Raw genomic sequence first — 115,343 nt, forward strand, 5'->3', positions numbered from 1 at the left:
ATTAAACTTGAAAAAGTAGACATGATTCAACAACTAGAACTTGACTTGTATGCAGCTTAGAAAATAAAAATAAAAAATCATTCTGGAGTATTTCTAAAAAGTTTCTACCAGAAACGGGACGCCATCCCCCGTAGAGGGGAAGACATTTAATAGTTTGGGTATCCTTGGTTCGCAAGTTGTAGGAATTGGTAGGGGTGCACGGACTTGAACCGCGGATCCATCGGTTATGAGCCGATTGCTTTAACCAACTAAGCTACACCCCCGTCTATTGTTCTTTAAAACTTAGGATCTAAATATTTAATTTTTGAAATAAAATTTAAACCAAGTCAATTTACCCGTCAACAAAAGCTTTCAGCTTGTTAGATCTGCTTGGATGCCTCAATTTACGTAATGCTTTAGCCTCAATTTGACGAATTCGTTCCCTAGTAACATTAAAATCTTGACCCACTTCTTCGAGAGTATGATCGCTTTCCTCTCCAATTCCAAAACGCATTCTCAGTACTTTTTCTTCCCGAGCCGTCAATGTCGACAAGACTCTTCTTGTTTGTTCCGCAAGATTCAGATTCACGATGGCCTCTGAAGGATTAATCACTTTTTTATCTTCAATGAAATCTCCCAAATGAGAATCTTCTTCTTCCCCAACAGGAGTTTCAAGGCTGATCGGCTCCTTAGCTATCTTTAAAACTTTTCTTACTTTATCAACAGGCATATCCATTTTTTCAGCAATTTCTTCGGGAATTGGCTCACGACCTAATTCTTGAATTAAATACCTTGAAGTTCGTACCAACTTATTAATGGTTTCAATCATATGCACAGGAATTCGAATAGTGCGTGCTTGGTCGGCAATAGCCCTTGTGATGGCTTGACGGATCCACCAAGTCGCATAGGTAGAAAACTTATAACCTCTTCGGTACTCAAATTTGTCTACAGCCTTCATTAAACCAATATTTCCTTCTTGAATCAAATCCAAAAACTGCAAACCTCGATTGGTATATTTTTTTGCAATCGAGACCACCAGTCTTAAGTTAGCTTCCACCAATTCGGATTTTGCAGCGTCAGCTTCTCTTTCGCCCTTCCAAATTGCTGTATAGGTCTCTTGAATCCAGCGGAAGTTCATTTCTGTTTCTAAATCCAAACGAGTTAACCGATCATGGGCCTCTTGAGCTTGAACCGCATAAGATCTGAAGCGATGATAATTCAAACCGGTATCTTTGGTCATCTTTTGCAAATCTTTTTCATTGCCTTCAATGTGTTTTAATTTTTCAACTAATGACGCCACATCTTTAGAAAAGGTTCTTTCAGTGCCATCTTTAATTCTTTTTCTTAAAGCGCCGATACGATGAACTAAGTTCTTAAATTTAATAACCACTCGGTTAATCGTTTTTCTATTGAAATTAATAGATTCAAAATTGAGCATCAGGCTTTCATTTAAAACTCGAAGATCTGCCATTGTGGAATTTCTTTTATCCGCTGGCGTTGACTCTTTTCTTAAGGTTTCAAAATGAGTCTTTGTCGCCACTTGATATTCAGTTACTTTTCCAATGAGCTCATGGATTTTATCAATATACTCTTTTTCGTCATATTGAGTCTCTTCGTCCTCTAAGCCTCTGAAGATGGCTTTTACTTTAATTCGCCCCTCATCCAATCGTTTACCTAAATTAATAATTTCCCAAGTGCCCAGAGGTGACATCAAAATGGCTCGAACTATTTCTCTTTCCCCTTTTTCAATTCTTCTAGCAATCTCCACTTCCCCTTCACGAGTCAGTAAAGAGACACTTCCCATTTTTCTTAAATACAATCTAACTGGATCATTGCCTTTGACATCTTCGCTTTCAGCAACCTCTTCCTCGTCAGCTTCTTCATCTTCTTCATCGATATCTGATAAAAAGGGAGAGTCCCCCTCTTCACCAGTCTTTCCGTTTTCATCTGTATGATCAGAAATAGAAACACCATTTGATTCTAAAGACTGCATAAAGAAATCTAAAACAGAAGCCAACATGATTTCTGGAGGCAGAAGTTCGTTTATTTCTTCAATCGATAAAACTTTCTTTTCTTTAGCAATAGTCAGAAATCTGACAATTTCTTCTTTAATTATTGCTTCTTGCTCTGCCTGAGACAGAACTTTAACTGGTTCTTTAGACTTTTTATTCACACCTGGCTTCATTAAAACCCCATTTATTTATTATCTTTTAAAGCTTTCTGTATCTGTATCATTTTTTCCATTTTTTCAGGAGTGGCACCCAACTTAAGTTCGTGAGAAATTTGTTTCAACGTTTGTTTCAAATAATTTTCTCGAACTCTTTTTATCGCGTCCCTAACTAATTTTTCTTCGATCTCTTTCTGCTGTTCATCACTTTGTTCATATTTCTGACTGAATGACAAATCACTGTTTTTAGTTTCAAAATTTATTTCATCAGTATACTTACTTCCTAATGAATTTTCTAATCCACTTTCAGATTTACTATCTTCCCGACTGTCCACTAAAGACCCTGATCGAAAATACCCCTTCATTGGATCATTAAAAAACAAAAGCTTTGGTTCATCAACCTTTGATACAAGAAGACTAGTTAATCTATCAAATTTTTCAGGACTTTGTCTATATACTTGATGAGCTTCTTGCAATAGTTTTTTTACATCCCTATGTAATAAAAACTCTTCAACAGATTCCTCAGAATAAATCTTCATGTTGGCATAAGATTTGATTACTAAAGAAAGCAACATCAACTCAGCCCTGCTGGCCTTTTTTAAATGGTAAACTGGCTCCGAGTACAATTCAGTTGGCACGGGAATTGATTGAATCTCTCTAGAGCTAGTTTGATTTAATTCCTTTGAACCAGAGGTCACAATTTGATTCAGCCAAGACCTATCAACTCCCATCACAGGAGCTAATTGTTGAATGTAAAGTTGGGTATAATTTTTGTCTGGAATCATATCTAAAATTTTTTTTAATTTTCCGGCTAGCTTAATTTTTTCACTGGGCTCACCATGGAAATCAACCATCCACTCCTTAAAAATAAGATTCATCAGATCCAGCGAATGGTCAATTTTGTCCTTCAATTCCTTCGATCCATATTTTCGAACAAAATCATCTGGATCTTGATTATCGGGAAGAGTTAGTCCCTTTGGATAAAGATCTTGCTCTAACAACACCCCTAAGGCTCTCTCCGTGGCTTCCCTACCCGCCGAATCCCCGTCAAACAATACAACCACATTACGCGTTAATTTCCGGATAATTCTTCCATGATCTGAGGTTAAAGCTGTACCCATGGTCGCAACAACATTTCGGATACCCTTCTGATATAAAGAAATCAGATCCATGTATCCCTCAACGATAATTATCTGATCTTCCGAGCGAATATACCTTGCGGTCTGTTCTAAACCATAAAAAATTTTTCCCTTTTGAAAAACCATGGTTTCAGGAGAATTAAGATATTTGGGTTCACCCGATTGTACAACACGACCACCAAATGCCAAAACTTCGCCCATAGAATTTGTAATTGGAAAAATGAGGCGGTCCCTAAAAATATCGTACTTGCCGTCTTCTTTGCTTTTGGCCTTTACCAGCCTGGCCTCTTCAGCTAATTCTAAAGAATAATTCTTTCTTTTCAGATGTTCACAAAGCCCACTCCATTCGGGAAGGGCATAGCCAATTTTAAAGGATTGAATAATATCTGAACTCATTTCTCTTTTCTGCAGGTAAGCAAATACTTCATGATTTTTTGGCAGTCGTTTTAAACTTTCAGTAAAGTAGTTCAAGGCTTCTTTGTTGATGGATAATAATTCTTTTCTTTTTTTAAATTTTAAATCAGCTCCGCGGTCTTCTTCCATCTCTGAGGGGATTGGCAATCCGGCGCGGTCAGCTAAAAACTCGATAGCCTGGGGAAAATTCAAGCCTTGATAGTCCCTTAGAAAGGTAAAAATATTTCCACTCTTATGACATCCGAAACAATGATAAACTTGCTTTAATTCTGAGACGGAAAAACTGGGAGTTTTTTCTTGATGATCTGGAAAAGGGCAACGCCCCATCAATCCAGTCCCGGAAGACTTTAACTGAGTGTACTGAGAAATAATATCAACAAGATTGCTGGAACTCTGTACTTTTTCAATAAAGTCTTGGGTGTATTTCATTTATTTTATTACTTAATTCTATCATTGGGAACACCATCTTGATTACCTGACTAAACCAGTAACCAAGATGGTTCTCTTTAAAAAACTTATACAAGTTTCGCTTTTATAATCTCACTAATAGTTTTGTTGTCAGCGGTACCCGCCGTTCTCGCAAGCGTTTCCTTCATGACGGCACCCATATCTTTTATGGTTTTCGCCTGAAGAGAAGCCATCACCTCAGTAACAACAACACCAATTTGTTCTCTTGACATCTGTTGAGGAAGGTAGGCCTCAAGAACTTTTAGCTCCGCCTCTTCTTTCTCTACAAGATCTTGCCGGGATGCCTTTTGAAACTGATCAATAGATTCCTTACGTTGTTTTACAAGCTTTTTAATAACACCTAAAACATCTTCGTTACCTATCGGATTGGGGCGAAGTTCGACCTCTTTGTACTTTATTGCTGATTGCAAAAAACGAATCGCTTCCAGTCTCACAGAATCTCTAGCTCTCATAGCCTCTTTCATGTCTGCCATAATTTTTTCACGAATTTCCATGAAAACTCCCTAATCCTAAGTTATTCTCTAATTCTTGTTTTTTTAAGAGCTCTTTTTCTAGCTGCAATAGATTTTTTCTTAAGTCTAACGCTTGGCTTTTCGAAGTGTTCTCTTTTTTTAACTTCAGAAAGAATACCGGCTTTTTCGCAAGATTTTTTAAACTTACGAAATGCGCCTTCGAAGTTTTCACCATCTCTGATTTTTACGACTGGCATTAAATTCACCTTCCCTTCAAAACAATCCTAAGTAAGTAGCAAATTGCTTAGTTTATTACAACTTATGAAACGATAAAAAATAATGCAAAGCATCTATTTTTTATACTGCCTATTTGCTTCTTCAGGAAAAACCGACTAATTACTCTAACTTATGGAAAATAAAAAAGTTTCTCCAAGAACTGCTGCTTTACATGGTCGATTTCAATCCCAGGCTTGGGATTTCAAACATCATCTCATACCACCTCTAACCGCTTCGACAACTTTTCGACTTGAGTCCCTTGAACGTGGCGCTAAAGGATTTTCGAATTTTGCAACTTCTCAAGCCAAGGAAGAAGAACCCATTTTAATTTATGATCGGCTAGATGAGCCAAACACTTTGATGTTGGAAGAACAACTTTCAAATCTCCATCAGGGCGAACTGGCCTTGGTCTTTGGAAGTGGAATGGGAGCTATTTCTACCTTATTTTTGGCTCTGACTCAAAAGAATCAAAAAATTCTTTCTCACCGTACTTTGTATGGTTGTACCTATAGCTTAATGAAAAATTGGCTTCCAAGATTAGGCATAGAAACTGATTTTTTTGACTTTAACGATAACCTTCTTTTTTCAAAAAAAATTTCAGATAAGTCTGTTCGTTTTGTCTATTTTGAATCTATTTCCAACCCCCTTTTAGAAATGATAGATTTTGAATCTATTGTTTCGCTTGTTAAAACTGAAAATACTTTTCGCACTGAAGATACTCAAATTCTTATTGCTGTTGATAATACATTTGCCACCCCTTGGGCCCTGAGACCCCTAGAAACAGGAGTTGATTTCGTTATTGAAAGCTTAACCAAGAATATCTCTGGTTTTGGTACCGATATGGGTGGGGCGATTGTCACCTCCAAGAAATATGAAACGTCTCTTAAGGTTGCCAGAAAAGACTTTGGTGGCATCATGACATCTCATTCTGCATGGCATATTATGGTCTATGGAATCAGCACCCAAGCCCTTCGTTTTGAAAAACAACAAGAAAATGCCTTGACCCTGGCTCGGTTTTTAAAACAACACCCAAAAGTAGACTCCGTTATTTATCCCGGTTTAGAAGACTACAAGTATCATTCATTCGCAAAAAAATATTTGAAAACTCCCGAAGGAAAAATGGCTCCAGGAACGATGATTGTTTTTAAACTTAAAGGAAGCGAGGCCCAGACATCTAATTTCATTAATGACATCGCAAAAAATAGCTACACGATAACTCTCGCAGTGAGTTTAGGCCTAACCAAAACCTTAATTGAATTACCTGGTTTTATGACCCACGCAGCCCTTTCTGACCAGGATAAAAAAACATGTGAAATTGATGCCAAGGTGATCCGACTCAGTGTTGGTCTTGAAAATGTAACGGATATCATGAACGATTTAGATGCCTCTTTTCACCGAATTATATGATATCTAAATATCAAAATGAAAAATATTCTGATGAGTATTGGATGGCCATGGCCTTGAGTTTAGCCAGGAAAGCCTTTGATTTGAAAGAGGTTCCTGTTGGATGTGTTATTGTTGCTAATAATAAAATTATTAGCAAAGCTTCAAATCTGAAGGAAAAGCTACAAACTCCTTTGGCCCATGCCGAGGTTCTCGCCATACACAAAGCTTCAAAAAAAAGGAAATCTTGGAGACTTGAGGACTGCACCCTTTATGTCACCCTAGAGCCTTGTCCCATGTGTGCAGGAGTTATCTTACAATCTCGAATTAAAAGAGTGGTTTTTGCAAGCAAGGATCCTAAAAGTGGCTCCGTCCAGAGTCTTTATCAATTGCTGTCCGATAAAAGATTAAATCATCAGGTGGAAATTTCCGCAGGGCTTTTAGAAGAAGAATCGACCGCGCTATTAAAGTTATTTTTTAAACAATTGCGATCAAGAAATATCTAGTCGATATCCTTGACTGGGAACTGCAGAAATTTTCCCTTTAAAGTGTTCAATTTTTCTCTTTAAATAGTTAATTTGACTGTCTACATTTCGAGATGTGACTTCCGTATCTCCCCATATTTCATTTAAAAATCTTTCTCGACTTACAAGATTATTTTTTGACTCTACCAATAACTTAAGAATATCAAACTGTTTTGGTGTTAATTGAACTTCATGATCGTCAACATAAACTCTTCTGGTTATCAAATTCATCTTCAGATTAGAGACCATAAATTCACTGTGCGGTTCGTTTTCACGCTCAAGTAATCTTTTAATTCTTAAAATCAATTCTTTAACATGAAAAGGTTTCGAAACAAAATCATCTGCACCCATTTCAAAGGCTTTAATTTTTTCATCCACCGTGGCTACTCCAGAAACAAAAATCACAGGGATGTATTTTAATTCTTCAGTACTCCGAATTCGCTGACAGATATCAATTCCTTGCAAGCCTGGCATTCGATAGTCTAGTAAAACGAGATTTGGTTTATATGAATCAATCAATTCAAAAGTTTTAGTGCTATCTTGCGTGGTCAGACATTCATAATTATCGCAAAGAATTTCTTTAAACATGTTACAGCTATCTTCATAGTCATCGACGATTAAAACTTTTTTTAAAGCTCCCATTTGTTTTCTCCAAGGCTCTCTAGTATTTTAAATTCTATTTCCTACAAATTCCCTGCAATTGACAAGAACTATATAAATTCATTCTTCTCTTAAAAACATTTACCTTTAAATGCGATCACTTTTAAATAAGTTTCTTAAACTGAGAAATTATAAACCTTTAAACTTTATTTCATGTTGCTGTAAAATTTTTTTAATGACATCTACTTTTTCACCCTGAATTTCTATCAATGACTCATTTACACTGAGCCTGTAAGTCCCTCCAGTAGCGCATTTTGACTTCAATTCCTTCGTTAACTGTTTTAAAAAAATTTCATTTTTTGGGAGCTTATCGATGACAGTGACTGCCTTACCTCCTCGTCCTTTTTTTTCAATTCTTAGAATGGCGACAACTTGACTTAAATTTACTCCTTGTTCTTTAACACACCTACACTCTGTCAAATTTTTTTTACATTTTGGACAAGTAATTTTATCTTTAGGATCGGTAGAGTAAACTGTTCTTAAATTTGACATTACTCTTTCTCTTTTTTTTGAGGCAATTGAGTCAACTTGTGGTTTTGCAATTCTTTACCATCATACCGGTACAGATAACCATCATTTTCCATACTGGTTATAAGATTCACCGGGCGGTTCCAAATTTTCTGCACATTTTTAAGAGTCTCATTCATAAAGTCCGGCTGCAAATCTATTCCTTCATGCAAATGAGTTAACAATAACTCGCCTCTGTTTTCAAAATTTGCATCTTCAATTCGAATAATGGGTTGGCCAAAATTAGTCATATGAAATAGTAATTTAGCTTTAATAGCTCTAAAATCTCTGGTGTCGACCTCAAATTTATTAGTTCTCTTATTGAATTTATAGACAAAAAGTTTATTACGAATACAAAAGTCTTCCGTTAGAAATTCATCCACAAAAGTAACATCATTATAGAACTTTCTGACTTCAAATATTTTTTCTTTACCTATTCCTGTTTTTTTATCCCAATTTTTGCGCTCTCGAATATCATCGCACTCTTCCCATTCTCTGCCAAACTGTCCTTTGTTCCATCGATATTCAATGTCTCTAAAAAGTTCTATCCCTACTTTGTAGGGATTATATCCATTAGGTGCCATGGCCATCGTTCCCGAGTGATGATCTGCAAAATCTATGATTTCAGAATCATTTAAAATCTTTTCAGTCATCAGCTTTGAATGCCAGTAAGAAGCCCAACCTTCATTCATGGTTTTAGTCATACCTTGAGGTGAAAAATAATAAGCTTCATCGCGGATAATACTTAAAACGTCTTGTTGCCAATCTTCCAAAGGTGCATAGTGAATTAAAAAATTTAGTATGTCTTTTTCAGGTTGTTGAGGGAATTTGGATCTTTTTGCTGCCAACATGTCTTGATGCTTTTTTCTTTGCTCCTGAATAAATTCAGGAGGATTAATGTAATCCCTCATGTAAGGTCGATGAACTTTAAGAAGTCCTCTATCTGACTCATCTCTTGTGGTATCCTCAACGGGCTTGGTCACCACCGACGATTTCTCATAATAAGGTAAATACCGATCAATTAAGTTTTCAAGACTGAGACAAGTATCTATAAATTCCTCGACGACATCGTAACCTACGCGGTCCATATACCTGCGAATGCGCGTGGCGTGATTTGCCATCTGATCCATCATTTTTCTATTTGTTTTACCAAACCAAACATTGTTTTTGAAAAAATCACAATGACCGTAAACATGAGCCATCACAAGTTTTTGGTCCATCAACAGATTGCCTTCCATGAGATAGGCGTAGCAAGGATCTGTGTTAATCACCATTTCGTAAATCTTAGAAAGTCCGTACTCATAACTCTTTGAAAGATGCTCATACTCCATACCAAATTTCCAATGTGGATAACGAACAGGAAAACCCCCATAGGCTGCAAATTGATTAATCTGATCATAGGTGATAATTTCAAAAACAGTTTCAAAAAAATCTAAACCTACATCTTTTGCTACCTTGCAGATTTTGACTCTTTCTTTTTCTAATTCTGGAGTTAAATTGGACATTTTTTATTTTCCCTTACCTAAGAAGTCTTTTATAGAATCTAAGATTTTATCTCGATTTTCTATCTGACTTAATATCACTTGTTCATTTCCAGAAAATTCTTTTTGTAAATCTTTTAAAAATTGCCCACTTCCGTATTTACTTTCTACCTGTCCATAACAAAACATATTTGTATTAGGGATAAAAAACTCTTTCATTAACTTTATGCATAAGCGCGTGTCTTCCCCGCTCCAGTTATCTCCATCACTGAAATGAAAAGGATAAATATTCCATTCATTAATGGGATAATCTGTTTCAATTATTTGTTGGCAAAGTTTGTAGGCGGAACTAATTAGCGTTCCGCCAGATTCGCTGGTTCTAAAGAACGTATTTTCATCTACTTCTTTTGCAGCCGCATCATGAATGATGAACCTAGTTTCCAAACCTTTATAATGTTTTTTCAACCAGGTGTTAATCCAAAAGCTTTCTAGCCTAACAATTTCTTTTTGTTCATCCCCCATCGAGCCCGAAACGTCCATCATGTATATAACGACCGCTTTTGTCTGTGGTTGAACTATTTTTTTAAATGTCCGGTAGCGATAGTCTCTTCGGATAGGAATAATTCTTGGATCTTCCGGATTGTATATTCCTGAAGAAATCAGTCTTCTCAAGGCATGTTTATAGGTAGATTTGAATTGTCTCAATCCCTCCGGTCCCACAGGTGCTAGGCCAGAATACTTAGTTTTGATGCTTTCAATATTTTTATTTCCCTTTGGAACGATTCTTGGGAGCTGTAGTTTTTCTCCTAAAATCTCTGCCAACTCGTCAATGGACAATTCCACTTCCAAAAGATGCTCTCCGGATTCATTGCCAGCTTGCCCTTGGCCACTTCCTGGATCCCCAACATCTTCACCTGGTTGCCCCTGGCCTTGACCAACTCCGCCCTGCTGTTTGGGGCCGTAACGAAAGTTTGGAATATCAATTTGAGGAAGGGGAATTTTAATGAACTCATCTTCCCTCTTCCCAATCATTTCCCCCTGAGACACGTACTTACGAAAGTTTTCTTTCACTTTTCCTTTTACTATGTCTCTGAAACGGGAATGATCTTCTTTAATTGGCATATTTTCCTACTTGTTCTTTACGTCTCCACGAGCAAAGATGCTAGCTACATAGTGTAACACATCTGTCGCCGAAATTTCATCGTAACCAAAATCTTTTATTAATCGTGATTTAACAATTTCAATTTTTTCTTGAGTGTCCTTATCCACAACTGAGCTCACAATGCTTGTGAGTTTGATGCTGTCTTTTTGATCTTCGAACAGTTTTAACTCCAAAGCCTTATGAAGTCGTTCATTCATTTTATAATTGAATTTTTTGCCTTCAAGAGACAAAGCTCCAATATAATTCATGATCTCTCTTCTAAAATCATCCTTCCTAGATTCTGGAATTTCGATTTTTTCCTCGATAGATCTCATTAACCTTTCATCTGGCTCCTCATCCACTCCCGTAAAATGATTTCGAACTTTTTCTTTTTGTGTGTAGGCTTTTACGTTGTCGATATAGTTTCCGCACAATCGTGATAAAGCACTTTCATCAGCACTGATTGCTCTTTGCACTTCGCTTTTAATGATCTCTTCATACTCCTGCTTCACAACTCCGATTAATTCTCGATAGTCTGATTTTAATTCCTCATTTGAAATTAAAGAATGATTTCTTAGTCCACCTTCAAGCTCTAATAAAACCATAAATGGATTCACCGAGCCTTTGTTATTCTGTTGAGAATTGACAATAGCGTTAGATAATTTGTCCTGAATATAACGAGGTGAAATCCCCTCTAAACCTTCTCGAACTGTTTCTTTTCTGAGTTCCTTGACATTATCTTCAGTGTAACTTGGCAAGGTTTTGCCATTATATAATTTTAGTTTTTGCAATCTGGTCAGATTCGCCTTTTTAGGTTTTTCAAGCCTGGTCAGAATGGCCCACATCGCCGCCATCTCGATAGTATGTGGAGCAATTGAAATCCCTCGCAGTTTCTGAGAATTAAAATCTTTTTTATAAATATTAATTTCTTCTTTCCAACGAGTGATATAAGGAATATCAATTTTGACTGTTCTGTCTCTTAAGGCTTCCATAAACTCATTATCCTGAAGTCTTCGATATTCAGGCTCATTGGTATGTCCAATAATCACTTCATCAATAAATGTCTGTGCAAATTTCTTTGGTTTTACTCGGTGTTCTTGTGAAGCACCCAAAAGATCGTACAAAAACGCTACATCCAGTTTCAAAACCTCAACAAACTCGATCATCCCACGGTTAGCTACATTAAACTCTCCATCAAAATTGAAGGCTCTTGGATCTGAATCAGAACCATACTCAGCAATTTTTCGATAATTGATATCTCCAGTTAACTCTGTTGAATCTTGATTTTTTTCATCTTTGGGTTGAAAGGTTCCAATCCCAACACGATCAGCTTCTGAAAGAAATAATCTCTTCACTCTGACATGGGACAAAACTTTCATCGTATCCCCATTGTATTTATCCATTAAGTTTTTGAAGATATACCTAGAAGGCGGAGACAACTCCCCCTCGATTTTTACTCTAAATTCTCCCATTTGTCCGCGATTAATCTCTTCTGCTATTTGAGTGCGAATCTCTTCAGGAATCAGCAACAAGGGATCTTCATGCATAGGGCTCGGAAAGCTTCTTATATTTTTACCAAATAAACCATCCAATTCCTCTTTCTCATCGACCCATTCAAACGTGTAGAGAGCTCCCTCGTCCGACTTAGAGTAGGCTTCCAAGCCTTTTTTGAGCATCCGACAAATTGTAGATTTAGCACTTCCCACGGGACCATGAAGCAAGATAACCCTTTTTTCAGTACCGTAACCCAGCGCCGCTGCTTTTAATACATTTACGAGTTTCATCAATGCAATATCTAACCCGAATACGGCATCTTTCCCATTGTTACCAGCATCATCAAAGAATTTATAACGAACAACTTCCTTCTTAAAATCAATGTATTTTTCAGTACCTGAATCTACAATCATATCGTACATTCTTTGAAAAGCATTTCTAGTAATCCGCGGATTCGTTTTGACTAATTGTAAATACTGATCAAAGGTTCCTGACCAATGAAGTTTAGCTACATTTGAACTATTTTGCCAATTTTGAACTATGGTTTTAAAATTATCGGTTCCTGCCATAAACTCTCCTTGTGTCAAAGAACGACAAAAGCCTTCATGGACTCGAGTGGTTCTTCTTCTTAGAGTATTGCAAATTTAAGTCTGGTTAGAAAATGAATATTATTATTTTTTGATTTATTTAATTTTGCTATTCCTTAGTCGAGGTCACAGTCGAGTTTTTTCTAGGGCTCCACTCGATAACATGCTGCTCTAAATATTAATTGTTTTATATCCGCTAGGGATTTCTATATTAAATGTCTCTGGTTTTATCTCTAAAGGTTTAGGTTGCTTAAAAAACCAGTCCACTTCCATCTCTGGACTTGAAATCTTAACTAACTTTGCACCTTGATTTCGATTTTTCCATTCAATTTTTGATAAGGTCATCGCATTTTCACAAAGACTTACTATTTTATTTAAATCGAAATAACATTTCCAATAAGGGCCTTTTACCGTATCATCAAAAGCTATAGCATAAAGGGCCTCTGGAGGAATCGGCAAATTGAAAGACTTCTCTAATGTTTGCTCATTCATTTTTCCTTGAATGACTTTCTTTTGTGTGTACAAAATGGCCACAAATTGTTCTTGTGTCATGCCCAATGATCCAACTTGAATTCCTAGGGCTGCTTGAATTTCTAATCTTAGTTTGTAATTTTTTATGGCTAAAAAATCGATGCTCACATTATTATTTTTATTTCTTTTGAGATCACGAATTTGAGCTTTCGTTTCCCAAATAAATTTTTGCAGTTTAGATGTATCTATTTTGTCTTTTGATTCAATTGTTTTTTTGGGCGTTGTTTGGCATCCAAATAAAAAAAACAACCCAAGAATAAAATATATAAAATTCTTTGTATGATTCACATTGCGAACACAAATTTTATTTTTAACACAATTCACAATACAATGATACGCCAGCTTCGTTGGTTTCATATTTCTTGATGTTAAGGGTATTTAAATTTAGAAACAACTCTTAATATGCTTTTCAAACGAACCCTATGTGCCCGTGCAAGAATAACTTTTCTGCTTTAGCGCTAGCCCTAGCTATTTACTTGCAGGAATTCGATTGGGATAATTCTGTTTTTCAATTGCAATTATTTTTTGAGAGAGTTCCTCTATTTTTTTGTCATCATTTTCAAGAGACTTTGCCTTTTCATACATTCTTTTCGCTTTTTCAACCATCGAAAGTTCACGGTAAACATCCCCCAAGTGCTCAGCGATGATTGACACTCCTGGTTGGAATCGATTGGCTGCTTCAAGTAATTTCATAGATTCTTTTTTGTTTCCTTTTTTAAACAAAACCCATCCCAGAGTATCCAGAATGTAACCGTCCTGTGGATCCAGTTCGACGGCTCTTCTTGATAATTTTTCAGCTTCATCTAAATTGACATTCAGCTCTACCCAAGTGAATGCCAGGTAATTTAACCCTTGTGTGTGATTGGGATCTAACTCAACCACTTTTTTCATAACCTCAATAACCTTATCTTTTTTGCCAATACGATCATACACTGTTCCATAATAAAAATAAATTTGAGCATTGTCTGGAAATTTCTTTATCCCACTTTCTAGTATTTCAATCGCTTTTACATAATCCTTTTTTTCATCAAGAAGAGATCCATACATCGCATAAATTTGAGGCAAATCTTTTTTCTTATTATAACCATCTTCTAATAAAGCTATGGCCTCATTCAATTTCCCTATATTTTTCAAGAGATATCCTGCATGGACTATGGACTCTCCATAAAAAGAACTGGATGCTGGAATCGCCCGATAATGCTCTATGGCCTTTGCATCTGATTTTACTTCTTCATAAACAGCAGCCAAGTAAAATCGAATTTTATCAGACTCTGGTGCCACTCTTAATATTTCTTCCAATTTTGAAATGGCTTTATCAAACATCTTTTTCTCAATGAGTATTAATGCCATTTTAACCTTAATACTCAAAGGATCTTCTGATTGCGTTTCCATAATTTCTAGCTGTTCAAAGGCTTCATCGTATTTTTGTTTTTCAATGTAAATTTGCGATAGAATTTCAGCAATTTTAGAACTAGGGCCTTTATTTTTTTGAAAATCTTGAAATAACTTAATTGCTTTGTTTTCATCTTTGCTTGCTCGGTAAAGACTTCCCAAGGAAATTGTTGAATCCACAAACTCAGGTTTGATGCTGATAGATTTTTTGTAGAAGTTTTCAGCTTGCTTTAATAACTTTGGTTCATTTTGTTCTTCTCTGATTCTTCCCATATAATAATAGATTAAATGTTTATTCCCGTAATTTAAGTCCTGTAGAACCTTCTGAAATAAATCTATAGCCTTATCATATTCTTTTGTTTCTGAATAGACAGCTGCAAGATAAATCATTACATCCGCTTGAGCCGGTTGGCTTTTTAAAGCCATTTCATAATTTTCAATTGCTTTGGGATAAGCTTTGATCGTCGTGTAGAGCCCACCTAAAAAAATTCGCGCTTCTTTATTTTGTTCATTTTTTTCTAGAATTTCTTTGATGACTTCTATGGATTGATTTACTTGTCCTAATTTTAAATATTCTTTTGCTAACCTAATTCTTACAGATTCAGAGTTAGGATCATATACTAATACAGCTTTAAACGCTTCAATCGCTTTCATCGTATCGCCGTCCAAAGAATATGCTTCTGCCAAAGAATAATTATAATCTGCCTGGGTCCGAACATAGAGTGAATCCATTTTTTGTGATTCATTTAAAGCTGCGGCTGGTAAAAACATAGCCGAAGCCCTATTTTTATTATCAATTGAAGATTCTAAATAGTACTGTCCCTCTGAAAAGGTCTCACTCTTAGAGGTAGAGGCTGCTTTTTTAACTGAAGAGCAATTACTTAAAACAAAAGTTAAAAATAAGACTAATATGCTTAGAAGGCTTCTCACCATTGATTCTCCCTGACAGAAAATTCTTCGGTGAATCTCGGAATTCACTTAAACAAAAGCTTAAAATTTAGTCTTAGGTCGATGGATTTAATGGAATAACCAAGTCAACGCTCACTTCATCGGAGTCGTTTTTTGAATTGGAAGTATCTTGTTTATTGGTCAGTATGACGCGAACTGAATTTGGTCCCACTTCCTGAATTTTATACTTGAATGGTCTTCCCTCGGCATCGGCGCCTATGAAACCTTCATTTTTAAATTCGAATTTTTCAGAATTTGCCGAGGCCGGGCCACGTTTAGACTGTGAACTTTGCTCTAACTTTTGATCTCGATAAATCTGCGCAAGTTGATAGCCTAAAATTTCAGCTTTTCCCTTTGATTCCTGAGCTGATTTTTTATTTAAATGTTGATTTATGGGGTAGGAATAAAAAAATATTCCCATACTTAGAAGGATAAGGATAGAAATGACATCAAAACTTTTAAATAATTGATTTTCCTTAACATTTTTATTCATTACTATCTCCAAAATCGACTTATGTCTACGGATCGGATTTTTGTCCATAATACTTTAGGCCGATTAAGAAAATTTTTTATAATTTGTTGATTTTTAACCAACCACAAATGTGGATAAGTCTTAGCAATATGTTCATTCCCGCGCTGCGTTTACGACTTTTTTTGGATCAGCACTTGACAGTCTGTTGCGTCACAGCTAGTTTGCCGCTATACAGCTTACCCCCAACAAATGCTATAAAATGGGGCGAATTTTTATGGGAGGCCAATTGATAACTCAAAATGAAACAAATCAAACAACTTTACAAGTAAATGTGCCATCAAACATACAACCTATGTCTTTAAATAAATCTAATTCCAAAGTAAAAATCATTAAAAGATATCAAAATAGAAAACTTTATGACACCCAACAAAGCTGTTATGTCACTCTTGATGATATTGCCAAAATGATCAGGACTAATGAAGAGGTCATGGTTATAGATAATAAATCTAAAAACGATATTACAGCAGCTACACTGACTCAAATTATATTTGAAGCAGAAAAAAAAGCTGCCCAATACGCTCCACTTTTCACATTAAGAGACATCATTCAAAACGGAAATGGAAGTATTTCTAGCTACTTAGCAAAACTTGGAGCTTTCCCTTTAGATTACATGACAAAACAACAACAGAATCAACAGCTTGTTGAAAAATTAGCTGCTGAAGAGCAAAAACAAAATCTTGAAAACAGAATTGTTAATGCAGCAACAAGATACAATCCAGACAACACGGCTAAAATGGCAGCTGAGAAAGCAACAGTTCTTCCTGGTGCCTCTCAAGAAGATGAAACTCCGAACTTACCTACCCACAATCCTAGTTTAAATCTTCCTCAGGCTGGTTCTTAAGTTACGATTAAATAACAATTAGCCTTGTTATAATCTTGCCGCTTCTTGCTTATTATAAAGATAAAATATTGAAAAATGAAAAAAGCTGACTCCTAAAAAAGTCAGCTTTTTAATTAGAAGATCTCCTTTCGAGATCTAATTTAAAGATCGCCAATTCAAAAATTTCGTTTTCCCTTTTTCAAGTTTAATTTTTTTAACACTCATCTTGTCTTGTGTTTGATTTCCAAATGCCGAGAGTCCTTGAATTTCTATGTCATATTCACCGGGAGGTAATAAAGTACGAATGACCTGAATCGAGCTTGGCAAAGTAGACCATTGCCTTAGATCTGCTCTTTCCGAAGCATGCATTACAAACCATGCAATCAAGCCAAGGGCCTCGTTCTTTCTTGAAATCTCTCTCGAAGCAACTTCTTTTGCAACAAAAGCCCCTACCCTCCTGGCAAGCAGAGCCGCTTGATCATCCTTTAAAGTTTTAATGGCTGCTTCTTGCACATCGTAAATATTTTTGGATATTTTTTCAATTTTTGGTGAGCTCAAACTGCTGATGATCACCTTTGCTTTTTGTGTGTCATTAAATACCGGACTCAAGATTGAAAATTTTACATCATAACTGTTATATCTTTTCCGTGGTCCCCATCCTTGTTGATAAATAACTATCAATTCTGCTTTTTCTTTATCATGTCCGTCTTGAGCTTCATTATTTAAAAGAAATTCTGACTTGTACCTTTTATACTCATCCAACCTTTGTGCTTTCTTGGAAATTCGAACCAGATCTTCTTTTATGGTTTCTATATGAGGATCTATCTCATAGGCTTCCTTGTAGGCAATAAAAGCATCGTCATATTTTTTGTCTGCTTCCCAAATCATCGCTGAAAGGTATTTGGCAAAAGAATTCAATTCAAAGCTCTTTTTCTCTTCCGATCTTAAGAGTTTATATTTATCATTTATTCTTCTTGTTTCAACCAAAGCACTATCTAAATCACCTAATTCTAAATAATTCATCGCCAGATAGGCATTGATAAAAATTCTTTCAAAGGTATCCCCTTTGTACTGCTTCATTTCCTCATTTAGCAAAAAGGATCCCGTAACCCGAGATACAGAATGATAGTCCTGTTCCTCCGCCAGCTTTTCGGCTTTAAAAAAAAACTTATTACTTTCCTTGTATTGACCACTGATCTGGAGTGTCGTTGCATAGTCTAGTAGATATACAAGCTGATCTCCAGACTCTTCTTGTGCCAATGGCAATAAATGACTTTGAGCAGATTCAAATTGATTTGCGCCCAAAAATTGACGAGCTTTCTCAACTTTATTTTGATATGTCGCACACCCCAAAGTCAGAAGCATTAGTTGTAAGAAACAAATCTTCAAAAGAAACATAATGCTATCTTTTTACAATCTATCGTTGTTATAAACCAATCGTTTTTTTTCTAAATTGTTTTCTGATTTGTTTATAGTCAGACCAAGGTATTTTGGTGGTCTTAAGATTTGTTAAATTTAAGGTAATTTTGTAGTAAACGGTCTTGTCTTTCCCTACTTCTTGCACAATCGAATCAAGCCTACCATTAATAATAAAATCAGCACCAGCCTGTCCTCCTGGACCTTTTTTGGATTCCGCAGAAACAATGCCAGAATTCTGATAATCGTACTCTTCTTTTATATCTTGCCTTGCCTCCTTGTCGATGAACTCTACTTTTCCTGTTTTCATTAATTCAACCCTAACCATATCCATAATATTCTGTGTATCGATATGCTCGCTGGTCTTATTCTGAAGCTGGGTCACCATAACAACCGGAGGAGACTTAGCGTTAGCGATAGTTTGATGAGAAATTAAACTGTTTACCAAGTCCTTAACAGCGTTTTGCATGTCTGTCTCTGACCAGGAATCATTGAGTAAGTTTTCTCTTTCAACATTGTCATATTTTCCTTTCACAAAGGCCGACGGTCCACACTGCATAAGAATCAATGAAATAAAACAAACCAAAACTTTCAGAGGCATCATCACGGACTCCTTTTTAAAACATTCCGAATCTCAAATTTCTAATCAAATATAAGGCTTATTGAAAATAGTATAGAAATTGAATGGAAAAGACAACATGGTTCTTGATTCGTTAGGCCAATCCTTTTCCTATTTCCAATCTAAAATAGTTTGGTCTAATTCCGAAGAACTTTGGGTCGCAGCGCTAAATTCACATTGTCGAATTATTTCTTCCGCCTTGTTGTTTAAAGGCACTATAAATTATTGTTTTTTTCACCCTAGGGATATCTTAAGATTCGCCATTGTTCATAACTCTGTTTCAATTATCATAGCTCACAATCACCCCTCAAATAACTGTTTACCTTCACAAAGCGACTATGAAAATACTAAAGATCTTTACTTGCTCTGCCAGCTTCTACAAATTCCTTTATTGGATCATTTGATAATAACGGAAAAGGACTGTTATTCCTTTAAACAAAATAAAGTATTTGATTCCTGGGAGCTTGAGTTAGGGCTCGTCAAAAAATAACGACATGGAACGAATTTTTTGACGGGCCAACGAAGTAGGTGAGCTTTTGGGGACAGGCTCATTACTTGTTTGGAAACAATTCATAGCCTTCAAATTTTTTATTCTCTTGTTCCTCTTCAGAGGGAGACCCTATTTTATTATAGGATTTAATCTTAAAGTCTTTGTCTAGCTCAACTTCCCAGCCATCTTTTCTGGCATCGGAAATAAACTTTTTTGCAGCCGCAACTTTTTCTTTATAAGCAATCGCTTTATTTCTTTTTTCATCAAACATTGATTGATAAACTCTACTCTTCGGATCTTTATTATTTATGGCCTTTGCATCATTAGCTCTCCCGAGATCTTCGGCCATTTGCCTTACCCTTGGATCTCCTTCAAAATCAAAAAAATTGTCTTTCTCAGAATACTTAGGTTTTTCTGATTTCGTTTCATCAAAGGATTTTAACACCTTAAAATTTTCAACCTGGGTTTTCATTTTTTGAAATTCAAGATCTTCTGTTGTTTTTAAAAGATGCTTATTGACTATCGTATTTTCTAAATTTCCATGAAATGAAGACAACTCAGTTTCTCCAGGAGTTAAATTTTTTGGTTCATTTATTGAAAAAAATATTAACAAAAGGGAACTAAAGATAAACCCTACGGCTAAGACGTTTAGGTAATTGTTATTCAAGTTCTTTTTTGTACGATTATTCATAATCCTCTCTTGAGAATATCACAATGTTCAAGACTATTCGGTAATAAGAAAAATAAATAAAATTACTTTTGTATCAAAAGGAGACAAAATCGAAATTGAGGGCACGTCTAGAAGTAAATACTTATTTTTTTTCTAGACGGGCACTAATTTAGAGCGTGTTTAAAATGAGTTGGAATAGTAATTATAAACTCAGTTCCTACATTTTCACTAGATTTTACTTGAATATCACCGCCATGTTTTTGAATAATTCCATAGGTAATACTTAAGCCAAGTCCCGTTCCCTTACCAACAGGTTTTGTTGTAAAAAACGGATCAAATATTTGATCCAAATTTTGAGCTTTTATACCTTTGCCAGTGTCTTGAATTGAGATCTGAATATATTCTATATTTTTAACATTTATCGATTTAATGGTTACCCAAATGCGACCACTGGACTCAATTGCCTGAATCGCATTTGATAGTATATTTACAAAAACTTGACTAATTTGACTTGCATAGCAGGTTAGTCTTGGAACATCCTCGAAATTCTTTTCAATTTCTATTTTATTTTTAATTTCACCTTGAACCAAACTCAAAGATGTTTCCATCAGTTCTCGCACATCCACTTCTTTTATTTGCGCCTCATCCAATCTAGAAAAATTTCTTAAACCAAGAACAATATCGCGAGTTCTGCGGGCGCCTTCTTCACAAGAGCTAATCAATTTTGGTAAATCTTTTGTTATGAAATCAAACTCAAATTCCTCTTTTTTTTCTGAAAGAATTTCTTTATTAGTTTCTGCAATGTTTACGAGCTCAATGAGCTTGAAGGAATAGTCTTTTAAATGAGCCATATTACTATAAATAAAGCTGATCGGATTATTTAGTTCATGGGCGACCCCGGCTACCAGCTCTCCTAAACTGATCATTTTTGCCGAATGTACTAATTTTTTTTGTGTTTCTAAAAGCATTTTGTTTGCTTCTTCTAATTCCGTAACTTTATTTCTTAAATCCGATCTGGCCTGCCATATTTTGATACTCATTTGGTTAAAGCTTTCGGTCAATAAACCAATCTCTGTGTTGTTTTTAACTGGTATGGTAATGGCTTGCTCTTGAGTCTCGAATGATTGAAGTGCTTCTACCAGTTCATACAAAGGTTTTAAGATCCAATTACTTGTTATGACAATGGTAATAAATAAAAATATCACTACAATTCCAACAACTGTATAAAAGGCAAAGCTTATATTTTTAAGTACTTCGCGCGAGTCCGCTTTTGAAACGCCCATACCAATTAAAAATTGACCATTGCCCCACTCGATCTTTGAAACAAAAAAACCATAAGGACTTGTATTGATAACTGCTTCGAAAAGTGGCTCTTTGCTTTCGTAAACTGCATTTAAAATCTTGTTCGAGAGGACTTTTGACTTGTCAGAGAAAGAAGAAGCTAATACTGTCGCGTCTTCCTTAGAAATAAAAAATTCAAGTTTTAATTTGGTCTTTAATCTATTCAAAAATGAGCTGTCTATATATATAACTTGCTGAAGGTAGCCAATAATTTTTTGTTTTGGGTTTAAAACCCTAGTCACTGTTCCAAGTTTTATTTTATTCTCATTAAAATCCAAGGATCCAGTATCCTTTTTTGATTTTAAAATTGAAATAATTTTATCAGACAAAAAAGTGGCTTCATTGGTCTCATTTTCTGATAAAACACCCTCCTTTTCATTTTTGTATACTTTTGAAAGACGTCTTCCTTCCCTATTAAAAAAAATCAACTCTGAACTAAGTTCATGAAGAATTAATTTTTCAGACAATTTTATCAAGTTTTCCCTATCTCCGATAGATAAGTTGTAAATTAAGAAGGGATCTCTTATGTACTTTTCTTTTTGCAATTGCATTCCAGACTTGAAGTCAGAAAAAATAACTTCAACCTCCCTTGAGTTAACCGAAAGCCTTTGTGCCAGCTCTTTACTGATTGCCTGTTCGTACTTTAGTGTTGAATAGTAGGCGACTAAAAGAAGCGGAAAAAATGATAGAAAAAAAAACCAGGTTATGATGATGGTTCTTATGGACCTTTGGGACTTCTTTTTTTTATAGTTCACGGCGAACCCGACGTTGTTGATTTTTCATCAATAGTAAAAATAATCCTCAAAATCCCATCGGGCATAACTCTAGCATGTGGTTCTTTCTTTAGTTTTAATTCTGAATAAATTTTTAACAGGGATTCCAATTCTGGTAATTTACTTTTAGGAAGGGTAAAATGATAATAAAAAGTTTGGTTGGACTTTTTCCACCCTATCTCCACTTCACCAGCTTTTCTTCCTCCTAATTCAAATATTTTATCAGATATTTTTGGGGCAATCATTTCTACGTTAGTGACCTGCAATTGGCCACGGTATAAAAAACCTACTGTTGTTTTGGCGTAAGATACATCGGTACTATTTTGAACAACTGGTTTTTCTTGATTTGGTTCATTACTCTTAATTTCAATTGAGTTCTTTACGCTAAACGGAATTTTAACTAAGCTTAATTTTTTACTGTCTAGCTTAATTCCTTCATCAATAAATTCAGGTTTCGCATTAACAACTTCTTTTAAGCTACGTTCACTTCCTGCATTTAATAATTCTTTCTTTTTTCGATCAATTTTAGTGATTATCATATCCTTATTTTGATCTTCTGAAGCCAAATGAACGATTTTACCCCATGGAAAAACATTCAAAGTAATGACCATTGCAAGTATGATAATCAATGCCTCAAGTGTCCATTTTAAGGATAATGGCCACCGATCAAATTTGATTTTATTTAATATTTTATGAAATGAGGTATTTCTATTTACTGTTTGATCCACGATCTTATCGCTGATAACGACTTCGCTTAGCAATTCTACATATTGAAGCCCATTCGTCATTTTCATAAAATCGGACTGTGTGTTTTTGTCAGTGTGAATGACTTCTTCAACTGCCTTTTTTCTTTCTTCATCAAGCAAATTTTGAAGATATTCATAAAGAAAATTTTGTCCAAAAAAAGGACTTATCTCCCTTTTCTTGAATTTCTTTAATTTTATTTTAGTTTTAAATTCCTTGTCCATAATTCAACCTAAACTAAAAGTGATTTTTCCAAGTTTTTTAAGTGCGCTTGAAATTCGGTAATAATGAGTTCCCCTATTAAGCTCAAGAGCTTCTAACACTGTTGACTCTTCCATTTTGAGCACGTGAGTCCAGAGCAAAGAAATCATTTCCTCCTTTCTTGCATTCTTATGAAATTCTTTCCATGGTCCAATATCCTGTCCCATAGAAAGAATCCATTTTTCATTAAGTCCTTTGGTTATATAAACTTGACTTAAATCAGAGTCATAAACAATGTCAGTTGCCATTCGAATAAGGACTGACTCTTTAGTTTTTGAATCTTTGATTTTTTTAATCTTATCTAAAATCTTGATCGTGTTAAGTATCGCATGATCCTCATGCATTAATGAAAAGAAGAAAAATACAGCAAGTGTTCTAACATAGCTCTCAGCACTCTTTGCATCACCCAATGCTATCGCTGAGCTCATTTTACTCGACTGTCAATTGACGTAATAATTCCAAATTATCAAGAACTTTTCCCGAGCCCAAAACCACACAACTTAATGGATCTTCAGCAATGGAAACGGGAAGCCCTGTTCTTTCCCTTAACAAAACATCTAAATTAGCAAGCAAAGCTCCGCCACCAGTCAGAACTATACCATTATCTACAATATCAGAGGCCAATTCAGGAGGTGTTTTTTCTAACGCTGTTCTAACCGCATCAACAACCTCAGACAAAGGATCCATTAAGGCATCATTAACTTGCGATGAAGTAACCTCAATAGTTTTTGGGGCTCCAGCCACCAAATCCCTGCCCTTAATCTCCATGGTTTTTTCTTCTTCAAAGGGATAGGCATTGCCAATTTCAACCTTAATCTTTTCCGCAGTTCTTTCTCCTATAAGCAAATTAAATTGTCTTCGAATATAATTAACAATAGCCTCGTCAAATTTATCTCCCGCAACTTTTATAGATTTACAATAGACAATACCACCCAAAGAAATCACAGCAACGCCTGTGGTTCCGCCGCCCATATCCACAACCATATTTCCACTTGGCTCTGTGATTGGCAAACCTGCACCGATAGCTGCTGCCATCGGTTCTTCAATAAGGTAAACCTCTCTAGCGCCAGCTGATTGCGCAGCTTCTCGTACCGCTCTTTTTTCAACTTGCGTGATTCCATAGGGAACGCAAATGATGATTCGAGGTCGCATGGTCAGATAACTCGTTTTCTCTCCCATAGATTTAGTAATAAAATATTTAAGCATTGATTGAGTTACTTCAAAATCAGCAATAACCCCATCCTTGATTGGGCGAATAGCTACAATACTCCCTGGTGTCCTTCCAAGCATTTCTTTAGCTTCTTTACCGACAGCTAAGACTTTATTCTGAAGTCCTCGGTAATTTTTTTGAACGGCAACAACAGAAGGTTCATCTAAAATAATCCCTCTTCCTTTTACATAGACGAGGGTATTTGCTGTTCCAAGATCAATGGCAATATCATTTGAAAAATAGTCAGAAAATTTATCTATAAATCCCATGTCAGTCCTGTTCTGGGTAATTTAAGTTTGAATTTGAAAATAAGTCACTAGTGCAAGTCTATGAGGCTTAAAAAGAAGAGTCAATGCAGATATTTAACTAGATTTTTTTCCCTTTCCTGCTTTGCGGCAAGGGAGCTTCCTGGTTTTGTGATTCTTAAATTTGGTGTATAAACTTTTTTGCTTTAAAAAGGAGCTTCATGAAAAACATTATCGTTTCTAAATTTGGTGGCACCTCGATGGCTAATGCGCTCTGTATGGTTAGAAGTGCGACCGTTTCAGTTCAACAAAAATCATCACTGATTGTCGTTTCGGCAACCTCTGGAACTACTAACAAACTTATTGAACTGGGCGAACATGCCAGAAACTCAAACTTAGAATCGGCGGAAAAAGTCTTTCAGGAAATCTATAGTAGACATCAACAAATAGCTTCCGATTTAAATCTTTCACCAGAAAAGCAACATCAGCTTTCTGAATTGTTTAATGAGTTAAATTCGCTAACGAAGGGCATCTTCTACCTTAGGGACTGTTCTCCTAGAGCCTCTGATGTTTTAATAAGTATGGGTGAGCGGATTTCTTCTGTTTTGTTTTCCCAAGCCATGGAAAACGTCCTCAAAGAAATGAATCTAGACTCTAAAGTGATTTTATATGATGTAAGAAAAGTCATTAAAACAGATGATCAGTTTGGAAAAGCTAGACCACTAACAGAGGAAATTAATCGTCAAGGAAAATTGTTTTTTTCAGATATCCTTAATTCCAATTGTATTGGCGTGACCCAAGGATTTATTGGTTCGACTTTGGATGGGCAAACATCCACTTTGGGAAGAGGAGGAAGTGATTTTTCTGCAGCCATTTTGGCTGAAGCCATTGATGCAAAAATTCTTGAAATTTGGACGGATGTTGCGGGCGTAGCGACAACTGATCCCAGGATCGTACCTCAAGCCAAGCTCATCGATGAATTGAGTTTTAAAGAGGCTTCAGAATTAGCTACTTTCGGCGCTAAAGTTCTTCACCCCGCAACACTGCTTCCCGCTATAAAAAAGAATATTCCCGTGTTTGTAGGCTCCAGTTTTGAGCCTGACAAAAAAGGCACTTGGATCAAAAAAGATGTTCCTTCCCACCCCTTAATCCGTGCGATGGCCTTAAGAAAAAACCAAGCCCTTTTAACTCTTTCAACACCTGAAATGCTACAAACCCATGGTTTTTTATTTCAGGTGTTCAAAATTTTTAATGATCTTAAAATTTCCATTGATGCCATTACCACTTCAGAGATTTCAGTTTCTATGACTTTAGATGACTCAACTCTGCTCAACAAAACCCTTGTTGAAAGACTTTCTGAAATTGCAGAAGTCCAAATTGAAGAAAATTTTTCATTAGTTTCACTTATAGGCAACCATATCAATCATACCCCAGGTATTTCAAAACAAATTTTTGAAACTATTTCAGATATCAATGTACGCATGATTTGCCTTGGAGCAAGTAAGCACAACTTCTGCTTTCTCGTTAGCGAAGATCAAGCAGAAGAAGCCCTAAAGAGACTACATAAAGTTTTTTTTCCAACTCATTTCTAACTTGATATGATTTTGAATTTTTTCATATTCTTTTATAATAAATTTCTCATCAACAAGCAGTTGTTTCTTAAAAACATCTGCTATTTCATCAAATAAACTTATTCCATGATCACGATGAGTTAATACCAAATGAGATCTTCTCAGATAATAATCAGCAATCGATAAACACATGGTATTCTCAATATGAAAGGCTACCATCTTTTGAACCGTACTTAAGTCGGGATATTTTTTTATAATATCATCAGCCTCAACTCCAAATTTTTCAGCCAGGATATAATCATTTTTGCCTTTCTTCCGATCTAAATAATTTTTGTAACTCTCCTGAGTTACCAGAGGGTTGATGGGTATTTTTGTATTTGATTTTCCAAAGCTGACTCTTTTCTCAAAGGAAAGGGAACCTACCAACTTATCCACGGCTTCTTCTGCAATTTTTCTATAAGTTGTATATTTTCCGCCGGCGACATAAAGAATTTCATTCTTCCCTTTTTTAATAACATGTTCTCTGCTTGTCTTTCCCGTAGACTCGGCATCATCTTTAACTAAAGGCCTGACTCCGGCATAGGAGGATATGATGTCTTCTTTTGCGATCTTGCATGTAGGAAAATATGAATTCACAATTTGTAATAAATATTCAACATCTGTTTTGTCTGAATGAACATTATCTGGAGATTCATTGTAGTCTGTATCGGTAGTACCAATGATTACAAAATCACCCCTTGGTATGGCGAAGATAATTCTTTTTCCAGTTTCAGCTCCCATAACTATAGCTTGATGCAAATCCATTTTACTTCGAGACAAAATAAGATGAATTCCCTTGGTCGGACGGAGCATCTGTTTCCAATTCGCATCCATTATCTGACCAAAACTATCTGTCCACGGCCCCACACAAGAAACCATTTGATGCGCACGAATGGTCAGAGATTTTTGTGTCAATGAATCTATGGCCTGAATTGTATGTATTTGATTTTCAAAAGTATACTTTTTAGCTTCCACATAATTTGCTATAATGGCGTCCTGATCATTTGCCGATCTTAGAGTTTCAAAAACCAAAAGATCATCATCCATATAAGCATCACAATAAATAAAAGAGCCCAACAAATCTTTATTTTTTATCTCTGGCTGCAAATATTGAGTCTGTTGTTTATTTAATTTTTCATGAATTTCGGGTGTTTGAAAAAGGGATAAAATGTCGTAAAGCCACATTCCTATACCCATTTTAAACATTCCAACTCGTGATGATTTAAATAGGGGGATCATAAACTTTAGTTGATGCACAAGATGTGGAGCTATTTCAAACAAGAGACTTCGTTCGCTCAAGGCTTCAAATACCAATTTAAATTCTAAATTCTCCAAATAACGAATACCACCATGAATGAGTTTACTTGATCTTGATGAGGTGCCCGAAGCAAAGTCGTTAGCCTCAATAAGAGCTACCTTCATTCCCCTGGAGGTTGCATCCCTGGCGATACCTGCGCCGTTAATGCCGCCACCAATAATGAGAACATCAAAAATATTTTCTTCTAGGTGATTTAAATTTTGTGCACGTTTGTTGAAATCAAATTTTTTCATAGATTCAATCATTACATTGATCTAAAAAAGGATCAACGAACTGTTTTAATTAAGAAGCACTGAGGATTCCAGTTTTCTGGTTTAAAAGGATTTATAGAATTTTGAATACCTGATTGATTTGGGAAAAAGACTCTTTGAAAATGTTTTTCTTTGGAGAGCTTATAAGCAAGTTCACTTAACTCATCCCGAGCCTGAAGGGAAGAATAGGACAAATGTTCAACCCACAAAGATTGAGTTTGGCCATCTAGAAACAATAACGGCTGTGCGGTAAAAAACCCGACTAATTGCCCTTCAGGAGAAAAGGTACTCGAGGTGTCCTTATTTCTTGCAAGAAAGCTCCAACCCAAAGAAACATAGTGTTCAAGAGACTCTTGTCTCCATTTAGAGTTCCATTTTGTAAAAACTCTTTCTGCCTCTTCACTTATTGCATCTATTAATTTTTTTTCTTCGTACTCAAGCAGTTCTGGAATATCTTCAATTTGAATGGTTCGACAATAAAAGCTCACTCTATTTTTTCCTCTGAAATGTAAAAGAAAACATATAGTATAACTGGACACAATTCACAAATTATTTTAAATTCTGGGACTATGAAATACAAAAAATATCCTAAAGAATTTTGGACAAACATTAAAAATACAACAAAAGAAATAAAGGAACAAGGGAAGCCTCTTGTTGCTGCCTTTGATGCCGATGGCACCCTATGGGATTTAGATATGGGCGAAAATCTTTTTCACTACACTATAGAACATAAACTAGTTCCTCTCCCAGAGAACCCCTGGGAGGAATATCTTCAAATGAAAAAAATTAGTAACGACCCTAGAGCTGCCTATCTTTGGCTAGCTCAAATTTATAAAGGAATTCCTCTTTCTCAGGTAAAAAAATGGGCTGAAGAAGCACTTCAATCGATCACGCCTGTTCCTATATTTTCTGAACAGAAAGAATTAATTTCTTTTTTTAAAAGTGAAAATGTGGATGTCTATATTATCACGGCCTCTATTAAATGGGCCGTTGAACCCGGCGCTCTGCTCCTAGGTCTTGAACATGATAATGTTATTGGCATAGAAACTAAAGTTAAAGATCTAATTGTTACTAATGAATTAAAAGGTATCATTTCTTATAAAAAAGGGAAGCCTGAAGCTTTAAAACTTAAAACTGGATTTTTTCCATTTTTTGCCTCAGGTAATACCGAAGGAGATTTAGAACTATTAGAATCAGCCACTCATTTGAAGTTAGCTGTGAGTGCAGCTAATAGAGATGATGAACTTTATAAGACTGAATTTTTATTACAGGAAACTGCCAATAAAAAAAATTGGATGTCCCATCGTTTTTTATAACAAAGCCAATTCACAGGGAGTCCTACCGACGAGATCAAAGAATTAAGTAGTAAGCGTAATACCTTTTCTAACGGTGATATTTTTCGATTAATTCTCTATAATGATTGGAATTCTCCATCAGCTGCTGATGGGTGCCGACCTCTAAAATCCTTCCTTGATCCAAAATAATAATTTTATTACAATTTCTAATTGTTGATAACCTGTGAGCAATAATAATACTTGTTCTGTTTTTTATTATTTTTTCTGTGGCAACTTGGATTAATTGCTCTGTCTGAGAATCAATATTAGAAGTCGCCTCATCTAAAATAATGACATCGGGAGCAAAAGCAAGAATTCGCGCAAAAGCAATGAGCTGCCTTTCCCCTGCACTTAGATTCGCCCCTTTTTCCTCAACAGTTGAAAAAAGGTTTCTGCCTGTCAGCTTAAGATGATCTACTATTCCTAAATCTATCGCAATTTTTTCAATTGTTTCAAAAGAAATTAAATTCGACTCTAAAGAAATATTACTCCATATATTTCCTTTAAAGATGAAGTTATCCTGCTGAACAGCAGCTATTTTTTTTCTTAAAAAATCCCTTGGAATATTTTCAATTGATATGTGACTGATAAAAATTGAATTTTCTGGTGCCTTGTAAAATCCTTGGAGTAAATTTATTAATGTTGATTTTCCACTTCCTGTTTTTCCAATAATAGCAACAGAATCATTTCTATTAATATGCAAATTGATGTTTTTTAAAACGGGATTTGATGACCTTTCATAACTGAAATTCAAATTTCTGAATTCAATATCTGCCTTAAATTTTTCACCATTAAGCTCACTACTAAATCCACTGCTAAATCCACTGCTAAACTTGGTATTCAGCTCACTGTTTTTATAATGATGTTCCGTCGGTTCGTCTAGCATTGAAAATACTCTTTCTGCGCTTGTCAGACTGTTTTGAAACTGTTGGTATTTTTCAATAATTTCTCGAAAAGGGTGTACAATGTCCAACGCATGAAGAAAAAAAGCCACCATACTTCCTACGGCTAGAAACTCTTGCCTGCCGAAAACCCCAATAAAATAAAAAGCCGATGTGATAGTCACCGCATTTAAAATATTCATAATTGGCATCATCAGTGCGTAATTTCGAGTTGATTCAAGGCTTAAATCTTTATACTCGCTGGATAACGTTTCAAATTGAGCTCTGTTTCTATGGATCCGATTGTAAAGTTGGACAATTTTAATTCCATTTAAATTTTCAGCTACAAAGGAATTTAACTCAGATAATTTTTTTTTCGATTCTCGCAATGTTTCTTTTATTTTTTCACTTAATTCAAAAGCGAAATAAACAAAAAATGGAAAACTAACTAAAGTCAACAGGGCTATCTTCGGAGAAATAATAAAAATGGCGATAAGTATTGAAATTAAAGTCAGACTTTGAACAAAAATATTAACAACTCCATCGGAAAATAATTCTCCGATTTGAGCGACATCATTAGTGGCTCTTGTGACGATTCTTCCAATTGGATTTTTATTAAAATAATCTATGGGATAGCTTTGAATTTTAGTGATTAAATCTTCTCTCAAGTTAAACAATACTCTCGCTCCTAATTTTTGAAAAAAATAGAGCTGTAGTAAATCTAAAAGCGCATGAGTTATTTCTAAACCAATATAAAAAAATAATAGTTTTATCAGCAACTCATTGTTTTTTTTAAGCAAGGATTCGTCTACGGCATATCCTATCAAAGTTGGAATCAATCTTGAAATAACAGCCATAAGAATAACCATAACAATGACAGCACCTAAACTTAGCCAATACTTTCTGAAATAAGGTGTCATTCTTACAAAAAGATCTTTATATTTTAATGTCGTATTAATTTTATCTTCTTGAAGAAAATCACTCATGTGATAATCCCTTGTCCTGCATATGAAATGCCCCTTGCAGATCAGCCATTTGTCGGTAAATTTTGGACGTCTCTAACAACTGTAAATGCGTTCCCATCGCCTCTATTCTTCCTTTTTCCAAGACGATGATTTGATTAGCTTTACCTACTGTCTTTAATCGATGGGTGATAACTATTCTTATCTGATTGGGATTCGCTTGATAGAGTTCATTTTGAATTTTTTCTTCTGTTTCCGCATCCACAGCACTTAAAGTATCATCGAGTAAAAGAACTGGAGAATGTAGTATCAGCCCTCTGGCTAAAGCTAATCTTTGTTTCTGCCCGCCAGATAAATTGACTCCTCGTTCCCCAAGTTGGGATTCAAAAGCTTCAGGCAATGACAAAATTTCATTTTTGATTCCCACCTGATCGATCGTTTTTTCTAACAATATTTCTTCATTTGGAATTACTGATCCATGGCCATACAAGATATTATTTCGAACAGTTTCGCTAAACAAAAAAGATTCTTGGGGGACAAGTTTTATATTTTTCCAAATTTCAGAGTACTTATAAACATTATAATCTTCTCCATTTAGTAAAATAACTCCCGAAGTTGGATCTAAATACTTACAAAGGAGATTTATTAAAGTTGATTTTCCAGAACCAACAGAACCAACGATTCCAAGAAAATCACCTTTTACTATTTTAAAATTGATATCTTGTAAGGTTTTTATTTCTTTATCATAGGAAAAGGATAAATTTTTTACTTCGATACTAGAAATCTCTTTAATTTCTTTTCCTTCATCGTTTATAAACTCTGGTATTTCTTTAAGTTGATTTTTTATTCGTGAAAACGAAGCCATCCCTTTTTGAAATTGTGAAAACCCAAAACCCAAGGCAGACATAGGCCAAATTATTTTGTTAATGTAACGCTGGAATGCAATAAAGGAGCCCACTGTCTTTATTCCCGAAATCACTTCAGTTCCACCAACATAAAATAAAATAATCGTTCCCGTTGCAACCGACAGTTGCATGATGGGATTAAAAAAAGCATCTACCAAATTCATTCGATTTGTTGCCTCTTCATATTTTTTGCTAAAAATATTGAAAAGTTTTGTTTTATTTAACTCTTGCGAAAACGTTTTAATAGTTCTAATACCCGAAATAATTTCCTGAGTGTAACCGGTCATTTCAGAAAGGCGGTCTTGTTGATCTTTATAATTATGCCATATTTTTTTCATAATAAAGCTTATGATAAAAGGAACGAGAGGCATTAAAATCAGACATTTCCAAGTCCAACCAAAATCGACATAAATCATCATAGGAACGATGATAGCAATCAGGCTAATACCATCTACCAGAATCAACAAACCCGGACCAATCCCATTTCTAAAGGACTGGACATCATTGGTGATCAAGCTCATCAATTCACCAATTGGATTCTTATTGAAAAATTTAGGCCCCAAAACTGTAAACTGATTAAAAATACGATTACGTAAATCCTCAGCAGATAGCGTATGGAATTGGCCCCAAAAAACCCGCCAACCATACCTGGTTATTGCTAACGTAGCCATGATTGAAAAAAACATTCCAGAAATTTTAAAAATTTCGACAGGTTGATAAATTCCTTTTGCAAGGTAATCTATAGCCATTTTTAAAACTATAGGAGTTAAACAATCAATAAAATTATTAAAAACTAAAAGCGAAAGTCCCACAAAAAAGGGTCTTTTATTTTTTTTTATGTAGTAAATTACAGGGTTTTTTAATAATAAATCTAAATCATCCATCACTTAAAAAATCATGAAAGAGCTATTCATACAATTTGGCAATTTCTACAAAAGTTCTGATCATAACCCCAGTTGCACCTTTTTTTGTACAATATTTAAGTCTATTCCCTGCGGCCCAACCCGTTCCTGCAATATCAAAATGAGCCCAAGGTATTTTTTCACTAACAAATTGTTCTAAAAAGGCTGCCGCAGTTGCAGAGCCTGCTCCTTTACCTGAAGACATATTTGATAAATCTGCGTAAGTTCCTTTCATGTCTTGAACATGAAAATCACACAACGGCATATTCCATACCCATTCACCTGATTTCTTAGCGGCCGTTTCTATCTTTTCCTTGAGTTGCTTATTTCTTGTAAAGTATCCCGTGTGCGTGTTGCCTAAAGCAACGATCATGGCTCCAGTCAGTGTCGCCGCATCAATGATTATTTCTGGATTTTGCTCAGAAGCGTAGGCTAAAGCGTCACTCAGAATCAATCTACCTTCTGCATCCGTGTTATTTACTTCAAAAGTTTTTCCGTTCCTTCCAGTTAAAATATCACCAGGCTTAGTCGCTGAAGGTCCTGGCATATTTTCAGTTGAGGGAACTAAACACATCACATTGACTTTTAAATTTAATTTAGCGATAGCAAGTATCGTTCCAATGACATTTGCCCCGCCGCACATATCATATTTCATTTCTTCCATAGCCGCAGAAGGTTTTATGGAAATACCTCCGGAATCAAAAGTTAAGCCTTTTCCGACAAAAATAAGCGGTTTTTTTGCCCCCTTTTGAGGAGACCCGTGATATTCCAAAACTATAAATCGAGGTTCTTCCGAAGAGCCCAGGGACACGCCCAACAAACCACCCATTTTTTCTTTGATAATTCTTGCTTTATTCCAAACTGTGGCCTTAATTTTTGTTCCTTTGACTGCCTCAAGCGTTTTTTGCGCCAAAATTTCTGGAGTCATTCGATTTCCAGGCATATCACCCAGATATTTAGCAAAGTTGATGGTCTGTGCTAAAATCAATCCCTCTTCAAAGGCCTCTTTGATCAATGATTGTTTTGCTTCTTTCAATAATAAATGCACTTGAAGCTCTGAAGATTTTTCTTTTTCACTCTTAGGTTTTTTAGATTTTAATTCGGTAAAATCATAGGAACCAAGTTCTAATCCTTCCACTGTTGCTTTGACATATTCAGATGCTTGTTTTTTTAAATGCAAATCGTTTAAATCAATAAAAATATCTTCACTTTTTAAGGTTTTAAATGCCTCCAAAGCCACAGCTACTGCCTGTCTTAAGACTTCATGAGACAACTCATTTTTTTTGCCTAGGCCAACGACTAGCACATGATTAAAGGATTCAAATGAAAATTCTTTGTACAAGGAAACTTCAAAAACCTTCCCTGATATGAGTTTTGAGTCCAAAGAGTTAACGAGTTTTAAACTTAAATTTTTATTTGGAACAAAAGCATTTTTTTCTTTGTCTTCTGAGGAAAAAGAAAACGTAACATAAACACCATCTTTAGTATTCTTACTAACTGTTTTAAGGTCCTGGGCTAAAAGATTAATAATCATATTGACTCCGTGAGTTATTAGCTATTTATGTTAATTGTTAAGCTCTATCACAGATATTTGATTCTTCAAGGTCTTTTTCAATAAAGTATAATATACTATGGCCGATAGATTTTTTAAATAACCAAATAGAAAGTGAAATTTCATAAAAAAATTTACTTTCAGAACGAGGAGAACTGCTGTGGCATTAATTCCCTATGTGATAGAACAAACATCTAAAGGAGAAAGATCCTACGATATCTATTCCCGCTTATTAAAAGATAGAATTATCATGCTTGGAAGTGCGGTGACAGATGATGTTGCCAATTCATTAATTGCTCAGATGTTGTTTCTAGAAGTAGACAATCCAGAAAAAGATATTCACCTTTATATCAACTCCCCAGGGGGAAGTGTCTCTGCGGGAATGGCTATTTATGATTTCATGCAATTTGTTAAATGCGATATTGCAACCTATTGTATGGGAATGGCGGCAAGTATGGGCTCTCTTTTATTAGCCGGCGGGACAAAGGGGAAAAGATATTCCTTACCAAACACAAGAATTATGATCCATCAACCCCATCTCGGTGGTGGTGGGATCGGTGGTCAAGTTACTGACATAGAAATCCATGCAAGAGAGCTCGTAAAAACAAAAGAGAAATTAACAAAGATTTATGAGTTACATACTGGACAACCGTATGATAAGTTGTTTAGTGCTATGGAACGGGATAATTTCATGAGTCCCATTGATGCAAAGGAATTTGGTATCGTAGATCATATCGTGGACTCTAGAAAATCTAGCTTAAAAAAAGGATAATAAATTATGTCAACACCATCTCAGAGTAATTTACGTTGTAGCTTTTGCGGAAAAGGTCAAAAAGAAGTTAAAAAACTAATTGCTGGGCCTGGAGTCTACATTTGTGATGAATGTATAGATCTTTGTAATGATATTATTGATGAGGAAAAAGATCGTGAATCCGCTTTTAAAGGAAGTTTTAAGGTCCCTAAACCTCTAGAAATCAAATTGCACTTAGACGAGTATGTCATTGGCCAGACCCAAGCTAAAAAATCCCTGGCTGTGGCCGTGCACAATCACTACAAGAGAATCAACAATATCTCTACAGGTAAAAAAAGCTCAGATGTCGAATTGCAAAAATCGAATATCTTGCTTATTGGCCCAACAGGATCAGGAAAGACTTTGCTGGCCCAAACTATTGCCAAGATTTTAAATGTACCCTTTGCTATGGCTGATGCAACAACCTTAACCGAAGCGGGTTATGTGGGGGAAGATGTGGAAAACGTTGTTTTAAATCTTCTTCAAGCTGCCGACTATGATGTTGAAAAGTGTCAAAAAGGCGTTATTTACATAGATGAAATAGATAAGATCTCAAGAAAGTCAGAGAACCCATCTATCACCAGAGATGTGAGTGGTGAGGGAGTCCAGCAGGCCTTATTAAAAATTTTAGAAGGAACGGTGGCTAACTTGCCTCCTAAAGGTGGCAGAAAACATCCACAACAAGAGTTTATTCAAATCGACACCTCAAATATCCTGTTTATTTGCGGCGGGGCATTTGTCGGTTTAGAAAAAATTATCGAAAATCGAACTACTAATAAAACCATGGGCATAGCTGCTGATATCAAAACGGATCAAGAAAAAGAATCTTCAATCAATATACTTCAAAGCGTAGAGCCTGATGATCTTGTCAAATTTGGAATTATTCCCGAATTCATTGGTCGTTTACCAGTAATGGCAGTCCTTGATCCTTTAAACGAAGTTGCTTTAATTGATATTTTGGTAAGACCTAAAAATGCTATCACCAAACAATATCAAAAACTATTTAACTTTGAGGGAATCGATTTAAAATTTACCGAAAGTGCTCTGAAGGCTATCGCTCAAACAGCTATCAAACGTCGGACAGGCGCCCGAGGCCTCCGTGCTGTATTGGAAACATCCATGTTAGATATCATGTTTGATGTTCCTTCAAAGGTAAATGTTAAAGAAGTTCTTATCGATGAAAATGTAATTAATTTAAAATCTCAGCCCGAATTGATTTTTAAATCTGAAGAAGAAATTAAAAACACAAAACTATCCGACCCCGCAGAAAGCGCCTAGTCCCTGTTTGAAAAGTCTTAACTTTTCAAACAGGTTCTTCCCTTAAGCAGGGATTACCCATATGACTCAAATCGAGGCCGCAGGTGGGAGGCGACTGGGGCTTGGCACAGCCAAGTCACAAAGAGTCCTTCCGACGAGAACGAAGAGTTAAGTCATTAACGTAACCCCTTCGCTTAGGCGGATTTTAGATCTTTGATGAGTTGATATTGATTAACTAGCAAGGCAATATCATTTACTTCGTCTTGTGTCAGATCGGACGAAAAGATGTAGATATTCTTGAATTTTTCAATTTTCTTTAGCTCTAAATGGTTAAAGTTTTTCGTGACAATAACAATGGGGATAAGTGTATTAAGTTTGATAAATTCAAGGTATGTCTGATAGGAATTTTCTTTTTTAAAATCAATGTCAATAACGATGGCGTCGATAAGACTGCAGGTCATTTCTTGATTAGCTTCAGAAACATTTTTTGCGTTCAAAACCTTCAGTCCAGAGGCAACCAATAAAGGACTTAGTTGATCTCTATACCCGATATTTTCAGTTAATAAAACAATGTTTTTGTGTGTCGCTTCACTCACTGAAAACATGGATGCCCGTCTAGGAAAATGTAAATAGAAAATGGTTCCTTTTTTTGCGTTTGATTCAAAGGTAATTTTACCTTCATGGGTCTTCATAATATTTTGTGCTAAATATAATCCCAAGCCCACGCCCTCATTTACTTGTTTGGTTGTAAAAAAAGGTGTAAATAATTTGTCAAAATTTTCTTCTGGTATCAAGGCTCCATTATTATGGATTGAAATAATAATTTCATTAGCCGTTTCAGAAGTGCGGATATTTATCATTCTAAGATCTGTAAATTTAACTAGAGCAGAAATAGCATTATTAAATATATTCAATATTACCTGTTCAGTGTAAAGAAGATCACAAGTAATATTTAAATCCTCAATTTCTAGAGTTACAATTATATTTGTGTTAGCGATTTGATTTTTAATCGTAGCCAATGCAATATTTATGAGACTCCGAACGCTAACGGTGTTGAGCTTTATTTCATCAGATCGAAACATTTTCATCAATTTTGAAATGATATAAGACATCCGTGCGATATTATTTTTTATGGGCTTGATATTTTTCTTAATATCTTCCACTGATTTTTTACTATTATTTAGGTTTTCCTCTATGATATCTGTGTACCCAGAAATGACAGAAAGTGGATTATTCAACTCATGAGTCAAGCCGGTCGTCAGCCTTGCCAAATCTGCCAGTTTAGAAATTCTTAAATTATCTTGTAATAACTGATCTTTTTCAATTTGTTTAGAATGCAACATCGACAAATCAATCAAGTTAAATAATATATATTTTTGGTTATCTAATTCAATGAGTGAACATGAGGCTTCAACTAAGCACCTTCGACCCGTTTTTCTGCGAATGAACAAATCCCCTTCTCTTACTTTTAAGCCAAGCGCATTCGTTATACATATTTCTATAATCGCATCAATATTTTTTCTATTTTGGGCCGCAAAGATTTTATTTATTTCTAGTTCCATCATTTCCCCAACAGAATATCCAAAAAGTTCTTCACAAGATTCATTAACCATAACAATTTTTCTGTCTGGTACTGAAACTAATACCACCGGCACGGACATTTGCTTAGAGAAATAAGTAAAATCGCTAATCTTTGTAACCATCGATTTTGAATCGGAACCAAATAGAAATTCCTCTAGTCTAGCTCTTGAATTGATACAAAAACTAGACATTTATTTTTGGAAAAATATTCCGATTTAAAATCATGTCGATGAAGGTCTGTTTTTTAATTTGGCTCGTTATAGGCCTGGCTCTGGCGGGAGTAGGCCTTGCTGATCAAATCTACAATAGAGAATTTCTTCAAATCTCTGCCTGTAAAATAATTTATGACTTTGATCAGAAAAAAATAGAGACCATCTTATCCAAATTCAAAATCAATTCGAGTCAATTTGTCTATAGCAACTTTATAAACAAAGAGAATTTAGAAATTCAAAATAGTTTGAAATCAATTAACGATTTGCCCTGTGAAAATCGGTCTTCTTCAAATTTTACTTATATGCTATTCAATGCAATGGAATCTTTTTTTTATTTAGACTCAATTTTTAATGAAGAAGTCAAATGGCAAAAATCTATTTCGCAAATTTACACACGGCTGAATTTTTTAATTAAAAATGTCGAAAAAGGGAAATCAATAGAAAAAATCTACCTTGCCGATTTAAAAAAAATATGCAACTTGAAACATCAGCACCAAATATTAACTAATTATCTAAATACGGGAAGGGGCTGTCGCAGGCCAATTAATACTTGTTCTAATACCTCGCCAAAATTAGAATTGTCTTTACATGAGATCAATTTGAATAAAAACTATTCTCTATTTAAAAAAAAATGGACCTCTTATGAAATCAAAGAAGAATTAGATGCTGATTGTATTGATATTTAACTCGATATTTTCTCTCTCTGTGTCCCTTATTGCCCTCTCTGAGGAGCCCACTCCTAATTGCGTTAATGAGTCTTCAAATAAACTCTTACTTCAGGCTTATGAATTACAGAAAAATAATAATACTTCAAAGGCCCTTGAAATTTATAAAAAGGGAATCGATTTAGACAAAAGTTGCGAAGCCCTTTATTATGAAATCGGTTGGTCCTACTGGAAACTAGGTGAATGGAAACTTGTCGTAGATTCTTGGAAATCCGCTTTAAAAATTAATCCTGAGCATAAAAATATTAAGCTGTATATGGATACGGCGGTTGAAAACCTCAAAATTATTAATTCTGGTCAAAAAACTAATGTCTTTCGAAAGGAGACCGCCCTCTTCAGTCAATCACTGCCAAAAGACTCACCACTTCAATTAACCTTAATCCAACGCTGGCAATCTTATAACAAAACGCCAGAATTGATTTCTGATCATTATGATGAGGATATATTTTCTCCAAAATCTATTCAATTTTCTAAAAATGGTGAAAGTGTTTTTGTACATTCATTAGAAGGACATAAAACAGTTGTTTTTAATCAAGATGGCAGTCAGAAAAAACACGTTATTCACCATTCTTTTACCTCAAAAGACTCACCACTTTTTGAGAAACGTCCACCTTTTGATTATAAATTTAGCTATGAAAATCCTAACGTTTTTTCAGGAAAACCTGTTGAAAGTGTTCTTTCTCATAATGGAAAATATCTTTGGGTTACCTATTATCGAAGAAGTTATGATGAGCTGGGACAAGAACCCTCTGCCGTATCTATTATTGATACGGATTCATATAAAACAGAAAAGGTTTTCGGCACAGGCCCCATTTCTAAGTATATTGAAAAATCACATGACGATAAGTGGATGGCAATTTCAAATTGGGGAGACAATACCGTCAGTATTTATAAAATCGATAATCCAAATCTAAAAAATATCAAGCCTTACCAATTACTTATTGTTGAAAAGAGACCTTCTGCAATAAATAGGAAAGTAAATAGGGACAAACTCTGTGGATTTTGCATTAGAGGTTTAGCTTTCTCAAAAGATAGTAAATACCTTTTCGTTTCACGAATGAAAGGGGGTGGGATTTCAATCTTTCATCTGGATAAAAATAATAAATTTCAGTATAAAGCAACGGTCTTTGGTATCCAACCTGGCACAAGAGACTTACATCTATCCCTAGATGGGAAATTTTTATTTGCTGGCTGTAACTCATCTGGAACCATTGCCAAGATCCCTGTTGAAGATTTTCTTACCTTCGTAGATAGAAAGAAAACTCAAACAATTGAGTTAACAAGCCTGGAAATCTCTAACTTGAAAATTTTAAAACAATTTATCGGCTTGGGTGTACGCAGTTTTAAACTCCATCCAACATTAAATTATATATTTTCCACATCTAATAATGGAAGTGAAGTCATCATGCTTAAATCTGATGATTTAAAAGTTTTAGGAAGGATCCCCGTTGATTCTTATCCTGTTGGATTGGGCATAAGCCCGTCAGGAAAATATCTGTGGGTATCCTCCCAGGGGAAAAATTCTCAAGGTGGAAACTCTGTTTCTATATTTTTAATTTCAGAATTCTTAAGTCAGCAAATTATTTTAGAAGACACCCCTCAATGACATTGCCCCTATGCCGCATTCAAAATGCTTTGTATAAATTTAAGATAAATATTTTGTCTTCATTTAAGATATTGTCAAAAAATACAACAGCTGGGTTTTAAATAGACAAATATTTCTGAAGTATTTTTCACTTTCTCAATTTGGATCATCTATTCTTCTAAGGTCATAAGCACAATAGTCCGATCTAGGTGAGACATGAAAATTCAGTTTCTGTTACCCTTTCGTATGGCCTTATTCACCACTTTTTTAAGCCTGGTATTGATTTCCTGTTCAAGTGGTAAAAATGATGATAACCCATCTAGCGGCGTCACTCCTGAATCAGAACCATGTGTAAACTATAGATCTTTTTCTGACTCTATCACTATTTCGGGAACGGCAAATTTTCAATATCGGCCAGTGGCCATCACTTCTTCCAAACAAGGCCTGATCAGGGCGCTCTCTGGTAGTCCACAAAGTGATTCTATCTCTTATGCAGAAATCGCTGTTTTGAATTCCTCTGGAGATATTATCCAGTGCGGTATTACAAATGCGGATGGTACTTTCCAAATGCCTTTATCTAAAAATGTGGGCGACGTCAGAGTTAGGATTTTTTCAAGAGCTTTTAATGGACGACTTAAAGTGAGTGTCTTGAACAATCCCAACAATAATTCTCCCTACAGCATTGAAAAATCAGTTTCTGTCGGCTCCAGCGATGTCAGCACAGGAGAAATTTTGGCTTATGCAAGAACTAGCCAGAGCGAAAAAATCGAGGGCGGTGCCTTTAATATTCTAAAAGGCCTCCACAAGGGAAATGATTATATTCGAACTCAAATAAACAACGACTCTTGGGTTGCCGAAAAAGTAACAGTGTATTGGAAAATGGGTTTTAACCCTTACTCTTATTTTGGCAACCCCGACAGCCCACTTTCATTTTATAAACCTGGAGAAAGAAAATTATTTATCCTTGGTGGTTCTAATGGAAATGTTGATACTGCAGATACTGATCACTTCGATAATTCTATAATTTTACATGAGTACGGTCACTTCCTTGAGGATGTTTATGGAAAAACAGATTCTCCTGGTGGATATCACAACGGTGACTCTATCATTGACCCAAGGCTTGCGTGGAGTGAAGGTTTCGCCAATTTCTTTCAGGGAGCAGCTCTTGGGAAAAATTTTTATTTAGACACCGCAGGGTTTTGCAATGACCCCGAAGAACCTAGTGGATCTTGTTCGCAAAATGTGTATTTGTCCTTGAGTGAAAATGCTGAAACAGCATCGCTAGACCGCATGCCAGCAGGTACAACTTCAGGAGAAGGTGTCTTTCGAGAGGTTTCCATAAGTCGAACATTATACAAAATGATTTCACCAGCGCAAAACACTCATCCTCTTGGGGCTGGCATTCCTTTTAAAGAGCTTTGGAAATCTTTCACAGATGAAACCATAGGTTACCATGCGGGTTCTCAATCTTTCAGATCAAGTATAATTATGAACAAAAACATAGATCAAATTATTTCGACATCCTATTCTAGCTTAAGTTCTTATTTGGATACCATTTTAACTAATGAGAAACAAAGTAAAGTCTACAAAGATTATGCGAATTCATTTACAGAACAAACAGTTAATACCTGCCCCCAAGTAATTCTGAATCCGGTGGCTGATAAGACTTATTGTTCTGGTACCTATTGCCCTATTTATAAAAAATCAGACCAATTTCGCTCAAATGATTTCTATAAGATAGATATTAGTCAGGCGGAAATTGATTCAAATGCGACTATTTCTTTGACTTATACGCAGACAAATTCTCAATACCCCGTGGACCTTGATTTATATTTATATAAACAAGACTATAGTTACTTCGAAGAATTCCAAGAAAAAGAATCGGGAGAACAATCAACAAATATAGTTAAAAGAAGCTCCCGAGCCTATTCGACGTTTGAGTCAGGAAATGAAGCTATTTCATTAAGCCAATTGTCACCGGGAACTTACTTCCTTGTTGTGAAAGCGAACACCTATGGTAAAACCTCGGCGGGAGTTGGATTAGAAGCTCGGTATGTTCTGCAAAAAACTGTAAACTCAATCTCGAGGGATTTATGTCCAATTTATTAACTTCAAAAAAGATTCTTATTTTCTTCTCTTTTTTTTCTTTTGGATTTTTTACTACTTATTTCTTTCAAAGTTATTTTGCCAAAAATCCAAACTTTGCAGACCATAAAATTTCTGAAATTGAATTTAAATCAAAATTAGGAAAGTCCTTATCTTTTGTAAATGTTCAAATGGAAATCATAAATTTAGCCAGAAATAATTCGGATATTACAGAGATAAAAGCCTATATCACCTTGCTTAAATCTTCGAACAACCTCGCTTCTTACTGGTGGACTCTGCCTGAGGGAGTGACCCTCGTTGAGGGCGACATCGAGGGCCTACTTCAAAATGTCGAACCAGAAACGCCTCAAGAATTAAGTCTTAAGGTTTCTGGATTTTCAAAAAGTGAGAAAAAATTAATTTCTCTTTCCGCAAGCACTTTAATTGGAGACAATAGTTTCAGCAATGTGGGATTGATTTCATCAAAACCAGAAGATTCCTATGAATTCATTGCCAATAAGAATTTCCAAGGCAACCTCCTCCAACAAATGGATCTATCAAGTAAAAGTTTAAAACACTTCGACGAAAATAAAATTTATCGCTAAGAGCAAGTTTGAACAACGGTTGCGGATAAGACTCAAATCGAGGCCGCAGGAGGGCCACGACTAAGTCTTGGCAAAACGAAGTCGCTAGGAGTTTCCGCCGACGAGAACGAAGAGTTGAGTCATTTGCGTAACTCCTAGTAATAACAAGATGAAGGTTCTGGGAAAACATCCATAGTTATCATTGGCAAGTAGGTTCCCGGAAAGTGGTTTCCCGCTTTAAAGGATCCGTTGAGAATATATTTACCATAAGCTTTTTCTGAAACCCTGCCCACCAAAGTAGAAATCTGAAACCTTAATGGCAGCATCTGATCAATGGCTAAGGATCTGACACCGTAATTAAAGTTTTCAAGATACTCTGGTTTAAAAAAACGAAAGTCTTCTTGCACAAAGCCAGCATATCCTATTAACAATTCAAGTCCTGGAAAAATACTGAATAACTCTCTACTTCTAAATAAATATAAAGGACTAGTTGAAACCAATGGATCATTTAATGTTATTTTAGAAGGTAAAGATTTAATTGTAGCATAGGAATCTGAACCTTCATCAATACCAAATAATCGAAACTGTATATCTAAAACTTCTCCTGGCATCACACATAAATAGGGAGTAAACCAATTTGAAGGAATTTTGAATTGAGCATCAGGCAGAGCTAACTTTTTTGACCATTTCCATAATAAAGACCGATAGAGCGAAGTTTGCTGAAGGTCCCAGCGGTTCCAAAGTTCAACGGGTGCTGAAAGTCGTAACTCTAACTGTTCCAATTTTCGTTGAGAGTTATCCATTCCCATAACTGAAAGCTCTGGATTTAACGTTACTGAAGACGGCATCTTTATATGTGCAAAACCAAGAACATGACCAAGCTCATGAAAAAACAAGGACCGTCCATCCACTTTTATTTTATGACCTTGAGAAGCTTCAAGATACTTCCCAGAACGACCCTGAAAATCGATTTCTAACTGAGGATGAAATGAGATCACCGGCAGGGTTGTCTCAGTCTGTCGGTAATAAAGTCCTAGAACAAGCTGAGGAAGATCAGTTGAATTTGATGGCAGAACCTCTTGAAACTGCGAAAATGGAAATTGACCGTCATCTGCTTGAAACGCTAAGACATCACAATCTTTAAAAGAATTTGGATTCATGGACTTTGAATCCACCTTCAGAATATTCACTTTAAGTGGTTTTCTTCCGTCAATAAGGTCAAATCCACTTACTTTTTTAAGAAAAACTGTCATCGCTTGATCAAAACCAAACCCTTCAATTTTGAGTTTTTTGTCAACACAAAGATTTAGCTCTCGATACAAAAAAACAATATCATTTATAAAAATATGCTTAGAAGAAGAATCACTTGAAATTTTTATTGAAAGCGGCGCTGGTCGCCGCACTGGCAACCGGTACAACCACGGAACATTTTCCTCTCTCAGATCAACTTTTTTTCTAAGTACATCGTCGGTTCCCCACGAACTCCCTTCTTTTTCCACAAAGGTATGTTCCATTTCAAGAATATTAGGTTTTGCTTCTGTTGTATTCAAGAATAACAAAAAATTAAACACCAATATCAAGACTCCGTAGCTAAAGGTGTTACTACTGATTAAAACCCATCTTAATAAATTTTTCATGTTATAAGCTCCGCCAATTGCCAATGAATATGAATTAATGTTTCCGGCTCGCCTGAAGATTTAACTTCTTGACGAATTTTTTCCCTGAGTTCAGAAATCCATTGAACTATTTTATCTTTACTTTCGTGAGTCAACGCATGCTGCTCCAGTTTATGATATCCAGGATAATTCAAGAAGTTGGCTGCTTGATCGAACCAATACTGATGAATTTCATTAATTTTTTCAGGAGTGATTGAAGGAATGACATTAAACTGAACGGGGTTTGAGAAGAACTTGCCCTCTTTCTGGTAAATTAACTGTAGCTGAACTAACAAATCCAAAGATTTTTCAACTGAAGAAAGTGGTATCTTCAAACTATGGCTTAGGAAAACAGCTTGCTCTTGAGGATTGGATAACTTCAAAACCTGCGGCAGGCGTAAGGACATCAAAATAGTAGGAGTCCATGGATCGTTAAAAAAAAGTTCATATCTTCCTATATGTAAATCTTCAAGGCCTTGGGCCTTTAATTTATTTTTTAGTCCTAATGTTTCTAAGAATGCTGGTAGCCTGCCACTAAAAACATCGATGGCTTTTAAAAACATTTCAAATGGAATATCCCGTCGTCCCATTTCCCAATGGTGATATGTGGAAAGGGTTGCTATTTCTAAGGCTTCTTTCGCAGCTAACAAAGTTCGGGATCCTCGAAGGGCTTTCAGAAAGGGAACAATGAAATCTTTACGAATACCTAATTGAGTTTTCATCTTGGATTTTTTTCGCAATGTCGGAACAATTCTGGGTGCAAAAATGGCTTGTTCCATTTCTTGAAGCTTCATTCCTTCTTTCTGTAAAAATAGAAGAACCTCTGGCAGACGTGCCTTTCTTTTTGGATAAATTATTTTAGCAAGAATCGCATAACGTGACATTAAAACACTTTCTTGATGTCTGTATAATTCTACTTCGATTTTCTACATTTATTTTCTACAGAAAGAAAGGAGTAAATACACAGTTTTCAAAACTCATTATAGACTGGGTTATGATTGTACTTTTTATGGCCGAATCTATTACGATGGCCCATATCCTTAGACCCTTGATGCTAGCAGAAATGCTAAATAAAACCGATAATAAAATATTTTTCGCCTGTTCAAAAAAATACCAACCTTGGGTTGAAGAAAAGAAGCTATCTTTCTGTGAAATTCATTCCCTAGAAACACATACTTTTCAACAACGCTTGAGCGTTGGTAAAACCTTTTTGGTTCATGATGAAATTTCTGAGCAGGTAACAGAGGACCTTCAACTTCTTCAGACCTTGCGCCCAGATGTTGTTATTGGTGATTTCAGACTCTCTCTCGGCATCAGTGCTCGAATTGCTAATATTCCCTATCTAAGTATCATTAATTCTTATTGGCCTCGGTTTGATCCAAAGAAGTTGCCTGTCCCTGATATCCCTTTTTTTCGCTTCTTAGGAAGGAAAATCTCCTTCTTTCTGTTTTATTGGGTCCGCCGTTGGATTGTTCCATTAGTACTTAAAAATCAAGTCCAAGACTTTAACAAAGTTCGTCGTGAATTTGGGCTGCCTCCACTTAGCAATGTTATCGACTCTTATTACGATGCCGATTATTTACTTTTTGCAGATGCCGAAGAGTTGATTCCTCCTCCAAAAAATTTTCATACTCCATGGAGTTACCTAGGGCCACTAGCTGGCAGTTTACCTTGTGAGTTACCTGAGTGGTGGTCTGATCTTTCTTCTGAATTGCCCCTTGTGTATATTAATTTGGGTTCCTCAGGACGTCAGGAACTTGTACCTGAAATAGTTGAAGAGTTAAAAAAACTTCCTATTCAGATCATTGTTGGCAGTCCACAATTGATTCCACATACTCCAGGGAAAGTATTTTCAGCGGCTTTCCTTCCTGGTGAAAAAGTTTGTGCTCGAGCAGATTTAATTATTTGCAATGGAGGGGCTCCCTCTGTTTATCAAGCCCTCCTTGCCGGTAAGCCGGTCATTGGAATCACAAATAACTTAGATCAAAGAATTGGAATGCCTTATTTTTCTAGAGTGCCTTTTGTTAAACAATTTCGTGGCTGGGATTTTAATGCCCATAAATTGATGGATCTCGTTAAAGAAACTCTGAATAATAAATCTCTCAATCTCCAAGCTCAAGAATTTTCAATCATTTTGCAAAAATATGATATTCAAAAACGGCTTTTAGATGCCATCGCCAAAGTAAGAACTCGCTCAAATTAAATGGTCCTTCTTATTACATTGTTTTCATTAGACAGCTTCTCTTTCTTATATTAATTTCAGGTAAGGAGATTTGTACTCATGCAAAAAGGATTTAATTCAGATGTCACAGTCAAAGGGAAGAATTACCACGTTCAAACAGAAGACTGGGGTTTGCAAAATCCTTATATCGTTACACGAGTGTTTAATGGGGGGGCTGTTGTTTCAACGATCAAAAAAGCCTACTCTGAAGTCTTAAATCAATTTTCCATTCGTTCGGAAGTCGCCATCAATTCTGCTCTAAGAAAACAACACGCCGACACCATCGATCATCTCGTCAGCGGCAAGATTGGAATAGAACAAAACCCATTCTAGTGTTAGGCTATTTTTCTTTGGAGGAAGTGCTGCCGCCATCCGTACCGCCAGATTTCGAAGATGGCGCTCCCTTTCCTTTGTCTTTTTCAATACGAGGATTAGAGTTGTCACTCAATTTTGTATCAGCCAAAACGCAATTAGGGCAAATCCCTTTAACCTTCTCATTTAAACCAGCTTCAGTTCCAGCTTCATCTAATCTCATGGCTCTTCTATAATCCTTATCTATATCTTTTAGGATATCAACTTGATCTTTTAGATCAAACTTTTTTACACCACTCATATTAATAGGTTCAGCTGTTGGTGTTGGAGTTGTCTCAGGTTGTGGAGGCCCACCCGCAGATCCCTGAGAACCTGCAGCAGGTTCTTCAGCGTGGGTGAGGGTATAAAAACAAAATGTTATCACTAAAAGTATTTTAATCATCCCTACTCCTATAAAAATAATTCTTGTGTTGCGGGAGCTATAATGTCTAACAAATTGTTAAAGGTACTCGCCACCTGCATGGCGACGCTGGGACCTTCTTTGCTATCCACCTTATTAATATCTCCGTTCGGTTTATAAGTTACTTTAATACTGCCCAGACCTGGTCGAGTGACTGCCACGGGTTTATTATACTTTTCTTCATATTGAAGCTTAACTACTTTTTTTGCCTGGTCCTTAATTTGAGTGATCCTGCCCTTGTTATCATAGGATAACTCAATTTTCTGCCCTTCGGAGTTTTCAGCAAAATTTAAATTGCCTTTTGTATCATATTGAAACTTTGTAAATTTTGTGGAAACTTTTTTCCCTTTTTCATTTAAATTTTCGATAGTCACTTTGACGGGCTTTTTAATTGTCGCTCCGTACTCGAATATCAGTTTGTTACGATCCGTCGTTTTAGACCTTACCATCCCGTCGGTCGTGTACTCATAGGTCATTTTATTTCCATTTTTTCTAATGGAAATGGGTCTCCCAAAAACTTCGTGATAACTGATATCCATTTCATCATCATTTTCTTTGGATAACACTCGCGAAAGAATGAACTCACCATCAGGTTTTTGTTTATGCCAAAATTCATATCGACTTTGAGCCATTGTTTGTTTTCCACATACCTTTTTAACAGAAGACCAAAAATGACCCTTAGGATCTTTTTTATCTACCTCATAATTATATGTTTCTGTACATTTATCTCTATCGACAAACCCAATAACCCAATCATTATTTTGATTATATTTGATCTGCACAGTTGAACCATCGGTAAAAGTAATTTTAGTCACATTATGTAGATCATCATACTGATATTTAGTAGCAAATTTCTTTGAATCGAGAGAATAGGTTAAATCATCTGTATTTTGATATTGATATTCTGCCTTCAAAGAATTAGGTCCCAAGACTTGATGTACTTTTTTATTAGCTGGATAGTATTTAAAAGTTAATTTTCTTGAACTCGAATCAGAAACTTCTTTTAAAAGACCTAATTTATCATATTCGAGCTTTAACATATTGCTATTCTTATCATACATATGAGTCAGCTGTCCTTGGGGATTAAATCTTTGTTTGGATCCATCGGGAAGAGTTCGTTCATAATAAGTTGATTTGAATACAATGCTATCTACCTCTTTGCCATTTGCTAAAAATTTACTTCCATCACTTAATTTACTAACCATGCCGTATTTTTTTGCTTCTGCAGCCCTGGTTTCATCGTACTCCAGAAGTTCTTCTCTTCTCTTTTTGTAAAACTCTTCGTTTCTTCCTGAAGATTTTTCAGCTTTCATTTTTCCAATAACGAAATCGATGGTTTTTTCTACATCCTGTTTGCTTATTTCTCTTTGTGAAAAAACAAGCTCTGAACCCGCACCGCACTCTTTAACTTTCAAATTATTTTCACTGGTAATTTCCAATTTCGTTTCAAAGTTCGTACACCATCCAAAACCAAAAATTCCATTGAACAAAGTTCGACTATTGTAAGTTCTTTCTAATTTAAGATCATATCCTATTCCATCAAGGTGAAAATCCACCCATGTATTCGAATAATTGGCATTTTTCATATCCACAATGGAAAAGGCAGGAAGAGAAATAGTCAAAACGAGTAACGGCAACAACATCCATTTCATAATTGTATTTCCTTAATAAACTTCATACCTTGATTGTAACAATTTTTTTAATCCAAATTCCACCAATAACTTGCAAGACTAGCATTATAAAAATAAAAATATAGCCCATTGTCGTAGTGTACATTGGTCTGATAAAAGCTGGATCCATAAACAAAAATACAATAAAAATTACTAGAGGTACCAACATGACAATAATTCCCTGCATGACGCCCTTTGAAGTTATCGCGTCAATTTTTTTCTCAATTTTTTGTCTTTCCCTAATAACATAGACAATGGTCTCGAAGGTTTCGGCTAAATTGCCGCCCGTTTCCTTTAAAATATTAATTGAAGTCACAAACATTTGCACATCGGGTCTGGGTATTCTCTGTCCCAGTTTTGTTAGAGCTTCCTCAAAACTAGATCCTAATTGAGTTTCTGACACGATCGTTTGAAACTCCTGACTGACAGGATTTCCCATAATTTCGATAACTCTTTGCATGGATTGAATGGGGTTTGATCCTGTTTTAATTCCATTTGCCATGATGGTAAGAGCATCAACCATTTGAGTGACAAATCGTGAACATCTTTTTTCATAATTAGCCTTAACCAAGAGCAATGGAGCATTCCATCCTGCTATTCCAATGGATATTCCAAATAACAATCCAGACATAATATCAGGCCATAATAAAAAGAAAAAAACAGCACCCAGCCCGAAACTCATTCCATATAAAAGCCAAGTTACTTTTTTAGGCTCAACAGAAACGCCCATAAGTGAATAATACTTTAGTATAAGGTCCCTGGTACTAGTGGATTTTGTACTAAAATATTTTGAAAAAATACCCGTAAAGTTATAAACAGCAATCGCAATGGCGACCGTAACAACCGGAATAAAAATAAAAGGTTTAAACAAAAATTCCATTTTAGTCCTTTACCCACTTTTCTTTACAGTGGGGTTCGCGTTCAACGGAGCGTTCAAAGGTACATTTGGCTTGATCGCCTCAGCCAAAAATAATTCTTTAGGGACAATGACATTTTTTGCAGCTAACTTTTGAATGATTTTAGGAACATACCCTGTGGGTTGAAAATTTCCCAGTATTTTTCTTTTTGCATCATAACCCGATTCTTTAAAAATAAAAATTGGAGCTAACGTTACCGCGTCTCCCTGAATTCCATCGACTTCCGTTATAGAAAGAATTTTTCTCGTACCATCACTCAGCCTTGAAATCTGCACAATAATGTGAACAGCACTTGAAATTTGTTCTCTGATAGCTCGAGCCGGCAAATCCATTCCAGCCATCATACAAAGAGTCTCCAAGCGAGAGATACACTCCTTGGCGCTGTTTGCATGAGTGGTTGTCATTGAACCATCGTGACCTGTATTCATGGCTTGAAGCATATCAAGGGCTGCGCCATCACGACATTCACCCACAACGATTCTATCAGGGCGCATCCGTAAAGCATTTTTTATCAAATCTCTGATATGAATGGCATTAGTCCCTTCCATCGAGGTAGGTCGGGTTTCGAGCCTGACCACGTGCTCTTGCTGCAATTGCAGCTCCGCCGCATCTTCTACAGTAACTATTCTTTCTGTAGAAGGAATAAATGAGGACATCATATTCAGCAATGTTGTTTTTCCTGAACCTGTTCCTCCAGAAATCACAATATTCATTCCATTTTCTACGCATATTCTTAAAAAATCGATCATGTTTTTTGTCATGGAACCATATTCAATATATTTTTCTGGAGTCACTCCCCCTTTTTTGAATTTTCTGATGGTCACAGAGGGACCATCAATAGAACAAGGTTCAATAATGGCGTTCACTCGAGAGCCATCTTTTAATCTTGCATCCACCATTGGCGACGCGCTATTAATTTGTCGACCTAAGGGAGTGACGATTCTTTCAATAATTCTCCTTAAGTGATCATTCGAAGTAAACTGTACATCTTTTAGCAAAGTTAATTTTCCACTTTTTTCCACAAAAATTCTTTTTGCTCCATTAATCATGATTTCTGTGACATCTTTATCTGCTAATAAGTCTTCTAAGGGGCCTAACCCTAGGGCTTCTTCCAAAACCTCTTTAATTAAAATTTGTCTTTTTTCTCTGGAAATTTCTGGAGCTTCTTTATCAACAATCTGAGTGATCTCTCTTCTAGTGCGCTCGCGAAGTTCATTTTGTTTCCCTTCATCTTGTCCACTTTCCTTCATCATTTTCGTTAACTCAGGAGACCGTAACAATTCTGAATGAACTCTTATTCTCAACTGCACCTGTGGATCTAATGAGTTTTGACCCCCATTAACCGTTGCTCCTGCTCCCGACAAATCGATCGAGTTTGCAGCGCTCACAGCGGGGCTCTTAGGTTTTGATAAGGACTTAAGCCTTTGCAAGGTTCCACCAGTAAGTCTACGAACCACATCATAGTAACTGCTAGTAAGAGCCGATTTAGGTTGTGAAATCACAAAAGGCGTGTTTTTTTGAATCGACGAAAGAGTTAAAATGTCATCTTGAGGAATCAGTCCCATCGGAGGCATTCGCAAGGAATTACTAATTTCCTGAGGGGCAATTCCTGAACTCGAAACTTTGTTAATAATCAACTGGAACATGTCCCTAGGAAAGGTGGCTGAAAGCAAATCGTTTATCAAACGTTGTGTTTGGGCTACCACTAAAATCTCGGGTGTTGTCACAATAAAAGCAGCCGTAGCCTCAAGTAAAAACGCATTTTGTAATGGTCCGATGTCATTACCCAAATCAACCACGATGAATTTAAATTGGCGGCTAAAAAAATCAAGTTGTCTCATCAAGGACTCTGGATTGACATCTAATTTTTCTTCAGGCCCTCGAACCGCCCCAAGATAAGCCAAACCAGAAGAGTGAACAGTAACTAATTGATTTAAAGGCTGAGAGGCTAATCCCATATTTAAATTGATAATTTCTTTTAAAGTTTTATTTGGCCTTATTCCCAGAAGAACATTTTGATCACCGATTGTTTTTGCATCTCCATCAATCAATAATACTTGGGTTCTTAACTCGGTCATTAAGGCCAAAGAAAAGTTGGCAGCAAATAGACTTTTGCCAACTCCACCTTTTCCTCCGATAACACCAATCAATGTACAATTTGGATTTATTGCCAATGGACCCCCGTCATCACTACTGACCATTATCGGCAAGAAATTGTAATTTAATGAGACAAGTTTTATTAAACTAGATTTTCGTCAGTATGCGTTCATTTTTGGCCTGTTTGTTGCTTCACTTTATAAGCTATATATGAAAACTTTTTGCCATCTTTTTACTAAATGTATTCTCATAATTACTTTATTAACTCAATCCGCATTGAGTTCGGGAAAAAAATGTAAAGATGTTTATGAACTGTATAATAATACAACATTTACCGTTTATGACAAAAGCTTTCAATCCTTCAATGGAAAATTGAATTATAAACTTTTGGTCAGAAATGAGGTATTCGATATTTCTCACTCTGATGTTCCCCTGTTCAAGAATTCCCTCCTGTTAAATGTTACCATCAATGGACATGCCCAGCTCATCTATAATGGAAAAAAAATTTCCTCTTACGGCGACCCCGGTATAAGTATGAAAAGCTCTTTTAGTGAAGAGCCTTTATTGACCGAAGGAATTTATTTTGTATTTAGTAAGTCAAGTAAGAACCTTGATGAGATTTTTTCAAAACTCGGCAATGAAACTAAAGGTAACTATGCTTTTACTTGCGCTTCAAATACTTGTAGCGCTTTCAATTCACTAAATATCGGAGAAAAAAAGCTGCCCATCAGTATTACTCCACTTTCCCTGGCCAACTACTTATTAAAAGAAAAAGCCCTTGGGAATAATAGCTTTGAAGTTGTCACTTATTTAACTGAAATTGATTCCATTTTGACATTCGTCAAATACAACCAATTTAGATATAAAATGTTCCCAGTTTTGCTTTCTATTTGGTCCACTTTATTAGGCATCACATTATTAAAAATTTTCTAAAAATAGGATAAATTTAAACAATCAACTTCATATTAATAAGGCATCTTAAATTTAGCTTTTACTTTCTCGCTGTCAGTGCTTGCAGAAGTTAAAATTACGGGCGTTACAAAAACCACGAATTGATTTTGGTTTCTGGAATTTCCTTTAGCAGCCAAGGCGTTAAACAAAGTATTGGATGCGGGATCCCTGTTATAGTTTGTGTCCGTAGAATTTTTAATTAGTCCACCAACGGCAGCACTTTGCCTATCTCTGACAGTAATCACTGTTTGTAAGGCATTCTTTGATACCACGGGTTTGCCATCAACAACTCCAATTTTTTGGCTCACTTGAAATTCCATTTTCATCTCGACACTGCCTGAACGGTCTTGACTGATTGTCGGTGTAATCACGGCCGAAAGTCCAGTGGGAGTAAATGCAGTCCCTTGATTCCCTGTTTGACCGATCACTGTATAGGGCTCATCTATAGTTTGTGATATAGTACCCTTTTCACCATCTTTAACCATAAAAGAAGTGCTTTCTAAAACCCTAGCGTGACCATGGGTTTTAGCCGAATTGAGCTTCGGCAATAAATTACTAATCACGGCCGTCAAAGAAGTCACAATGCCGCCACCTTGATCTCCTGTTTTGACCTCAACACCCGAAGTCTGATCGCTGATTCGAGGTGCCCATTCAAATCGAAATGATTTGGAATAATCCTTTTTTAATTCCACATAGTGAATATTTAATTTCACGATTTTTTTAGGTGCAGGAGGTGCTCCTTCTTTGATGGTAATCATATTTATAATTCCATCATTAGCAGGTTTGGGACATTTTATAGAACCATCCGAACAAGATGGATCAACAAATACAGGCGGAACATAAACCTTAGCAATAATCTCTGCTTTGATCTTTTCGTCTTCACTGCCTACTTGGCCTTGTAAAATTATTTTTTCGTTAGCCGCTCGACATTCAATTTCTGGATTGTTAATGTCTCTCATAATAAATTCACAAATTTTCTTATATGCCATTGGGTTCACCGTAACGATACTATCCACCTTATCACCAAATTGTCGCAAAACACTTTTGATTCGCATTAAATCTTTAGGGGTTAAGACTTGCCCATCTATGACAACTTTATTATTTATAATTTTAGTGTTGATTCCATCAATCTCAGCCAACATTCCTTTAAGTTCAATGACGACTTTATCAAGACTATTTTTTCTGACATTGATTCTATATTCAGCCACTTTTTTATTGTTCTTTGAATCGTAAATAACAAGCGTACCAAACCCTTCCTTTAAGGGTTTAAATCTAAAAATATTTAATTTTTTGTTGAATTCAATTTTTACGAACCCTTTATAACTGCCATCAATTTTGATTTTTTTAGGTAAAGGGGGGAGCTTCTTGTCTTCTTCAATTCCATAAGTTAAATTGATATATTCTGCTTGTTTGTAGGAAATAAATTGCTCGGACCCTTCGGTTGTTAGAACTGAATCATCAGAAGTTTCTGCTCCTAATTTTTGATCCTCAGTTTGACCAGAACTGTCATCAGCTAAGTTTGAAGTGTCCTCTTGGGCCAATGCTGCTTGAAAAGGTGCTTGAATTGAAATCACCAAATATAAAAACAAAAATAATTTCATCGCCTTCATATATTCCCCTTACTATCATCGTCCATTGAAGTTTGAATTGTTAGGTCTAGCAGTTGGAATAACTCCACCGGCCATTGGATTTGCTGATGGCTCGGTGCTAGACATATTGCCTTCGGTGGCACGAGCTAAAATTGAATCAGAAGTGGAACTGGGTAACCTTGATTTAATAATCCCATCAGTAGGATTTCTTAATGTTACAAATATATTTCCAGGCGACGTGGATAAAATATACACCAAATCCTGAGCTTCTTTGATTTCAGCCTCTACGGTTATCGTACTATATTTTGTATCACCAGTGAGAGACGTTTGAATGGCATTTTTTCCAGTTGAATCATATTCAATTAGACGAGGGATATTGTTTTGAACTGAGACACCCGTTGCGAGAACGGGGACATTTTGCATCAATAAAAAGCTTTCTCTTCGCAAGTTGGCGCCTTTGCCAATATCCAAAGCCACAAATAAATCAATTCGATCTCCAGGTCGAATCAATTTCGAAACGCCCCTGATCTCATCGATAGGTATGGAAATCGCCCTCTTGGATGGTGCTACCTGCAAAGCAATTCCAGTATCTGCGCCCGGTGAATATAAATGATTTTTTAAAATGGGTTGCCCTTTTTTGATTGGAACTGCAGCAACATTTCCAATTATTTCCTGAATATTAGAAAAGTTTCCATCTGGGACGTAATCATTGGGATAGGCTTTAGTTTCTAGCATCGAATCATAAATCGTCGTCATTTCAGAAATATCTTCTTTAGCAACAACGACAACTTTTTTTTGACCAAGCTGCAGATTGATCGCTTTTCTCTGCTCTTGTGCATAGCTGTAAATCATAAACGCAGCAAAGACACCAGCAATAATTGATATCCACAAGTTTTTCGATTCATTCGCCATAACACACTCCTCTAGGGCTCATCGGTCTTTTTTATTAATTTACAATAGGACTTAGGGCCCGTTATGGCGCCGGTCCTAAAGTCACTTCTTTGTTGGAGTACAGGTAGAATTAAGACAAATCCCATAAATAGGTCTTATCCAAACTGGAAAAGCTTGGTATTGATCTTTTTCTTCAAGCAAAGGTTTTCCATCATCTTTGATTTTAAAAACATCCTGATTGTGCAATTTAGAATTTGTATCTTTTTCAGGAGTGGAACTTAGCTGATCTCCGTCAGAGTTAGTTCCTCCGAACGAGGAAACGAAAGAAATAGGTCTTGCGGTAGCTATCCAGTTTTCGTTATTTCCACTCACTCGATTCTCTGACACCACCCCATGAAATCTATTGCCGAATAATCGAAACTTAGAAATTTTATCCGTCCCATTATTTTCCCTCCAAAAGAATTCTAGATTTGATCTGAACCTATAGGTTTCAAAGGCATAATTTCTAGCGGCTATATTTTTTAAAATTCCCGTATGTATGACACCAAAAAATCCAAGACCAAAATTAAATAAAATCATCACCACAGCAAAAATAGCAACGACTTCTAAGGCAGCCATTCCCGATTTATTCTTTAACATCCGTTATCCTCCATCGGAAGATACTTACTATTGCTTCCTGGTGACTTATCGTTGTCCCTGTACCGCAAATCTAACTCGATAATAGCTTTGTGCCGGACCCCCACCGACATAAATTTTTGACATTCATCACTTGTAGGGTTTCGCAACATAAAGCCCGTCACTTTAGAGGTAAAAGATTGATCTGTAGGATTGGTACTTCCTAAAAAACCCAATTTCATATTGAAAAGATTTGTTTTAAATAGTAATCGTACGCCTGTGGCAATCAACTTAGTGCCATCAGGTTCAGAATCATATTCATTAAAAATTTCTCCCTTATAACCACTTCGAAATGCTGGTTTGTCAAAACCTAATTCAAACCAGCCCTGTTTAAATAGTTTTCCTAATCCAGGTTTATTCATTATTTGAGTCATTTTTTTTCTTGCTAAAGACTCCTGTTCAGAAATATTGATATGTCCAGCCGAATAGGTTCTTCCTACAGAGTAAGCAATGTACTGAGCCACTTCAATGCTGGACAAGGTAAATGCCACAACAAAAAACAAGACGGCTAATGAAAAAGAAATAATAATGGATAATATGAAATCAATAGTCAAAAATCCCGTATTATTTGCAATCCTTTTTTTCATTTCATTTCTTTCTAGGGGTTGCGCTTATGCCTCAAATCGAGGTCGCAGGAGGGAGTCAAAGGCCTAACCCCTTGATTACTTTCTTTGCATAACGGTAGATACGGCAGAAGGATTATGGGGGTGTCTTTTTCTCGTTGCATTTGGTAACCCCCAAACACCATTTTCTATCATTCCAGAAACCTTTTCCCAAGGTTTTACGAGTATGTTTTCCATAATTTGACGTTCCTTAAAGGATTTTATAAGTGCCAAAAATAGCATTAAACTTATGACTAACAACAGAACCGCCTCAATGACAAATTGTCCGCGCTGATTTAGTTTTGCTAATACTGCTCCCATCAAAAAATCCTTTTAATGAACCTAATTTCTAGTAAAGTCTTACCTTGCCATCTCCCAAGCATGATCACTTCCATCTTGGGTTTTGAATCCATGACCAGTGACAAGATGCTTTTCAACTCTCGCCGCTAACACCGGACTGTAATCCCTAAAGGCATCCCTTGGCGCCAAAAAAAAGAACTTCAGCCCAATCATAAAAAAACATACAAGTAACAACACATATTCAATGGTCATGCTATTGGATTATTTCACCCATTTGAGTCGTGGCTTTACCTGTCGCTTGATTAAATTTTTCTGTAATTGGCCCTTTAAATACGATTATCAAACCAATAATCACGACAAGCAGAAGAACGTATTCAACCATCCCCTGGCCTTTATTATTGTTTACCAAGCTTTTTTTAAAGCTGATTTTTTTAACTCTTTCAAATAAAAATTTCATTTCTTCCTCCATCTCGAATTGTAGTCTTTAGTGTCCCTTTCATTATCGTCAATATTCGGAATTTACATAAGTACATTCTTTAAGAATCTCAAAATAATTCACTTCATTTGCGGTCAAAAGTCCTAGATATTTGATAATTTCTATTTTCATTTTTAAAAAACTTTGGACCAAGGACTTGAGCTCTCGTTGAAGTTGACAATTGACTGCTGCTTTTACAACTAAATGTAATAGACTCAATAAACAGGGAGGGTAGGAAAAGTTAATGCAAAAAAAATTAGTACTCTTGTACGTGTTCTGTGTCGTCGTTTTGTTTTTAGTTAATGTTGCTGTTTCTTGAAGTTACCAAGGTTAGTTCTTAAAATTATAAATACTGGAATAATTTCTGCCCAGCTCCTCTTGGTCCATTCCATAACCAACAACGTACCGGTCATCTATAACCTTACCTATATAGTCTGGTTTGACAGGTAATTCACGTCTTGCTGGCTTATCCAGCAAACAAGCAATTTTCACAGAAGCGGGGTTTGCAGACAATAATCGGTTTTTTAAAAAGCTTAATTTCCTTCCTGAATCAATAACTTCTTCAAGAATCAAAATATGTTTGTTATCCACATTTATAGAAATATCCTTTGTGATTTTTATTCCAGAACCCTTACCACCTGAGGTTAGATAAACAAAATCTATCTGCATTGGAAAATCTAATTTTCTAACAAGATCTGCGGCAAAATGAATCGAGCCCTTTAACGGACAAATCATGACTACCTCTTTATCTCGATAATCTTCTGACAGCTTTTTTGCAAGTTTAGTTACTATCTCTTCGATTTCCTTTTGGTTTAGAAAGGGGACCATATCATCTTTAATTTGTTTCATATAAATCTCTTTTTAATTGTTTGATATATTTTCTAGCTTCAGGATTTTGAGGATCTCTGATAAGTACATTTTCCCACTGTTCTAAAGCTTCTGATGTTCTATTTGCATTGTATAATATGATTCCTAACTTAAGCCTGGCCTGATAAAATTGGGGAAATTCGCTAATGATATTCTTTAAGTCTCTTACAGCCTTTTCCATTTGTCCCTGTTGAACATAGATCTCAGAAATTCTCATTGTAATTTCAGGTTTCCTGGAAGAAAGTTTTTGGGCTTTTAATAACTGCTCTAAGGCCTCATTAAGTTTTTTATACTGAAAATATAAGTCCGCTAATTCCTCATGCTTCCCAGCAATTTTTTCATCAATATAGGGATCGGCTCTTCCTGATCTTAAATCAATTAATTTTTTAGCATCTTGAAATACCTTTTTGCCCTCATCATATCTTCCAATATCATTAAGTATAATAGAAAGCCCAACACTGGCGTCGGTGTATGATGGGTCAATTTCCAATGCTCTCTGGAAAGTCTTGATCGCTTTGTTAAATTTTCCCTGGTCATAATAGATGGTTCCTAACATTTGAAACACCTCTGGATTTTTCTGGGGCCTCTGCAGCAATTGAGCAATCAATGGTTCTGCGACCTTATAATTACCAGCGATAAATTGCTCTTTGGCCTCTTGAAAAACGGCTTCAAATTGATACTCCATCAAGGTTCCTCTACGCCCTTTAAAAAACTCAATTCTTTTGAATTTGGATATTTTTTATTTAATTGTTCTAAATACTTTTTAGACTTTTCCCGATCCCCATTTTTAAAAGAAGAAAAATAAGCACGAGCCAAAGCTTTTTCCTGTAAATTAGACTCTGGATAGGATTTTAATAAAAATTCATACCTTATTAAGGCACTATCATAAATTTTTCTTTTAAAATAAAAATCACCAACATAATCTTCTTTTTCAGCTAACTTCTTTAAAGCTTCCACTTTTTTTTCTTTAGCTTCTTTCACATGAATAGAATTGCTATGTTTCTCAATTAATTCATCAAAGGCATCAATTGCAGAATGGGCATGAGTCAAGTCTCTGTCAATGGAATCAGGTAGCTGATTAAAAAAGCTGAGCCCTATTCTAAAAATGACGTAATCAATTTGAGGGTGCTTAGGGTGAAGCTCTCTAAATGTTTGATAATTAATTTGTGCTTCAGCAAAAGATTCTTCTTTGAAATAAACATCGGCGATTGCCAATTCTGCCTTTAAAGCAAATTGTGAATACGGATACTTATTTTTTACCTCAGTGTATTTACGAATAGATTCGTCATACAACTCATCTTTTTCGTACTGTTGAGCCACCACAAAGGTGGCCTCGGCGGTGTCTGTTTTCTTTTCATCACTTGAACATGACGACAAACAAAAACTTAGACTTAACAATAGGAGGAGACCAAGGGTTTTAATATACATGGACTTTAGCATAGCTAAATTTATTAGTTATTGGCTTATAATGTCAATAGACAACTTCGTGCCCGAAAATCAAGGGTTATCCATAATGCATAACCCCCGCGATAATAAACTAAAAGTTTTTGTTATCTGTCAAATGATTGTAAAAAGCCCCATAGACAACCTTAATAGCACTGGCTAAAGGAATTGAAATAATCATTCCTAAAATACCCATCAACTGGGAACCTATCATGACCACGACAACCACAATCACCGGATGAAGATTTACAATTTTTGCAACCACGAGTGGAACAATAAAAATGGCATCTATAATTTGGGCAAGTAAGTATATAAAAAGAATCCAAAAAAGAACTGAACTGGGATCATTATTTATCCAAGCTATTAAAACTGCCGGCATGATACCTATAACGGGCCCCAGATAAGGAATCAAATTTAATATTCCGGCAAAAATAGCCAAGGTTAACGAGTATGGAAAATCCAATATGACGAGGCCGACTCCGACAACCAAACTAACGATGACAGATTCTAAAAGACGAGCCCTAATGAATCCACCCATTTGTTCAATAATTTGATGCTGCAGATACAACATAAGTTCAAAATAGGAATTTGGAACTGTTGAAATTACCTTTCGAGCAAATTCCTTTCCATCTAAAAGCATAAAAAAGGTTAGAAAGGGGGCTAAAAATAATACCGTCAATGAGTTTGACAAGGCGTTGGGAAGATCTCTAAAAAAATATTCTGCATACAGTTGCAATTTGTCTTGAATTTGCGCAGAAATTTGATTTTTTGAACTCAATGACATAATGCTTTCAAGTTTTGCTTCTAAACTTATCACTAATTTTTGTGTTCCTTCGATATATTTAGGTAGCTCTCTTCTTAATAACTCCGCTTGATTACTTAAAAGCGGTAGCAAAATCACACCTAATAATAGCAAAAGGAAAGAAAAGAAAATAAAAGGAACCAGCGTCGAAGCCAATCGACTTAAACCTTTTCTTTCTAAAAAATCAACAAAAGGCTTGAGTAAAAAAAACCCCACAAAGGCTAAAAACGTAGAAACTAACAAATTATTAACGAACAACAACCCGGCTATAAAAAAAAGAAAGGCCACTAAAAAAAAATAAATTTTAAGTTTTTGCGATTTTATTAAATGATTATTTGGTTTCACGTCTTAAAGTCCTCACCAAAGATGTCGTTTCATGAAGCCTTAAACCTAAAACTTGAGCAATTCTAAACAATATTTTAACGCCAATCTCCGGACTTTGATGAGTAATCTCTAGTAAATCAGGTTTAAAAAATCCCAAAAGCTGGGAATCTTCTTTTATAAGTGCTGAAGCTGTTCTCAATCCATGTTCTTCCACGAGGGCTAACTCACCAAAAAAATCATCTTCCTTTAAAGTGGTTATGTATTTTTCGTCATAGATAACGTCCACAGCTCCGCTAATAATGATATACATTCCAACACCTACATCACCTTGCTTGAACACCATTTCCCCTTGACTGTACTTACGAAAATGAATGATATTCTGCACTAATTTTATCTCGCTTACAGAAAGATCTTTAAACAAAATATTTTTTTTCAAGGTTTCGATAACCGTCAATTGCTTCCTGTCTTTTTTAAAAATATTTTCCCAATAATAATTAACACTCATATTTCCTACCTAATTAATATTATTTTTTCTTTTGAAACCCAACCTGTTAAAGATCCTGGATAGGTTACTTGAACCCATTCATTTTGTAGTTGTCCCACTAAAACCTCAGAACCTTCTTGTAATACAAACAACTCAGATTGCTCTTCACCAGGAGCCATTTTCACCTGGGTATTGTCACTCAAAATGATGGCCCTTGGGCTATAAGCTTCAATAATTTTTGATAAACCTAGGCCGGCTGATAGTATAAATAAGAAAAAAATAATCATGCCAACTGCGGGAAAATCAGGTGAATCTAATTCTTGCTCAACAGATTTCTTCTTCTGAGAAAAATATCTAATCCACAAATACCCAGAAAATAAAAGCGAAATAGCACCTAAAGCCAGAATAATATTAAGTGAAATTTTATTTAAAATCGAATTTCTGAAAACTTCAAAATAGGAATTTTTTTGAGCTAGAGAATTTGTTTTAAGTTGCCCTCTTATAACTTCGATAGCCTGATTTATTGGTTCAAAATCAGGATCTAAAGCATTCCCTTTTAATAAATAAACTAAGGCCTTCCCTTTTTGATTGAGTTGATAATAGGTCAAGCCAAGATTCAATAAAACAGCAACATTTCGTGGGTTTTCATCTAAAGCCTGGTTAAATTGACTTTGTGCTTCTGTGTAATTTTTGTTTTTATACTCATTCATTCCATTTTTAAAATGTACACCTGCGCTATCACCAATATTGTCACTAGCTTCAATAGTTTTAATTAGGAATAAAAAAATAATAACTAGTAATTTATATGACATAAAGACAACCTTTTTCCTTCAGAATAAAATAATACCTATTTTAAAATAATGTAAGACTTTATACTTAGTTTTTCTTCAATACTAGACTCCTTAACAAAAAAAGTGCTAGGCTGTAGAAACACAGTTTAGGGTCTATTTTTATTACCAAATGAGGATACAAATGAAATTACTTGGAGATCAACTATTACAATCAGAAAGAATAAATCAACTTATCCAAGAATTAACTGCGGAAGTTGAGAAAAATAATTCACAAATTTCTGGAATTAAATCACCCACTTCGGAAAATCTAGATTCCTATAAGAAACTGCTCGACTCTGCTGGTCAGTTTCGTGGCCGCCCTCTTCACTATCCCTATGTGGGCTCAGGAGCCGGCCGTGGACCCTATGTAGAACTTGCCGATGGCAGTGTCAAAATGGATTTAATCAATGGCATCGGAATTCATCTTTTTGGTCATGCACACCCCAGGGTGATTCATGCCTCCTTGCGTGGATCTCTTATGGATATCGTGATGCAGGGAAATCTAGAGCCCAACCGGGAATATCTTCAGCTATCCCAAAAATTAGTCGGTCTTGCTGGCAAAAAAAGTCGTCTAAAATATGTTTGGTTTGCTACCTGTGGCACCATGGCAAATGAGAATGCGCTCAAAATGGCTAGACAAAAAAATTCGCCTGCAAGAATGATTGTCTCTTTTAAAAATGCTTTTGCTGGCAGATCCACCATGATGGCAGAAGTCACTGACAATCCGGCTTATAAGCAAGGTCTTCCTGAATACCATGAAGTTCTGCGTCTTCCTTTTTATGATAAAAAAGACCCCTCCTCTTCAGAAAAAACATTGCGAGCCCTCAAAGAGCATGTCGTGCAACAAGAACAGCATGGAAATAAAATTGCCTGTTTTTCATTCGAACCCATGTTGGGTGAAGGTGGCTACATGCCTGCAAATAGAGAATTTTTTGTTCCACTTTTAGATTTTTGTAAGCAACAAAAAATCGCTATCTGGGCGGATGAAGTTCAAACTTTCGCAAGAACAGGAGAGCTTTTTGCCTTTGAGACTTTGGACATTGGTAACTATATTGATATTGTTACTATTGCCAAGACAGTTCAATTAGGCGCTACTATCTACACTGAAGAATTTAACCCTAAACCAGGTCTTATTGCAGGAACGTTTTCTGGATCCACTGTCTCCATGCATGCGGGAATGGAAATGCTAGACATGCTTGTTGGCGAAAATTATTTTGGCCCCCAAGGGCGCATTCAAGCCATACACCGCCAAGTAGTTCAAGGGCTGAATTTCCTAAATGAAAATTCTTGTAAAGGTAAAATTACTGATGCCTGTGGCATGGGATTAATGATTGCCTTTACTCCTTATGATGGAAAAAAAGAGCAAGTGGATGCCTTCCTAAAAAATCTTTTTAACAATGGAGTTATTGCTTTTTCATGTGGGAAAGATCCGATGAGGGTTCGGTTCTTAATTCCTGCCTGCATCAAGGATGAGGAAATTAAAATCGCCCTGCAAGTAGTTGAAAAAACCATTCTTCAAAGCAATAACTAATTTATGGATTTTATCCAAGCTTGCAGAGAATTTATCGCTATCGACAGTACTCCTTCCCATGGATCCTATAAAGCTGCCGATTTTGCTGCGAGGTTCTGTCAGGAACTTGGTCTTTTTGTTGAAAAACAAATTGAAAGATCAACCCATTTTGAAGAAATGAATTTAATCATTCGACCAACAGCTGAAAGGCACAGCCTTGAGTTTTTATTTCAAAATCACTTAGACACTTCTGATCCCGGGCCCTATCACGCATGGGAAAAAACGGGATTAAATCCTTTTGATGCCAGCATTGTTGATAATAAGATTTATGGTCTTGGTGCCGCAGATGTTAAACTAGATTTTTTAATTAAAGCTCAAACTCTGAGTGAATTTAAAAACATTAAATCTTTCTCTTTACCCCCGGTTTTAGTCGCCACCTTTGGTGAAGAATCGGGAATGAACGGCACTCTTAAACTCATAAGAAAAAATAAAGTGTCTCCTAAATACGCTCTTATTGGCGAGCCGACCAATTTGGAAATTGCTAGTTCTGCTAAGGGCTTTGTTGGCGTTGATATTCAAATTCCTTTTTCTGAAGAGGAAATTCAGTACCGAGCTGAGCATAACCTCAGAGAAAGCACTTCCACTCAAAGTAAAATATTTCAAGGCAAAGCGGCGCACTCTTCAACTCCACACCTGGGTGAGAGTGCCATTGTAAAAATGCTAGATTATTTGGAATTACTGCCTGACAATATTGCGATCATGGAAATTGACGGGGGTAATAATTACAATACCGTACCAAGTCATGCGTTCATGGAATTAGACCTCACTCCCATGTTGAACCCCATCAATTCTAAAATTATTCAAATATATAAAGATATCAAAAGACTCGAAGAGGAATTTTTGCAATATCAAGATCACTCCTTTACTCCCGTTTCTCCAACTTTAAACATTGGTCTTATAAGAACCTTTCATGATCATATTTTATTAAGTGGAAATTGTCGTATTTTGCCAAATATCCCTCAAAATACCTTTGAAAAATGGATGGCTTTTTTAAAAAACTCTTGCAGCAAAAATAATTGCCGATTCAATATCACTGATTATAAAAAACCATTCAAAACCAATGACTCTTCGGTATTTCTTAAGGGTGCCAGTGCCGTTTTGATGGAACTTAATTTAAACTCAACCCCTATTTCACTTTCTTCTACTAACGAGTCCAGTTTATTTAGCCGGTTAGGTATAGATTGTCTCTGTTTTGGTCCAGGTTTAAGAGATGGTAATATTCACACCCCCAATGAACATGTAAAAATAGATGATCTTGATAAAGCCACCCAATTTTATAGGAAAATGATTGAAAGGTTTTGTATATGAGTTTTATTATCCGACCGGCTCAACACGAAGATGTAAATCAACTCGTCGATTTGGCGAAACAGTTTAATTTGTTAAATCTACCTGGCGAAAAAAAAACTCTCCAAAATAAAATTGAAAAAAGCATGAAATCATTCTCGGAAAACCTTCCCAAGTCTTCTAGTGAATATTTATTTGTTCTTGAAGATACTGAAGAAAAATTAGTCGTGGGTTCTTCTTTGATCATCGCCAAACATGGAACCGATGATATTCCTCATTTTTTTTTCAAATTATTAAAAAAAAATCATTTTAGTGAAGATCTTGGGACTGGGTTTATTCATCAAGTACTCCGTTTTCAATTGGATACCGATGGCCCTACAGAAATTGGCGGTCTATTGGTAGATAAAACCTATCGCCGCAGGCCAGAAAAACTTGGAAAACAAATTAGTTTAGCTAGATTTGTCTACATGGGCCTATACCCCAATCGTTTTGAAGACCGTGTTTTATGTGAATTAACTCCGCCCTTAACTGAAGAAGGTCGCAGCGAGTTCTGGGAGGCTTTGGGTCGCAGATTCACTGGCCTTCCCTATCAAGAGGCCGATGTTTTAAGTCAAAGTCATAAAGAATTTATTCAAAGTCTTTTTCCAGAAGATGATATTTATCTTTGTTTGCTGGATTCAAAAGCCCGACTTGTCCTTGGTCGTGTAGGTCAAGCAACAAAGCCAGCACAGCATCTATTAGAAAGTATTGGGTTTGAATATTTAGATGAGGTAGATCCATTTGATGGAGGTCCTCACTATGGTTGTAAAGTGGAAGCCCTCGCCCCGATTAAACAAAGTCGAATGGTCCGTTTGACTGAGTTTAAAGATCCCAAATTTCAAGGTCGAGTTTTAGTCGGAGTTCCCGGCGATCATTTTAAAGCTGCAGTTGTTCCCTATGATTTAAGGCATGATGAGATTTCCATCCCTTCTAAGATGAAAGATCTTCTTGAAATTGAAAATGATTCAGAAATATTTGTAACCCCCTTCGAATATGAAAAGTAAAAGGAGAGCTTATGAGCTTCAAAGGTGATTTCATAAATGGGCAATTTCTTAAAATTGAAAAACCAGATGGAGAATTTAAAGATATTTCTCCGGCCGACCTAAGCGATGTTCTGATGACCGTTTCCTTTAAACACGAACATGTCGATGAAGCTTGCTTTGCTGCCAAAAAAGCCTATTCGCCTTGGGCTCACCTCAGTTTTGAACAAAGAAAAGAATATCTTTTACGCTTAAAAGAATTATTTGTGACCCATGAAGCTGAAATGGCCAAAGCCATTTCTAGAGACACGGGAAAACCTTTGTGGGATGCCACCACCGAGGCCAAAGCTCTTTATGGAAAAATTGATATCACTTTGAATTTTTCTTCCAAGCTCATACAAGAAGAAAGAATTCCCAATGCCCTCCCCCAGGTAGATGGAGTCATCCGCTATAAACCTCGGGGTGTGATGGCCGTTATAGGGCCCTTTAATTTTCCGGCTCATTTACCTAATGGACATATTATTCCTGCTCTCTATGCTGGTAACACAGTTGTTTTTAAACCTTCAGAACAAACACCTTTTGTCGGGCAACTTTATTCTGAGCTTATTGAAAAGGCTCAATTTCCACCGGGTGTTTTCAATATGGTTCAAGGTGATGGCGAGTCAGGAAGACGGTTAGTTTCCCATGAAGCTGTGGATGGAATTTTATTTACTGGATCTTACGAAGTTGGTCTCAAAATAAAACAAGAGACCATGACACACTATTGGAAAATATTAGCACTGGAAATGGGTGGAAAAAATTCAACCGTGATTTGGGATGATGCCGATATGGACAAGGCCCTGTATGAGACTCTGATCGGCGCCTACATGTCCACTGGACAAAGATGTTCTTGCACAAGTCGTATTTTTATTCATGAAAAAATAGCTGAAAATTTTGTTGAACGTTTTTACCAATCTGCGAAAAAACTAACTATTGGGCATTGGTCTGAAAACCCTTTCATGGGTCCTTTAATAAATGCTTCCGCTGTTGAAAAATACTTGCGCTTCCAGGAAATTGCGAACCGTGAAAATTGTGAATCCATGATGCGAGGTAAGGTTTTAGATTTAAAAACAAAAGGACACTACGTCACACCTAGTATTCATCTTGTGAAGAAATTTGATCCCAAATCGGTATATCAAAAAAGTGAAATTTTTGGACCTAATGTTGCTGTCTTTACCGTGAACGACTTTGACGAAACTCTTTCTCAGATTAACTCAACTGGTTATGGTCTGGTCATGGCTTTATTTACTAAAAATGAATCCCTTTACAAAAAAGCACTTTTAGAAGCTCGAGTTGGCTTATTAAACTGGAATCGTACAACCAATGGAGCTAGCTCGAAACTTCCTTTTGGCGGCATGGGTAAATCAGGAAATGACAGACCCTCGGCTCACTTTGCAATTCAATATTGCACGGTACCCGTGGCTAGCCTTGAAGACTTGACCCCCTTTGATGAAACTAAAATGGTCCCAGGATTGACATTTACAAAATGAGTCGTTTATGTTGAAACCATCTACCATCAATAAACCATTACGAGTTTTTTTCTTAGCTGTTTTTTCTTTAATTTCTTCTTTGGGAATTTTAATAGGTTTTTTATACTGGAACTTTGTTTTCAAACCAGCTTCGAAGGAAACCAAACAAGTTGTGTACGAAATCACTCCTCAAAAAACATTCAAAACAATTGCTAAAGAATTAGAAGATGCCAATTTAGTTAAAAACGCTCAATTTTTTAATATTTATGCAAAAATTATTGGTTTGCGATCCAAGATCAAAGTAGGTGAATACTCATTAAATTCAAGCATGAGACCTAAAGAAATACTGAATGTATTGGTTTCGGGGATCAGTATATTTAAGCCCCTGACCATTCCTGAAGGCTCTAATCTTTTTGAAATTGCCGAGATCTTTGAAAGAATGGGCTTAACTACAAAAGAAGAATTCATTCGACTTTGTTTTGATCAAGAATTTATCAAATCTCTGCTTGGCTATTCCGTTCCAAGTCTAGAAGGGTATTTATATCCTGAGACCTATCAAATCACAAAATACATGAATCTAAGAGATATCCTTAAGACACAAGTTAAACAATTTCAAAATGTATTTAATGATATTATGGAAAAAAATAAAATAACTTATCTAAAACCAAATGAGTTATTAATACTTGCAAGTATCATTGAAAAAGAAACTGGCAATCCATCAGAAAGAGTCCTTATCTCCTCTGTCTTTCATAACCGCCTTCGAATCAAAATGAAATTACAAACTGACCCAACTATTTTATATGGAAAATCCTTATCCAATAAAAAACTTGAAAATAATATTACTAAACAAGACCTCTTATCTGACAACAATCCCTATAATACCTACAGAATTCCGGCGCTTCCCCCTGGGCCTATTTCTAATCCCGGAAGAGCCTCTCTTATGGCGGCTATCCAACCAGCTCAAACTAATTTTTTATACTTTGTAAGTCAGAACGATGGGACCTCTAGATTTACTGAGAATCTGCGAGAACATAATTCCAATGTTGAAGAAACTCAACTCAACCCCAAAATGCGCGAAGGTAAATCCTGGCGAGATTTAAAAAAATAATCCGGATCGATATCAACAATTTTCTAAATGACCATCTTTTAAAAAAATTTTCATGTCTGCTAAAGCTGCAAAATCAGCGTCATGGGTCACATAAATTACTGTTGTTTGTCCCTCTCTGGTTGCTGATTTTAATATATTCATAACAATTTCGCCATTCGTTGAATCTAGATTCCCTGTTGGCTCGTCAGCAAAAATATATTGTGGCTCTTGAATTAAGGCTCTGGCAATAGCCACCCGCTGTTGTTCACCTCCTGAGAGCTGCCTTGGCAATCGATCCAACTTTTCTTCTATACCAAATTGAGTTAGCAAATCAATTCCTCTTTTTCTTCGTGCTATCTGCTGGCCCGTTCTTCTTGTAGGCATTAGTACATTTTCCAAAGAAGTTAATTCAGGCAACAAATAATGAAATTGAAAAATAAACCCCATTTTCAAGTTTCTGAACTCATGAACTTCTTTTTCATTCATTGTTGAGATTTCTTTTTTATCAAAAAAAACTTTTCCACTGGTTGGGTGATCCAAAGTACTCATCGAATAGAGCAAAGTTGATTTGCCCGAACCAGATCTTCCTGTAATCGAAACAAAACTGTTATCTGGTATTTTAAACGAGATCCCATGAAGAATTTCTATGGGAGGTTCACCAAAAGACTTTTTTAAATTATCTACAACGATCATTTTTATTCGCCACTTCTGACAATATCTATGGGATTTAACTTGCCAGCCGCCCGCGCCGGTAAATAGGAAGACAAAACCGATGCCCCTACGGCCATAGCAATTCCCATTAAATATAATCTTGGAGAAAAATTTACCCTCATCGTATCCATCATCCCTCCAATTTTTAAAGTACTTAAATACAAGCTCATCAAAAATCCAAAAAATAAGCCGATGATTCCACCTGAAATTCCAAGGAATAGTCCCTGAACCATAAATAAGTTTTGAATTTCCGAGGGATCAAATCCAAAACTTCTTAAAATACCAATATCTTTTCTTTTTTGATTCACCAAAATATTAAGAATATTATAAATTCCAAATGAGGCAACAACCATAATGGCAACGGTGATAAAGGTTCTAATAAAATCTTGCAAACTAAAAACGCTTAAAATACTCGCATTACTTTGGTCCCAACTTTGAACTTTTTCGTCTGTAAATGCCGCATACTCTGCTGCAAAAGTTTGCGCATCTTCCACATCAGTCAGCCGGATGGCGATATCGGTAATTTCACTTGGACGCGACAATGCATTTTGTACGTCTCTTAGATGAGCATATCCAATGCTATCATCTATATTAACAATTCCTGTTTTGTAAATTCCTGAAATCTTAAATGGAATCAAATCCGCCTTACCAACGGAAATTAAAATCGTATCGCTTAATTTAGAACCCATTTTTTTCGCCAATCCAACTCCAAGAATGACTCTGTTTCCACCACCCGTAAGAGATTGGTAATCTCCAGAAATCATATAGTTTGAAATATTGGTTACTTTGGCTTGATTTACAGGATCTACACCCTGAAGTTTTCCACTGAGACTGATGCCACCCTTGATATATAAAACCATGGCCCCAATTAAAGGAGAGTAGGCAAGAACTCTTGGGTCTCGATCCAATTTATGAAACCATCCTAAGGGATAATTAATTTTTGCGGATTCTTGCCTCCCAGAAGGTGTTGTGACCCAAAACACGTGACTTTTATCCTTGAATAAACTCACGTTTAGATCTTGCTCCGTCACCATTTTTTCTTTAGCACTGATTTTTACATAGGCATCGTTGTTAACTAGCTGATCGATAATAAAAGATTGAAATCCCGTCATGATGGCGGCAAAGGTAATAAAAGCCGTGGTACCAAGTGCCACTCCCAATAAGGTTAACAAACTTTGTTTGGGTCTGGCAAAAATGTGTCTGAACGCTAAAAAAAACATAATGATCTTATTTCCTTACCAGAATTAAATCTTCTTCTTTAATCTCACCTGAAATCTCTTCGGCCCATTCCTGATCCATAATTCCCAATTTCACCTCATGCTTTTGTTTATCCTTATTTCTAATCAAAGTGATAAATTTATTACTGATGGATTTGATGGGTATTAAAAGAGTTTTGTCTTTACTTGCAACCTCAATAGCCACATCGGCTGTCATTCCTGGTAAAATTTCCTTTGGCAATTTCTTGACTTCAATTTTTGCAATAAATTGTCCCATGGAAGGATAGAGAGTTGTCACTTGTCCTTCGATCAATTCATTTCTTAAGTTTTCAAAAGAAATTCGAGCCTTCATGCCTGTCTTAACCCTGAGACTAGCCACCTGGTCTAAATGTGATTCAATAAATACTTTTTCCAAATCTTCGACACTCACCACCGTTCTATCTGCAAACACATTTTCGCCCACATTATAGGGAATACTTAGTACGGTTCCATCAAAGGGACTGCTTACGGTCGGTCCATCTTCAAAACGCAAAAGTTTCGTTCCTTTAGATACTTTTTGTCCTTCTTGAACATACAAAGCATTCAAAGTTTTCCCGACTCCTGATTTAAAATTAAACTTATAGTAACTTTGTACAGTGCCAAGACCATAAATAACTTCTGTAATGGGTCCCATCTTAGGCTTTACAAGTTCAAATGATTTTTTATTTTGATTCCACTTAAATAAAATAAAAGCCAAAATCACCACGACCGGAATAATTAATAAATACTTTTTTTTCATCTGCGACTCCACTCACTGCTTCCCATTGTCTGCTTTCCATTTAATATCTCATTTTGACTATTTCAATTCAACACATGTCTAGACTTTAGTCATTGTCTCAATTTGAATCATCTTTAACTTATTGATTATTGGTGATTTTTTCTGTCTCAAAATGAATGTCTCTGGCACGTGTCTCGCAATGATCTCTTTTTATAAAGTTTCATCACAAAAGGAGACAACTATGAAACACTTAACAATCGCCCTTATCATGACCCTATTAACTTCTTTCTCAGCACTTGCGGCCGGCAAGAGCAGATGTCCTCTGGCTGCTAAAGGCACTCTTGCGACTAATGATGGTTCTTACACTCGGCTTGACATGAGTCGAAGTAAAAGTGCGCTAGCAACTGTAAATGCAAATACAGCTTCTGAAAAATCACAAAAGTAAACTATCGTTCTGATTTGCTTGCAAGAGGTGTTTTGGAGTGGCTTGAAAATAGATTATGAATGCTTTCTTTTGAAGACTTATAGGCATTCTCTATGGCCAACGCCCCTCCAGCAGCTGCTGCCTGAATGTGTTTAGGAATAGATGACTGATAAAACCATGTAGTTAGGGTTTTTTCCAATGTCGAATGGTTTACTTCGATTTGTAATATTCCAATGAATAAAATACTCAGTACGGCACATTTTAAAATATATAACAAATCGCTTATCATTTATTTTCCTTTCCTAAATTTGTTGTGGTACCCACAACTTTTTCTAAAGCTTTAAACAAACTGAGTTTGGTAAATGGCTTTTCAACAAACTCATCCACACCATTTTTTTTGGCATTGATAATAATTTTCTCATCGTCGATTGTTGACATACCGATAATTTTTAACTCTGGCCAAATGATTTTTGCCTCTGCCGCGACCTCAATTCCATTTTTAAAAGGCATAACAAAATCTAAAAACAAAACATCGGGAAGAATCTTTTTAACTAACTCAATGGCTTCATTGCCATTGAAAGCCGAACCAACAAACTTAAACTCATCTTCGGTTAAAAGATTTTTTATGACTTCATGAATGAAGGGAGCGTCATCGGCTATGGAGTATCTGACCATGATAATATGTTGACCTAGTTTGGAATTAAATGAAACGTTCCTGACTGATATCTAGACCTATGCTCTAGTGAATTGACCCCCCTATAATAATTAAGCAAAATAGACCTATGAACCAAACTTTATCTGAAAAAATAACTCGACCTTCAAAAATTAATAAACGACTCGAAATAAGTTTATCATTGGTTATTCTGCCTCTTTTTTTTAATTTACAAACTCTTGCGAAACCAACAAACCCGACTCACCAAAAAAATTCGACAAATATAGCTAAAATTGCGCCACCAAATAAAGAAAGAATTTATACCAGCAAGGATGACGAGGCGATTACGATAGAAAAAATTTATTTCGAAACTTTTTCAGATAATATGAATCATATTTACGCGCAAAAAGCACAGGAAAAAATTACTTCCTTATTCGCTGAAGAACCTCAATGGGAGATAGTTACAGACCCCAAACATGCAGATATTCAAGTTTCTTCCCGCCTGACGAAAAATCCAAAAACAATTTCGATAAGACTGAGCTTTTCGTTTACTAAGAAAACGGATTCTAGCAACTCAGACTTAACTTTTAGCGATTCCGTTGACTTAGAAAATGTTTTTGAAATGGAAAAAATATTGCTCAGCTATGAAAATCTTTTCTATTCCCTTAAGAAAAGAATTCCCTATCAAGGGGTTATCTTGAGTCGCTCGCAGGACCAAGTCACTCTAAGTCTAGGAAAAAAACAAGGCCTTTTAGAAAACCAAGATGTCATAGCTATTTTAATAACTAAAATTAAAAAGCACCCAAAAACTAACTTCTATATTTCAGCTGAGAAAGAAATTCTTGGAAAAATTCAAATTACGAAGGTTGACGAAGCCCTGAGTTTTGGAAAAATTCTTTATGAGCGTGCTGAAAATTCGATTCAAAAAAATACAAAAATTGAGTTTTCCAAACTGGACCTCCGGCTGACTCAAGAAAATCCAGATATGAAAAATAGACCTGACAGCCCCATCGTCATTGGAAAATCTCCCCAGCAAGAATGGCTTCCTACCGAGCCACCTCAATTTGGAAAAGTGAGTATTACTGGCGGTTTAATTCAATACACCCACAATTTGAACTTCCTATCAGCAGGCTCAAAAACAGTTGGCCAGTGGTTAACTCCAACGATAAAAGCCGCTGGCGAATTGTGGATCAATCCAGAATTTCACTTAGAACTATTTTTACGACAGTCCTCTTTCAAAGTTTCTAACCCTTTAGAAGGTTCAGAACCAGGCTCTGTCAACACAAGCCTCAGTCAATACCAAGTAAAAGCAAAATATAATTATGCTCTGGATTCTTCATTTAGATCACCCCAATTTCAAGCCTCCATTGGCATGGGACAGTTCACTGCTAGTTTTGATACAACCGCTCCCGTGTCTTTATCTTCTCATTCTTATGGTGGAATTTTACTGGGTTTTAATGGTCAATTTCCTATTTCAGAAGAAATACCCGTAGATCTTGGACTATATTTTAATTATTTCCTAACAAAAACACTCAGTGATTCTGCTGCTGCAGAATCCTCAGGAGTTCAAATAAATGATTTTGGATTGCTCTTGAGATATCTCAAATCACAAAAATTATCTTATATCTTTGATCTCAGCTTTGAATACTACGCTTCTGATTTTAACAGCAGCACCGGAACAAGAGCTGACCCTATCAATGGCGCCACCCACAGACTCATGACCACTATGGCAGGAATTGAGTATTCATTTTAACAGGTTTTTGCTGCCTTCAAAGTTTCCCATTCCTTCATATAATCTTCTAAATCCAAAGGTTTAGTAATGGTCTCGTCTGAGGGATTTATATACTCGCCTTGAACTCCATCCCAACCTTGAAATTTAATACTCCGATGGGTCCTTTCCAATGAAAAGGAAGGTACAAAATAGGCTTTGCCACCACCGTTTGGAATGTCTAATGAAAGTTGAGGCATGGCCAATCCTGATAAATGACCCCAAAGATTTCTTTGAATTGTTAATGAATCTTCAAGAGAAGTTCGAAGATGATCTGTTCCCAAGGACGGGTCACATTGAAACATGTAATAAGGCTTTACCCGAAGGTAAAGTAATCTTCGCGAAAGGGCTTGAACAATGGCTTCATGATTATTGATACCGTTGAGCAACACCATTTGATTAAATGTGGGAATCCCATGATCCACAATCATTTCCAGTTTTTCTGCTGCAATTTCTGTGAGCTCTCTTGGATGATTAAAATGAGTCATCAAATAAACAGGTTTGTAACGCCTCATGGTTTTTAGTAAGTCTTCGTCAATTCGTTGTGGACAGACCACAGGCATTCTTGAACCAATTCTTATAATTTCAACATGCTCAATTTTACGAATTTCATTCAGGATATTATCAATTATATTATTGCTTAAAGTCAGCGGATCTCCACCCGAAAGAATCACCTCTCTTATTCCTGGATGTGATTTGATATAACTTAAAGATTCTTCAAATTCTTTCGCTTTTAAAAATGAAAGCTCATTTCCAGTAAAATGTTTCCTCGTACAATAGCGACAGTAGACACTACAAAAATCGGTAACCAAAAATAGAACTCTATCCGAATACCTGTGAATCAATCTTGGAGTTTTTAAATTTACTTTTTCCCCCAACGGATCCAACATTTCTTGGTACTCTGATTTGAGCTCCTGCAATGAGGGCATTAAAATCTTTCGAATGGGATCTGATTCCACATCTTTACAAAGACTCGCATAATAGGGTGTTGTCCTTATATTAAATACAGCCTCCGAGTTTTTAAATGCCTGTTCCTCGGAATCAGAAAGTTTAAAGTATTTTTTAAAGTCCAAAATATTCTTAATCGAATTCTGCATTTGCCAATTGTAACTATTCCATAATGATTCTGTGATCTGGTAATCATTAATAAGAAACGATGGGATCTGGGGATTTTTTTGAAAGCTTATTTTTGGCATTATCAGAAGATAAGTAAAGTTATTTTTTACTAGAGTCAAGTCATTGAAAATTCGAAATAATTTTAAAAATCTTATTTTGATATACTACAAGTTAAACACTTTCTCATTTTGATACGCTTTTAATAGATTTGTATTTTCATATTAAATTCCAACAGGATAAGCCTTTCAAGGGCCATATTCAATGAGACCACTTTGTTGTCACTGGCTTTGCATTTTTATAGGAATGTACAGCTAATTTTTTATTAGCAGCAAAGTTTACAACTTTTTTGGAGGCTCTATGAACTCAGTTTTACACAACTATAAAAAATGGCTACTTTATGGTTCCCTACTATCAACACTTGGATTTACCATCTCAGGCACCAACCCCAGAACCGAAGGCCAAATTTCCCTCTCCGCAGAGTCTCCACCTGCTGCAGCTGCTGCACCCGATAAGGCACCCGATAAGGCACCCGATAAGGCACCCGATAAGGCACCTGAAAGAGCAGCGCCAGCCGTAAAAACAATAACCCCACCAACAGCTGCTTCTGCTTCTACTTCACCTTCACCTACACCAACGCCAGCAATTGCTCCTCCTTCAACTAATGCAGCCTCAAAAGATCAAAACAAGGAGCAAACGATTAATGCATCAAATGGAAAAAAAGAAATACGCTATAAAACTTTACAACGTGATATTTTAAAAAATAGATATGACATTAGAATTTTAGAAGATGAAACTAATGGATCATTTGCAATATATAGACCGGTAGACACAGAAGGAAAAACTTGTGAGGGTTGTGAGAAAACTTATAGCACTATACCACTTGACTCACAAACTAAAGGCAATATTGATGCTATCGTTAATAGTATTGAACAAGATCTAATCACGCGAAAAAAAATTGAATCCACCAAAACAACAACAAATGAAGAACCGCTTAAGAAAAAAGCTGCTGATGGTGCTGACGATGTTGTTGAAGAAGACACAAGTGCTAGTGATAGACTTTTAGAATCTATTAATACAGCTTGTGATAAAAGCGATAAAGAAGCTGCAAGGCAAATAGAATGTAAAGTAAACAAGTACATTGCCTTGCTGAATCGACGCTTAGATAAATCCAAGGACAAAAATAAAGTTGTCATTGATGACGATAAGGCCCTCGATTTTTTTAATGATAACATCAAAGAAGGGCTAAAGGATATGCTAACTCATAAATTTGTAATGCCCATGGTTTATAACAATGATGTCTATGATAGATATTCTATGAATATGGAATTTAACGAGGAAAAAGTTGCCGCCAAAAAAGAACAAGAGAAAGCAATCAGCTTGATTAAAAAACTGATGAAGGAATTAGGTTCTAAGTACAAAAATGTCAGAAAAGAAATTGCGGAGCTACATAAAGATGCAACAAGGGAACAAGCAAAAGACGCTCTGTTAAATTATACACAATTAAAACTTGCTGAAAAAAATAAGGACAAATTAGGCATAGCTTCAAACTATGGAAGCTTTGCAATGAACGATGAGTTCTTAAGATCCTTAGACCAGAATCTTTTTTCCGATCTAAGTTCGGGAATTAATGACTCTCGACGATTGAAATTACTTGATAATGGCTCCTATGACGAGATCATGAGACTATTAAATAATTCTCACTCTGGACTTTGTCTTTCCTACTCAAGAGCCATTGGACAAAATTCTGATAGTTGCGGATCCCTACAAGGTGCCAGTCTTTCAGATTTTTCAGTATCCGACATCGTTGAGGCTCTTACCAATAGTAAGAGAAATCAACGCGGCAACGTTAGCGGATCCCCTGCTGCCATACAGTCAGCCCCTGTTAGCAACGGTCGAGGTTCACCCCGAGGTCAGTGATTACTCTAGGGGGTAATCACTATACCCCTTTTCACCTGGAGTATAAAAAGTGTTATGATCTGCAGGTGTAAGTGGTAAATGTTTTTTCATTTTGGTCACAAGTTTGGGATTCGAAATGAACGGTCTTCCGAAGGCAAATAGGTCACCTTTTTTTTCAGATAAATCGTGTTCAGCTTTTTTAACGTCATATCCACCAGACAGAATCACAACTCCATTAAAGTTTTTTCTAATTTTAATTTTTACACTCGGCCTGACTTCAGGTGCACCCATTGAGGAATGATCGACAATGTGAACATAAAGAATTCCAATTTTTTGTAAATCGATGGCTAATTTTTCATAAAGATCTTCCATATGAGAATCTGCCACCATACCATTAAACACGCCATAGGGAGACATTCTAAAGCCCACTTTTCCTGGGCCAATTTTCTTACTGACAGCTTGAGTGACCTCTACCGCAAAGCGAAGTCTGTTTTCAATGCTGCCTCCCCATCGATCTTGACGGTGATTGCTAGCGGTATTTAAAAACTGATCTACCAAGTATCCATTTGCTCCATGAATCTCGACCCCATCAAAACCCGCTTGCATCGCGAGATCTGCGGAATGAGCGTACTCTTCAATAATGCTCAGTATTTCATTTTCGGTCATTTCTTCAGGAACAGGAAAATCCTGTAAACCATTTTGATCGGTCCAAATTTTTTCCCCTCTAATGGCATTAGGTGAAGGTGCAATTATTTCTAAGCCCGACATCATGTTGTCGGGATGAGCGGCTCGTCCACAATGCATCAATTGGACAAAAATTTTGGAGCCAGCATGATGAACTGCTTCAGTGACTTTCTTCCATGCTTTGGCTTGCTCGCTGGTAAATAATCCCGGAATTCGCGCGTAGCCTAGACCATTATCCGATGGAGAAGTTCCTTCGGTAATTATTAATCCCGCTTCTGCTCTTTGTGCATAATAAGTCGCAACCATATCGCTAGGAATATTGTCGACACAGCGATTCCGAGTCATTGGTGCCATCACGATATGATTATTTAATAACATATTTCCTAGTTTGAAATTTGAAAATAAATGGTTCGACATGAAAATCTCCTTGTATTTTTAGATTTGAAGTTATTAGAACTGAATGGCAATCTTTGAAGTTAAACCGTAAGTGAAACTACTATCAGCTCCAGGAATTGAATTTGGTTTAAACGCACTTCCGGGAAATAAAAATCCCATCTGATTCACCCACTGGACTTTTTCCCTGGCCTTATAAACAAACTCAAGATCCCACTCAAAACCAAGATCTTTAGAGGCTCCATTATTTGCTAAAGGACTTGTCACTAATTGGGCCCAAGTAAGGTACTGATTAAAATCAAGTTTTTCATTCCATCGGTATTTCAACACCGGTGACACGTAAAATGCGTTTGAGATGGCTTCATCATCTAAAGTATTTCCTGCATGAAGTCCGCTAGCAACCGTCACATTTTTATTGGCTCCCGTTCTGAGGACATCATACAAACCCAGACGATGATTAAAGAGCAGAAAGGCAACATCATAATTTTTATCAAAGAAAAAGCCTTCGAAATCATTAGTTTCTGGATTATCACCGCTAGCGATACCTGCCTTTAACAAGTAACTCCAATTTGAACCTGTCTTAAAATTCCACTCCGAAGCAATTCCATAGCCATTCACTTTGACACTTTGGCCACCTTTTAAAGCACCAATTTCTCCTGATAAAAATCCTGCTTCTAAGCGAAACCCAAAGGAATCCCAATCTCTTCCTAAAATAAAATTAGTTCTTTGAACATTGAGATCACCACTTCTGGAATCTCCAACGGCACCTGGATTCACGGACAAGTCTACAGGAACATCATTGGCTGTAACAGACGCTTTTCTTCTTTCTAACATGACACCAATTAAACTTCCTGAATCCTTATTTTCATATTGAACTAAAAAACCTTCATCTTGGGTCATGCTGCCTTGCTGGTACCCGTCCTCAGAATGACGAGCAAAGAAAGGCATCAGAGTTAAATTATTTATCAGAAATTTATAGGCAATTTGATCACGATTATTATTCCAATGATCAAACAAGCCATCCCCCAAAGAGTAATTCATTCCAATTCCAAAATAAAATGGAGCTCTTCCAATAATAAAAGAAGCATTCTCCTGTGAAATGTTTAAATATAATTGACTTACCTTTACTGGCATACTGTCTGCCGAGTGCCCAAAAGCACTTGACTTTGATGGGCTTGAAGTTTTGTCTTCACTTCTTCCCCATTGCGACCCCAAATAAGAATTATAATTGCTGTCAACATTTGAAAAAATTTCGAATCTAGAAACAATTTTAATACCGTCCGAAGCTTCAATTCTTGGTGCCAAATACAGGTAATTTAAACCATATGATTTTTTTAAAGAAGGATTTGTAAGGCTAGGTTTATCTATTTCAACGAATTCAAATCTATATCCACCCTTCCAATCTAAATTATTGGCAGCACTCAAAATAGAGGTTGTAAGAGTTAATAGAAAAATAAAAGAATTAAATTTTTTAATCAAAGGACACCTCTATATTTAATTATTAACAATACCAAGTACATCAGATTCTCTCAAAAAAATGACCGTTTCGCCTTGATACTCAATCTTGCTTCCAGAAAATTGAGAAAAAATGACTTGATCACCTTTCTTAACATCCAATGGACGGATCTTACCTTTTTTGTCTAAATGACCTCTGCCAACGGCGGCCACAACACCTTTCATATTTCCAGACACATCTGTTACCGTATCAGGAATATACAAACCACCAGGAGTCATTTTTTCACCTTCAGAAATCATTACTAAAAGACGATCGTCCAAAGGTGTTACCCAATTTTGAAAATCAATTTTACTCATAACTTTCTTAGCGGGCATCAAGGAAACTTTGATTTTTGTTGTAGGCATAGTTTTAGACATAACCTTAGATATAGTTTTGGACATAGCTTTAGGCATTGCCTTTGGAGCCACTTTAACTTTAGTTTTAACCTGAGGCGCCACCTTAGATTTACCTTTAATTATAGTCGCCACCTTACCTTTTGCTAATTTACCCTTTGTTAGTACTTTAGGCTTAGCGTTAGACTTTGTCTTAGCTTTAAGCTTAGGCTTGGATTTTGGTTTGGATTTAGACTTGGATTTAATCATAACTTTAGTTTTATTTTTCTTGGCCATGTTTTCTTCTTTCCTCTTCATAATATTTTTTAAACATAATTTCCCATTCAGGGGACCCTTCGATAACTCCTCTTTTTAAGGAAGCTACCTTGGCCTTTGCTTTTGTTTCTATTTCTAAATCTTCTTTTACAAATTCCTGTATTGCTTTTTTAGCCAATCGTAATGCTTGATCTTCATCGGTATAATCAACTAAGTCATCGTTCCAAACTGAATCCGTTAAAAGATGGGCCCAATGGGATTGCCGCTCTTCTGACAAAATCATAGAATCACCTTTTTTTCTTTTGCTAATTTTTGTTTTAACATGGGATACATTTTAAATCTTTGAAATTGCCCCGAATTACTTCTCTCTAAATCATCTAACATTTTATTCACTTCTTTTTCTAAATCGAGTTCTTTTTGATAATCAGTTCGAAGAGCTTCAACGAGTCGAGAGTATACTTTTTTTTCATCGACTTTAAATTGAACTATATTCTGATCTTTCCAAGACTTTAGAACCTTATTAACAATGACTTCTAAATGCTGATTTGATATTTTCATATGAGCCCTATGTTTAGAAACCGATTAAAGACCATTTTGTTAGCTTTTACAATCACTCTGACGCTGTCAATCATGCTGACAGCTCAGGTTTTCACACATTATGAATCGGAGCTTGAGAAAAGACTCGAATCCAAAAAGTTTATTCACCCCACAGAATTTTTCGCAGCACCCTTACAATTTAGAGTGGGAACCTTTTTAAATTTTCCTCAAACTATTGATAAGTTTACCAAGTTAAATTTTCGCCCTAGATCTTTAGGACAACGCTTGCTTTCAGGAGATTATCTTTACAGCGAAAAGAAAAATTGCGAGACCCTTTTAGGATCTTCAAACTTAGATTATGCTTACTGTTTCGGTTTTGTAAACAAATCAGTCGCGACAGAAAACTCAGACAAAGAAATCAATTGGCTTTTCTTAGATAATTCTTATTTAATCATGAGCATCACCAAGGGCTCTCCACCCATCAACAAAGACTCTATTGAACTAGAGCCCGAGCTTTTAGCACAATATTTAAACACTGAGCCCATCATGCAAGAAGAATTGTCACTCAACGAGATTCCAACCTACTGCCCAAATGCCATCATGGCCATTGAAGATGTCCATTTCTTAACTCATACGGGGTTTAGCTTAACTGGAACGCTCCGAGGATTAATCCTTCCGCTGCTCAAGGGCAAAAAACCTCAAGGTGGCAGCACGATCACTCAACAATTAGTTAAAAATTATTTTCTTTCCAACGAACGCTCTATCAAAAGAAAAGCCCAAGAACTTGTTCTTTCTGTATTAATTGAAAAAAAATTTAGCAAGGATCAGATTCTTGAAACCTATATGAATATCATCTACATGGGCCAAAATGGTCCTTTCCAATTGATTGGTCTTGGTGCTGCTAGTAGGTTTTATTTTCAAAAGAAGTTAAGCGATGCCAACCTTGCTGAGTGTGCCTTGCTTGCGGCTATCCTTAATGGTCCAGGCGTCTACAACCCATTTTCTAAAAGCGAAAAAGCATTAACAAGAAGAAATCTAGTTTTATCAAAAATGAAAGGGCTAGACCTTATTTCAGAACTGGAATTCGAAGAAGCAAAAAAAATCCCGCTTCCAAATAAAAAACCAAATCTCGCTTCTGAAACAGCTCCTTACTATATTGATGCTGTACGAAAACAGATGAATGAATTAAATCTCCCCCTTGAGGGCAGCAAAATTTTTACCGGATTAAATCTGGAGCTTCAACAAGGGGCTCAGGAATCGTTAACAAAACATCTTGAAAAATTAGAAAAAGATAATAAAAAAATTTCAGATATAAAAACCAAAGGAAAATCCTTAGAAGGGGTTGTCTTATCTGCTGATAATTTCGACGGATTAATCTCTGTAGCTGTTGGCGGACGCAACTTTAGAATGACTCAATTCAACCGTGCTATAGATAGTCATCGACAAGTTGGTTCTATCTTCAAACCACTGGTATACCTGACTGCGCTCAACAAAAAAAGCCTTACAGGTGAAAATTATCACTCGCTATCACTTATCTCTGATGAAAAATTTGAGGTTAAGTATGAAAATCAAAAATGGTCGCCAGAGAATTATTCCAAAAACTTTTTTGGACCCGTTCCCATTTATTTTGCCTTAAAAAATTCGCTGAATGCGGCCACTGCGAAGTTAGGAATTGAAATTGGTTTATCAGAAGTCATTGAGACAGCAAAAGCTTTAGGAGCCAAATCAGAACTAAAAAATCTGCCCTCTTTAACCCTTGGGGCTTTTGAAATGTATCCAACTGAAGTTCTACAAATTTATTCAAACATTGCTAATTTAGGAAATTCACAAAAACTGAGCTTTATTTCTAAAGTTTTAGATTCGCAAAATAAAATACTTTTTGAGCATGCCATTAATCATCAGCAGATTTTTGACCAAGTGAGCTTATCTGTTTTAGTTAGTATTTTAAAACAAACAACAAGGACTGGTTCTGCAAAACAAATCTCTGCGATGCATTTTGATTATCCTGTTGCTGGAAAAACAGGGACAACCAGCGACTTTAAAGATGCTTGGTTTGCTGGTTTTACACCCTTCATGACATCGATAGTATGGGTAGGTTATGATCAAAACTTAGTGTCTGGCTTAACTGGCGCCAGTGGAGCGGTCCCCGTTTGGCTTCAATACATGCAATTGGCATCCAACAAGTTTTCAAAAAATGATTTTTCATTTCCAATGGATAAATTACAAAAAGTTATTATCAACTCAGAATTAATTGAAAAAGCCAAAATTAATAAAGATCTCGATCCCTCTATAGAGTCTTTTGAATTACTTTTCGATAAAAACAAGCTTCCCTCTTTTATAGAAAAACCTTAAATCTCTCCCCTGAATTCGCATTTATAAGAACTCCGACCTTTTGATAACCAGAAAGGTCCAAAACTAAAAAACCCCCACAAGTTAATCCTGTGAGGGCTTTTCTAAATCTGGATAACAGACGATAAAATACCTAAAAAGATATTACATCATATCGCCCATACCACCCATTCCTCCCATGCCGCCCATTCCAGCGCCGCCACCAGCAGACATTTTATCTTCTTTTTTAGGAGCTTCAGCAATCATTGTCTCTGTTGTTAGCATTAAAGAAGCTACAGAAGCAGCGTTCTCTAAAGCACATCTTACAACTTTAACTGGGTCAATAACTCCGTCTTTTATAAGATCCGTGTACTCATCAGAATAAGCATTGTATCCCCAAGCCGTTGATTTATTAGAAATCACTCTATCTAGGACAATAGCTCCGTCAAGACCAGCATTGTGAGCAATTTGTCGTAAAGGCTCTTCACAAGCGCGCTTAATGATAGCAGCACCCCAAGACTCATCTTCACTGTACTTAGATTTATCAACTTTTAAAGAAGCTCTTACTAAGGCTGTTCCACCACCAGCAACAATACCTTCTTCAACAGCAGCTCGAGTCGCATTCAAAGCGTCTTCAACACGTGCTTTTTTCTCTTTCATTTCAACTTCAGTAGGTGCGCCAACATGAATCACAGCCACACCACCAGAAAGCTTAGCTAATCTTTCTTTTAGTTTTTCTTTATCGTAGTCAGAAGTTGTCTCTTCAATCTGAGCTTTGATTTGAGTCACTCGTGCTTGAATTTCTGCTTTCTTACCGCTTCCATCGATAATTGTTGTGTTGTCTTTATCCACAACAACTCGCTTAGCAATACCCAAATCAGCAACCGTAGCCTGCTCAAGTTTTCTTCCCATATCCTCAGAAACAACTGTGGCACCAGTAAGAACAGCAATATCTTCTAGCATCGCTTTTCTTCTATCGCCAAAACCAGGAGCTTTAACAGCACATACATGTAAAGTTCCTCTTAATTTATTAACAACTAAGGTTGCTAAAGCTTCACCATCAACATCTTCAGCAATGATTAGAAATTGTCTTCCTTGTTTTGCAACTCCTTCAAGTAAAGGAATCATATCTTTCATTGATGAGATTTTTTTGTCATAAACAAGAACGTAAGTATTTTCTAAAACCGCTTCCATTCTCTCTGAGTTAGTTACGAAATAAGGAGACAAGTAGCCTCTATCAAATTGCATACCTTCAACAACACTAACTTCCGTTTTTGCTGTCTTTGATTCTTCAATAGTGATAACACCTTCTTTTCCAACTTTATCCATAGCATCTGCCAGCATCGTACCTATTTCTTTATCGTTGTTCGCAGAAATAGAACCAACTTGAGCCACTTCATTAGAACCTTTAACTGGTTTAGACATCGCTTTTAATTCAGTAACAATAGTAGCCACTGCTTTATCAATACCACGTTTAACTGCCATTGGATTATGTCCAGCAGTTACGATTTTTGCCCCTTCTCTGTAAATAGCTTGAGCCAATACCGTTGCTGTCGTGGTTCCATCACCTGCTTCATCGTTAGTCTTAGAAGCAACTTCCTTAACCATTTGAGCGCCCATATTTTCGAATTTATTTTCTAATTCGATTTCTTTAGCAACAGTGACACCATCTTTTGTGATCAAGGGTGATCCAAAAGATTTTTCAATAACAACATTTCTTCCTTTTGGGCCAAGGGTGACTCTTACTGCATTTGCAAGGGTATTAACTCCCTTTAAGATAAGATGTCTTGCATCTTCTGAAAAACGTAATTCTTTACTCATTTTTTTCTCCTCATTATTTTGAAATAATTTATATTTTTTATTTTATATTTTAAACTTTGATCTCTATTTGGATCGGATTTCAATTTAGAACTGATCCCTATTTAAATCTCTATTTTATTTTTTAACAGAAACAGAACTTTAATTGGTATTTTTATCAAAAAACCTCTTTTATTAAAGAGTCTTAGTTAAAAACTCCAAGAACGTCTTCTTCTCTCATCATTAAATATTCATTTCCATCTAGCTTTAACTCTGTTCCAGAATATTTACTGAACAAAACCTTATCACCCGTCTTTACTTCAAGTGGTAAAACTTTACCATCTTCAGTAACTCGGCCTTTTCCTGTAGCAATAATTTCACCTTTTTGTGGTTTTTCTTTTGCTGTGTCAGGGATAAATAACCCACCAGCCGTTTTTTCTTCTTCTGCCATACGACGTACTAAAATTCTGTCGTGCAATGGACGAACGCCAATTTCTTGTTTTGCCATAAAATGCCTCCTATATTAATTTTAAAGATAAATGAACGCGACAGGAGTTAATATGAATGGAGGTTTAATCATGTCAAGGTAAAGGCTCTAAAGTTTTGCATCAAAACTAACTGATGGCTAATGACTTATTGCGTTGCTTTTTATCTAATTCTACCTGCATAATCTTCACCATAGGCCGAAGGACCGGTTATCCCATTTGATTGAGTACCTGAAAAAGAATCAGCAAAGGCATTGATTAATTCCGTAACTTCTTCAGTATTCATTTTTTCTGCAGCCCCCTTATAAGCTTCTTTTTTATTTTCCAATTTGGTTAAATAAATAGCAAAATAATCCTGAACTGTGAGTTGCTGAGCCACCTCTAGTGAAAATAAATCATTCTTTAATTTAGCCTCTAGCTTTTCGATTTCAAGATCTAAACCTGAACTAGATTCCGCCTTTTGTAAATTTTGAAGATTTTGTATATTCAATTTTTTACTATTAATTTGAGTAATTTGAGCTCTGGTTAACGCTACTTTGCTTTTAGCTCTTTGAATCTTCTCTTGTCTCCACTCTTTATAGCTTTGCACATAGCTTTGTGACATTTTTCCACTTGAATTTCCACTTGAATTTCCATTTGAAAAAAGGTTTTTCTCTTGAATTTGTGGTTTTTGAATTTTTTTACCTGGCAATATGACATTATTATTCAGATTGCTTGATTTCGAACTGCCAAACTTCAAACCTTCAGAATTTAAACTGACTTTAATCTCTTTTGAAAAATCAGATGCCACTGACGGTAGGGCAGCCAATAACCATATTTCTATGCTGATGACGAGTAAAACTGTTAAATTAAATGACATTTTTTTACACACGAACAACTCCGTAACAAAGGAGTAACAAAATGAATGCCACACCTAAGAAAGAATTTAACTAAATCTTATCTTTTTATTTTCTTTTAATCACTTTTTTGATGGCCCAAAATGAGCCTGGCTGACTTTTTCTTGACTCTGAAAAAAAATCAAGAAATCCAAGGGGAAATTGTTTTTTCTCGGGCCCTTCGTGCTCCGAAATTTCTACCTAAGAGAGCATATAACTTTATGATTTACAAAATTTAAAGTCTTTGCTTAACTGGCTGCACATGTCTAAATCCTTCACTATTTTTGCCTATAACGATTATAAAAAGTTTTTCAATGCTTGGGTTGAGCTCAAACCTAAAAATGGTTACGGAGAATATCGCAAGGTCTCGCAAGCTCTCAATCTTTCTACAACCATGATCAGCCAAGTATTTAAGTCTGACAAACATCTAAGCATGGAAATGGCGGCAGATCTGTGTGACTACCTAGGCCTTACTGATGATGAAACTGATTTTTTTTTGCTTTTGGTTGAATATCAAAAGGCAGGAAGCTTTAAGCTAAAAACTAAACTTGAAAGACAAATTAAGAAATCTCAGGAAAAATCTGCAAAATTGGAAAGTAAAGTAAAAAAAGATATTGAATTGTCCGATGGAGATAAGGTGATTTACTATTCAAGTTGGCTTTTTCAAGCTGTTCGACTCTTATCTGATATTGATGGCTTTGGCGATGCTGATGATATCGCACTTCGTTTGAATTTACCAAAAAATCAAATTCAAAAAGTGATCCACTTTCTTTTAGAAACAAATCTTTGCAAGCGCGAAAAAGGGCTGCTAAAGATGGGCCCAGCCATTACTCATATCAATTCTAAATCGCCCATGGTATCTAGACATCATTTAAATTGGCGCCTTCGAGGTCATCAGCAAATGACTTTCAATGATGAAAAAAATTTCTTTGCCACAGTTCCAATGGTTTTATCCGTGGAGCTCGCAGAAAAGTTAAGGCAAGAGTTGCCGCAATTCATTCAAAATATAACCTCGGAAATAGTTTCGTCAAAATCAGAAGTGGTTCGTTGCTTAAATATTGATTTTTTCGAGTACTAAGATCTTAAGCAATTTAATATTCTCTGAATTTCACAGATCGAAACCAGTCTTGTAAATCTTGCCAATTAGTTTTATCAATAAATTTATACAAATTTGAGGTGAGTGTTCGTATATTATTATAATCATTGCCACTAAGTTTAAATTTGGCCGGATTAACAAAATAGGTGACATAAACACGGTAACATTCTTTTTTAGCATCAGAATATTCCGTTGATTCCTTAAAATCATTTTTGATAAAAATTCTCTTTGATTGAGCTAAACAACGCTCTAAGCCTTCATGATGTTCGAGCCACTTCACCCCCATCAATATTTCATGAGTAATTAAAAAACCTTGTTGAAAACTATCCAAGGTTTTCCAAATTGGTTTAGAAATATATATCAAATCTGGAAAATGATATGCTGCCTGTTGAGTTTCAATTTCAAAACCAATACCGATTTTGAACGGATCTAAAGTTTTTAACGGAACAGGAATCAAATACCATTTTCTGGCTTCTACAATATGATAAAAATCAGCAGCAAGTTCTGGAAACTTATTTTTAAGAACTTCCAAAATCGGTAACACCTTTTCTTTATAGGCTGGCTCCTCTGAAATCATGATTCGATAATCTTCAACTAACTTACCATTTACCAAATTGCCCCCGCCAAGATCAACACCACCAGCGCTTCCACCACCAGAGGAATTGGTCTCAGTTTTAGTTTCAGGAGTTTTAATTACCTCTTGTGTCGTTTCTTTTTTCCCGCCACATGAAGTTAAAACGGCTGTCAATGACAATGATAAAACAAGAAATCTATATTTCTTCATTTCATCACCATTGTTTGGATGTCTAGATCTTTTAAATAAATGACTGTTTCTTTTAATGTGTCCTTATGAATCAATTTTGATAGAATAATTCTATTCGCCTCTATATCATAAATCCCGTTTTCATTATGATAAGACTCGATAATTTTGTTTTTATCATTCTTGATATCTATAGTAATATTTCTTAACAACATATTTGGACTTATTGATCCACTTTGGGCTTTGTCCGCTGTTATCTGAATACATTTTTTCTTGCTATTTACACAAGTTGATAGTTCAAATTTATCAATTTGTGATTGCACTTCACTCCGTGCCATTATCCCTATGGTTAGACCTAAGATGAAAATCTTATTTTTCATATATTCATCCCTAATGACTTCTAGATAATGATTTACATTCTTGGAAGGAGACAAAATCTTCCCCATTCTGATCAACGAAAAACCCACCAAAAGTTTTATCCAATAGGCCTTCCCCTTCTCCACATTCATTAAATCTAGCAGGACCTAGGGCTTTAAGATCTTTTACAGGCTTTCTAAACCAAGAAAATACATCTACACGAACCACTTCCTTTTCAACAGGAGATGATGATCCTTTTGCGTTCCCGTTTTTTACTAATTTCATACTCGTAACGCCCTTAAGAGCTTGATCAAACAAATCTAATTTATTATCGGTATTGTTTACGCAAATTCCATCTACGACTAAATAGCCAGGACGTTGTCTTGTTTGACCATCTCCCTTAGGGCATAGTTGGTCTTTATATTTAATTGCATATCTAAAAGCCTCTGCCAAGTCAGCACCAATAGATAAAGTTTCACCCATTAAATGGCGATCTCTTAAAGTGTATATGTTTGGAGCCACCTTCAATAAATACTTATATTTTTGTTCTGTTGTCAGGCTGTCTTTAGGATCAAATTTATAAAGTTGATCTAAACCATCATAATTATAGGCAGTATAAATATTATAAAACAAAACTTGCCCAGCAACCATTTGTCTTAAAGCCATCAGATCAGGGGGAGCTAGTTTCTTTTGAAAAACATTATCGTAATTGCAAATGGCTTTACCTTCTTTTTCATCAATGTACTGACAAGAGTGCTTCGCTTCAATGCCCGAGTTTATAGCCAACCAAAATGGATCCAAATTCAAAGTTAACGACTTATCATAATTTTTGATTAACCATTTTCGAAAGTTATTCCAATTTGTTTGCTGGTCGGATAAAAAATTTTGAACATCAGCTAGCGTTTCAATGTCCTCTTTGCCATCCAATAGAAATTTTCTTAACGGGACACTTGGCAACTCGCTGATTATTTTTTCTAAATTCTTAATTTTTCCATGATTTCGAACTAAGGGTTTGATTCGTGTCAGAATACCTTTCATTACTGTGTAATTTTTTAAAAATCCTTCGGTATAAAACTGTGCCTTCAAATTATCTGGATTTTTCAATAAGGCCATTTTGAATGCCTTCTCTGCCAATGGTACTGTATGAATTACCATTAACTGTTCACCGGCATCGGCAAGCTCGTCGTCATTCATGGACTCATCTATTTTTATTAACCTTTCAGAACTGGGATTATCTATTTTTTTTTCAATAATTTTTTCTGTGATTTTTTCATTCTGTTGACAAGCACTTAAATTGAAAAGCAATCCGATGAGTGCAAAAATTGAAAAATATAGTTTTAGTTTTTTAGCCATATTAACCTCTTAATTATTCTTAATTAAACTTAATATATTCAAAAAACATATATTAAAATAGAATCATTTTGTAAATAGTAAACTATAAAGTTAACAAATAAGTAAACTATACAGGGGGACAGCAGTTTCTTCTTTACACCTTTGTCTGGGAAAGGTGCATATAAGGTTTATAGGCTCGTCCTATATTGAGACTTTAGTACATTTTACTTAAGTCGAACTCCCTTAGACCGATATCTCATTTGGGAGGCCCTATATGAAATTTAATAATATTATCTTCGCAACAATGCTTCTTTTCACTTTTGCCTTTGCAAATCTTGCAGAAGCAAAGAAGTCCAACGGTAGTCATTCTTCAGCGTCTAAAAAAATGAAAAAAAAGCATAAAAAAAAGAATAAGAAAAAAGTTGTAAATAATAGTTCAAGTAAGAAAAAACGTGATGTTGCCAGCGTCAAAAAAGGTAATAAGAAAGCTAAAAATAAAAAAAACAAAGGGTGAGTTCACCCTTTGTTTAGTTTTCTAATCCTTTAGAAAATTTAATAATTATAAAGAAACAACACTTACAATTTTATAGCCCTATTTCTATTGTCCGAAAAAACCGGTCCACTGTGGAGCCCCAATTGTCGCAAAGGAAAGCAACTTATACTCTTTAACGATTTCTTGCCCTACTGGCTTAGTTTGAGGATTGTTTTGCGCGATCATACCTGCCAATGAATACAAAGTCATTCCGTGGGCGCCGCGAGTGGCTCTGGTGTATGCATCTGCTATCAAGGGGCTCGTAACTGGAAATTGATTGTGATAAATAATTGGATCTTTTCCATCTCTAAGATAAGTAGACAAGGCTTCCTGTGAGGCGATTTCCTTGTTTCCAAATCTAAGATTTTTCTTAGCCACTACAAAATATTGTCTTGGTTTTCCATTGGGAAATACAAATTGATAATCACCTAGCGCATTCGGAGCCAATACGCCATGGAGCCAGTTTCCTGAAACATTATAACGGTAATACACATCTGACGGGCTCGTTCTAGATACCATATTTAAAGACGCTGCCGCTTCATTATTTTGAACCAAACCTCTTTGAATTCCTTCAGCTGGATAACCGTAACTTTGAATCACTTGATCAATTGCTGAAACGGTATTTGTATCTTTCAAAGCCGCTTTTTTTGCGCTTGAAAGACCTGTGATCAAGTCAAAACTCGAACTTCCAAAAGCCTTCTTAATTTGATTTTTTAAAGCAGATCCGTTCATAACCATGGAGGTTTGGTTAAATAAACCAGTAAATTGAGCCACTTTACTTAAATCAATAGCTGCATAATTAATAGAATCATTTTCATTCTGGTAATTTAAAGCATATTGATAAACCATAATTTCAGCCAGTTCCCTTGCTTCCATTGTTGGTTTCGCAACTAAAGGCTGTAGAAAAGAAGTGTAGTTCTCACCTTCTCCTGGTTCTAAAAATTGTGAGCCCACTAAAAATTTAGCGACATCCTTAACTTCATAGGCCACTTCAAGAGTCGACATTAAACAAGCATCAAAATTTAAAATATCAATCAAGGGAACTGGAGATCTTGAAATCCCTCTTTGTTGAGCTACGGCAACGTTCATAGCCTCAAGGCCTTTTCTGAGCATTGGCATATTTAAATAAGTTCTGGGATTATCGTCATAAGAAACACCCTGCCAGCCATTTCCATGATTCCAAATAATGACAGCATATTTTTTAGCTGGAAAATTCTTAACCCCCCAAACCAAAAAATCTGCTAAAGTTTGTGGGCTTCCCATATCAGTCTCTGGAAAAGTTTCTAGAACCTTAGATGTTATCTTTCCTTTAATCGGGTTGGGATTTTGAGTCACGTAGTATCTGGTCGTTGGCATATTTCTTGGCTCTGGATCTAACTGGACAACAATATTTACCCCCGCAGAGGATCCTACTTTTTCCATTTGAGCCATATTCAAATCAGAAAATGTATAGAGGTTATTATCCGCATTTATATAAACCAGATAGGTCCATTCCTTCAACGGGTTTGTCTGAGAAAAACCAACCTGGGAATAAACTAAAAGCATCGTAACAATCAGCGCATTCAAAAATCCTATAACTTTCATATTACCTTCCTTGTGTGTTGAAGATCCTATCGTTACGATTTTTTGCTCGCAAGAAATTATTTACATTTACAAAATTTTTTTTCTATCTAAATGATCCATAACTTCTGCTTATTTCAGTCAAGTTAGTCGTTTATATCGTTGTCATTTTTTTTTGGATTTCATCTTTAAATTCAGCTTCAAAACGATTTAGTTCTTTCTCATCAGGTTTATGCTTTTTTAATTTTTTTTAAGAAAATTATATTTTCTAGAAATTATAATTTTGTCATGCGTTATTCATGGCGACGTCTCTTCCCTGTGTTCGCGTTTGCCATGGTAGTTACTTATTCTTGGCATTTTATATTCTTATCTATTGAGCAATTTATTGTTTTTTAAACGCTCTGATTTTTCAATATAGTAATCCCAAATTCCATCATAAACATTCAAATTGTTTTTATCGAGCTCAAAAACTCGAGTGGTGATTTCTCTAAGAAAAAACCTATCATGGCTTACAATAATAACAGTTCCAGGGAAGTTTTTTACTGCCTGTAAAAGCATTTCACGAGAAGTTATATCTAAATGATTTGTTGGTTCATCTAATATCAATAAATTAACTGGTCGAGCTAAAATAGTTGCCAAAACAACCCGACTTTTTTCTCCACCCGAAAGGATTGAAATTTTCTTATCTGCCTCTTCTCCAGAAAACTTAAAGGCACCTAAAAGACTTCTAATTTGTCCCAAGCCTGCTGTAGGCAAATGGCTATGAATTTCTTCTATGATCGTATTCTGTGGTGATAATACGTCTAACGAGTTCTGGCTAAAATAACCCACTTCAATGCTCGAACCAATTTGTAAAAAACCACTTGTTGGCTCCGTTTCTTTTGCAATGATCTTAAGTAAAGTGGACTTTCCTGCTCCATTAACTCCAACGACAGCCACGCGATCAAGTCGTTTAACTAAGGCACTGGCGTTTTTAAATACGAGCTTCTCTTTGCCTTCCTTGCTTTGCCAAATTTTAGTTAGATTTTCAAATTTGACGACCTCGTCTCCACCTCGAGCTGGAACGGGCCAAACAAATTGAATCTCTTTTTCTTCTAAAGGGATTTCAATTCTATCAATTTTTTCAATTTTTTTAACTCGAGATTGAACTTGAGCTGCATGCGAAGCTCTTGCTGCAAATCGAGCAATAAATTCTTCTTCTTTTGCTAACATTTCTTCTTGTCTCTTAGCTGCTGCTATCAATTGTTCTTTTCGTATCGCTTTTTCTTTCTCATAAAAATCATAATTTCCTGAGTAAACGGTAATTGTCTGATACGCAACCTCAACAATTTTACTTACTAATCGATTTAAGAACTCCCGATCATGGCTCGTCATCAACAAGGCCCCCTTAAACTGTCTAAGCCATTCCTCCAACCAAATGATAGACTCTAGATCTAAATGGTTAGTCGGTTCGTCCATGAGCAACACGTCGGGATTCATTAAAAGAATTTTTGCCAGAGCAATTCTCATTTTCCAACCGCCACTAAAGCTTTCTGTAGGGCGATGGTAATCTTCCGGACCTATTCCCAAACCGGTGAGAATCTCCTGAGCTCTCGCTTCCAAATCATAGCCTCCAAGCCTTTCAAAATCCGCTTGAACTTCTCCATAGTGTTCCAATATCTTGGTCATTTGTTCTTCCGTTAAATCTGGAGAAGCCAGTTGGTGTTCATAGGAAACAATTTGTTTTTGCAATTCACTTATTTTACCAGCAGATGAAATGACCTCTTGAAGCGCAGATCGGCCTTCCATTTCTTCAATATTTTGTGAAAAATACCCGATGACCGTTCTTTCGGACTTGCTGATGGTTCCCGAATCAAAACCTTCTTCACCAACAATAATTTTAAAAATAGTGGATTTACCAGCTCCATTTGGACCAACCAAACCAATTTTTTCTCCATTATTGATTTGAAAAGAAGCATTTTTATAGAAAACTTTAGCACCATATTGTTTGGTTATATTAGAAATATGTATCATCTTTTTTCTCGATTCATTTTTTGAAAGAACTCAAGTTCTTAATTCTTAGCTGAAATAATAGCAACTATTTTCAATTTTTTTTAAATTTGAAGCTTCCACAAAAAACGACATTTTTTGTCATAGTTTCAAAAGCACCAGACTTAAATCTCATTAGTTAATTCTAAACATCCTTTTCCAATAAATTTGAATGCGATTGCCGTAGCAAAACTGTCTAAATCTCTACAGTGGTTTTAGTTTACATATCGGTGTATTATGATTCTCTATTTTTTGATAAATTGTTTTCGATAAATTTTTTATGGCTTTTCTTAAGGAGAAAAAAATATGAAACCACTTATTTTCTTAATGGGTTTACTTTTTAATATCACTGTTTTTGGTGGTAATTTCAATCCTGGTAAATTCACTGGTGATAACCGCCCCTTCACCTATTCTGATTATAATTATTTTGTTACCTTATATTGTTCCTCTAGTCCCTACGGCTATTATTTCACTGAAGATGGTAAAATCTGGCGAAATCATACCAATATGTTTGGAAATAATTGGAAAAAGACTTCGGCGTATTTTGCCGCTTTAGCAGTAGATTATAACAATAAATCAATTTCTGTTAATATCAATGGACATACATATTCTGGTACTCTTGGTACCCATGTAGAGTATCCACAAGATAATATTGAAAATTATTTTGTTTCTTTTAACCCTCGTTTGACTATAGATGACACATCAATGTCACAATGCAATTTAAAACTTCAAAGAAAATAGAAACGGCTTTTTTTATAAGAGCTTTTTATTTTTTTACTTATTCTTTAATTTAGCTGAATTTGGACCATTTAATTTTTTCTTAATTTGCTAAATCTTAGTTATGGCTTTCCAAAAGGTGATATCATTGAAATCACCTTTTGGTTTCGCCTGTAGCATTGATAATTTAGTGTTTTGCTATCGAAGATTTTTTCTTGTCTTTATCTTTTTTAGCTGCAGCCTTGGAAGCCTCAGACAATTCTAACTCTTCTTCCTCAGTCATTGGAGCGCTCCCCTCTGCTGTAAGAAGTAATTTACCAATTCCATGGGAGGACAGCAGTTGATTTCTAAGGGTTGCCATTGCCTCTGGGTTTTGTCTTAGATATTGCTTGGCCTGATCACGACCTTGGCCCATTCGCTCCCCTTTATAACTAAACCAGGCTCCTGATTTATCAACAAGATTGGCAACTACCGCCAGATCTAAAACATCACCCTCTGCGGAAATCCCCTCATTGTACATCAAATCAAATTCTGTTTTAGTAAATGGAGGTGCTAATTTGTTCTTTACAATTTTAACTGCTGTTCTATTTCCAGTAATTTCCTCGCCATCTTTGATAGCACCAACACGTCTGACATCCATTCTCACTGAAGCATAAAACTTAAGTGCATTTCCACCAGTTGTGGTTTCGGGGTTACCAAACATCACACCAATTTTCATACGAATTTGATTAATAAAAATCATCAATGTGTTGGATCTATTAATAGCCGCTGTTAATTTTCTGAGAGCCTGAGACATAAGGCGAGCTTGCAGTCCCATATGGCTATCACCCATTTCTCCCTCAATCTCTGCCCTGGGGACTAAGGCGGCCACAGAGTCGACCACGATCACATCGACAGCACCAGATCTGACAAGGGTTTCCGCGATTTCCAAGGCTTGCTCCCCCGTATCTGGCTGAGAGATCAATAAATCCTCAGCATTGACACCGAGCTTTTTAGCGTAATTCACGTCCAACGCATGTTCAGCATCAATAAAAGCAACGACGCCTCCTTTTTTTTGCGCTTGAGCGATCACAGATAAAGCAATCGTTGTTTTGCCAGAAGACTCTGGCCCATAAACCTCAACGATTCTTCCCTTGGGTAATCCGCCGATGCCAAGAGCAATGTCTAAACTTAAAGAACCTGTGCTGATAACCTCAATATCTTTATGTAAAGAATCACTAACCCCCAAGCGCATGATAGAGCCCTTGCCAAATTGTTTTTCAATTGTTGAAACGGCAAGCTCAAGAGCTTTCAATTTTTCCCCATGATTTTTTTGCGATTCTTTTGTTTCTTTTTCTGTGTTCATTGTCTTAATTTCCTTTCATTTTTTTATCAAATTTAATGTTGCTATTTATATGTTATCTAAATTTGCTTATTCACTAGGTCCACAGCGAAATCCACAGACTTTTCTTGAATTTCAACCCTGCTACCTAGAAAATATTTTTTTTCTGTACATTCAAAATTGGGTCCTATCAATGCAAAACACACAGTACCCACTGGCTTATCCACAGTTCCCCCATTCGGACCAGCAACACCAGAAATACTGAGCGCCCATTGAGACTTAAATTTTTTTAGAGCCCCCCTAGCCATTTCTAGGACAACGGGCTCACTCACGGCACCAAATTTTAAAATTGTTTCTCGAAGAACCCCTAAAATATCTTCTTTCGCAGAATTGGAATAGCACACAACGGAACCCACGAAGACATCAGAGACACCTGGAATTTCCGTCAATTTCGCAGAGAGCTTCCCTCCAGTACAACTCTCAGCAAAACTTATCACTGCATGCGCGCGACGAAGCTTTTCACATAAAAGATCTAACTTTGTACTTAATCTGTCCATAAAAAAAACCCTTGTTGCAACTGTCCAACGACTTTTTATCATAAAAAAAGTCGAAAACCATTTAAAACAGGAAATGACAGAATATTTTATTTAATTCTAGACTTTAAAAAAAATGACAAAACCTGACGAATTAACGCAAAATCTTAAGTAATGTCTTTGTCGTTCATGTCATTTATGAGCCTGTCCCCAAAAGGTCAGATACAAGGCGTGATTCCGTCAAAAAATTCGTGGCGGTTTACTTAATGTAAGTTGGAACGGATTTTTTGACGGGCCAACGAAGTAGATGACCTTTCGGGGACAGGCTCTTTATATCTCATTTAAATGAGAAAGGGGACTCCATGTTTAAAACAAGTAAGATAGGATTGGTTTTAATTATTTCCATTTTTGTAAGTTGTAAGAAAAAAGAAGAGAACACCACCGTGAATTCTAACATTGCTAGCCAGGTGGTCTCAAATTTGAGTCAAGTTAGTTCCAACTTTACCCCCACATCTCTGTCTTCAGCAACCACACAAAACCTTTCGCAAGCTTCAGATCCCTGTGCTTCAACTTCTGATTGGGCGATTTGCCAATCAAATTTAATCCGTGAATATTTAAAAATTGGAAAATCATCTGTGGAAACAATAACCCAATTAGTTTCAAGCATCGGTGGGGCCTTAGGTCAAATACCTGACGGCAATTCTGGAACTTCAGACAATGGTAAAATTTCCTGGTCCAAATCAAGTAGCGGCGCCTGGTCTGTTATCTCTAGAGGAACAAATAATGCTTCCAATGCCTATATCTCCATTTCAAGCAATGTCTACACTTTGAAAGTAGATAATTCTGTCAGTGAAAATAATCCCACAAATTGGAAGGTGGAAGCATCTGTAACTTACACCGATTCAGAAACTTGGGACGTTTCAGTTTTCGTAAGCAATACCGATTGTAACACCGCAGACGTCGGAGCTCCTTCAAAAGCAACGATTTATGTTTCTAGGGCAAATGGACTGTGGTCGGGAAAGGCCATGCTCTATTCGCCTCGATGGAAAAAACCAAATGTCACGGTGACTTGCGATGGCACCGCCGCTGGCACTTATGAAATTGCCATGTATACTGATTTTGTAGGCAATAACACCTCGACAAAGGCCGCATTGTATTTAATTCCTGCCTCTGTTTCAAGCCTAACGAATTCTAATAGCAGCACTTATGCTATCAATAATTTTTGCACAAACTTTAGTGACGCCTGCGGAGTCACCGGCGGTCCGACGAGTGGCTACTTTACTTCCAATGGAATTCAAAATAATTGGTGTACTACGGGAGCCAACACTACACCCACTTGGGGCAACAATTGCTCTTCTAATGCAAGTGTTTCTTCAGCTAGTTATTCAAGCGATTCAATTTGGATCGCTCCGGCAACTCTAAAGCTTAAAGATGTTACCTTGCCGACCAGTTTATAAATTATGTTTGCCTTGACAAGAAAAATAAACCTACACAAAATCTTTAACTGCATGCCTAAAATTATTTTTTTTTCGATTTTGTTATTTCTTTGTTCTTGTGCTCAATTACACCATGTTCAAATTGGTGAACTGGTCAGTCACCCTGACTTTATTCAAAAACCATTTGATATTAAAATCAGTGAAACAGGCATAAACATTCAAGAAGCCGCTAATGTTTCCAAAGTTTTTATGGATAAAAATCGCCAGAAAGAAGCTGAAGATATTGCATCCATCATCGGTTTATTTCAAATGGGTCCAAGAACAGGCAATCCCGTTTATGTTCGAGATTATGCAAAAAATTTGATTCAGCTTATTTATGAAAAATGTCCCTCCGGTAAAGTAACTGGACTTATGTCCATTCGTGAATCACGAAAATATCCAGTTGTTTCAGGGGAAATCGTTAAAGTTACTGGGTATTGTTTAATTAGAAAGGGAAGCTAATGTTGCGTTCAGTTTTATTGTTAGTCTCTGTTTTGTTTTTAACTCATTGTGCATCCATAAATAGTCTTTCTCTAACCCCCATTCCTCAAGATAGAAAGTCCCATGTTAAAACGGAAAAAAGCAAAGTGATAATTTTAGGTTTTAATTTTGATAATGATTTTGTTGATGAAGTTATTGAGGACCTTAAAAGACAATGTCCCAATGGAAAAGTTAGCGGTTTGCTTACAAAAGATGAAAATATTAATTACTTTTTATATTTTGTTTGGAAGAAACAAATTACAGCTACTGGATATTGTATCTCATCAAATTCTCAGGGCCCCAATAGGAATAGCGAGTTTTAAACATGAAGAATTATTGGATACCCGTTATTTCTTTTTTATTTCTCACAGGGTGCACCCACAGTATTCACCTGGCCCACGTCAGTGATTTCTCTCCGACCTTTAAGGAATACAACAAAGGCCAACTTGTAAAAGCCAAATCAGAGCAGTTTACAATCATGGGTTTTGTTGCCAATACAAACTATGTGGATGAAGCTTACCATCAATTGATAGCCCGCTGTCCTGGGGGATCTATACAAGGTATCACAACAGAGTATTCAACCAGTCATGGATTTTTTTCCTGGACCAATTATGTTGAAATGCAAGGGCTTTGCCTAAAATAGAGGAAACCTCTAGGACCAATCAACCTCATGGACCAATCAACCTCTTGAACCAAGTGACTTTAACCTTTTCTCCATTCCATCAAATATTGAAGAAGCAACATTTTTTGGAAAGTCAGTGGATAAATTTATCTTTATTCTACTTATGACCTTTGGGTTTTCCCGCCAACCTGGCGGGTGGCGGACAAATGGCGGGAATGTGGCGGACAATAGCTCATGGATTCGAGTCTAGACAATTTCCTTAGAGCCGGTCAATTTGATCAACGCTGAATAATTGACTAGATTTAATATTTAAGATTCTGGTGTTGACATGGCAAAAGAGATAAAAATAAAATCAATCACTGTTTCATATCGAGAAAATTTTAGCAGATGCGAAACTTTCCAGTTTAAATCAAGCAACCTCAACGTCGAAATCTAAGTGAAGTCTTTCAGCTAAATCCATCAGCTTATCTGCGGTGAACAAATCAATACGGTATTTTACAATCTCGTTAATGCGAGATGGATCAACCTTTAGCTTTTTTGCTAATTGAACCTGGGACATCTTGTGATCTTGAAGGTAAATAACAAACTTCTCACAAAGCTTAAACTTCACCTGATCAGCCTTAGAAGCATTTTTGGGAAGCATCCTAGATGGCTCTACTTTTTCAAGTTTCTTGCGCATTTTAGATAGTTCTTTTTCATTAGGAAAACTCACAAATTACCTCTTTCTCTTAGTCCGATGAGCATTAACAACACCAATATAAATTGCTCCGTCTTCAAGTAACCACACCAGTTTGTATGGTTTGTCAGAATATTCAACTAAAGTCACAAAATAAGAGAATCCATCTTTTTCTGCGACTGGAATTTCACGGCGACCATCAAGTTCATTAACCAATTTCAAGATGAGATCATCATCCATATAGTTCAAATGATTCTCTTCATAATGACTGGAAATAATCACTTCGTTAACCCGAAGTCCATTGACCAGAATAGCCTTGATTTTATACTAACGTCTTTCACTCATTCTCGAGCTAAGAATATCACAACATTGCGAAATTTCGCAATGTTTATTTTAAACATTTAACTGGAACCTGCGCAAACAGCAATTCAGCAAAAAATCTCAGCAAGTAACAATTCTTCTAAAGACTGTATTTTTTACTTCATTTGAAAAAAAACTACCCATCTACATACTTTTATGAAGATGTTATCGAAGTTCAATATGAATTTGAATATAAATTTGAACTTCAAGTTCAAATTTAGCTTCATCACTTTTGCGAAGTTTAAATATAAATAAAAGGGAGAGTTATGTTTTCGAATAAAAATTTTTCAATCAACAGGGCCAGTTTTTTCCAACAAGGCATCGCTTGCTACTATTTTGTTTTGTTTGTTTTTCTATTAAATTCTTCTTTTTCAATAGCTCAATCCTATCAAGGAGTTCCTGAAGTAGCTGAGGATCAAATTAACTCTGCTGTTCTTCCCCCATTACAAATCCCAAAAATATCTGCAAAAAGAAATTTGGTAATCCCAGAAAATCAAGAAGACCTTGTTAAAAAATGTACTGACACTTTTGAAAACCGTCCTGATCTTTTTAGGGGCACAAACCTTTTTAAGGGCACAAACACAGATCAACAACAGGATGAAAAAGATGAGAAAAATTCATTCAATGCCTACAGCTTTTCTATAAAACATGGGGCCTATGAGGTGTCTTATAATTTTTATCACCTTAACCCGAATTGGGTTTACCATCGTGTTCATCGATCTAATTTAGAAAACAGCTGTGGAAAAAGGGATAAGGGTTTTTATTCAGATTATCATTTAACTAAAGCAGGGGTTCCTAAAGAATTTATCCTCAGTGATAAAAGCTTTAAAGGCTCTGGATTTGATCGAGGACATATGGCTCCCTCTGGAGATTTTTTGTGGGATCAAGGAATCAACAAAGAATCTTTTTTCATGACCAATATGTCCCCGCAAACACCCGGCTTAAATCAAAATACGTGGCAAAAACTAGAAGACCACATTCGAAAGTGGGCTTGTGGCAATCAAGAATTGGAAGTCTACACGGGTCCCGTTCTTTCTCAAAAATTGGATCGATTAGAATCCTGCGTGAGTGTTCCACAATATTATTATAAAGTTTTAGTCTATTATAAAAATGGCAAACACCATGGAATTGCTTTTCTCTATCCACAAACAGATGAAAAAGAAGACGGAGACCCTTTTGAAAAACGAGCTCTCTCTATCAGAAAATTAGAAGAAGTTACAGGAATCAAATTCTTTAAAAATAAATATTCTCAAGAAGTTCAAGATCAATTCGAAACATCCTTTGATCTGAATGATTGGATTGGCACCGAAGTCAATTGCGTCGCTTGCAATGGAGTGCTAAAGCAGTAGTCCCTCTGGAATCACTCCCAATCTTACGGCTTCTGCAATTTTTTGATGTTCTTCGCAACCAACAATTTTAGAGGCCTCTTCGTAAGTCATAGGATCAGGATTTGTAATTTTTTCTTTCTTAAAGGCAATGATTTTATTTGCCACCTGTTCAAGGTGATTAATATCCAACACCCCTTGTGCTGTAGCCTCGATCAAGGCTTCTAGAGCTCTTGGTGGGGATAGTGGCTCGTTACAATATAGCAATAAATCACATCCTGCTTTCATTGCTAGTATGGGAATTTGATCTGGAGAATAGTTTTTTGTTAGGGCTTTCATATCGAGATCATCAGTGATAACAAGACCACGGAAACGATTAGCTTCTTTCAGAACTTTTTTGATAAAGATTTCTGAAAAAGTAACTGGGTATTTGGGATCAATCTTAGGAAATAAAATATGAGACGTCATGCACATTTCAACACGAGCTTTGAAAGACCGCTTAAAAGGGATAAGTTCAAAATCTTCCAAGCGTTTGAGCTCTGCATCTTCTGTTGGTAGATCCTCATGAGAGTCGATCAGGGTATTTCCATGTCCAGGAAAGTGTTTTACACAGGGGATGATTTCAGATTTTATATAACCCCTGACCAGCGCCGATGCGTGTTTACCCACTTGTTCAGGATCAGTTCCTAAGGCGCGATCACCAATAACAGTGTTTTGAGGATTTGAAAAAATATCCACACAAGGTGCGAAATTTAAATTGATCCCAACACTTTTTAATTCCATTCCCATCTTCTGACTAAACAAAAAGGAAATACTGGCATTGTCTAGTTCCCCCATCTTTCTTGCTGGAGGCCACAGCGTAAAGGGGGATTTTAATCGCTGCACACGACCTCCCTCCATGTCTATTCCAATAAATAAAGGGGCTTTGTCAGGCATATGAAATCTTAAGGACTGGATCTCTGTACACAAATCATGGACTTGTTTAGGTGACTCACAATTTCTTCCCATAAGAATAATTCCTGAAATATTATTATTGATAATAAATTTTTTTTCATCTTCAGAAAGAGATTTTCCCTGAATTCCAATAATCATTAATTGACCAAATTTTTTATTCATTTAACATATCCTTTTTATTTTTCTTCACTTCTCAAGTGGAATTTTTTTCTCAAGAGTTTCCACTTTCATGGGTAGTTCCTGATCACTCGAATTTGTTTGCTGACTATCGTGGTTGTTATCAATTTTGTTGATGCTTCCTCCTGGCTTGCTTACAATTCCAGCGCCTTCAGGAGTTCCAAACTGTTTGGATCCTGGGGGCTGAGTGACTGATCTCAATGCCTCTTGCTTCAATGTTTTAGACACGATATTATTCGTCCCCAAAGGAACTTCTCCGAATAAAGTTTTTAAGATGGCCGTGGGAAAAGGAAAAGTTCCTACCGCTTCATTGGGTTTTGCCATCAGTTCTGTTTCTATTCCCAATTTAGGGTTGATCACACCCAAAAGCTCTCCCCGATCCGTGAGATAGCTAATAAAATTTTGCGAATCAAATTCATTTTCAATTCTATAGGCCTTATAACCATTGAAATCTTCTATCGCTTTTACAAAGGAGATTCCACTGGCTAATTTAGCTTTTTCCTCAGCAATGGCTTTATAATTGTAGTTTGAGTTTGTCTGTATCCCTGTTTTACTTTTCAGCATTAAATAAGCTAAAAAATAGCTCAAAAAAGTGTCTTCAGGCAAATCCGTTTCCATCTTTGACATTTTTCCATCTTGAATGACAGTTGCGTAAAGGGTCAGCTTATTCTTGTTTGGATTTTTGCTTGAAGGTGATTTCTTTTTCGTAGCCTCTTTCCTGAATCTAAAAGTGGCCTCAATTTTTTTAGAAGAGGTTTTGCCCCTTTCGCTGCTTAACGTGAGGTATTCATAATTTATCGGCGATAAATTAGCATCGCTCACGGCTTTAACACTTTCCGTAATATTATCTCCCAAGGCTCCTGTCTTGGTAAAGATTGTCGCAAAAAATCTTTTCGAGACGGGATCAAACTCGTACTTAGAGATTAAATATCCCAAGTGTTGTTTGTTGATGTTAATCTTAAAATATCCCTCAAAAAGAACTTCCTTAGTCGCCTGGGCTCTTGCTCCTAGGAATGAGCTTAGAAGTAAAAACCCAACAAGTAATTCCAAGACCATGGTCCTGATGTTTTTTAGAGAAATTGATCTTTTAAAAATTTTTTGCTTTTTTATTGTTGTCATGTGTTTGATTTTCTCAACTGTAAAATAATTAATCAAGTAATTGTCTAGTTTATTATTGCACGGGTCCTTAAGGTCTTGGTTGGTTCTGTTAGGTCCTGGTTAGTCTTTGTTTTATGAGGTCTTGAATCTTTTTAATTTTTAACTAGAATAAATACCAAAGGTAAATTCAAAAATAATGAAGTTGTTGAAAAGTAATAAAAGTTTTCTCACGGGCAACAAAGGACAAGTAGCTTTATTTGTAGCTTTAAGCTTTCAAGTCCTTTTTTTATTTTTTGCCATGATCATTAATGTCGGCCTGCTTGTAAATCATAAAATAAATCTTCAAAACTCCGTAGATATGGCTGCCTATTACGGGGCTTCAAAGCAAGCTGAGCTTTTAAACTCCATCGCCCACATCAACTATCAAATGCGACAAAGTTGGAAATTACTTTCCTGGCGCTACCGTGTCCTAGGCTCTGCGGGGGATGATAGCCTCCACCCCTACGATCACCGACATGGGAGAATCAAGCCAGAAATGGATATTGAATATTCCAACGATCCCAATGGTCCAGATGCAGCTTTAGGTAATTTTCTAAGCCCCCCATTTTGCATTACCTATAACCCTTTTAATGAACGCATTGTTCCTAAGAATGAAAGTACCTGCAAAAGAACTCTCAGTCCTACGATTGCACAAGAAATTATTCGTCTTTTTAACCCTCCGTCTGTTGTTGCTTCTTTCATAGGAATTGCCAGCGTCACAAAAGCAATCACGAAAAACATGAAAGATTCTGCATTAAGTCGATGCGAAATTATGGGGCCCTATAATTATATGACTATAGGGTCGTTCATGATCGGTTATCAATTAGATCAATATGTCAGGCGAGTCTCAATCTCTCGAATTTCAAGAAGCATGAGCCGACAAAAAAACGATTTCCTTGATATTGAAGGAAACTCAGTCCTTGCAGGCGCCGAAGAAACTCTTAAACGAAATCTCACCGAAGCAAACAAAGGATCCACCAAATTAAGTTTTGAATTATACAACAGTTTAGCCCACAATGGATGTGGAAATCTTCCTTCTGACACAGAAACTCCAGCTCCTTGGCTTTCAGAAGTGCGAGTCTTTCCCTCCATATTTTATTTAGATTTAGAAAAATGTGACGATAAGAACACTTCGCAAGTAAGTTATAGCCCCAAAAATTTTGATTTAGTTAATACTTCTAACATCGATGATATAAATAATAAAAAATCTTTACCTGAATCTTATTTTACGCTTCTTAAAACTCAACCCGAGATAAAAGAACGAATCAAATATATTGCCCAAACGCTTTCTCTCTACAATGACAAATACCGCTTTGTCATTGGGATGGAAAAAAACCCATGGTGCCAAGCCTATGTGGGATTTAAAGCCAGTGCTAATCCCAAAATTCCATTTGCTCCCAGTAATTTGACTCTCACCGCTTCGGCTTTTGCAAAGCCATTTGGAGGACGCATCGGACCTTGGTACTATAAAAATTGGAGCAAAGGTTCCCCCGAATCCTCCGGTGATATTGATGACAGAACAGACACACAGCTCCCACTTCGTGTGAAAGATCTAGCTACACTAAAAAGTGACGCTAAGTTTTTTGCTAACCCTCTGAGAATTGCTAATTACTCTAAATATATTGGCGACCCCTATGGTTTGACTTCGTGGCAAACTCTAGCGCATATGTCTAAAACTTTATTTAATTTATACCCTGAAACACCCTACCGGACTGTTAACAGCGCTTCTTCGCCAACAGATAATGTTCTTATCAATGCTGGCAGTTACCCTGCGCCCAGGCTCGAAGATTGGTACAATGTAGGGGATGGAATTGATACCAATACTAAAAAAGACATCTTAGCTTGGAACATGGGTGAGGACAAAGAATCGGGAATGCGTGTTTTAGAAATTTCCGGGCTCGCTCCAGATCAGTTTGATCTAGCCTATTTTTCCATCGAGCCCAATTTCTATGAAAATTATTTCAAAAAACTCAAAGATGGTTTGATCAAGGCTATAGGACTCGACGAAAGTTTTATTCGCCCAGATCTGGGAGCTCGTATTGGTCATCCTACTCTGGAAAAATTTTCCGTCAAAGACCAGATTAAAACGGTGGCCGATATCTCGAAACCCCTTTTAGATTTTCAATCAAAACTCACTTACACTGTATTAAATCCAGTTCACTTATTAACGTCTTGGTCGAACAAATCCTTATTTGATTACGAAGAAGCCGCTGATGGTTTTTTTGGTGCTTGCCAATCTCCACTCACAACGAAGGGGACCTACACCGACCCACAAGAAAACTCTGCTTTTTTGAACAAGAATGAATCCATGCCCGGCGAATGTGTTACCGGTGGAAGAACCGGCTACTCCGTAAAAATAATTTCTAAAGATATCCTCTTTAGCCCCATCAAAGCAGGTGGCACCGGCAATGTCGAATCCATCATCTTGAATCCCCCAAGTGATTTTTAGATGTTTTTTTGAAAACCTTTAGCTTACCTTTGAATGTTTTTGTTTCTTTTCTCTTAGTTGCATTCGTAATGAGTCAGGACACAACTTATTGAACTGAGATCAACTTCACCAACGGCACCGTCATCAAATTTTAAGTTGATGACAAAGGACTCTTCATCAAATGAAATGACTTTTTTAATTTTATAACCCAGTTTCATTTGACTACTCCAGTCCTTTAATGCGCTTTGGTGGTTTCATGGCAATAACACTATTCCATGCTGTATTCAGTTCAGAAATATCCTTTTTCATACAATTCAATATCTCCTTTTAGTAAGTTTTCAAGTCAGCTGAAAAAACCGATGACACTGTAAAATTCAAATATAACTAAATCTTTGTATCAAGATGAGATTTTCTATTTATTTCCAACAATTCCCTATAAGTTTTCATGCTTTAGTCCGATAATTTTATAAGAACACGGGGGACTAATGAAAACCAATATTTTTCGAATCATCTTGGCTTTTGTTCTTATGACTTTTGGAACTGTATCTGCGACTGCAGATTTGGGGAATATTGGTGCTCCCGCTGATCCAAATGCTTCAACAACTCCGTATACTGATAACACAATAGGTGGAACAACTCCTTCTGAATCACCAACAGTTGTCCCAACCGCTTCTGAAGCTTCCGCTGCAGCTTCAACTGCTGGTGGTGAGGCTAATAAGGCAAATTTAATTGCTGCAGGAAATGTTTCTCAATTAACCACGTTGAAGTGCGAAGGGTTAATCACTGTTGAAACTCAAAAATTAAAAGCTGCTTGCTTGGAACTTAAAGCCTCCGCGACATCATGTAATGGGAAATACGATATGGCAGCGCCCATCTGCAATCCTGAATCAAATGCTAATTTACTATCAACAATATCTCAAGTTCAGGGATTAATGAGTGTAGCCCAAGGCCTTATGGATTCATGTAATAAATTCGGTAAAGCTATGAATCTCGCAAAGATGGGAATGGCGGGATACACTCTTGCTTGTGGAACAGTTCAAAAGGCTTGTGATATCTCATGTTCATCTGCGGTTAAAGATCTTGAAACATTCAACGCAGCCTCAGGGGCTGCGAAAGCAGAATTGACTTCTTGTGTTGTCACATTTTCAAAAACTAATCCCTTAAAAGCAGCTGATTGTCAAAATGATCTATATGCTATTCAAGCTCTCGATGCCCTCGCTGAGAATGAGAGTGCTACGACGGGGCCTACAGTTACGGCTAAGGCGAAGGTTTGTAAGGTGGATATCACGACCTTGTTAGGATTGGCGGCGATTAATTTGGGGGCTTTGGCTCAATCGAAAATGATGGCGGATAAATGTGAGAAACAAACCAAAGCCAAGGATGTCGCGGCAAAGACTGCGGAGGAAAAAGCAGATTGTACCAAGACAGAGAATGCCGCCAAAGCCGAGTGCTTGAATACTAATGGTTTGGTAGATTGCGCTGTTACAACCAATGCGGATAAGCCCATTTGTATTTGTAAGGCCAATCCTAGACTTAAAGGATGTGAAGGCATTTCGACGGCCTTAGCAACCAATTCCACGATGTCATCTGGATCTGCGGGAGGTGTCTCTGGCGGTAGCGGTCGCAATGCTCTTCTAACAAATGCACCGGGATCGGCTGCGGATAAAAAATTTCCAAATGACTTAGCAAAGTCCAATCGAAATGATGGCTCTGGTTCTGGCGCCTATGGCAGCAGCGGAGGAAGCAGTGCGGGTCTTACTGGAAGCTCTGATGGCGGCGCCAAAGATGGAGAGCTAGAGAAAAAAGGCGCCCTCGGTAACGCCAATATTCTAGGAACCGAAGGTGGCGGTGGTAGCGGAAGATTTGGCTATGGCGGCGGGTCTTACGGATCGGGGGACAAGGCTCAATTGCGAAAATTGGCTACGGCTAATGGATTCAAAGGAAAATCAACTGGGAACAACTGGAAAGATCAAGTGACTTCGAATGCAGGAAAATCAAATTTCGATAAAATCAAAGTCCGCTACAATGAAAATCGAGCCAGTTTGTTGGGCAGATGAAGTTAGCTGAAGTTGATTACGAAAACGACTAAAGAATTAAGAGAGTGTTAAAAATGCTAAGACAGGATTTCAGAAAAAAAGGGGATTTTATGAAGAGATTAAAATTAAAATTTAAATTAAAGACATTACTTAATTTAATCACCTTACTCTGTTTTTTCTCAACAACATTGTTAGCCCAATCGACGGCACCAAAACTGAATGAAAGTGCTAACAAAGCAAAAAAACAGAATGATAAATCCCAAGCAGTGAGCCAAGTCGTAGGTGTCGCAAATATGGCCATGGGAGCTATGTATGCTGCAAAATGCAGTTCCAAAAACTACGCAGCTTGTGTTAAGGCGGTTTTACATTTTGCAATGGGTGCTCTTTCTTTTAAGCAAGCCAAGGTAAATGGGAAAGCCTCTAGCCAAGCTGCTTTGACAGGAATAGATACGAATAGTTATGATGGTTCTAATCCTTACGGAGATCCAGGAAAAGAGATAAATCCCCTAGACCCAAATACAAATCCTTCTTCTGATCCCAAAGTGAATGGGCTTGTCGATACCAAAAAGTTTGCAGCCATCAAAAAAGATTTAATGAATGGTGATACCAACAGTAAGGGTTTGAATGGATTTAAAATGGATCCCAAAACAGGAATTCTGACTGGACCTGATGGTAAAAAATATGATCCTGAAAGTCTTGGAAGTAAAGAGGAAATGGCTAAAGCTGGATTTCCCACTTCTGCAATTGACAGTGCCATGGCGGCAAATAGCGCCTTTGAATCGGAAGCATTGAAAAAGCTGGGATTTAAAAAAGACGATATCGTTGCTGTTGGAGCCGCAACCCCAGAAAATGGATATCGAGAGGGCGGCAGCAGCGGGGCACCCAAGTATACAAGCGCAAATGAAATAGATCAGAACAATAGAAATGGTGTTGGAGGAGGGTCTCGTAAGCCTTCCAACGTCAATAAAGTGGCTGGTCTCACCAAAAATTTCAATGGTGAAAAAATTGGTGTCGCGGCAGAGAATATTTTTAACATGATGACTCGACGTTATAAAACAAAAGAGAAGCAAGATTCTTTTTTTGATCCTTCTGATTTAACCCACAATTGAGCACGGAATTAGCAACTTATCGACGTAGCTCCTAATAGAAGTAACGCCCAAATTGTAGAACCTAAATTTCTACACCTAATTTAAAATCGCAATTGTCTAACATCTACAGATAGATTGACATAGTCGCCTCCTTAGCTAAGATGGACCCCAACCAAGGGGTTTTTAATGAAATTACTTTTTTTATTTTCAGTATTAATTTTTACTATAAGTATGTCTTGTACGCATAAACCTCAGGGTGTTATTAACACGACTTACAAAAGTTTTGGCCTGGATTCGGTTACCAAAGAGAATTTAAAAAAATATGCAGCCCCTGAATTGGAGTCTTCTCTCAAAGGTCAAATCGCTTTGTATATGGATATTCAACCCCAGGGCGCTGGCTTATTAAATCCTAAAAATACCAATGAATTTTTCTTTGGTTGGGGGATTTCCGGAAACACTCAGGTTTGGAAAATGAACGGTCCTAAATCTTTTCCGCAACAGTTTACTGGAGGAAAAGATTCTACCTCATTGATGGATATCACTCTTGATGGAAAATATTTGATCTTGCAAAGAGATGTCGATGGCCAAGAAAACCCAGGAATTTATCTTCAATCAACCCAGGGTGGCCCGCTGATAAAGCTTTTTCATAAACCAAAAGTCAAAGCGAGTTTTCAATTTATTAGCGATGATGCCAAGTATTTATTTTACGCAGCCAATGAAGAGGTCGCGGATAGTTTTTATATTTATAAAATGGATTTAAATACCAAAGAGGTAGAAAAAATTTGGTCTGAAAAAGGGCTTTGGTCAGTGATAGACCAAGAAGGTGACCGCATCTTGTTATCCTATCAAAAAGGAAATACTTCTAATGAAGTTGTTGAGCTAAATCTAGCAACAAAACAACATCAAAATATTATTGGTCAAAATAAGGAAGAAGAATACGCTGTTGCTTTTTTAAAAAATGGAAAAGATTACTTGGTTTTAACTTCTGAGTTTTCCAATTATAAAACTCTCTATACCATGAAGGCAGGAAAGTTTTCTCCATTAACGAGTGCTCTTAAATATGATGTTGAGAAATTTAGACTTAATAAAAGAAGGACTTTCCTGGCTGTGGAAATAAACAAAGGCGGCTACACTCAAACAGATCTTCATAAAGTTTCAGCCGACGGAGTCCTTACTCCATTTTCCTTTCCCAAGTTTGAACAGGCAGATCATGTGAGATTGGGCTTTGGACGCGCCGACGATCTAGCCATTATTTCAGCGTCTAGTTACAACTCTCCCCGTATTACCTATTCATTTAACTTAAAATCTAAAGTATTAAAACAATGGAGTCTGCCTAACGCTCCCGAGGTGCAGCTTTCTGAATTTGTGCCAGCAAAGCTAGAGCACTACATTACAAGAGATCAAGTAAAAATCCCCATGTTCGTAAGAAGATCAAAAAAATGTGAGCTCGAATCCTGCCCTGTTGTCGTCTTATTCCACGGTGGTCCCGAAGCGCAAAGTCTTCCCGGATTTAGTTCATTGGCTCAGTTATTTTCTGAAAATGATTTCATTTTTGTCGAACCCAATGTCAGAGGCAGTTCTGGTTATGGTAAAGAATGGCTTCACTCTGACAATGGTCCCAAAAGAGAATCGGTTGTCACGGATATTGAGGATTGCTCACTTTGGATCAAAAAAAATTGGAGCAAGAATCATCAAATTCCTAAGGTCGGTATCTTTGGTTGGAGCTATGGAGGCTATTCAACACTGATGGGAATGACTTATTTTGCTGGAAGTTATGATGTGGGCGTCGCCAATGTGGGAATGAGCAACCTAGTTACTTTCTTAGAAAATACAGCTCCCTATCGAAGAAAAGTTCGTGAGTCAGAATATGGATTTCTGGATAAAGATTTGGCGAGTTTAAAGAAACTATCGCCTATAAATTATATTGATAAAGTTAAAGGTCCTCTCTTAATCATTCAAGGAGCAAATGACCCAAGGGTCCCTGCAGGTGAGGCCATCCAAATGCACGAAGCGATGGAAAAGAAGGCTCTTGATTCTAAATTAATTATCTTTGCGGATGAAGGCCACGGAACTGCGAAAAAAGAAAATCGTATCCTTGAATGGGGCCACACCCTTGGTTTTTTCAGGAAACATTTAAAATAAGTTGATCTTGAATGAACTCAGCCCCCAAAAGTTTTAAATTATTTCCAATGACTGAGTTTTTAATTTTAATATCTTTATGAATGTAAACATTTTTTCCAATCACACAGAAACCAGTTAGGTTCTGAAGTGGTAACAAAGAACTCGAATCAAACAAGATGGATTTTTCTTGATCAAAGATCCATTTGGAACTTGGTGAATAGAGCTTTATCATTTGCCGAAGGTAATTTCCTTCAAACTGATGATTTTGATCAGCAGAACTCATTAACTTTAAACACTCCTTGCTTGCTAAAATAAAGTCAGCTGAATTTCCTGTTTCAAACCAAAGACAGGATAGGGAATAGGACTGAGCCCTTTTCCCATCTTTAATCGCAGACATAAGAACATCGTATAAAATATTTGATACGCCTTCGGGAATGTATTTAAAAATTTCTCGAGAAAAAATCATCACACCGATATTATGATGCGCACGAGTCGCCTTCTCCATTTTATTTTTACCAAACCCTAAAATGCAGTTTTGATCATCGGTCCAAACACCGCCAAATTTAGTACCAACTTCAGGGTGATCCATTACCAAAAGGGTCGCTATATTCTTATTATTTTTATGATGCTCCAAAGCTTGTTGCAACTGTCCTGGCCGAGAGGGGATAATGAGCTCGTCCCCATTGACAAGAATAAAATGCTCTTGATCTTGAAAGTGAGTCCGCGCATTTCCTAGCCCTCCACCACTTCCAAGCAAGGTCTTTATTTCGTCGCTAAAAATAACTGGGAAATTAAAAGAATATTCTGCAGCTTTTTCTTTTAACCTTTCAGGTAAGTGAAAGGTGTTCATAACTAATTTAGAAATTTTGACTTCACTAAGAAAATTTAATGAATGAACAAACAGGGGGATATTTAAAAAGGGTATTGCTGGCTTAGGCAAAAAATTCGTATGCGGTCGCAGCCTCGTTCCTTCACCGGCTGCCAACATCATGATGTTCATATCAGTTCAAACTTTTTTTCAAGCACTCCTGAATCGATCAAGACATCTGAAAAAGCTTTATATTCTGGAAATGCAGTTAAACTTTTTATTACTTTTTTTAAAGTTCCATTTAAATACTTTAAATACCTTCGATCCTGTCTTTGGTGGAAAAAACTAGCAAAACTGCCACAGGCCTTGAAACACCTCTGAATACTTTGGAGCTCGTAAATATGGTTGAATTCTTCCATTGAAAAGTTAGATAAAAATGGTTTAGCTTGTTCTAGGTAGTAAGAAATAATTTTATCCCCAAAATCCTCATTGATATCCACATAAGAATCTTTAATCAAACTAACTAAATCATATTGAACAGGACCCAACCGAGCATCTTGAAAATCAATAACAAACATCTTGTCGAGTTTAATCATTAAATTTCGAGAATGGTAATCCCTATGGGATATAAACTTAGGCTGTAAATGCAGGTGAGTCGAAATTTTAGTAAATATTTGCTGAATTTCTTTTTCCACTTTTTCTGAAAATGAATAATTTAAGATTCCTTTGATCAAATTATCCTTGCCATAGTTCATTTCCCATACAAATTTTTCCACATTAAATTCAATATCAAAAGCGGTGCAAGGTTTCTTATTTAATGTCGAATGAAAATGGACTTTCACTATTTCATCAATCGCCAATTTGTAATAAATAAATGAATTTTCAGGATTTTGCTCCTCCCAAAACTTTCTTTCTAATGTCAAATCGCCCAAATCCTCTAATAGCACCAGCCCGTCTTGAGGAGACATGGAAATAATTTTAGGAACATGAACCTTATTGTTTTCGAAATGAGACAACACACTTGTAAAAGGATAGTGATCTGGATCAAAGGGATTCCAAACCATCAGCACCCATGATGAATTATCTAAAATAACTCGGTAATATTTTCTTGTGGAGGCGTCTCCCGCAAGGGGAAGAACTTTATAGGAATTATCCTTTAATGATTTTTCTAAAAATACTTGCACGGGTTTTTCCTTGATTTGCAATGTTTATCCTTTTTTAATTTCACCTTTCTCTGATTATGATGCATTTTTTAAAACAACCCAAATATTTTCGATTTTTTTTGAACGGAATTTAAGGACCGAAGTCTAGACGCGAACCAAGATTTAAGACTTACCTAGCGCGCTTTATGTATAAAACATGAGCTCTGCGGCTTCTTTTAGCTGCGCATTTAGAACGGGGGCCTTATTCACTTCAAAGGTCACTTGATCAAGAGCTATTAGAAATTCCATGGACATCCCAGGATGATTTGCCATCTTTTCCAGATGCAAATTTGAACCGACAATGATTAATGGGGACTCCTCATCCCTCACTTGTTTTTGATATTTAGCTAAAAACAATTGCTGCTTTAAATTTAATTCCAAAATATCAGGAATAAAAATAGTCATGGATCCTAACTTTTTAACTTCTTCTAGACTTTGATTAGAATGGCTGTCAAAGGAAACATTTAAATTCTTTAAGGGAACAAAACCCCAGCGGTTTTCAAGCTCATGAATTTGATGTGCCACTTTTAAAATTCTTTCAGGTACTCCATTCAAGTGAATGACCTGAGAAATAATCCGATTTTGTTTTGTTTCAGGAATAACATGAGGACTAACATAAGAACTAACATCAGGACGAACAAAGGAAAGAGAATTCACAGGAAAATTATTTTGATGAATCTCTTGGAACTCCGAGTATAAAAGTGGAGTCAATGTCTTTTTGACCAAAGAAGAAAGGGTTAAATGCTGTTCGGATTCAATTTCAATGGCCTTCTTAACAATAGCAACGCCTAAAAAAAGTTGATCTTGAAAAATAGGAATCAACATGTCCTTTTTATTAAAGTAGAAATCAGAATCTCGTTTCAATGAGTTTAATTCTGTCAATCTGTTGATTTCTAACCCTTTGCCAAACTTATCTTTAACAAGAAATTTCAACTTGTTAATTGATGATAACTCACCCGATTCCCACATAATTCCCCCAAACCCAATGTGATTTTCAATATACTGAACCAACACAACATACAATTGTTGTGCCGTAAAGGCCCTTGTCTCTATGAAAAATATTTACTTGTTTTCGGTTAATTAAATCTAAAGAATTTCTAGGGTTTTACCATTTGAAGAATTAACCTGTCGTTAACTTGCACATTAAAAACAAAAGAGCGATTTTTTCAAATCGCTCTTTCCTATGACTATCAGGTAGTTTTTACAGTTTTAACAACTTTCACAAGCTTGATTTATCCCGCGAC

The 115,343-nt window shown here is 36.3% G+C and carries 108 protein-coding genes and 1 tRNA gene; 36 read left to right on the top strand and 73 right to left on the bottom strand.

What is annotated here, in order from left to right; all coding sequences use genetic code 11:
• Positions 1–186: 186 nt before the first annotated feature.
• The 5 genes from J0M15_00005 to J0M15_00025 all read right to left on the bottom strand — a co-directional run bounded on the left by J0M15_00005 (position 187) and on the right by J0M15_00025 (position 4,876).
• A tRNA-Met gene (locus J0M15_00005) sits at positions 187–263 on the bottom strand.
• Between the two features lie 68 nt (positions 264–331).
• Positions 332–2,164, bottom strand: a complete 1,833-nt coding sequence (rpoD, locus tag J0M15_00010) for an RNA polymerase sigma factor RpoD (protein ID MBN8535406.1) — start codon at positions 2,162–2,164, stop codon at positions 332–334.
• Positions 2,165–2,175: 11 nt separating this feature from the next.
• A complete protein-coding gene (locus J0M15_00015) occupies positions 2,176–4,128 on the bottom strand; it encodes a DNA primase (GenBank protein ID MBN8535407.1) in 1,953 nt (650 codons plus the stop codon).
• A gap of 86 nt (positions 4,129–4,214) precedes the next feature.
• Entirely contained in the window at positions 4,215–4,661 is a 447-nt protein-coding gene (locus J0M15_00020; GenBank protein MBN8535408.1) for a GatB/YqeY domain-containing protein, read from the bottom strand.
• 20 nt (positions 4,662–4,681) lie between these two features.
• The gene (locus J0M15_00025) at positions 4,682–4,876 is read right to left on the bottom strand and encodes a 30S ribosomal protein S21 (GenBank protein MBN8535409.1); all 195 of its coding nucleotides are present in this window, start codon (positions 4,874–4,876) and stop codon (positions 4,682–4,684) included.
• Positions 4,877–5,027: 151 nt separating this feature from the next.
• On the opposite strand from J0M15_00025, the gene J0M15_00030 reads away from it, so the two are divergent.
• Both J0M15_00030 and tadA (J0M15_00035) read left to right on the top strand, forming a co-directional pair.
• Complete coding sequence (locus J0M15_00030; protein MBN8535410.1) at positions 5,028–6,302, top strand: PLP-dependent transferase; 1,275 nt, start codon at positions 5,028–5,030, stop codon at positions 6,300–6,302.
• Positions 6,299–6,784 carry a tRNA adenosine(34) deaminase TadA gene (gene tadA, locus J0M15_00035; GenBank protein ID MBN8535411.1) on the top strand — a complete coding sequence of 162 codons (486 nt, stop codon included), beginning with the start codon at positions 6,299–6,301 and terminating at the stop codon, positions 6,782–6,784. Before J0M15_00030 ends, tadA (J0M15_00035) begins: the two co-directional genes overlap by 4 nt.
• On the opposite strand, the gene J0M15_00040 is transcribed toward tadA (J0M15_00035), so the two are convergent.
• The 8 genes from J0M15_00040 to J0M15_00075 all read right to left on the bottom strand — a co-directional run bounded on the left by J0M15_00040 (position 6,770) and on the right by J0M15_00075 (position 16,036).
• Positions 6,770–7,444, bottom strand: a complete 675-nt coding sequence (locus tag J0M15_00040) for a response regulator transcription factor (protein ID MBN8535412.1) — start codon at positions 7,442–7,444, stop codon at positions 6,770–6,772. The two genes, tadA (J0M15_00035) and J0M15_00040, sit on opposite strands and share 15 nt — an antisense overlap.
• A 147-nt stretch (positions 7,445–7,591) precedes the next feature.
• On the bottom strand, positions 7,592–7,954 hold the full coding sequence (locus tag J0M15_00045) for a hypothetical protein (protein ID MBN8535413.1): 363 nt from the start codon (positions 7,952–7,954) through the stop codon (positions 7,592–7,594).
• The gene (locus tag J0M15_00050) at positions 7,954–9,474 is read right to left on the bottom strand and encodes a SpoVR family protein (GenBank protein MBN8535414.1); all 1,521 of its coding nucleotides are present in this window, start codon (positions 9,472–9,474) and stop codon (positions 7,954–7,956) included. The genes J0M15_00045 and J0M15_00050 overlap by 1 nt, the downstream gene beginning before the upstream one ends.
• A gap of 3 nt (positions 9,475–9,477) precedes the next feature.
• Positions 9,478–10,572, bottom strand: coding sequence for a DUF444 family protein (locus tag J0M15_00055; protein MBN8535415.1), 1,095 nt, complete (start codon positions 10,570–10,572; stop codon positions 9,478–9,480).
• A gap of 6 nt (positions 10,573–10,578) precedes the next feature.
• Positions 10,579–12,654, bottom strand: a complete 2,076-nt coding sequence (locus J0M15_00060; GenBank protein MBN8535416.1) for a serine protein kinase — start codon at positions 12,652–12,654, stop codon at positions 10,579–10,581.
• Between the two features lie 189 nt (positions 12,655–12,843).
• Positions 12,844–13,560: a hypothetical protein gene (locus J0M15_00065; GenBank protein ID MBN8535417.1), complete on the bottom strand. Its 717-nt coding sequence runs from the start codon at positions 13,558–13,560 to the stop codon at positions 12,844–12,846.
• Positions 13,561–13,671: 111 nt separating this feature from the next.
• Positions 13,672–15,366 carry a tetratricopeptide repeat protein gene (locus J0M15_00070; GenBank protein MBN8535418.1) on the bottom strand — a complete coding sequence of 565 codons (1,695 nt, stop codon included), beginning with the start codon at positions 15,364–15,366 and terminating at the stop codon, positions 13,672–13,674.
• 232 nt (positions 15,367–15,598) lie between these two features.
• Entirely contained in the window at positions 15,599–16,036 is a 438-nt protein-coding gene (locus tag J0M15_00075) for a hypothetical protein (protein MBN8535419.1), read from the bottom strand.
• Between the two features lie 331 nt (positions 16,037–16,367).
• Between J0M15_00075 and J0M15_00080 the strand changes: the two genes are divergently transcribed.
• Positions 16,368–16,916 carry a polyhydroxyalkanoate synthesis regulator DNA-binding domain-containing protein gene (locus J0M15_00080; protein MBN8535420.1) on the top strand — a complete coding sequence of 183 codons (549 nt, stop codon included), beginning with the start codon at positions 16,368–16,370 and terminating at the stop codon, positions 16,914–16,916.
• Between the two features lie 135 nt (positions 16,917–17,051).
• On the opposite strand, the gene J0M15_00085 is transcribed toward J0M15_00080, so the two are convergent.
• A complete protein-coding gene (locus J0M15_00085; protein MBN8535421.1) occupies positions 17,052–18,293 on the bottom strand; it encodes a hypothetical protein in 1,242 nt (413 codons plus the stop codon).
• A gap of 28 nt (positions 18,294–18,321) precedes the next feature.
• A complete protein-coding gene (gene lpoB / locus J0M15_00090; GenBank protein MBN8535422.1) occupies positions 18,322–18,915 on the bottom strand; it encodes a penicillin-binding protein activator LpoB in 594 nt (197 codons plus the stop codon).
• A gap of 94 nt (positions 18,916–19,009) precedes the next feature.
• Here lpoB and J0M15_00095 point away from each other — a divergent pair, with 94 nt between their 5' ends.
• Entirely contained in the window at positions 19,010–19,420 is a 411-nt protein-coding gene (locus tag J0M15_00095) for a JAB domain-containing protein (GenBank protein ID MBN8535423.1), read from the top strand.
• A gap of 61 nt (positions 19,421–19,481) precedes the next feature.
• Here the strand turns inward: J0M15_00095 and J0M15_00100 are convergent, their stop codons facing one another.
• From J0M15_00100 to J0M15_00120, 5 genes are all read right to left on the bottom strand, one after another.
• The gene (locus J0M15_00100; protein ID MBN8535424.1) at positions 19,482–20,111 is read right to left on the bottom strand and encodes a hypothetical protein; all 630 of its coding nucleotides are present in this window, start codon (positions 20,109–20,111) and stop codon (positions 19,482–19,484) included.
• A 143-nt stretch (positions 20,112–20,254) separates the two neighbouring features.
• On the bottom strand, positions 20,255–22,186 hold the full coding sequence (locus J0M15_00105; GenBank protein MBN8535425.1) for a HAMP domain-containing protein: 1,932 nt from the start codon (positions 22,184–22,186) through the stop codon (positions 20,255–20,257).
• Positions 22,183–22,932 (bottom strand): hypothetical protein, encoded by a 750-nt coding sequence (locus J0M15_00110; protein MBN8535426.1) that lies wholly within the window; start codon positions 22,930–22,932, stop codon positions 22,183–22,185. Before J0M15_00110 ends, J0M15_00105 begins: the two co-directional genes overlap by 4 nt.
• 243 nt (positions 22,933–23,175) lie before the next feature.
• A complete protein-coding gene (locus J0M15_00115; GenBank protein MBN8535427.1) occupies positions 23,176–23,637 on the bottom strand; it encodes a hypothetical protein in 462 nt (153 codons plus the stop codon).
• Between the two features lies 1 nt (position 23,638).
• The gene (locus tag J0M15_00120) at positions 23,639–24,688 is read right to left on the bottom strand and encodes a rod shape-determining protein (GenBank protein ID MBN8535428.1); all 1,050 of its coding nucleotides are present in this window, start codon (positions 24,686–24,688) and stop codon (positions 23,639–23,641) included.
• Positions 24,689–24,885: 197 nt separating this feature from the next.
• On the opposite strand from J0M15_00120, the gene lysC reads away from it, so the two are divergent.
• On the top strand, positions 24,886–26,256 hold the full coding sequence (gene lysC / locus J0M15_00125) for a lysine-sensitive aspartokinase 3 (protein ID MBN8535429.1): 1,371 nt from the start codon (positions 24,886–24,888) through the stop codon (positions 26,254–26,256).
• On the opposite strand, the gene J0M15_00130 is transcribed toward lysC, so the two are convergent.
• Together J0M15_00130 and J0M15_00135 are read right to left on the bottom strand one after the other, a co-directional pair.
• On the bottom strand, positions 26,224–27,825 hold the full coding sequence (locus J0M15_00130) for a glycerol-3-phosphate dehydrogenase/oxidase (GenBank protein ID MBN8535430.1): 1,602 nt from the start codon (positions 27,823–27,825) through the stop codon (positions 26,224–26,226). The two genes, lysC and J0M15_00130, sit on opposite strands and share 33 nt — an antisense overlap.
• A gap of 32 nt (positions 27,826–27,857) precedes the next feature.
• Entirely contained in the window at positions 27,858–28,331 is a 474-nt protein-coding gene (locus J0M15_00135; protein MBN8535431.1) for a hypothetical protein, read from the bottom strand.
• A gap of 81 nt (positions 28,332–28,412) precedes the next feature.
• Here J0M15_00135 and J0M15_00140 point away from each other — a divergent pair, with 81 nt between their 5' ends.
• Positions 28,413–29,159, top strand: coding sequence for a haloacid dehalogenase-like hydrolase (locus J0M15_00140; GenBank protein MBN8535432.1), 747 nt, complete (start codon positions 28,413–28,415; stop codon positions 29,157–29,159).
• Between the two features lie 67 nt (positions 29,160–29,226).
• Here the strand turns inward: J0M15_00140 and J0M15_00145 are convergent, their stop codons facing one another.
• From J0M15_00145 to J0M15_00155, 3 genes are read right to left on the bottom strand one after another with little or no spacing between them, the layout of a single operon-like run.
• Positions 29,227–31,044 (bottom strand): ABC transporter ATP-binding protein, encoded by a 1,818-nt coding sequence (locus J0M15_00145; protein ID MBN8535433.1) that lies wholly within the window; start codon positions 31,042–31,044, stop codon positions 29,227–29,229.
• Complete coding sequence (locus tag J0M15_00150) at positions 31,037–32,809, bottom strand: ABC transporter ATP-binding protein (protein ID MBN8535434.1); 1,773 nt, start codon at positions 32,807–32,809, stop codon at positions 31,037–31,039. Before J0M15_00150 ends, J0M15_00145 begins: the two co-directional genes overlap by 8 nt.
• 22 nt (positions 32,810–32,831) lie before the next feature.
• Complete coding sequence (locus J0M15_00155) at positions 32,832–34,361, bottom strand: leucyl aminopeptidase (protein MBN8535435.1); 1,530 nt, start codon at positions 34,359–34,361, stop codon at positions 32,832–32,834.
• 178 nt (positions 34,362–34,539) lie between these two features.
• Between J0M15_00155 and J0M15_00160 the strand changes: the two genes are divergently transcribed.
• Both J0M15_00160 and clpX read left to right on the top strand, forming a co-directional pair.
• Positions 34,540–35,151, top strand: a complete 612-nt coding sequence (locus J0M15_00160) for an ATP-dependent Clp protease proteolytic subunit (protein ID MBN8535436.1) — start codon at positions 34,540–34,542, stop codon at positions 35,149–35,151.
• Positions 35,152–35,157: 6 nt separating this feature from the next.
• A complete protein-coding gene (gene clpX / locus J0M15_00165) occupies positions 35,158–36,447 on the top strand; it encodes an ATP-dependent Clp protease ATP-binding subunit ClpX (protein MBN8535437.1) in 1,290 nt (429 codons plus the stop codon).
• A 173-nt stretch (positions 36,448–36,620) separates the two neighbouring features.
• Here the strand turns inward: clpX and J0M15_00170 are convergent, their stop codons facing one another.
• Positions 36,621–38,198, bottom strand: a complete 1,578-nt coding sequence (locus J0M15_00170; protein ID MBN8535438.1) for a HAMP domain-containing histidine kinase — start codon at positions 38,196–38,198, stop codon at positions 36,621–36,623.
• A 38-nt stretch (positions 38,199–38,236) separates the two neighbouring features.
• Between J0M15_00170 and J0M15_00175 the strand changes: the two genes are divergently transcribed.
• The 4 genes from J0M15_00175 to J0M15_00190 all read left to right on the top strand — a co-directional run bounded on the left by J0M15_00175 (position 38,237) and on the right by J0M15_00190 (position 43,219).
• Positions 38,237–38,905, top strand: coding sequence for a hypothetical protein (locus tag J0M15_00175; GenBank protein MBN8535439.1), 669 nt, complete (start codon positions 38,237–38,239; stop codon positions 38,903–38,905).
• Positions 38,883–40,550, top strand: a complete 1,668-nt coding sequence (locus J0M15_00180; GenBank protein ID MBN8535440.1) for a hypothetical protein — start codon at positions 38,883–38,885, stop codon at positions 40,548–40,550. Before J0M15_00175 ends, J0M15_00180 begins: the two co-directional genes overlap by 23 nt.
• 195 nt (positions 40,551–40,745) lie before the next feature.
• Positions 40,746–42,638: a hypothetical protein gene (locus tag J0M15_00185; protein ID MBN8535441.1), complete on the top strand. Its 1,893-nt coding sequence runs from the start codon at positions 40,746–40,748 to the stop codon at positions 42,636–42,638.
• Entirely contained in the window at positions 42,623–43,219 is a 597-nt protein-coding gene (locus tag J0M15_00190) for a hypothetical protein (protein MBN8535442.1), read from the top strand. The genes J0M15_00185 and J0M15_00190 overlap by 16 nt, the downstream gene beginning before the upstream one ends.
• A gap of 134 nt (positions 43,220–43,353) precedes the next feature.
• Here the strand turns inward: J0M15_00190 and J0M15_00195 are convergent, their stop codons facing one another.
• Together J0M15_00195 and J0M15_00200 are read right to left on the bottom strand one after the other, a co-directional pair.
• Positions 43,354–44,835, bottom strand: coding sequence for a hypothetical protein (locus tag J0M15_00195; protein MBN8535443.1), 1,482 nt, complete (start codon positions 44,833–44,835; stop codon positions 43,354–43,356).
• The gene (locus J0M15_00200) at positions 44,832–45,737 is read right to left on the bottom strand and encodes a DUF4423 domain-containing protein (protein ID MBN8535444.1); all 906 of its coding nucleotides are present in this window, start codon (positions 45,735–45,737) and stop codon (positions 44,832–44,834) included. The genes J0M15_00195 and J0M15_00200 overlap by 4 nt, the downstream gene beginning before the upstream one ends.
• Before the next feature lie 110 nt (positions 45,738–45,847).
• Here J0M15_00200 and J0M15_00205 point away from each other — a divergent pair, with 110 nt between their 5' ends.
• Both J0M15_00205 and J0M15_00210 read left to right on the top strand, forming a co-directional pair.
• The gene (locus tag J0M15_00205; protein MBN8535445.1) at positions 45,848–47,056 is read left to right on the top strand and encodes a hypothetical protein; all 1,209 of its coding nucleotides are present in this window, start codon (positions 45,848–45,850) and stop codon (positions 47,054–47,056) included.
• Between the two features lie 78 nt (positions 47,057–47,134).
• A complete protein-coding gene (locus tag J0M15_00210) occupies positions 47,135–47,407 on the top strand; it encodes a hypothetical protein (GenBank protein ID MBN8535446.1) in 273 nt (90 codons plus the stop codon).
• Positions 47,408–47,414: 7 nt separating this feature from the next.
• Here J0M15_00210 and J0M15_00215 read toward each other — a convergent pair whose 3' ends face one another.
• Genes J0M15_00215 through tadA (J0M15_00230) form a run of 4 tightly spaced genes read right to left on the bottom strand, consistent with a single transcriptional unit; the run spans position 47,415 to position 52,607 of the window.
• On the bottom strand, positions 47,415–47,828 hold the full coding sequence (locus J0M15_00215; GenBank protein ID MBN8535447.1) for a hypothetical protein: 414 nt from the start codon (positions 47,826–47,828) through the stop codon (positions 47,415–47,417).
• Between the two features lie 8 nt (positions 47,829–47,836).
• Positions 47,837–49,498, bottom strand: a complete 1,662-nt coding sequence (locus J0M15_00220) for an RHS repeat protein (GenBank protein ID MBN8535448.1) — start codon at positions 49,496–49,498, stop codon at positions 47,837–47,839.
• A 22-nt stretch (positions 49,499–49,520) separates the two neighbouring features.
• Complete coding sequence (locus tag J0M15_00225) at positions 49,521–50,396, bottom strand: type II secretion system F family protein (GenBank protein ID MBN8535449.1); 876 nt, start codon at positions 50,394–50,396, stop codon at positions 49,521–49,523.
• Positions 50,397–50,405: 9 nt separating this feature from the next.
• Positions 50,406–52,607 carry a Flp pilus assembly complex ATPase component TadA gene (gene tadA / locus J0M15_00230; protein MBN8535450.1) on the bottom strand — a complete coding sequence of 734 codons (2,202 nt, stop codon included), beginning with the start codon at positions 52,605–52,607 and terminating at the stop codon, positions 50,406–50,408.
• A 133-nt stretch (positions 52,608–52,740) separates the two neighbouring features.
• Here tadA (J0M15_00230) and J0M15_00235 point away from each other — a divergent pair, with 133 nt between their 5' ends.
• Positions 52,741–53,463 carry a hypothetical protein gene (locus J0M15_00235; GenBank protein MBN8535451.1) on the top strand — a complete coding sequence of 241 codons (723 nt, stop codon included), beginning with the start codon at positions 52,741–52,743 and terminating at the stop codon, positions 53,461–53,463.
• A 32-nt stretch (positions 53,464–53,495) separates the two neighbouring features.
• Here J0M15_00235 and J0M15_00240 read toward each other — a convergent pair whose 3' ends face one another.
• The 12 genes from J0M15_00240 to J0M15_00295 form a co-directional block, all read right to left on the bottom strand.
• On the bottom strand, positions 53,496–55,091 hold the full coding sequence (locus tag J0M15_00240; protein ID MBN8535452.1) for a pilus assembly protein: 1,596 nt from the start codon (positions 55,089–55,091) through the stop codon (positions 53,496–53,498).
• Between the two features lie 15 nt (positions 55,092–55,106).
• Positions 55,107–55,982 (bottom strand): Flp pilus assembly protein CpaB, encoded by an 876-nt coding sequence (cpaB, locus tag J0M15_00245; protein ID MBN8535453.1) that lies wholly within the window; start codon positions 55,980–55,982, stop codon positions 55,107–55,109.
• 81 nt (positions 55,983–56,063) lie between these two features.
• Entirely contained in the window at positions 56,064–56,600 is a 537-nt protein-coding gene (locus J0M15_00250; GenBank protein MBN8535454.1) for a hypothetical protein, read from the bottom strand.
• On the bottom strand, positions 56,594–57,223 hold the full coding sequence (locus tag J0M15_00255; protein MBN8535455.1) for a hypothetical protein: 630 nt from the start codon (positions 57,221–57,223) through the stop codon (positions 56,594–56,596). The genes J0M15_00250 and J0M15_00255 overlap by 7 nt, the downstream gene beginning before the upstream one ends.
• A gap of 75 nt (positions 57,224–57,298) precedes the next feature.
• Complete coding sequence (locus J0M15_00260; GenBank protein ID MBN8535456.1) at positions 57,299–57,559, bottom strand: hypothetical protein; 261 nt, start codon at positions 57,557–57,559, stop codon at positions 57,299–57,301.
• Between the two features lie 232 nt (positions 57,560–57,791).
• Positions 57,792–57,995: a hypothetical protein gene (locus J0M15_00265; GenBank protein ID MBN8535457.1), complete on the bottom strand. Its 204-nt coding sequence runs from the start codon at positions 57,993–57,995 to the stop codon at positions 57,792–57,794.
• A gap of 348 nt (positions 57,996–58,343) precedes the next feature.
• Positions 58,344–58,862: a hypoxanthine phosphoribosyltransferase gene (gene hpt, locus J0M15_00270; GenBank protein ID MBN8535458.1), complete on the bottom strand. Its 519-nt coding sequence runs from the start codon at positions 58,860–58,862 to the stop codon at positions 58,344–58,346.
• Complete coding sequence (locus J0M15_00275) at positions 58,849–59,565, bottom strand: tetratricopeptide repeat protein (protein ID MBN8535459.1); 717 nt, start codon at positions 59,563–59,565, stop codon at positions 58,849–58,851. The genes hpt and J0M15_00275 overlap by 14 nt, the downstream gene beginning before the upstream one ends.
• On the bottom strand, positions 59,565–60,308 hold the full coding sequence (bamD, locus tag J0M15_00280; GenBank protein MBN8535460.1) for an outer membrane protein assembly factor BamD: 744 nt from the start codon (positions 60,306–60,308) through the stop codon (positions 59,565–59,567). Before bamD ends, J0M15_00275 begins: the two co-directional genes overlap by 1 nt.
• A 109-nt stretch (positions 60,309–60,417) precedes the next feature.
• Positions 60,418–61,470: an AI-2E family transporter gene (locus J0M15_00285; GenBank protein ID MBN8535461.1), complete on the bottom strand. Its 1,053-nt coding sequence runs from the start codon at positions 61,468–61,470 to the stop codon at positions 60,418–60,420.
• Positions 61,457–61,954, bottom strand: coding sequence for a cyclic nucleotide-binding domain-containing protein (locus tag J0M15_00290; GenBank protein ID MBN8535462.1), 498 nt, complete (start codon positions 61,952–61,954; stop codon positions 61,457–61,459). The genes J0M15_00285 and J0M15_00290 overlap by 14 nt, the downstream gene beginning before the upstream one ends.
• Positions 61,955–61,959: 5 nt before the next feature.
• Positions 61,960–62,745: a tetratricopeptide repeat protein gene (locus J0M15_00295; protein ID MBN8535463.1), complete on the bottom strand. Its 786-nt coding sequence runs from the start codon at positions 62,743–62,745 to the stop codon at positions 61,960–61,962.
• 160 nt (positions 62,746–62,905) lie between these two features.
• Here J0M15_00295 and J0M15_00300 point away from each other — a divergent pair, with 160 nt between their 5' ends.
• The 5 genes from J0M15_00300 to mltG are packed head-to-tail and all read left to right on the top strand — an operon-like array spanning position 62,906 to position 69,252.
• Positions 62,906–64,294, top strand: coding sequence for an aminotransferase class III-fold pyridoxal phosphate-dependent enzyme (locus tag J0M15_00300; protein MBN8535464.1), 1,389 nt, complete (start codon positions 62,906–62,908; stop codon positions 64,292–64,294).
• Between the two features lie 3 nt (positions 64,295–64,297).
• The gene (locus J0M15_00305; protein MBN8535465.1) at positions 64,298–65,641 is read left to right on the top strand and encodes a M20/M25/M40 family metallo-hydrolase; all 1,344 of its coding nucleotides are present in this window, start codon (positions 64,298–64,300) and stop codon (positions 65,639–65,641) included.
• On the top strand, positions 65,638–66,660 hold the full coding sequence (locus J0M15_00310) for an arginine N-succinyltransferase (GenBank protein ID MBN8535466.1): 1,023 nt from the start codon (positions 65,638–65,640) through the stop codon (positions 66,658–66,660). The genes J0M15_00305 and J0M15_00310 overlap by 4 nt, the downstream gene beginning before the upstream one ends.
• Positions 66,661–66,671: 11 nt before the next feature.
• Positions 66,672–68,165 carry a succinylglutamate-semialdehyde dehydrogenase gene (locus J0M15_00315; protein MBN8535467.1) on the top strand — a complete coding sequence of 498 codons (1,494 nt, stop codon included), beginning with the start codon at positions 66,672–66,674 and terminating at the stop codon, positions 68,163–68,165.
• Positions 68,166–68,172: 7 nt separating this feature from the next.
• Positions 68,173–69,252 (top strand): endolytic transglycosylase MltG, encoded by a 1,080-nt coding sequence (mltG, locus tag J0M15_00320; protein MBN8535468.1) that lies wholly within the window; start codon positions 68,173–68,175, stop codon positions 69,250–69,252.
• A 12-nt stretch (positions 69,253–69,264) separates the two neighbouring features.
• Here mltG and J0M15_00325 read toward each other — a convergent pair whose 3' ends face one another.
• From J0M15_00325 to J0M15_00335, 3 genes are read right to left on the bottom strand one after another with little or no spacing between them, the layout of a single operon-like run.
• Entirely contained in the window at positions 69,265–69,924 is a 660-nt protein-coding gene (locus J0M15_00325) for an ABC transporter ATP-binding protein (protein ID MBN8535469.1), read from the bottom strand.
• A 2-nt stretch (positions 69,925–69,926) separates the two neighbouring features.
• On the bottom strand, positions 69,927–71,162 hold the full coding sequence (locus J0M15_00330) for an ABC transporter permease (protein ID MBN8535470.1): 1,236 nt from the start codon (positions 71,160–71,162) through the stop codon (positions 69,927–69,929).
• A 7-nt stretch (positions 71,163–71,169) separates the two neighbouring features.
• The gene (locus J0M15_00335; GenBank protein ID MBN8535471.1) at positions 71,170–71,937 is read right to left on the bottom strand and encodes an efflux RND transporter periplasmic adaptor subunit; all 768 of its coding nucleotides are present in this window, start codon (positions 71,935–71,937) and stop codon (positions 71,170–71,172) included.
• A gap of 220 nt (positions 71,938–72,157) precedes the next feature.
• Here J0M15_00335 and J0M15_00340 point away from each other — a divergent pair, with 220 nt between their 5' ends.
• Positions 72,158–72,361 (top strand): hypothetical protein, encoded by a 204-nt coding sequence (locus tag J0M15_00340; protein ID MBN8535472.1) that lies wholly within the window; start codon positions 72,158–72,160, stop codon positions 72,359–72,361.
• Between the two features lies 1 nt (position 72,362).
• On the opposite strand, the gene J0M15_00345 is transcribed toward J0M15_00340, so the two are convergent.
• Positions 72,363–72,629, bottom strand: a complete 267-nt coding sequence (locus tag J0M15_00345) for a hypothetical protein (GenBank protein MBN8535473.1) — start codon at positions 72,627–72,629, stop codon at positions 72,363–72,365.
• The gene (locus J0M15_00350) at positions 72,626–73,015 is read right to left on the bottom strand and encodes a response regulator (protein MBN8535474.1); all 390 of its coding nucleotides are present in this window, start codon (positions 73,013–73,015) and stop codon (positions 72,626–72,628) included. Before J0M15_00350 ends, J0M15_00345 begins: the two co-directional genes overlap by 4 nt.
• Positions 73,016–73,122: 107 nt before the next feature.
• On the opposite strand from J0M15_00350, the gene J0M15_00355 reads away from it, so the two are divergent.
• Positions 73,123–74,745 (top strand): hypothetical protein, encoded by a 1,623-nt coding sequence (locus J0M15_00355; protein MBN8535475.1) that lies wholly within the window; start codon positions 73,123–73,125, stop codon positions 74,743–74,745.
• Here the strand turns inward: J0M15_00355 and J0M15_00360 are convergent.
• Positions 74,742–75,956: a KamA family radical SAM protein gene (locus J0M15_00360; GenBank protein MBN8535476.1), complete on the bottom strand. Its 1,215-nt coding sequence runs from the start codon at positions 75,954–75,956 to the stop codon at positions 74,742–74,744. The genes J0M15_00355 and J0M15_00360 overlap by 4 nt on opposite strands.
• A gap of 277 nt (positions 75,957–76,233) precedes the next feature.
• On the opposite strand from J0M15_00360, the gene J0M15_00365 reads away from it, so the two are divergent.
• The gene (locus tag J0M15_00365) at positions 76,234–77,793 is read left to right on the top strand and encodes a hypothetical protein (GenBank protein ID MBN8535477.1); all 1,560 of its coding nucleotides are present in this window, start codon (positions 76,234–76,236) and stop codon (positions 77,791–77,793) included.
• Here the strand turns inward: J0M15_00365 and J0M15_00370 are convergent, their stop codons facing one another.
• Genes J0M15_00370 through J0M15_00390 form a run of 5 tightly spaced genes read right to left on the bottom strand, consistent with a single transcriptional unit; the run spans position 77,794 to position 81,510 of the window.
• The gene (locus tag J0M15_00370; GenBank protein ID MBN8535478.1) at positions 77,794–78,873 is read right to left on the bottom strand and encodes an alkene reductase; all 1,080 of its coding nucleotides are present in this window, start codon (positions 78,871–78,873) and stop codon (positions 77,794–77,796) included.
• A gap of 33 nt (positions 78,874–78,906) precedes the next feature.
• Positions 78,907–80,328: a hypothetical protein gene (locus J0M15_00375; protein MBN8535479.1), complete on the bottom strand. Its 1,422-nt coding sequence runs from the start codon at positions 80,326–80,328 to the stop codon at positions 78,907–78,909.
• Positions 80,329–80,343: 15 nt separating this feature from the next.
• Positions 80,344–80,973 (bottom strand): co-chaperone GroES, encoded by a 630-nt coding sequence (locus J0M15_00380; GenBank protein ID MBN8535480.1) that lies wholly within the window; start codon positions 80,971–80,973, stop codon positions 80,344–80,346.
• On the bottom strand, positions 80,957–81,235 hold the full coding sequence (locus J0M15_00385; GenBank protein MBN8535481.1) for a DUF507 family protein: 279 nt from the start codon (positions 81,233–81,235) through the stop codon (positions 80,957–80,959). Before J0M15_00385 ends, J0M15_00380 begins: the two co-directional genes overlap by 17 nt.
• Positions 81,232–81,510 carry a DUF507 family protein gene (locus J0M15_00390; protein MBN8535482.1) on the bottom strand — a complete coding sequence of 93 codons (279 nt, stop codon included), beginning with the start codon at positions 81,508–81,510 and terminating at the stop codon, positions 81,232–81,234. Before J0M15_00390 ends, J0M15_00385 begins: the two co-directional genes overlap by 4 nt.
• Here J0M15_00390 and J0M15_00395 point away from each other — a divergent pair, their 5' ends adjacent.
• Entirely contained in the window at positions 81,511–83,841 is a 2,331-nt protein-coding gene (locus tag J0M15_00395) for a transglycosylase domain-containing protein (GenBank protein ID MBN8535483.1), read from the top strand.
• A gap of 141 nt (positions 83,842–83,982) precedes the next feature.
• Here J0M15_00395 and groL read toward each other — a convergent pair whose 3' ends face one another.
• From groL to J0M15_00410, 3 genes are all read right to left on the bottom strand, one after another.
• Entirely contained in the window at positions 83,983–85,638 is a 1,656-nt protein-coding gene (groL, locus tag J0M15_00400; protein MBN8535484.1) for a chaperonin GroEL, read from the bottom strand.
• 181 nt (positions 85,639–85,819) lie between these two features.
• A complete protein-coding gene (groES, locus tag J0M15_00405; protein MBN8535485.1) occupies positions 85,820–86,107 on the bottom strand; it encodes a co-chaperone GroES in 288 nt (95 codons plus the stop codon).
• Positions 86,108–86,262: 155 nt separating this feature from the next.
• Positions 86,263–86,970: a hypothetical protein gene (locus J0M15_00410; GenBank protein ID MBN8535486.1), complete on the bottom strand. Its 708-nt coding sequence runs from the start codon at positions 86,968–86,970 to the stop codon at positions 86,263–86,265.
• A 266-nt stretch (positions 86,971–87,236) separates the two neighbouring features.
• Between J0M15_00410 and J0M15_00415 the strand changes: the two genes are divergently transcribed.
• A complete protein-coding gene (locus tag J0M15_00415) occupies positions 87,237–88,052 on the top strand; it encodes a TIGR02147 family protein (GenBank protein MBN8535487.1) in 816 nt (271 codons plus the stop codon).
• A 13-nt stretch (positions 88,053–88,065) separates the two neighbouring features.
• Here J0M15_00415 and J0M15_00420 read toward each other — a convergent pair whose 3' ends face one another.
• Genes J0M15_00420 through J0M15_00430 form a run of 3 tightly spaced genes read right to left on the bottom strand, consistent with a single transcriptional unit; the run spans position 88,066 to position 90,540 of the window.
• A complete protein-coding gene (locus tag J0M15_00420) occupies positions 88,066–88,854 on the bottom strand; it encodes a hypothetical protein (GenBank protein MBN8535488.1) in 789 nt (262 codons plus the stop codon).
• On the bottom strand, positions 88,851–89,168 hold the full coding sequence (locus J0M15_00425) for a hypothetical protein (protein MBN8535489.1): 318 nt from the start codon (positions 89,166–89,168) through the stop codon (positions 88,851–88,853). The genes J0M15_00420 and J0M15_00425 overlap by 4 nt, the downstream gene beginning before the upstream one ends.
• A 52-nt stretch (positions 89,169–89,220) precedes the next feature.
• Complete coding sequence (locus J0M15_00430; protein MBN8535490.1) at positions 89,221–90,540, bottom strand: hypothetical protein; 1,320 nt, start codon at positions 90,538–90,540, stop codon at positions 89,221–89,223.
• 253 nt (positions 90,541–90,793) lie between these two features.
• Here J0M15_00430 and J0M15_00435 point away from each other — a divergent pair, with 253 nt between their 5' ends.
• Positions 90,794–91,033 carry a hypothetical protein gene (locus J0M15_00435; GenBank protein MBN8535491.1) on the top strand — a complete coding sequence of 80 codons (240 nt, stop codon included), beginning with the start codon at positions 90,794–90,796 and terminating at the stop codon, positions 91,031–91,033.
• Between the two features lie 84 nt (positions 91,034–91,117).
• Here the strand turns inward: J0M15_00435 and J0M15_00440 are convergent, their stop codons facing one another.
• On the bottom strand, positions 91,118–92,635 hold the full coding sequence (locus J0M15_00440) for a hypothetical protein (protein ID MBN8535492.1): 1,518 nt from the start codon (positions 92,633–92,635) through the stop codon (positions 91,118–91,120).
• Between the two features lie 342 nt (positions 92,636–92,977).
• Positions 92,978–94,624, bottom strand: coding sequence for an ABC-F family ATP-binding cassette domain-containing protein (locus J0M15_00445; protein MBN8535493.1), 1,647 nt, complete (start codon positions 94,622–94,624; stop codon positions 92,978–92,980).
• A gap of 321 nt (positions 94,625–94,945) precedes the next feature.
• Between J0M15_00445 and J0M15_00450 the strand changes: the two genes are divergently transcribed.
• Entirely contained in the window at positions 94,946–95,380 is a 435-nt protein-coding gene (locus J0M15_00450) for a hypothetical protein (protein MBN8535494.1), read from the top strand.
• A 163-nt stretch (positions 95,381–95,543) separates the two neighbouring features.
• Here J0M15_00450 and recA read toward each other — a convergent pair whose 3' ends face one another.
• The gene (gene recA / locus J0M15_00455) at positions 95,544–96,701 is read right to left on the bottom strand and encodes a recombinase RecA (protein MBN8535495.1); all 1,158 of its coding nucleotides are present in this window, start codon (positions 96,699–96,701) and stop codon (positions 95,544–95,546) included.
• Between the two features lie 56 nt (positions 96,702–96,757).
• Positions 96,758–97,234 (bottom strand): CinA family protein, encoded by a 477-nt coding sequence (locus J0M15_00460; protein ID MBN8535496.1) that lies wholly within the window; start codon positions 97,232–97,234, stop codon positions 96,758–96,760.
• A 338-nt stretch (positions 97,235–97,572) separates the two neighbouring features.
• Here J0M15_00460 and J0M15_00465 point away from each other — a divergent pair, with 338 nt between their 5' ends.
• Genes J0M15_00465 through J0M15_00480 form a run of 4 tightly spaced genes read left to right on the top strand, consistent with a single transcriptional unit; the run spans position 97,573 to position 99,808 of the window.
• A complete protein-coding gene (locus J0M15_00465) occupies positions 97,573–98,667 on the top strand; it encodes a hypothetical protein (protein MBN8535497.1) in 1,095 nt (364 codons plus the stop codon).
• Positions 98,668–98,718: 51 nt separating this feature from the next.
• The gene (locus J0M15_00470) at positions 98,719–99,147 is read left to right on the top strand and encodes a hypothetical protein (GenBank protein MBN8535498.1); all 429 of its coding nucleotides are present in this window, start codon (positions 98,719–98,721) and stop codon (positions 99,145–99,147) included.
• On the top strand, positions 99,147–99,488 hold the full coding sequence (locus tag J0M15_00475) for a hypothetical protein (GenBank protein ID MBN8535499.1): 342 nt from the start codon (positions 99,147–99,149) through the stop codon (positions 99,486–99,488). Before J0M15_00470 ends, J0M15_00475 begins: the two co-directional genes overlap by 1 nt.
• 2 nt (positions 99,489–99,490) lie before the next feature.
• On the top strand, positions 99,491–99,808 hold the full coding sequence (locus J0M15_00480) for a hypothetical protein (protein ID MBN8535500.1): 318 nt from the start codon (positions 99,491–99,493) through the stop codon (positions 99,806–99,808).
• A gap of 388 nt (positions 99,809–100,196) precedes the next feature.
• Here J0M15_00480 and J0M15_00485 read toward each other — a convergent pair whose 3' ends face one another.
• Both J0M15_00485 and J0M15_00490 read right to left on the bottom strand, forming a co-directional pair.
• Entirely contained in the window at positions 100,197–100,499 is a 303-nt protein-coding gene (locus J0M15_00485) for an XRE family transcriptional regulator (protein ID MBN8535501.1), read from the bottom strand.
• A gap of 3 nt (positions 100,500–100,502) precedes the next feature.
• Positions 100,503–100,703 (bottom strand): hypothetical protein, encoded by a 201-nt coding sequence (locus J0M15_00490; protein MBN8535502.1) that lies wholly within the window; start codon positions 100,701–100,703, stop codon positions 100,503–100,505.
• Between the two features lie 386 nt (positions 100,704–101,089).
• Between J0M15_00490 and J0M15_00495 the strand changes: the two genes are divergently transcribed.
• Complete coding sequence (locus J0M15_00495) at positions 101,090–102,172, top strand: DNA/RNA non-specific endonuclease (protein ID MBN8535503.1); 1,083 nt, start codon at positions 101,090–101,092, stop codon at positions 102,170–102,172.
• Here the strand turns inward: J0M15_00495 and nagZ are convergent.
• Together nagZ and J0M15_00505 are read right to left on the bottom strand one after the other, a co-directional pair.
• Positions 102,161–103,264 (bottom strand): beta-N-acetylhexosaminidase, encoded by a 1,104-nt coding sequence (gene nagZ / locus J0M15_00500; GenBank protein ID MBN8535504.1) that lies wholly within the window; start codon positions 103,262–103,264, stop codon positions 102,161–102,163. The genes J0M15_00495 and nagZ overlap by 12 nt on opposite strands.
• Positions 103,265–103,288: 24 nt before the next feature.
• Entirely contained in the window at positions 103,289–104,398 is a 1,110-nt protein-coding gene (locus tag J0M15_00505; GenBank protein ID MBN8535505.1) for a hypothetical protein, read from the bottom strand.
• Positions 104,399–104,573: 175 nt separating this feature from the next.
• Between J0M15_00505 and J0M15_00510 the strand changes: the two genes are divergently transcribed.
• Positions 104,574–106,865 (top strand): Tad domain-containing protein, encoded by a 2,292-nt coding sequence (locus J0M15_00510; GenBank protein MBN8535506.1) that lies wholly within the window; start codon positions 104,574–104,576, stop codon positions 106,863–106,865.
• Between the two features lie 53 nt (positions 106,866–106,918).
• Here J0M15_00510 and J0M15_00515 read toward each other — a convergent pair whose 3' ends face one another.
• Positions 106,919–107,062 carry a hypothetical protein gene (locus J0M15_00515; GenBank protein MBN8535507.1) on the bottom strand — a complete coding sequence of 48 codons (144 nt, stop codon included), beginning with the start codon at positions 107,060–107,062 and terminating at the stop codon, positions 106,919–106,921.
• A 267-nt stretch (positions 107,063–107,329) separates the two neighbouring features.
• Here J0M15_00515 and J0M15_00520 point away from each other — a divergent pair, with 267 nt between their 5' ends.
• The 3 genes from J0M15_00520 (at position 107,330) to J0M15_00530 (ending at position 112,110) form a co-directional block, all read left to right on the top strand.
• Positions 107,330–108,901: a hypothetical protein gene (locus J0M15_00520; GenBank protein MBN8535508.1), complete on the top strand. Its 1,572-nt coding sequence runs from the start codon at positions 107,330–107,332 to the stop codon at positions 108,899–108,901.
• Positions 108,902–108,990: 89 nt separating this feature from the next.
• Positions 108,991–109,989, top strand: coding sequence for a hypothetical protein (locus J0M15_00525; protein ID MBN8535509.1), 999 nt, complete (start codon positions 108,991–108,993; stop codon positions 109,987–109,989).
• Between the two features lie 165 nt (positions 109,990–110,154).
• The gene (locus tag J0M15_00530) at positions 110,155–112,110 is read left to right on the top strand and encodes a S9 family peptidase (GenBank protein MBN8535510.1); all 1,956 of its coding nucleotides are present in this window, start codon (positions 110,155–110,157) and stop codon (positions 112,108–112,110) included.
• Here J0M15_00530 and J0M15_00535 read toward each other — a convergent pair.
• The 3 genes from J0M15_00535 to J0M15_00545 all read right to left on the bottom strand — a co-directional run bounded on the left by J0M15_00535 (position 112,091) and on the right by J0M15_00545 (position 115,068).
• The gene (locus tag J0M15_00535) at positions 112,091–113,089 is read right to left on the bottom strand and encodes an NTP transferase domain-containing protein (protein ID MBN8535511.1); all 999 of its coding nucleotides are present in this window, start codon (positions 113,087–113,089) and stop codon (positions 112,091–112,093) included. The two genes, J0M15_00530 and J0M15_00535, sit on opposite strands and share 20 nt — an antisense overlap.
• Positions 113,086–114,102 carry a phosphotransferase gene (locus J0M15_00540; GenBank protein MBN8535512.1) on the bottom strand — a complete coding sequence of 339 codons (1,017 nt, stop codon included), beginning with the start codon at positions 114,100–114,102 and terminating at the stop codon, positions 113,086–113,088. Before J0M15_00540 ends, J0M15_00535 begins: the two co-directional genes overlap by 4 nt.
• Before the next feature lie 141 nt (positions 114,103–114,243).
• The gene (locus tag J0M15_00545) at positions 114,244–115,068 is read right to left on the bottom strand and encodes a hypothetical protein (GenBank protein MBN8535513.1); all 825 of its coding nucleotides are present in this window, start codon (positions 115,066–115,068) and stop codon (positions 114,244–114,246) included.
• Positions 115,069–115,343 lie beyond the last annotated feature (275 nt).

It is taken from the genome of Deltaproteobacteria bacterium (assembly GCA_017302835.1).
Classification (GTDB): domain Bacteria; phylum Bdellovibrionota; class Bdellovibrionia; order Bdellovibrionales; family Bdellovibrionaceae; genus UBA2316.

Excerpts from the sequence above, each read along its gene's own strand:
- rpoD (MBN8535406.1), bottom strand. The coding sequence starts at position 2,164 with ATGAAGCCAGGTGTGAATAAAAAGTCTAAAGAACCAGTTAAAGTTCTG.
- J0M15_00015 (MBN8535407.1), bottom strand. The coding sequence starts at position 4,128 with ATGAAATACACCCAAGACTTTATTGAAAAAGTACAGAGTTCCAGCAAT.
- J0M15_00020 (MBN8535408.1), bottom strand. The coding sequence starts at position 4,661 with ATGGAAATTCGTGAAAAAATTATGGCAGACATGAAAGAGGCTATGAGA.
- J0M15_00025 (MBN8535409.1), bottom strand. The coding sequence starts at position 4,876 with ATGCCAGTCGTAAAAATCAGAGATGGTGAAAACTTCGAAGGCGCATTT.
- J0M15_00030 (MBN8535410.1), top strand. The coding sequence starts at position 5,028 with ATGGAAAATAAAAAAGTTTCTCCAAGAACTGCTGCTTTACATGGTCGA.
- tadA (MBN8535411.1), top strand. The coding sequence starts at position 6,299 with ATGATATCTAAATATCAAAATGAAAAATATTCTGATGAGTATTGGATG.
- J0M15_00040 (MBN8535412.1), bottom strand. The coding sequence starts at position 7,444 with ATGGGAGCTTTAAAAAAAGTTTTAATCGTCGATGACTATGAAGATAGC.
- J0M15_00045 (MBN8535413.1), bottom strand. The coding sequence starts at position 7,954 with ATGTCAAATTTAAGAACAGTTTACTCTACCGATCCTAAAGATAAAATT.
- J0M15_00050 (MBN8535414.1), bottom strand. The coding sequence starts at position 9,474 with ATGTCCAATTTAACTCCAGAATTAGAAAAAGAAAGAGTCAAAATCTGC.
- J0M15_00055 (MBN8535415.1), bottom strand. The coding sequence starts at position 10,572 with ATGCCAATTAAAGAAGATCATTCCCGTTTCAGAGACATAGTAAAAGGA.
- J0M15_00060 (MBN8535416.1), bottom strand. The coding sequence starts at position 12,654 with ATGGCAGGAACCGATAATTTTAAAACCATAGTTCAAAATTGGCAAAAT.
- J0M15_00065 (MBN8535417.1), bottom strand. The coding sequence starts at position 13,560 with ATGAAACCAACGAAGCTGGCGTATCATTGTATTGTGAATTGTGTTAAA.
- J0M15_00070 (MBN8535418.1), bottom strand. The coding sequence starts at position 15,366 with ATGTTTTTACCAGCCGCAGCTTTAAATGAATCACAAAAAATGGATTCA.
- J0M15_00075 (MBN8535419.1), bottom strand. The coding sequence starts at position 16,036 with ATGAATAAAAATGTTAAGGAAAATCAATTATTTAAAAGTTTTGATGTC.
- J0M15_00080 (MBN8535420.1), top strand. The coding sequence starts at position 16,368 with ATGTCTTTAAATAAATCTAATTCCAAAGTAAAAATCATTAAAAGATAT.
- J0M15_00085 (MBN8535421.1), bottom strand. The coding sequence starts at position 18,293 with ATGTTTCTTTTGAAGATTTGTTTCTTACAACTAATGCTTCTGACTTTG.
- lpoB (MBN8535422.1), bottom strand. The coding sequence starts at position 18,915 with ATGATGCCTCTGAAAGTTTTGGTTTGTTTTATTTCATTGATTCTTATG.
- J0M15_00095 (MBN8535423.1), top strand. The coding sequence starts at position 19,010 with ATGGTTCTTGATTCGTTAGGCCAATCCTTTTCCTATTTCCAATCTAAA.
- J0M15_00100 (MBN8535424.1), bottom strand. The coding sequence starts at position 20,111 with ATGAATAATCGTACAAAAAAGAACTTGAATAACAATTACCTAAACGTC.
- J0M15_00115 (MBN8535427.1), bottom strand. The coding sequence starts at position 23,637 with ATGAGCTCAGCGATAGCATTGGGTGATGCAAAGAGTGCTGAGAGCTAT.
- J0M15_00120 (MBN8535428.1), bottom strand. The coding sequence starts at position 24,688 with ATGGGATTTATAGATAAATTTTCTGACTATTTTTCAAATGATATTGCC.
- lysC (MBN8535429.1), top strand. The coding sequence starts at position 24,886 with ATGAAAAACATTATCGTTTCTAAATTTGGTGGCACCTCGATGGCTAAT.
- J0M15_00130 (MBN8535430.1), bottom strand. The coding sequence starts at position 27,825 with ATGAAAAAATTTGATTTCAACAAACGTGCACAAAATTTAAATCACCTA.
- J0M15_00140 (MBN8535432.1), top strand. The coding sequence starts at position 28,413 with ATGAAATACAAAAAATATCCTAAAGAATTTTGGACAAACATTAAAAAT.
- J0M15_00145 (MBN8535433.1), bottom strand. The coding sequence starts at position 31,044 with ATGAGTGATTTTCTTCAAGAAGATAAAATTAATACGACATTAAAATAT.
- J0M15_00150 (MBN8535434.1), bottom strand. The coding sequence starts at position 32,809 with ATGGATGATTTAGATTTATTATTAAAAAACCCTGTAATTTACTACATA.
- J0M15_00155 (MBN8535435.1), bottom strand. The coding sequence starts at position 34,361 with ATGATTATTAATCTTTTAGCCCAGGACCTTAAAACAGTTAGTAAGAAT.
- clpX (MBN8535437.1), top strand. The coding sequence starts at position 35,158 with ATGTCAACACCATCTCAGAGTAATTTACGTTGTAGCTTTTGCGGAAAA.
- J0M15_00170 (MBN8535438.1), bottom strand. The coding sequence starts at position 38,198 with ATGTCTAGTTTTTGTATCAATTCAAGAGCTAGACTAGAGGAATTTCTA.
- J0M15_00175 (MBN8535439.1), top strand. The coding sequence starts at position 38,237 with ATGAAGGTCTGTTTTTTAATTTGGCTCGTTATAGGCCTGGCTCTGGCG.
- J0M15_00180 (MBN8535440.1), top strand. The coding sequence starts at position 38,883 with ATGCTGATTGTATTGATATTTAACTCGATATTTTCTCTCTCTGTGTCC.
- J0M15_00185 (MBN8535441.1), top strand. The coding sequence starts at position 40,746 with ATGAAAATTCAGTTTCTGTTACCCTTTCGTATGGCCTTATTCACCACT.
- J0M15_00190 (MBN8535442.1), top strand. The coding sequence starts at position 42,623 with ATGTCCAATTTATTAACTTCAAAAAAGATTCTTATTTTCTTCTCTTTT.
- J0M15_00195 (MBN8535443.1), bottom strand. The coding sequence starts at position 44,835 with ATGAAAAATTTATTAAGATGGGTTTTAATCAGTAGTAACACCTTTAGC.
- J0M15_00200 (MBN8535444.1), bottom strand. The coding sequence starts at position 45,737 with ATGTCACGTTATGCGATTCTTGCTAAAATAATTTATCCAAAAAGAAAG.
- J0M15_00205 (MBN8535445.1), top strand. The coding sequence starts at position 45,848 with ATGATTGTACTTTTTATGGCCGAATCTATTACGATGGCCCATATCCTT.
- J0M15_00210 (MBN8535446.1), top strand. The coding sequence starts at position 47,135 with ATGCAAAAAGGATTTAATTCAGATGTCACAGTCAAAGGGAAGAATTAC.
- J0M15_00215 (MBN8535447.1), bottom strand. The coding sequence starts at position 47,828 with ATGATTAAAATACTTTTAGTGATAACATTTTGTTTTTATACCCTCACC.
- J0M15_00220 (MBN8535448.1), bottom strand. The coding sequence starts at position 49,498 with ATGAAATGGATGTTGTTGCCGTTACTCGTTTTGACTATTTCTCTTCCT.
- J0M15_00225 (MBN8535449.1), bottom strand. The coding sequence starts at position 50,396 with ATGGAATTTTTGTTTAAACCTTTTATTTTTATTCCGGTTGTTACGGTC.
- J0M15_00235 (MBN8535451.1), top strand. The coding sequence starts at position 52,741 with ATGAAAACTTTTTGCCATCTTTTTACTAAATGTATTCTCATAATTACT.
- J0M15_00240 (MBN8535452.1), bottom strand. The coding sequence starts at position 55,091 with ATGAAGGCGATGAAATTATTTTTGTTTTTATATTTGGTGATTTCAATT.
- cpaB (MBN8535453.1), bottom strand. The coding sequence starts at position 55,982 with ATGGCGAATGAATCGAAAAACTTGTGGATATCAATTATTGCTGGTGTC.
- J0M15_00250 (MBN8535454.1), bottom strand. The coding sequence starts at position 56,600 with ATGTTAAAGAATAAATCGGGAATGGCTGCCTTAGAAGTCGTTGCTATT.
- J0M15_00255 (MBN8535455.1), bottom strand. The coding sequence starts at position 57,223 with ATGAAAAAAAGGATTGCAAATAATACGGGATTTTTGACTATTGATTTC.
- J0M15_00260 (MBN8535456.1), bottom strand. The coding sequence starts at position 57,559 with ATGGGAGCAGTATTAGCAAAACTAAATCAGCGCGGACAATTTGTCATT.
- J0M15_00265 (MBN8535457.1), bottom strand. The coding sequence starts at position 57,995 with ATGAAATTTTTATTTGAAAGAGTTAAAAAAATCAGCTTTAAAAAAAGC.
- hpt (MBN8535458.1), bottom strand. The coding sequence starts at position 58,862 with ATGAAACAAATTAAAGATGATATGGTCCCCTTTCTAAACCAAAAGGAA.
- J0M15_00275 (MBN8535459.1), bottom strand. The coding sequence starts at position 59,565 with ATGGAGTATCAATTTGAAGCCGTTTTTCAAGAGGCCAAAGAGCAATTT.
- bamD (MBN8535460.1), bottom strand. The coding sequence starts at position 60,308 with ATGTATATTAAAACCCTTGGTCTCCTCCTATTGTTAAGTCTAAGTTTT.
- J0M15_00290 (MBN8535462.1), bottom strand. The coding sequence starts at position 61,954 with ATGAGTGTTAATTATTATTGGGAAAATATTTTTAAAAAAGACAGGAAG.
- J0M15_00295 (MBN8535463.1), bottom strand. The coding sequence starts at position 62,745 with ATGTCATATAAATTACTAGTTATTATTTTTTTATTCCTAATTAAAACT.
- J0M15_00300 (MBN8535464.1), top strand. The coding sequence starts at position 62,906 with ATGAAATTACTTGGAGATCAACTATTACAATCAGAAAGAATAAATCAA.
- J0M15_00305 (MBN8535465.1), top strand. The coding sequence starts at position 64,298 with ATGGATTTTATCCAAGCTTGCAGAGAATTTATCGCTATCGACAGTACT.
- J0M15_00310 (MBN8535466.1), top strand. The coding sequence starts at position 65,638 with ATGAGTTTTATTATCCGACCGGCTCAACACGAAGATGTAAATCAACTC.
- J0M15_00315 (MBN8535467.1), top strand. The coding sequence starts at position 66,672 with ATGAGCTTCAAAGGTGATTTCATAAATGGGCAATTTCTTAAAATTGAA.
- mltG (MBN8535468.1), top strand. The coding sequence starts at position 68,173 with ATGTTGAAACCATCTACCATCAATAAACCATTACGAGTTTTTTTCTTA.
- J0M15_00325 (MBN8535469.1), bottom strand. The coding sequence starts at position 69,924 with ATGATCGTTGTAGATAATTTAAAAAAGTCTTTTGGTGAACCTCCCATA.
- J0M15_00330 (MBN8535470.1), bottom strand. The coding sequence starts at position 71,162 with ATGTTTTTTTTAGCGTTCAGACACATTTTTGCCAGACCCAAACAAAGT.
- J0M15_00335 (MBN8535471.1), bottom strand. The coding sequence starts at position 71,937 with ATGAAAAAAAAGTATTTATTAATTATTCCGGTCGTGGTGATTTTGGCT.
- J0M15_00340 (MBN8535472.1), top strand. The coding sequence starts at position 72,158 with ATGAAACACTTAACAATCGCCCTTATCATGACCCTATTAACTTCTTTC.
- J0M15_00345 (MBN8535473.1), bottom strand. The coding sequence starts at position 72,629 with ATGATAAGCGATTTGTTATATATTTTAAAATGTGCCGTACTGAGTATT.
- J0M15_00350 (MBN8535474.1), bottom strand. The coding sequence starts at position 73,015 with ATGGTCAGATACTCCATAGCCGATGACGCTCCCTTCATTCATGAAGTC.
- J0M15_00355 (MBN8535475.1), top strand. The coding sequence starts at position 73,123 with ATGAACCAAACTTTATCTGAAAAAATAACTCGACCTTCAAAAATTAAT.
- J0M15_00360 (MBN8535476.1), bottom strand. The coding sequence starts at position 75,956 with ATGCCAAAAATAAGCTTTCAAAAAAATCCCCAGATCCCATCGTTTCTT.
- J0M15_00365 (MBN8535477.1), top strand. The coding sequence starts at position 76,234 with ATGAACTCAGTTTTACACAACTATAAAAAATGGCTACTTTATGGTTCC.
- J0M15_00370 (MBN8535478.1), bottom strand. The coding sequence starts at position 78,873 with ATGTCGAACCATTTATTTTCAAATTTCAAACTAGGAAATATGTTATTA.
- J0M15_00380 (MBN8535480.1), bottom strand. The coding sequence starts at position 80,973 with ATGGCCAAGAAAAATAAAACTAAAGTTATGATTAAATCCAAGTCTAAA.
- J0M15_00385 (MBN8535481.1), bottom strand. The coding sequence starts at position 81,235 with ATGATTTTGTCAGAAGAGCGGCAATCCCATTGGGCCCATCTTTTAACG.
- J0M15_00390 (MBN8535482.1), bottom strand. The coding sequence starts at position 81,510 with ATGAAAATATCAAATCAGCATTTAGAAGTCATTGTTAATAAGGTTCTA.
- J0M15_00395 (MBN8535483.1), top strand. The coding sequence starts at position 81,511 with ATGAGCCCTATGTTTAGAAACCGATTAAAGACCATTTTGTTAGCTTTT.
- groL (MBN8535484.1), bottom strand. The coding sequence starts at position 85,638 with ATGAGTAAAGAATTACGTTTTTCAGAAGATGCAAGACATCTTATCTTA.
- J0M15_00415 (MBN8535487.1), top strand. The coding sequence starts at position 87,237 with ATGTCTAAATCCTTCACTATTTTTGCCTATAACGATTATAAAAAGTTT.
- J0M15_00420 (MBN8535488.1), bottom strand. The coding sequence starts at position 88,854 with ATGAAGAAATATAGATTTCTTGTTTTATCATTGTCATTGACAGCCGTT.
- J0M15_00425 (MBN8535489.1), bottom strand. The coding sequence starts at position 89,168 with ATGGCACGGAGTGAAGTGCAATCACAAATTGATAAATTTGAACTATCA.
- J0M15_00430 (MBN8535490.1), bottom strand. The coding sequence starts at position 90,540 with ATGGCTAAAAAACTAAAACTATATTTTTCAATTTTTGCACTCATCGGA.
- J0M15_00435 (MBN8535491.1), top strand. The coding sequence starts at position 90,794 with ATGAAATTTAATAATATTATCTTCGCAACAATGCTTCTTTTCACTTTT.
- J0M15_00440 (MBN8535492.1), bottom strand. The coding sequence starts at position 92,635 with ATGAAAGTTATAGGATTTTTGAATGCGCTGATTGTTACGATGCTTTTA.
- J0M15_00445 (MBN8535493.1), bottom strand. The coding sequence starts at position 94,624 with ATGATACATATTTCTAATATAACCAAACAATATGGTGCTAAAGTTTTC.
- J0M15_00450 (MBN8535494.1), top strand. The coding sequence starts at position 94,946 with ATGAAACCACTTATTTTCTTAATGGGTTTACTTTTTAATATCACTGTT.
- recA (MBN8535495.1), bottom strand. The coding sequence starts at position 96,701 with ATGAACACAGAAAAAGAAACAAAAGAATCGCAAAAAAATCATGGGGAA.
- J0M15_00460 (MBN8535496.1), bottom strand. The coding sequence starts at position 97,234 with ATGGACAGATTAAGTACAAAGTTAGATCTTTTATGTGAAAAGCTTCGT.
- J0M15_00465 (MBN8535497.1), top strand. The coding sequence starts at position 97,573 with ATGTTTAAAACAAGTAAGATAGGATTGGTTTTAATTATTTCCATTTTT.
- J0M15_00470 (MBN8535498.1), top strand. The coding sequence starts at position 98,719 with ATGCCTAAAATTATTTTTTTTTCGATTTTGTTATTTCTTTGTTCTTGT.
- J0M15_00475 (MBN8535499.1), top strand. The coding sequence starts at position 99,147 with ATGTTGCGTTCAGTTTTATTGTTAGTCTCTGTTTTGTTTTTAACTCAT.
- J0M15_00480 (MBN8535500.1), top strand. The coding sequence starts at position 99,491 with ATGAAGAATTATTGGATACCCGTTATTTCTTTTTTATTTCTCACAGGG.
- J0M15_00490 (MBN8535502.1), bottom strand. The coding sequence starts at position 100,703 with ATGGATGATGATCTCATCTTGAAATTGGTTAATGAACTTGATGGTCGC.
- J0M15_00495 (MBN8535503.1), top strand. The coding sequence starts at position 101,090 with ATGTTTTCGAATAAAAATTTTTCAATCAACAGGGCCAGTTTTTTCCAA.
- nagZ (MBN8535504.1), bottom strand. The coding sequence starts at position 103,264 with ATGAATAAAAAATTTGGTCAATTAATGATTATTGGAATTCAGGGAAAA.
- J0M15_00505 (MBN8535505.1), bottom strand. The coding sequence starts at position 104,398 with ATGACAACAATAAAAAAGCAAAAAATTTTTAAAAGATCAATTTCTCTA.
- J0M15_00510 (MBN8535506.1), top strand. The coding sequence starts at position 104,574 with ATGAAGTTGTTGAAAAGTAATAAAAGTTTTCTCACGGGCAACAAAGGA.
- J0M15_00515 (MBN8535507.1), bottom strand. The coding sequence starts at position 107,062 with ATGAAACTGGGTTATAAAATTAAAAAAGTCATTTCATTTGATGAAGAG.
- J0M15_00520 (MBN8535508.1), top strand. The coding sequence starts at position 107,330 with ATGAAAACCAATATTTTTCGAATCATCTTGGCTTTTGTTCTTATGACT.
- J0M15_00525 (MBN8535509.1), top strand. The coding sequence starts at position 108,991 with ATGAAGAGATTAAAATTAAAATTTAAATTAAAGACATTACTTAATTTA.
- J0M15_00530 (MBN8535510.1), top strand. The coding sequence starts at position 110,155 with ATGAAATTACTTTTTTTATTTTCAGTATTAATTTTTACTATAAGTATG.
- J0M15_00535 (MBN8535511.1), bottom strand. The coding sequence starts at position 113,089 with ATGAACATCATGATGTTGGCAGCCGGTGAAGGAACGAGGCTGCGACCG.
- J0M15_00545 (MBN8535513.1), bottom strand. The coding sequence starts at position 115,068 with ATGTGGGAATCGGGTGAGTTATCATCAATTAACAAGTTGAAATTTCTT.